The sequence below is a fragment of the Nocardia sp. NPDC059240 genome (assembly GCF_042753865.1).
In the GTDB taxonomy this organism is placed as follows: Bacteria; Actinomycetota; Actinomycetes; order Mycobacteriales; family Mycobacteriaceae; genus Nocardia.
Window position 1 is genome coordinate 736,638 of record NZ_JBHZAC010000001.1, and the last position, 107,771, is coordinate 844,408.

Genomic DNA, 107,771 nt, shown 5'->3' on the forward strand with positions numbered 1-107,771 from the left:
ACCCGTTGCCCCGCATAGCGTTCCAGCAGCCCCGGCAGCGCGGGCAGCAGCGGCGAGGGCCACGCCACCCGCTCGCCACGCGCCCGCGACTTCGGGAGCAACGCCAATTGCCGTGCGGAACCGAGCAATACCGTGCCCGCCGCGATCTCCCGCTGTGCCGGACCGCCCAGGCCGTCCCAGCCATCGGCGCCGATCCCGACGACCACCAGTGGCCGATCCGGGTCGAATCCGATACCCGGGGCGGCACTCATCGGCGCGCCCGCCGCCACAGCACGTACGGCGTGAACCGCATGGCGGTGAACAGCAGCCGAATCCGGCGCGGCACATCCACCTTCCGGGCCCGCCGATACAGGCCGGACACCACCGCGTCGGCGACCGAATCGGGGGTGCTGGACATGATCGCGGGCTTCATGCCCGCCGTCATCCGCCCGATCACGAAGCCCGAACGGACCATCAGCAGGTGAACTCCGGTGTCGGACAAGGCCATCTGCAGGCCGGAGGCGAAGCCGTCCAGACCCGCCTTGGCCGAGCCGTAGACGTAATTGGCGCGACGCACCCGCACACCGGCAATGGAGCTGAACACCACGATCTGGCCGTCGCCCTGCTCGCGCAGCAGATTGGCCAGGCTGGTGAGCACACTCACCTGCGCCACGAAATCGGTGGTCACGATCTCCACCGCGTGCGCCGGATCCTGCTCGGCGCGAGCCTGATCGCCCAGAATGCCGAACGCCACCACCGCCACGCCGATGCGGCCGTGCTCGGCGATCACCTTCTCCAGCAGCGCCTGATGCCCGTCCAGGTCGTCGGCGTCGAACTCCACGCAGTGCACCGCCGCCGCCTCGGCGATCAGTAACTCCTTGACCTGTTCGTGTAGCTGGTCGCTGCGGCGCGCCGCCAGAATCACCTCGCGGCCCGGCGAGAGTCGCCGCGCCACTTCCAACCCGATCTCACTGCGCCCACCCAGGACGAGCACGACGCCCTTGTCGACGTCCCGCGATCCGAAACCCATGGCCCACAGTGTGCCACCCGACCCCCGCCTACCGGCACGCCCGATGGACGATTGCTAGCGTCGGGGCATGACCAGCACCGCCGCCCGCCCCGAACTGTCCCCCGCCGCCGCCGACTTCGTCACCGAGCGACACCTGGCCACCCTCAGCACCCTGCGCGCCGACGGCACCCCCCACGTGGTGGCGGTCGGCTTCACCTGGGATCCCGAAGCCGGGATCGCGCGGATCATCACCAACGACGGCTCGGTGAAGGTCAACAATGTGCGCCGCTCCGGCTATGCGGCGGTCAGCCAGGTCGACGGCCCGCGCTGGATCACCCTCGAGGGCCCGGCCACCGTCCTCGACGACCCGGCGGCCGTCGCCGACGCCGTCGACCGCTATGCCGGCCGCTACCGCCAGCCCCGGGTGAACCCGACCCGCGTCGTGATCGCCATCGAGGTCCGGCGCGTGCTGGCCAGCAGCGTCTTCAAATCCGACGCCCCGGCCACGGAGCACTGACACCGGCGACCGATTACTTTCCGGCCCCCGGAACGTCACCTCTCCCGAGCGCATTCGAGGGAAGGTAGAACGATGTCCACGCTTCGAGAAGTGTTGCAGGCGCACGTCGATGACGGTGGGGTGCCGGGTGCGGTCGGCCTGGTAGCCCGCGGCGACCAGGTCGAGCTCGCCGCGGTCGGCATGGCACATGCGGGTGGCACGGTGCCGATGGCCGCGGATTCGCTGTTCCGGTGGGCGTCGATCACCAAACCCGTGACGGCAGCGGCACTGCTGATGCTGATCGAGGACGAGGTGCTGGGTCTGCACGATCCGATCGCGCCATGGCTGCCCGAGCTCGCGCACCCGATGGTGGTGCGCGGCCCCGACGCACCACTGGACGAAGTCGTGCCCGCGCATCGGCCGATCACCGTCTTCGATCTGCTCAGCTCGCAGGCCGGGTACGGGTGGGCGTCGGATTTCGGACTGCCCGCCATCCAGGCGCTGTTCCCGGTACAGCGCGACGGCCGTGAGGTGCAGAGCTATCCGGCCATGGACGAGTGGCTGGCGGAGCTGGCCGCGGTGCCGATGGCGGCGCAGCCGGGCACCGCGTGGCTCTACGACACCTGCTCGGCGCTGCAGGGCGCATTGATCGTGCGCGCCTCCGGGCGCAGCCTGCCCGACTTCCTGACCGAGCGGGTCTTCGAGTCACTCGGCATGTCCGACACCGGTTTCACCGTGCCCGAGGCCGCGCGCGACCGTTTCACCAGCTACTACCGCCGCACCGAGACCGGTCTGGAGCTCGCCGACGCGCCGGACGGGCAGTGGAGCACCATGCCCGCCTTCCCGCTGGGCAGCGGTGGCCTCGCGGGCACCGCCGGTGACTGGCTGCGCTTCGCCCGCCTGCTGCTCGCCGACGGCGTCACCCCGGACGGGCGAAAACTGCTGTCCGCCAACTCCGTCCGGCTCATGACCACCGACCACACCACACCCGAACAGCGCGCGCACGGCGATCTGTTCCTGGAGGGCCAGGGCTGGGGCTTCGGCGCGTCGGTGGATATCGCGCGGCTCGAGCCGTGGAACATTCCCGGCCGCTACGGCTGGGTCGGCGGCGCGGGCACCTCCGCGCACATCGTGCCCGCGACCGGCACCGTCGCCATCCTGCTCACCCAGGTCGGCATGGACAGCCCGATCCCGGACTCGACCATGCGCGACTTCTGGCGCTACACCGCCGAATTCGACGCGACCGCCTGACGGCCGCGCCGCTCGGACGGGCGGATCAAACCAGGCGGGTGAGGCCGTGCGGGCGAGTGTTCATCGACTCGCAGCCGTCCTCGGTGACCACCACGATGTCCTCGATGCGCGCACCCCAGTTCCCCGGGAAGTAGATGCCCGGCTCGATGCTGAAGGCCATGCCCGCCTGCAACACCAGGTCGTTGCCGGCGACGATGTAGGGCTCCTCGTGCACCGACAGACCGATGCCGTGACCGGTGCGGTGCACGAAATAGTCGCCCAACCCGGCGGCGGACAGCACGTCGCGGGCGGCGGCGTCGATGGATTCGGCGGTGGCGCCGGGCTTGACCGCGGCGACCGCGGCGGCCTGGGCCCGCTCGAGTTCGGCGAACTGCGCCGTGACCTCTTCCTCCGGCTCGCCCAGCACGTAGGTGCGGGTGGAGTCGGAGAAGTAGCCGGGCTCGACCGGGCCGCCGATATCGATGACCACCACGTCACCGGCCTCGATCACCCGATCCGACACCATGTGGTGCGGGTCCGCGCCGTGCGGGCCACTGCCCACGATGACGAAATCGGCCTTGGTGTGGCCCTCTTCCACGATGGCGGCCGCGATATCCGCGCCCACCTCGGCCTCGGTGCGGCCGGGGCGGAGGAACTCACCCATGCGGGCATGCACCCGGTCGATGGCCGCGCCCGCACGCCGCAGCGCCTCGATCTCGCTGGCGTCCTTCACCATTCGCAGTTCCCGCAGCAGCGGGGTCGCCGAAACCGGCAGGGAGCCGAACTGATCGGCGATCGGCAGCAGGTGCAGAGCGGGCATCACATCGGTGACCGCCACGCGCGCACCGGCATTGAGCACACCGCGCACAAGACGGTACGGGTCCACGCCGTCCACCCAGTCCACAATCGGCAACCCGAGCTCCCCGGCCGCAGACGCCCGCAGCGAGGCCAATTCCATCTTCGGGATCACCACCGACGGAGTCTCCCCGCTGGCCGGAATCACCAGGCACGTCAGCCGCTCGAACGACTGCGCCCGGGATCCGAGTAAGAACTGCAGGTCAGGACCGGGAGTAATCAGGAGCGCATCCAGGTGGGCATTGCGCGTCAACTCCGCCGCGCGCTCCAACCGTGCCCCGTAGACCTCCGCCGCGAACCGTGACTCGTCATGAGAGCTCATGCCACCCGACGTTACCCTCCGCCATGATGCGCCACGGTGTCGGTCGGGGCCGGTAGGGTCGGGCGCTATGAGCAACCCTGGTGCCGGTCCGCTGTTGCTGCTCGATGGGGCGAGTTTGTGGTTCCGGGCGTTCTATGCGATTCCGGAGAAGATCACCGCACCCGACGGGCAACCGGTGAATGCGCTGCGTGGATTCACCGATATGGTTGCGGCCCTGGTCAAGCAGCATGCGCCGAGTCGGTTGGTGGTGTGCCTGGATCTGGATTGGCGGCCGCAGTTCCGGGTGGATCTGCTGCCCTCCTACAAGGCGCATCGGGTGGCCGACAGCGGCGCGGTGGTGGACGGGGTGGCGGCCGAGGAGGTCCCCGATACGCTCACGCCGCAGGTCGATCTGATCATGCAGGTGCTCGAGGCGGCCGGGATCGCGACCGCCGGGGCCGAGGGTCTGGAAGCCGACGATGTTATCGGGACGCTCGCCACCCGAGAAACCGATGACGAGGTGATCGTGGTCAGCGGTGACCGCGACCTTCTGCAGTTGGTGCGCGACAACCCGGCTCCCCGGGTCCAGGTGTTCTATGTCGGCCGCGGCCTGTCCAAGGCCGAGCTGTGGGGCCCTGCCGAGGTATCGGCGAAATACGGTGTGCCGGTGGAGAATGCGGGCCCCGCGTACGCCGATATGGCGACCCTGCGCGGTGACGCGTCCGACGGCTTGCCCGGTGTGGCGGGCATCGGCGACAAGTCCGCCGCTCAGCTCATCTCCAAGTTCGGTTCGGTGGAGGCACTGCGGGCCGCGGCCGCCGACCCGGACTCCGATCTCGCCAAGGGTGTGCGCGCGAAACTCGTTGCCGCCGACGACTATCTGAAGGCCGCCGCCCCGGTGGTCCGAGTCGTGCAGGACGCCACGGTCGAGTTCTCCCGGCCCGACCTGCTACCGACCACCCCCGCGGATCCGGATCGCCTGGCGCAGTTGGCCGTTGCCTACAACGCCGAGAGCCCGGTCAAACGCCTGATCACCGCGATGGCCAAACGCTGAATCGAGCGACCCGAGTGCCGGTCAGTGCCGAAGCGGCCCGACCGGCCAGGTTTCGGGCTGACCGTTGAGATCGGTGATGACGGCCTCGGTGAAATAGCCGTCCCGCGGATTGCGCAACGTGATGTGCGTGGATGCGGTCGCCTCGTGCCCGCTCGCACAGCTCGGCTGACAGACGACCCGGTACTCGGTGCCGTCGCCTTCGGCGGTATCGGGTCCCCAGCTGCTCCAATTGATATCGCGGACGGTCAGGTTGCCGTCGCCACAGGCGAGCAGGATCCTGGCGGGCTCGACATTGGACCGGCCGGTGGTGCAGTCGTTCACCAGCGGGGAGGCGTCATCGGCCGCGGCGAACGGGGCAGAAGCCAGTCCGACGCTCGCGACCGTCAACACGGTCGCGGTCCATCCCAGAGACCGGACAATCAGCTTCATAACGCCCCCACGGCGGTCGGAAGAGAATTTCCGCCCACTGTACTCGCATCTCCCGCCCAGCCAACCCCCGGCAAACAAGAAGGCCCGGCCGCGATCGTCGAATCGCGGCCGGGCCCAAGACTTTTGCCCCGAAATCGGGTCCCAGCGAAACTAGCTGGGGCGGCCGACCTCGTAGGTCCCGTCATCCTTGGTGATCTTGATGGTGACCTTCTTGTTCTCGCCACCCACCTTGAGGGTGCAGTCGAAGGTCTTGTCCACCTGAACCTTCTGCCCCGACGGGCAGCTCACGTTCTGGACGTCGTCGATGCCGTAGGAATCCTTGAGCACCTTCTGCACACCGGACTGCACGGCACTGTTGTCGAGCTGATCCTTGCTCAGCATCCAGGCCAGGCCACCGCCGACGCCACCGAGCACGAGCAGCACCACGACCACGATGCCGATGATCATCCCGGTCTTCTTCTTACCGGCCGGCGGCTGCTGCGGCTGCGGCCACTGCTGGCCGGGCTGCTGGTTCCAGTCCTGCGCGCCGGGCTGACCCTGCTGCGGCCACTGCGGCTGGCTCTGCCCCCACTGCTGGACGGGCTGCTGCGGCTGACTCTGCTGCCCCCACTGCTGCACCGGCTGCTGCGGTTGCGACTGCCCCCACGGCTGCTGCACCGGCTGCTGCGGCTGGCTCTGCCCCCACGGCTGCTGGCCCGGCTGTTGCGGCTGCTGCTGCGACGGGTCATTCCACTGCGTGGTCGGCTGCGCGGGCTGCTGGCCACCCCATTGCTGAGTCGGTCCGGCGCCGGGCGCGGGCTGCTGGCCGCCCCACTGCTGCGTCGGATCGTTGCCTCCCCCTTGGCCAGGGGCGTCATTCGGTCCGTACGGGCCGCTCATTCGCTTGCCTCCACTCGCAATCCGTTGTCCTCACGCTAGCCCCCCGAGCGGGAACGCGCTCGCGTGCCCACTGCGGTCGGTACACCCTTGAATCAAAGCACAGTCACATCTACTACGCCGCGTCCACGGCCACGACACCCCGGCGGATGGCCCGCACCGCCTTGCTCGCGGTGGCCGCCACCTCGACATCGTCGGCGGTGTTGTGGATCTGGTCGAGCAGGTCGATGACCTGCCGGCACCAGCGCACGAAATCGCCCGCCGAGAGCGGGTTTCCGCGATCGCCGCTGACGAGCAGCGCATCGGCGAGGTCGTCACCACGAGCCCAGGTGTAGACGCCCGTGACGAAACCGAGGTCGGGTTCGCGGGTGGGCTGCAGGCGGTGCCGGGATTCGTCGGCGCGCAGCTGCGACCAGATGCCGATGGTGGCGTCGACGGCTCGGCGGATGGGCTCGGTGGGGCCGGAAGCCCCCAGGTAGCCGCCCTCCTGCCGGGATTCGTATACCAGGATCGACACCGCCGCGGCCAGTTCGGCCGGGCCCAGTCCACGCCACACACCCTGCCGAAGGCTTTCGGCCACAACCAGATCCGCTTCGGCGTAGATGCGCGCCAGGCGGCGACCGTCCTGGGTGACCTCACCGTCGGCGACGTAACCGCGTTCCTCGAGCAGCCCGAGGATGCGGTCGAAGGTACGCGCGAGGGAGTTGGTGGTGGCAGCCACCTGCTGGCGCAGATGCTCGGTCTCGCGCTCGAGGCGGTTGTAGCGTTCGCCGATCCGGGCCAGTTGCTCGCGATCCGGCCGCTCGTGTGCCGGATGGTTGCGCAGCGCCCGGCGCAGGGTCTGCAGGTCGCGGTCGTCGGCGGCCTTGGCCTTGCCGCCGGTACGGGCCCGGCGCGGCATGGTGATCCCGGTGCTGCGCAGCGCCGAGGCCAGGTCGCGGCGTACCCGCGCGGTGCGGTGGTCGACATGCTTGGGCAGCCGCAGCCGGCCCAGCGATTCGGCCGGGGTCGGGAAGTCCGCGGCGGAGATGCGTCCGGCCCACTTGTCCTCGGTGAGCACCAGCGGACGCGGATCCCCCGGTGTCGCATCGGGTTCCAGGATCACCGCGAGCCCCTGGCGGCGTCCGGACGGAATCGCCACCACATCGCCGCGCCGCAGCGCGCCGAGCGAATTCACCGCGGCCTGGCGGCGATCGGTGCGGCTCTGCCGTTCCAGATCGCGTTCGCGTTCCCGGATGCGCTCGCGCAGCTGGATGTATTCGAAGAAGCTCTCGTCGCCGAGCTGGGAGCGCAGTTTGCGGAGCTGAGAGTCGTTGCGTTCGATGCCACGCACCAGACCAACGACCGACCGGTCGGCCTGGAACTGGGCGAAGGACCGTTCCAGCAGCGCCCGCGATTCCGTCGCGCCCATGCGGTCGACCAGGTTGATCGACATGTTGTAGCCCGGCCGGAACGACGACCGCAGCGGATAGGTCCGGGTCGAGGCCAGACCCGCCACCGCGCTGGTGTCGACCTCCGGCTGCCACAGCACCACCGCATGCCCCTCGACATCGATGCCACGCCGCCCCGCACGCCCGGTGAGCTGTGTGTACTCCCCCGGCGTCAGCTCGGCATGACTCTCGCCGTTGAACTTGACCAGCCGCTCGAGCACCACCGTGCGCGCGGGCATATTGATGCCCAGAGCCAGTGTCTCCGTGGCGAATACCGCGCGCACCAGCCCGCGCACGAACAGCTCCTCGACGGTGTGCCGGAAGGCGGGCAGCATGCCCGCGTGATGCGAGGCGAACCCGCGGTGCAGGCCCTCGCGCCACTCCCAGTACCCGAGCACCTCGAGGTCGCTGCGCGGCAGATCCCCGGTGTGCTTCTCGATGATGGCGTCGACGGTCTCGCGCTCGTCGTCGCGGGAGAGGTCCAACCGCGAGCGCACGCACTGAGCGAGCGCGCCATCACAACCCGCGCGGCTGAAGATGAACGTGATCGCGGGTAGCAGCCCTTCATCGTCGAGTTTGGCGATGACCTCCGGCCGCGGCATCGGCCGGAACGACCGCCGCGGCCCACCCCGTCCGCGCCCCGGCACCGCCCAATTGTCCATCCGGTCAACCGATTCGCGGTGCTTGATGTAGCGCTGCAGATCCTCGTCCACGATCACCTTGGCGTCGCTGGACTTGTCGTCGAACAGGTCGAACATGCGGCGGCCGACCATGACGTGCTGCCACAGCGGCACCGGCCGGGTCTCGTCCACGATGACGGCGGTGTCGCCGCGCACGGTCTCCATCCACGCGCCGAACTCCTCGGCATTGGAGACCGTCGCCGACAGGCTGACCAGGCGCACCTCGGGCGGCAGGTGCAGGATGACCTCTTCCCAGACCGCGCCGCGGAAGCGGTCGGCCAGGTAGTGCACCTCGTCCATGACGACGTACGAAAGCCCGCGCAGCGCATCCGAACTCGCGTAGAGCATGTTGCGCAGCACCTCGGTGGTCATCACCACCACCGAGGCGTCCGGGTTGATGGACTGGTCACCGGTCAGCAAGCCGACCTCGTCGCGACCATAACGTTCGGTGAGATCGGCGAACTTCTGATTCGACAGCGCCTTGATCGGCGTCGTGTAGAAGCACTTGCCGCCCGCGGCCAACGCCATGTGGACGGCGAATTCGCCCACCACGGTCTTGCCCGCGCCGGTGGGCGCGCAGACGAGCACACTGTGCCCGCCCTCGAGCGCCTCACACGACTGCCGCTGGAACGGATCGAGCTCGAATTTCAGTTCGGCGGCGAATGCCGCCAGTTCGCCAGTAAGCGACCTTGATGTCACTTTTCAGAGAGTATCGGAGTAATCCGACACGACTCCTGTTGTTTTCTCGACCGGTGTGGCGGCGACCGGTTCCGCGGTCGGCACCGGGGTCGGTGCGTCGACGCCGCCGGGGGCGGTGTCCAGCGGGGACGCCTGATCGTCGGCCAGGTTCTCCCAGGCCTCGGCATTGCGGGCGCGACGCCGATCATTGAGGCGCGCCACCTGCACCGCGATCTCGAACAGCAACGTCAGCGCAAGCGCCAGCGCGAGCATCGAGATCGGGTCCTGCGGCGTCACGATGGCCGCGAACACGAACAGCCCGAAGATCAGTCCGCGTCGCCACTTGGTGAGCCGCGCGTAGGTCAGCACGCCCAGGAAGTTCAAACCCACGATGAGCAAAGGGGTTTCGAAGCTCACGCCGAAGATCACCAGCAGCTTGATGATGAAGCTGAAGTACTGCGCACCCGAGAGCGCGGTGATCTGCACGTTGTTGCCGATGGTCATCAGGAAGCTGAGGGCATGGGCGACAACCCAGTACGCCAGCACCGCGCCGGTGATGAACAGGGCAGCGCCCGCGGCCACGAAGGAGATCGCGTACTTGCGTTCCTTGGCGTAGAGGCCCGGGGTGATGAACGCCCACAGCTGATACAGCCAGAACGGGCTCGCGGCCACGATGCCCGCGGTGGTACCCACCTTCAAGCGCAGGGTGAACTGCTCGAACGGGGCGGTGGCCAACAATCGGCAAGCGCCGTCGGCACTCAGATTCGCCCGCGAGGACGCGGGCAGATCGCAGTAGGGCCCACGCAGGATCTCACCGAGACTGTCGATCCCGAAGAACGAGTGTGAGTACCAGAAGAACCCGAACAGGGTGCCGAGGGCGATCCAAGCCAGGGCGACGAGCAATCGCCTGCGGAGTTCCTGCAGGTGATCCACCAAGGACATGGTGCCGTCGGGGTTCGTGCGGCGCTTGCTGCGCCGGGGATCGAACGGGATGCGCATGTGTGTGTGACTGCCTCCGCCTCGCGGCCAACCAAGACCCGGACCCGGACAACGACTTACCCGGGATGAGATTCACTCATCCCGGACAAAACGTGGGGCTCAGGCCTTCTGCTGGTCGTTCGGCTGCGGCGTGGGCTGCTGCACCGGCTGAGCCGGGGGCAGCTGCGCCGGCGGCTGCACCGGCTGGGCCGCGGCCTCGGGAGCGGCCTCGCCCGTCTTGCCCTCGCTCTGCATCTGGCTGACCTCGGTCTTGAAGATCCGCATCGAGCGACCCAGGCTGCGGGCCGCGTCGGGCATGCGCTTCGAACCGAAGAACAGCAAGAAGATCAGCACAACGATCAGCAAGTGCCACGGGCTGATGGCGCCTGTCATTCCATTACCTCCAAAGACTTGGTGAGTCCGATGCTACCGGACCCGCATAACCCGAACCTTCTTGTCAACCCTCGTTCGCCGCGCCGTCACGCGCGGCCTTGGAGAGCTGTTCCAGCAATTCCGGGCCCGACCAGGTGCGCCGGTCACCGTTCTCCGCCGCTGTCACGAGATCGATCAGCTTCTGGTTCACCGGTGTGGGTATTCCTACCATGGCCCCGAGACTCACGATTTCACCGCACAGCCAAGGGATTTCGGTTTTGCGTCCGGCGGCGAGGTCGTCGGCCATCGAGGAACGGGCCACCGGGTCGACGGCCAGCACCTTTCCGGCAACCCTGCGGAACACGGTATCGGGCATGGTGAGCAGCCGCGCCATCGCCTCCGGCGGCAGCGGGGTGAGCCGGGCCGGGCGGATGCGGGCGGCGGCCATGGCCGCGAGGGCCTCACGCTGAGCCAGCGACAGGCAGCGGCGGTAGTCGCGGGTGCCGAGTTCCTCGCGCAGCGGGCGACCCGAGAGCGCGTTGATCGGGTTGTTCAGGTTCAGCAGCAGCTTCGCCCACTGGACGGGCAGCAGGTCGGGGTGCCGTTTGAAACCCAGCCCGGACTTGCCGAGGATCGGCGCGAACCGGTTGAGCACCGGGTCGTCGGCGATGTCCACGGTGCCGGTGGTGCCGCGATGGAAATGGCCCTGGCCGTGATGGACCACGTTGAACATGACCATCCCCGCCAGCACCACGCAGGCGGGCAGGATCTCCCGGATGACCGCGTCGTTGCCGATGCCGTTCTGCAGGCTGATCACCACCGTCCCGGGTTTCACCAAACCGGCGAGTTCGGCGGCGGCGGTCGCGGTGCCCGCGGATTTCACCGCGATCAACACCAGATCGGTATCACCGGTGGGTTCCGTGGCGGTGTGGAAGGCATCCGGTGCGACGCGGACGCTGTCGCCGTCGAGATCGGTGAGATGCAGTCCGAAAGTACGCAATTCGTCGAGCACGCGCGGACGGCCCACGAAGGTGACCTCCGCCCCCGCCGCCGCCAGCCGGCCCCCGACATAGCATCCGATGCTGCCCGCCCCCAGCACCGTCACGCGGAAACTCAAGCGGGACCGACCTCCTCGAACCCGGCGGCGAAGGCCGCGTCCGCGGACGCGGTGGCATAGGCCGAGAGCGCGGTGCTGGAACGCTCCCGCACGGCCGTCACCAATTCGGCGGGGCCGAGCACGGTGACGCCCGCGCCGAAGCCCAGCAGCAGCCGGGCCATCCAGTCCAGGGTGGCGAAGCGCATGGTGGCCTCGATGCTGCCGTCGGGATGCGCGGTGACCCGGTGCATCGGGTACTGCTCGAGCACCCACGCGTAGTCGGGACGAATCAGCAAGCGGGCCAGCGGAACCGCGGGATCGTCGACGAACAGGTCCAGGGCCGCGGTCTCGTCGGCGGCGGCCTCGGCGGGCGGGCGGGCCGGTTCGTCGAGTTCGGCGGCCTCCTCGATGCGGTCGAGGCGGAAGAGCCGGACGCCCTCCGCTTGCCGGCACCATGCCTGCAGGTAGCTGTTGTTGTCCACCAGCACGATTCGGATCGGGTCCACGACACGCTCGGACACCACATCGCGGCTCGCCGAGTAGTAGACCAGGCGCAGCGCGTGCGCGTGCTCGAGGGCGGCGCGGACGGTCGCCACGGCGGGCGCCTCCACCGGCGCCGGCTGGGTCGGGCCGGTGAATTCCCTACCGGAGATGGCGGATTCGATCTTCGCGGTGGCCGCGTGGGCCGCACTGGGATCGACCATGCCGGGCAGATCGGTAATGGAGCGCAGCGCCACCAGCAGGGCGGTGGCCTCGAGCGAGGTGAGCCGCAGCGGACGGTCGATGCCCGCGGAGAATGTGACCTCGATGCTCTCCTCGGAGAAGGACAGGTCGATCAGATCGCCGGGACCGTAACCGGGCAGACCGCACATCCACAGCTGGTTCAGGTCGGTCATCAACTGCTTGGTGGACACCCCGAGCTCGGCGGCCGCCTCGGCGGCGCTGATTCCGGGATTGGCCTGGAAGTACGGGACCATGTTCAGCAGTCGGGCCAGCCGAGTCGAGAGGCGGCTGGTGGCCGCGGCATTGGCGCGCCGCTCCTTCGCGCCGTCGGAGGCGCGGGTGCCGAGGGCGGCCTTGCGCGCATTGTTCGCGTCACTCACGCGGTGACCTCCGTCCGATCCAGCACCGACTTCAAGCGTGCGATCACATTGTCGCGCAGGTCTTCCGGCGCGAGCACCAGGGCGTCCGCGCCGAGCCCGGTGATGAGGCGGGCCAGCCAGTCGCGGGAACGGATGGGCACCTCCACGATCGCGCCGTGGCGGCCGCCGAGTTCGCGCTCCTCCATGACCGGGCCCAGGCGGCGGATCTCCTGGCCACGCCCGTCGGCCACCCACACGGTGGCCGAACCGGTGATCGGCGTCTGCGCGGTGACCTCGGCGACCACGGCCCGCAGGTCCAGGTCCTCGGGCTTGTGCACCACATTGGCCGGACCGTACTCGGTGACGTCCTCGTCGATGCGCGAGATGCGGAACACCCGCTGCGCGTCGCGGGCATTGTCGTGCCCGACCAGGTACCAGCGGCCGTGATGGGTGACCACACCCCACGGCTGGACATCGCGTTCGACCGGATCCCCGTGCGACTGACGGTGTTTGAAGGTGACCGCCCGCCCCGCGTCGATGGCGGCGAGGAGCTTGCCCAGCACCGGCTCCGAACCACGCGTGCGTGCCGGAACCGCGGGCACCGCCGACACCCCGGCGTCGGGCTCCACGTGAATTCCAGCAGCCCGCAACTTGAGCAGTCCACTCTCGGCGGCCGCGGCCAGCTCCGGCGACTCCCACAGCTGCACGGCCACCGCGACCGCGGCGGCCTCCTCGCTGGTGAGGTCGATATCGGGTAGCTCGTAGGCGTCCCGGTTGATGCGGTAGCCCTCGACGCCCGAATACCGGCTCACCGGACCGATTTCCAGCGGAATGCCCAGATCGCGCAGCTCGTTCTTGTCCCGCTCGAACATCCGGCTGAAGGCCTCGTCGCTCGCGGACTCCTCGTACCCGGCCACGCTGTCGCGGATGCGTTCCGCGGTCAGGAATTGGCGGGTGGACAGCAGCGCGATAACCAGATTCATCAACCGCTCGACCTTGGATATCGCCACCCCGTAGAGAGTAGTAGGCGTGTCGCGAGTGTGGAGCATGGGCGGTCGCGTTTCCCCCCAGTCGTCCCCTACTCGCCCCACCTGGCGAAAACGGACAAAGCGGTCAAAACCTAAAACGGGCCGCGAACCAGCAGGTTCGCGGCCCGTTCGAGCGAATGCCTACATCGAGGCGATCAGCCGATCCACGCGCTCGTCGACCGAACGGAACGGGTCCTTGCAGAGCACGGTCCGCTGCGCCTGATCATTGAGCTTGAGGTGCACCCAGTCGACGGTGAAGTCGCGTCCGGCCTCCTGTGCGGCGGTGATGAAGTCACCGCGTAGCTTGGCGCGGGTGGTCTGCGGCGGCGTGGTGACCGCCGCGTCGACCGCCTCGTCCTCGGTGATCCGCTTGGCCAGACCCTTGCGGGCGAGCAGGTCGAAGACGCCGCGGCCGCGCTTGATGTCGTGGTAGGCCAGATCCAGCTGCGCGATCTTGGGATCGGACAGCTCCATGTTGTAGCGGTCCTGGTAGCGCTGGAACAGCTTGCGCTTGATCACCCAGTCGATCTCGGTGTCCACCTTGGCGAAATCCTGCGCCTCGACGGCATCGAGGGTGCGGCCCCACAGATCCACCACCGCATCCACCTGCGGATCGCGATCGCGGTTGCGCAGATGCTCGACCGCGCGGGCGTAGTACTCACGCTGGATCTCGAGCGCACTGGCCTGCCGCCCGCCCGCCAACCGCACAGGCCGCCGACCGGTGAGATCGTGCGACACCTCGCGAATAGCGCGAATCGGGTTGTCCAGAGCGAAGTCTCGGAACGCGACGCCCGCCTCGATCATCTCCAGCACCAGCGAGGCGGTACCCACCTTGAGCATGGTGGTCGGCTCGGCCATATTGGAGTCGCCCACGATCACATGCAGCCGCCGGTACTTCTCGGCATCGGCATGCGGCTCGTCACGAGTGTTGATGATCGGCCGCGACCGCGTGGTCGCCGACGACACACCCTCCCAGATGTGCTCCGCCCGCTGCGACAGACAGAACGTCGCCGCCTTAGGCGTCTGCAACACCTTCCCGGCCCCGCAGATCAACTGCCGGGTAACCAGGAAGGGCAACAGCACATCCGAGATCCGCGAGAACTCACCGGCACGCACCACAAGGAAGTTCTCGTGGCAGCCATAGGAGTTGCCCGCGGAGTCGGTGTTGTTCTTGAACAGATAGATGTCACCGCCGATGCCCTCTTCGGCGAGCCGCTGCTCGGCGTCTATGAGCAAATCCTCGAGGACTCGCTCACCGGCGCGGTCGTGAGTGACCAACTGCACCAAGCTGTCACATTCGGCCGTAGCGTACTCCGGATGGGAACCGACATCGAGGTAGAGCCGGGCACCATTACGAAGGAACACGTTCGAACTACGGCCCCAGGAAACTACCCGGCGGAACAGGTACCGGGCCACCTCGTCAGGACTCAACCGACGGTGACCGTGGAACGTGCACGTCACCCCGAATTCGGTCTCGATCCCCATGATTCGTCGCTGCACCCTATCGACATTACAGCGCTGAAGTCCCCGGTAACGGGCTTGTCGGACAGCTTGTGCAAACGTATTCACAACGATTTAGCACGCGGTGCAACGCTGCACGCGTCTTAGCCTGCGAAAAAGCAAGGCTCCTTTGCACTCTGCTATTGAGAGTGCAAAGGAGCCTTATCCCGAATAGCGGGATTTGCTTGCGCTGCCGGGCGGGTTACGAGGGGTCTCCGCTCGACGGCTTGTCGGCTTCCGCCGCGGCTTTCGCGGTCGGGGTCTTGCCGGTCACCAACTCTTGCAGGGCCGCGCCTTGGATGCGGCGGAAGGCGCGGCGTTGGCGGGACTGCTCCAGGGTTGCCACCTCGAGGGAGGGGGCGGCCAGGGTGCGGGACTTGTCCTTGTCGCCTTCGGGGACGGCCTTCTGCAGCGCGGCCACCGCCGTGGTGACGGCCGAATGCAGGTCGAGGCCGGGCTTGTAGGAAGCCTTGAGGGCGGTGGTGATCGGGTCGGTGTTGCCGCCCATCACCACGAATTCCCGTTCGTCGACAATGGATCCGTCGAAGTTGATGCGGTAGAGCACCGAGTTCGTCGACTGCTCCGGGTATCCCACCTCCGCGACGCAGATCTCCACCTCGTAGGGCTTGAGCTGGTCGGTGAAGATGGTGCCGAGGCTCTGCGCGTAGAGGTTGGCCAGGAAGCGGCCGGTGACGTCGCGCCGATCGAACTGGTAGCCACGCAGATCCGCCTGCAGGATGCCGCCGCGGCGCAACGCCTCGAACTCGTTGTACTTGCCCACCGCGGCGAAACCGACGCGGTCGTAGAGCTCGCTGATCTTGTGGAGGGTGGCCGAGGGGTTCTCGGCCACGAACACCACGCCCTTGTCGTACACCAGCACCACGACGGACCGGCCGCGTGCGATGCCCTTGCGCGCAAGTTCGGTCTTGTCGCGCATGATCTGTTCGGCCGACGCGTAATACGGCAGTGTCATGCTTCACCGATCCCCTCTGCGGCCTGCGCGGCCCGCTCCTCCACCATGGACCGGGTGATCTCCTTGAGGCGCTCCTCGGAGACGATCTCGGAGCCCTCGCCGTCGATCACGATCGCGGTCGGGTAGATGTTGCGCATGGTGTCCGGACCACCGGTGGCGGTGTCGTCGTCGGCCGCGTCGAAGAGCGATTCGATCGCGATCCGCAGCGCCCGTTCCTGACCGATGCCGCGCGCGTAGGTCTTCTTCAGCGAAGACTTGGCGAACAGTGAACCCGACCCCACCGCGGTGTACCCGAAGCGCTCCTCGCTGCGTCCGCCGACCACGTCGTAGGACACGATGCGCCCGGCCTTGTCCGGGTCCAGCGCGTCCGGGTCGTAGCCGACCAGCAGCGGCACCACCGCCAGCCCCTGCAGGGCGGCGGGGAGGTTGTCGCGCACCATCTTCGACAGCTTGTTGGACTTGCCGTCGAAGGTGAGGGGAACGCCCTCGATCTTCTCGTAGTACTCGAGTTCCACCGCGAACAGGCGGATCATCTCGATCGCCATGCCCGCGGTACCGGCGATACCGGCCGCGGAGAAGGTGTCAGTGATGTACACCTTCTCGATGTCACGCTGGGCCAGCAGGTTGCCCTGGGTGGCGCGACGGTCGCCGGCGATCAGCACCCCGCCGCGGTAACTGACCGCCACGATGGTGGTGCCGTGCGGGGCGATATCGGACGGCACGCCCGGATTGGGGTGCGTGCCGTTGGATCCGATCGCGTTGCTGGGCAACAGTTCCGGCGCGTGCAAACGCAGGTACTCGGAGAAGGAGGACTGGGCGAACCCCAACTGGAGCCGCAGGGGGTCACCTTGGGTCACTGGCCGCCCTTCTGGACATAGGCGCGGACGAAGTCCTCCGCGTTCTCCTCGAGGACGTCGTCGATCTCGTCGAGCAGGTCGTCGGTTTCCTCCGCCAGCTTCTCGCGACGCTCCTGTCCCGCCCCGCCGTCGCCGGCCGGGCCCTCGTCCTCGTCGCCGCCACCGGCGCGCTTGGTCTGCTCTTGTGCCATAGCAGCCGACCTCCTCTGTGATCATCGGCGAGCACCGGAGAAGATCCGATGCTCGTCCCCCAACACTACCCACCAGCGGCGGGAACATGCCGGATTAAACGTCATTGTGCTGTTGCCGCGATCTCTCTGCCGCTTCCCGGGGGACACCCCCGGACCCCCGGGATTTCACTCGGGGGCAAGCCCCCGAACCCCCGAAAAGAGGGGGTCTGGGGACATGTCCCCAGACCCCCTCGATGTCGAATGACACGGTGGCGAACGCCTAGTGCGTCAACTGCTGCACCAACTCCGAGGCGGTGCGGACACCATCCAGCAACTTTCCGACGTGAGACTTGGTGCCGCGCCGCGGTTCCAGGGTGGGGATGCGGACCAGGGAGTCGCCACCCAGGTCGAAGATCACCGAATCCCAGCTCGCCGCCGCGATATCCGCGCCGAAGCGGCGCAGGCACTCGCCACGGAAGTAGGCGCGGGTGTCGGTGGGCGGGTTGGTCATGGCGTCGGTGATCTGCTGCTCGGTGACCAGGCGCTGCATGGAGCCGCGCGCCACCAGGCGGTTGTAGAGGCCCTTGTCCAGGCGCACATCCGAGTACTGCAGGTCGACCAGGTGCAGTTTGGGCGCCGCCCAGGTCAGGCCCTCACGATTGCGCATGCCTTCCAGCAGGCGCAGTTTCGCGGTCCAGTCCAGCAGATCCGCGGTTTCCAGGGGGTCGCGCTCGAGCAGATCCAGGACGTGGGCCCACTTCTCGATGACGTCCTTGGTACGGGCGTCGTCGGCTCCGGTGCGGTCCATGAACTTCTCGACCCGGTCGAGGTAGATGCGTTGCAGCGCAAGGCCGGTCAGTTCGCGGCCGTCCGAAAGGGCAACGGTGGCACGCAGAGTCGGGTCGTGGCTGATGGTGTGCACGGCGGTGACCGGGCGCGCGAGTTGCAGGTCCGAGAGGTCTTCGCCGGCCTCGATCAGGTCCAGTACCAGGGCGGTGGTGCCGACCTTCAGATACGTCGACCATTCGGCGAGGTTGGCGTCGCCGATGATGACGTGCAGGCGACGGTACTTGTCGGCGTCGGCGTGCGGTTCGTCACGCGTATTGATGATGCCGCGCTTGAGCGTGGTCTCCAGGCCGACCTCGACCTCGATGTAATCCGCGCGCTGCGAGAGCTGGAAACCGGGCGTATCACCGGACTGGCCGATGCCGACGCGACCGGAACCACACACCACCTGACGTGATACGAAGAACGGCGTCAGCCCGAGAATGATCTGGTTGAACGGGGTTTCACGGCTCATGAGGTAGTTCTCGTGGGTGCCGTAGGAGGCGCCCTTGCCGTCCACATTGTTCTTGTAGAGCTGCATGCGCGGCGCACCGGGCACGCTCGAGGCGTAGCGGGCGGCGGCCTCCATCACCCGCTCACCGGCCTTGTCCCAGATGACGGCGTCCAGCGGGTCGGTGACCTCGGGCGCGGAGTATTCGGGGTGGGCGTGGTCGACGTAGAGGCGAGCCCCGTTGGTGAGGATCATGTTCGCCGCCCCGACCTCGTCGGCATCGATCACCGGGGCGGGCCCGTTGAGCCTGCCGAGATCGAAACCGCGCGCGTCGCGCAACGGCGATTCCACCTCGTAATCCCAGCGTGTGCGCTTGGCGCGCGGCACGCCCTCGGCCGCGGCATAGGCGAGCACCGCCTGGGTGGACGTGAGAATCGGGTTGGCGGACGGCTCGGTAGGCGTCGAAATGCCGTACTCGACCTCGATTCCGATGATGCGCTGCATGCCTCGAGCCTAGGCGAAAGGCACGCCCGGGCGCGGGTGGACTGTCCGGGTTGGAGTCATTCGCGAGTCGGATGCCGGGTCGTTCTCGCGGGCGATCCGCGCCGGGCGGGGTCGGCGGCACAATGACCGGCATGGTCGAACCGGCTCCCGCACCACGTCTCCCGCTGCCGGGGACCGCCGTCGCCGACGGCCCCGAATCCGTTCCCGCCCAGTCCGGTTCGGCCCGGCTGGGGGCCTTGGACGTGCTGCGCGGCATCGCCATCCTGGGCACACTGGGCACCAATATCTGGATCTTCACCAATTCCGAAGGGCTGCTCGGCTACGTCGCGCACAGCGACGAACCGCAGGGGGCGTGGCTGTGGGCCGAACGAATCCTGCAGCAGTTGGCGCAGGGCAAGTTCCTGGGGCTGCTGACCATCATGTTCGGCATCGGGCTGGCTATTCAGCAGCGATCGGCGGTGCGGGCCGGGCGGGCCTGGCCGGGCCGGTATCCGGTGCGGGCGGGACTGCTGCTGCTCGACGGGCTGGTGAATTTCTTCTTCGTCGCCGAATTCGATGTGCTGATGGGGTACGCGATCACCGGGCTGGTGGTGGCGTTCATCCTGGCGACCGGCCCGAAGGCGCAGCGACGGTGGCTGATCACTACGGCGAGCATCCACGTGACGATGCTGTCGCTGATCGCGGTGGCGATCCTCTTCGCTCCCGGCGGTGCGGGCGGGCATCGGCCCCTGGATCCGAATCCCTATGCGGACGGCTCGTTCTGGGATCTGGTGGCGTTCCGCTGGCAGCATCTGCTCGCGTTCCGACTGGAGCCGCTGTTCATTTTCCCGATGTCGATCGCGTTGTTCCTGCTCGGCGCGCGCCTGTTCCGGGCCGGGATCTTCGAGGCCGAAGGCGCGCGAATCCGCAAGCGCCTCATGGTGATCGGCTTCGGGCTCGCGGCCCCGATCGATCTGCTGCTGGGTTTGCTCGGCGGCGACCTGATCCTGGTGGCCCGCTACGGAACCGCCCCGATCGTCTCACTGGGTCTGCTCGCCCTGGTCGCCGAGGTGTACGCGCACCGTCCCGGGCCGGGCTGGGTGGGCCGGCGTTTCAGTGAGGTGGGCCGAATGGCGTTGAGCTGCTACATCCTTCAGAACCTGGTGTCGGGATGGCTGTGCTACGGCTGGGGTCTCGGGCTGGCCGGTCTGGTGTCGGCCAACGCGCGGGTGCCGTTCACCGCCGGGATCTACGTGCTGGTGTGTGCGCTCATGCTGAGCTTCGCGCACTTCTGGTTGCGCCGATTCGAGCGCGGGCCGGTGGAATGGCTGTGGAACCGCAGCTATCGAGCCCTCACCCGCGGCTGAGGACTACTCGACCTCGTCGATGGACCGCAGGTACGGCGACTGACCGTCGATGCAGCCCTGCAGCCGGAAAAGGCTGTGTGCCGGAACGACATCGGTGAACTGCTCGCTACCGGAGGAGCCGCCGCCGTCGGCATCGCTGTATTCGCACTGCATATCGCCGGAGACCACGTAGTCGCGGTCGGTGTCATTGCGGCAATCGAGGACATCACAGTGCAGGCCGTCGGGGAGGGCGACATCGGCGGCCGCCGGGGCGATCGGGGCCAATGCGGCGGCGGCGATCGCGGCGAGCACGGCCGGCCGGGCGTACGAACGGATGGCCATCGAAATCCTCTGGTGGTGCGGCAGTGTCACGCGCGGGCCGCCGCGGTGCGCGAGAGCAGGTCGGCGACGACGGTGTCGCGGGTCAGCGGCAGGTCCAGACTACGGGCATTGCCCTCGAGCAGCGAAAGCACCGACTCGGTCAGGATGCCCTCGACCTGTTCGCTGGTCAGCGTGGGTGCGGCCCGCCAGCTGTTGACCACGCCGTCGACGAAGCCGACGGTGCCGAAGGCCATGGGGCGGGCCCGATTGCGGTCGATGCCGAAGCGTTCGAGGGTGTCGGAGAACAGGTCGGCGAGCCGGCCGCCGATGCGGTCGCGGGCCCCGGCCAGGGCGGTGGAGGTTTCGCCGTGCGGGTCGGCGGCGGCCAGGAAGCGATGCAGTTGCGGATGGCGTTCCACCCAGCCGACGTAGGTGCCGACCGCCCCGCGCACCAGATCGCGCACGGTGCCCTCGGGGTGCAGGCGCGGAAGCAGTTCGGCCAGCAGGGAATCGAGGATGTGGCGGCGGATGGCCTCGTCGAGGTCGGCGCGCCCGTCGAAGTGGCGGTAGACGACCGGGCGCGGCACCTGCAGGCGGTCGGCGATCTGCTGGACCGAGATCTCGGTGCCGTTCTCCTCGATGACGGTGAGAGCGGCGTCCAGCATGTCGGCGCGGCGGCGGGCCTTGTGCCCGGTCCAGCGGGTGCTGCGGCCGTCGGCGGCCGGTTCTCGGTCCCGCGCGGGGGGTTGCGCGGGTCTGCGTCGGGTGCCGGTCACTCGGCTCACGATACCCACTCCAGCGTTGACCGTGACAGCATGTACCACTAATCTGAGTGTAACAGCCTGTATCAGTAAAGAGTCAGGAGCTGTCATGGGCGACAACGCAGTCACCAGCCCGGCCGCACTCTCCCCGCGCGAATCCTTCGCCGCCCGCCTGCTCACCGGATCGGTGAAGAAGTCCTACGACCCGGTCGTCGACCTGGACTGGGACGCCCCGCTGGATCCCGACAAACTCTTCCTGCCGCCCGAGGTCGTCTCGCTCTACGGCACACCGCTGTGGGAATCGATGACCCCGGCGCAGCGCCGTGAGCTCTCGCGCGAGGAACTGGCCAATGTGCTCTCGGTGGGCATCTGGTTCGAGAACCTGCTCAACCGGCTGCTCCTGCGCGAACTCATGGCCGCCGATCCCACCTCGCGGCATGCGCACTACACGCTCACTGAGATGGGCGACGAATGCCGGCACATGATGATGTTCGGCAAACTCATCGACCGCATCGAGGCACGGCCGTACTGGCCCAATCGTTTCGAGCGCGCCACCATCGCCTCGCTGCAGCTGTTCCTGCGCGGCTCGATGGTGTGGGTGGGCGCGCTGGTGGGCGAGGAGATCTTCGACGCGCTGCAGCGGCGCACCCTCGACGATCCGCAACTGCAGCCACTCGTGGCGCGCGCCATGCGGATTCACGTCACCGAAGAGGCGCGGCATATCGGATTCGCGCGAGATGCCTTGGCGCACCGGGTCCCGACCATGTCGAAGGCCGAACTGCGGTACACGCGACTGTGTGTCGCGGTCGCCGCGCCACTGTTCGTGCACCTCATGACCAACTGGCACATGTACTCCCGCGCGGGCATCGAGGACGGGCGGGCCGCGCGCCGGATGGCGCGCGCCAATCCGCATTCGCGGCGCGCACTCGGGCTGGGGGCCGCGAATCTCGGTGCGTTCCTGGACAAACAGGGGCTGATCGGGCCGCTGGGCAAGCGGATCTGGCGGCGCCGAGGACTGCTGTGAGGTGGCGGCGGGTCCGCCGCCACTCCCCCGCCCCGGCCGACCCGCACGCCGCGGTCACCGAACCCGAACCGGCACCGGACTATTGCGGTCCCGCGCTGCTGGACGCACCGGGTACCGAGGTGGCGGTGCGGGTGGCGCTGACGGGTCATCTCGACCCGACAGACGGCCAATTTCACTGGTACGGGCGGATTTCCACCACCGAAGGGGTGGTATTGCCCGATCCGGGACGCGGGCAGGTCTTCCTGACCGTGCCCGGCAGCGCACCCGCGCCCGGCGTGCTGCAAGAGCGCGATCCGTGGGGCAATCTGCGTATCGCCGGGGTCGGCACCCCACCGTTCCCGCTGTAGCCCGGCGGGATTCCGCGCGCTAGCGCGCGAGCCCGATGTAGTCGGCCATCGCCGCCACCGAGTGATCGAAGAACGGCCCGGCCGGATCCATGCTGTTGTCGAGTTGGCCGAACAGTTCGAAGGTCACCATGCCGAACAGCTGGGTCAGCGCGATGAATGCTCGCGCCACCGCCGATTCCGGCAGCCCGGGCGCGATCATGGCCGCGATGTTCGCGGATTGGGCGGCGAGCTCCGGCGTGAGGTCGTCGGGCGAGACGGTCAGCGTGCCCGCCTCCCAAGCCCGGTAGACGATGCCGAGCATCGCGACCGGTGCCCGCGAGGCCGGGCCGACCGTGGTCTCCGGGGCCTGATATCCCGGCACCGGCGAGCCGTAGACCAGCGCGTATTCGTGCGGGTGCGCAATGGCCCAGTCCCGCACGGCCTTCGAGGCCGCCCGCAGTTGCGCGCGCGGCGTGTCCGCGCTCGCGACGGCGTGTTCCACGGTGTCGCCGAGGGAGTTGTAGGCATCGATGATCAGCGTGGTCAGCAGGTCGTCACGGCTCGGGAAGTACCGGTACAGCGCCGAGCTCACCATGCCGAGTTCGCGGGCGATGGCCCGCAGGGACAGGGCCGGGGCACCCGATTCGGCGAGCTGTCGCCGGGCGGCGTCGGTGATCTCGCGGGTGATCTCGGCGCGGGCCCGTTCGCGGGCGGTCCTGGGAACGCTCATGCGGACAGTGTGCCACGTCTCGGATCACTGCCAAATTTCGAGAGCACTGCTCTTGACACGATGAACAACAGGCGCGCACACTGATCCCAACAGAGAGCACCGCTCTCCAAGATTGGAAGGAATCCGCCATGGACGCCCGCGACGCCGCCACCCGCTACATCGGCCCGACCGGCCTGGACCCGATCATGAACCGCCTGTTCAACGCCCTGCCCAAGCTCGGCATCAATGTCGCCGGCGGCCGCCTGCTGGCCGTGCGCGGCCGCAAGTCCGGCGAATGGCGCACCACCCTGGTCAATGTCCTCGACACCGACACCGGCCGCTACCTGGTCGCGCCGCGTGGCCACACCCAGTGGGTCAAGAACCTCCGCGTGTCCCGCACCGGCGAACTGCGCCTGGGCCGCAAGACCGAAACCTTCACCGCCACCGAACTCCCCGACGCCGACAAGATCCCGGTCCTGCGCGCCTACCTCGACCGCTGGGGCTGGGAGGTCGGCCGCTTCTTCGAGGGCGTCACCAAGAACGCCACCGACGCCGAATTGGCCGACATCGCACCGGGTTTCCCCGTCTTCGCTCTCTCCTGAGCCGATCCCTCGGGCGACGCCGGAATGCGGGTCAGCGCAGTTCGTTCAGAGATTCGTCGTCGCGGGCCAGGAAGGCGCGACCGTCGGCGGTGAAGACAATGGGGCGTTGAATGAGGCGAGGGTGGGTGGCGAGAGCCTCGATCCAGCGGTCGCGGTCGGCGGGAGTCTTGCCCCACTTCGAGACGCCCAGTTCCTTGGCCTCGGGCTCCGCGGTGCGAGTGATCTGCCACGGCTCGAGGCCGAGTTTGGTCAGTGCCGAGCGGATTTCGCCGGCCGAGGGCGGATTGTCAAGGTAGCGGCGCTCGGTGTAGTCGGTGCCGGTCTCGTCGAGGACCGCCTTCGCGGTGCGGCTCTTGGAGCACTTGGGGTTGTGCCAGATTTCCGTCGCTGCCATGCGGCCAGCCTAGGCGGCCGCCTCCGGAGCGGACGTCACCGGCGTGTCAGACCCAGTCGACGACCCAGCGGTAGGGGCGCATCCAGTAGAGGCCGGCCTCGGGAATCGGGTGGCCCCAACGCTGTTCGGCCTGCGTGAGGTGCCAGCGGTATTCGGGGGCGGGTTCGCCGTTGTGGATCTCGTAGAGGTGGCGGCGCCAGGAGTTGATCATGCCGGGGACGACCTGCGGGTCGTTCTCGTAGGCCCACTCCACGTTTCGGTTCATGAGCGAGTCGACGGCGTGGTTGGCGGCATTCGGGTCGCCGGTGCTCAGCGAGTGCAGGAAGGCCGCGACCAGGTTGTAGGCGATGGCGTCGTGCACGGAGGTCTGACCGTTCTCCAGCGACCAGATGCCCAGGTAGGTGGGCCCGTGCTCGTCGACCCACACCGAATGCGCCTCGCCGACCCGGTTGTCGAAGATGAGGGCGGTGAGCAGGCCGAGGGTGGCCTTGCCCATGATCAGCGGATCGGGCTTGCCGGTGCCGAGGGCGTCGTCGATGAGGGCGCGGTAGGCGGCCGCGGCGATGCCGGGGCGGTTGGCTTCCATGAGCGCGTCGGCGGTCTGACCGCCCGCGATCTGCTCGGCGGGCGGCTGTGACGGGCCGGTGACCACCTGTGGCGCACCGTCACCCAGGCGCAGATACTGCGTCTGCATGGCGTCGGGCGCGAGCGGCGGATCGGAGGCCGGTCCGCTATTGCCCAGCGGTGTGCCGTTGTGGGGCGGGATGCCATCGTTCAGCGGGTCCGACAGCGGTATGCCGTTGCCGAGCGGGTCGGCGAGATCGAGATTGACCGCGAGCGGTTCGCGCAGTACAGGCGCGGTTTCCAGGTATTCCAGTGCTACCCGGGCGAATTCGTTGTCCTGGCTCTCGAGCCATTCGCGCCCGGCGCGCAGCGTGTCGATGAGGTGGGTGCCGACGCCGGATTCGATGGCGGCGCACAGCGCGTAGTACCCGTACCCGCGGTAGTCGTCGTGTCCGACACCCTCGGTGATCAGCAGTTGCGCGTATCTGCTTGCCAGGTCGTGTCTTTCGATATCGCCGAGCAGGGTGCAGGCGGTCATGGCCGCCATCAGCACCTCGGCGTGCTCGCCGTGCGCGCGCCGCAGCTCGATGCAGCGGTCGGCCATGGTGACGGCGCTGTCGGGCAGATCCTGCTGGGTGGCGGCCTCGACGGCCATCGAGTACATGGTGGCCAGCGTGGCGGGCGGGATGTCGGCCGGGAAGCGGGCCGGACCGCGTTCGGCCAGGTGCAGCGCCTGCGCGTAATCCCCCGCGGCGAAGGCGGACCGGAACCGGTAGGACACGATCCAGCCGTAATCCTTGGGCTCGGGCGCCACGTCCAGGCCATCGTCGAACGCCGTCAACCGTGCCAGCGCTTCCTCCGCCAGCCCGGCCTCCAACATGCCGCTCGCCTCGTTCATCACTTCGACGAACGCATTTCGATCCATGGCCTACTCGCCTTCCCGCATCTGTCAGCCCCGGATCGTATGACCGCACCACCACCCCGCGCGGCCAGTGAGGTAAAGGTCATAGTTTCAACCCACCCCACATGATCACGCAGCGCCTTTGCACGTGGCACGTTGTGTCACAACGAGATTCCCGCGCCACGCCACGAACCCGCCTCCCTGCGGGCAAATCTCGTGTCGCAACCGATCCGTTATGCCCCCAATCTAACGACAACACCCCCGGCCGTCCCACATCCGCCCTCGGAGTGTCGGCGGTCGCGGCGCTCAGTCGGCGGATGTGGCGATGAGCCGGTAGCGGGTGCCTCGACGCTGGCCGACCTGTTCCAGCCGGCCCTGCGCGATCAGGCCTTTGATCTCCCGGCGTGTCTCGGTGGCGCTGAGCCCGAGGCGGTCGGCGGCCTCGCTGGTGCTGATCGGGCCGGATTCGGCCAGCGCAAGCAGGTTTCCGGGAATGGTGCTGGGCTTCTCGAAAGTCACCGCACGGGTCTCCGGGACGCGGGGCGCCTCGGCCGGTCGAATCTCGATGACCTGTTCGATCTCGGTCACCGGTTCGTCCTCGGTCAGCGGCTCGTCCTCGGTGACCGGCTCGGCTGCCACCGGCGACGCAGCGGAGACGACCGGCTCACCCCAGGTGGCGGCCGGGCGAATCCCGCGTTGGCCGAGCGCCTCCCACAGACCGCTCAGCGCGGCGACCGGGTCGAGGTAGTACTCAGATTCGCGGATTCGCCAGAACTCCCAGCCGCACCGGCGCAGCTCCCGTTCGCGTTCGAAGTCGGCGAGCCGCTGTTGTGGGGTGGAATGCCAGGCGTCACCGTCACACTCGACCGCGAGCCGCCCGGCCGCCCCCGTGACGACCAGGTCCAAGCGCCGATTGTTCACCTCCACCTGCGGGTTCGCGTGGTAGCCGCGGTCGACGATGTCGCGGAAGACGCGCTGCTCGAAGAGGCTGTCGAAGTCCGGGTGCCGCTCGTCACGGGTGACGTTCGCCGGCATGGCCGGGGCCGGCGCCGGGGAGGTCGACTGCATATAGGTGAGCAGCGAGTGCCGCAGATCGATATCGCGCAGCCGGTCCGAGGTCACCGAATGAAACAGCCAGAGTTGGTCGCGGGCACGCGAGGCCGCGACATTGAAGCGGCGCTGATGATTGGTCCCGGTCAGCGATTGAAAGCGCTGTTCCGGGGCGACCACCATGGACAGGAACACGACATGCCGTTCGTCGCCCTGAAATTCGGGCGGCGTACCCACGCGCAGACGTCGGCCGTCCCAGGTGTCGGGATCGATGTGCCGGAGCAGCTCGTTGCGGATCAACTCGGCCTGCGCCCGGCCCTGCAAGACCACGACGCCGAAGGTCTTGCCCGCGTAGGCGGGATCCTCCAGACAGCTCACCAGCGCCGCGCACAGCGCCTCGGCCTCGGGCCGATTCACCAGATCCGCACTGCGACCGCCGACGACACCGCCCTCGACGTAGGTGGTCCGCAGCGGCGGCAGCCGGTCCGCACCGAACTGGCGCACCGGAACCAGCGGCGCGTCCAGATAGAACTCGTTGCTGCACCAGGTGATGATCTCCGGCATACACCGGAAGTGTTCGCGCAGCCGCACGACCTGACCGAATCTGGTGCGCAGCATGGACATCAGACTCGAGCGTGGCGTGAAGCTCGACCGCAGATACTCGGGCACATCGTGCAGGTAACGCTCGAGGCGTTCGAAAACCGAATCCAGCGTGCCGGAGGCGACTTCGCCGGGCGCACACTGCTTGTCGTCACCGACCACGATGACGCGCGGCGCCAGCCACAGCAGGAACAGACTCGCGATATCGGCCTGTGAGGCCTCGTCGACGATGACCACGTCGAACGAATCCTGGTCCGGCGGAATGGTGTCGAGCACTTGCTGCAGCGGCATCACCCAGGCGGGTACCGCGCCCTGGGCGTGCCGCATGGCCTCGCGCGCGGCAATGCGGTAGCGCTCCGCGTATTTGCCGGTGCCCTTGCCGATATTCGTGACGTGGTCGCGGTAGGCCTGCAGTGCGGTGACCTGTTGTGCGGTCATCCGGTCCAGACAGCCCAGCCAGGCGCGCTCGGCCGCCAACTGTTCGGTCAGGACGGCGATGTCGGCCTCGACGGTCTCGAGTTCCGATTCCAGCGCCAGGTCGCGCCCCGGTCGGCGCTGATCCGTGAACCAGGCGTGCGCCCGCCGCCACGCCCACGCCGGCGGTAGCGCGGCGAGCCGATCACTCCAGGCGTTATCGGCGGCGGTATCGGCCAGCAGGGCGTCCAGAGCCGGTGCGGCCGCGGCCAATCGGGTGCGCAGCTCGCGAATCCGGACGGCGTCCGCGTGTTCGGTCCGTGCGTGCTCCAAAGCCGTTACCGCCGTGGCGAATCCGTCCGCGTCGGCATTCGACAGCGCGGCTGCCAGGGCCCGGCTCTCCGGGGAGGGCCCGGAGACGAAGGCCGTGGTGATCTCCTGTGCGAGCCGGGCCAGCCGGACCCGGGCAAGTTCGGCGTCGCGGGCCTGCGCGATGATCCGCGCGCCACCGGCGACGGCCTCGGCTTCGGCGAGGGTGTGTATCCCGGGTGCGCCGGGTCGCGCGGTCCGCAGGGTGACCGCAACGGTCTCGGCCCGCTTCAGCAGCGTATCGACGGTGTCGACGGCGATGGCGGCATTCTGCAGCGCGTTCACCCGGGAGGCTCGGGACTCGTTGTGCGGCATCGCGATGGCGATGTCCGTCAGAATCGCCGCGGCCACGTCCGCGCTGTCCACGGCGCGCAGGTGGGCGACGACCAACGCCACCGCCTCGCTCGTGGTGGCGGCCACGCCGTCGACGGTCGCGGGTGCCTCGAAGCGTTCGACGGCCTGCTGCTCACGGGACTTGAACAGCCGACCGCGCCACGGTGTGCCACCTGCCATCGCCGTCCCGAGCGCGGCGTAGGCGGCCAGTGCTGCCGGTCCCGCGACCGGAGCCTCGACGATGTGCCGGCCGACCGTGTTGTCGGCGGCGACCGCCTCGGCCGCCAATTGCGTGATCTGCGCGGTCCGTGACCACAGATGCCCGGCGCGCCCGGACAGCACCGCGTCGGCGGCGGCGTGGTACTGCTCGGGCAGCTGCCGGACCCGCGCGACGGCGTCGGCGAGCCCCTCGCACGCGACGCGGAACCGCTCGAGGTCGTCGGGCGACATTCTCGCGAGGTCGGCCGGGTCGACGCCGTCGGTGGCACGGTGGCCGAGGTGCCCGGGTTCGCGCGCGGCCTGCCCGCACAGTGCGGCCACCTCCTCGCCGGCCGGGAGCAGCCGGGTCAGGTCCGGAAAGTGCTGCCGCGCTCGGGCATTGCGTTCGGGTGTCGCCTGACGCAGCAGCGTGGTGAGGGTCCACAGCTCGTCGGCGGCCAGTGGCGGATGGTCGCCGCGCACCGGTTCCGGCAGCCAATTCTGTTCGGGCTCGGCCGCTTTCAGCGACCGCACGATCTCGGCGGCGGTGCCCGCGTAACCGGGTGCGATCTCCGGATGCCGATAGGTCTCCGACTCGCGGATCGCCCGGATGTCCTCGGTGATCCGTGACCGTCCGCGCTGCGCCTGCTCGCGTCGCCGGGTCAGCTCGTCGATGCGGCGCAGGGTCGCTCCGCGGTCGAAACTCGCCTTGCGAGCGGCGATTTCGGCGACACTGCGATTCAGGTCGGCCGAGCCGCCCTGCCCGGCCTCGGTGAGCGACACGCACAGTTCCCGCATGGACGCGGGCAGCTTGTCCTGCAGCACGCGCAGGGCTTGCGCCTTCTCGCTGGTCACCAGGACCCGTTGTCCGCGCGCCAGCAGCGCGGACACCAGGTTGGCGATGGTGTGGGTCTTGCCGGTCCCGGGCGGCCCCTCGACCACGACGCCGCTGTCGACGGCGAGGCGTTCGATGATGGTGCGCTGCTCGGCATTGGCCGGCAGCGGGAACAACGGCTCCGCCCCCGGTTCGCCGACGCCCGCGGTGCCAACGGTGCGCAGCCAGGCGGCCCGTTCCTCGGGTTCGATCGATTCGACCAGCTGTGCCAGGCCCAACGGGATGGGCGCGTCGGCGCGGTCCAATTGCCGGACGATGCGCTCGTAGTAGTCGGCCAGCGCGAACGCGCCGCGCTCCCGCATCACCAACGCGGGCGCGACGGACAGCGTGGCCCGGTCCGCGGGCGGGGTCGCCCCGTCGACGACCTCGACGGAGGTACGCAGGGCGCGACTCGACCATTCCTTCAGGAACCGCGCCATATCCGTGCCGAGCGTGGTCGTCTGCTCGGCAACGAGCGTTTCCTGCAGCATGCGCGAGCCGCTGACATCGAAATCGGAACGGTCGGTGAGCAGCCGTGAATCCTCCAGCAGCGGAATGGATTCCTCGGCGATCCGGACGATGATATCGCCGGTGCGATCCTCACGTTCCACGCGCACCGGCTGCGAAATCAGATGGGTGCGAACGCGTTTGTTCGCGGCGGTTTCCGGGAGCTGCAGGAATCCGTTGGCCAGCACCAGTTCCACCGATTCGGGGCGCGCCGACAGCTCCTGCAGTATCCGGGTGAGCCGGTCGTGCAATTCCCGAGCGGGGAGTTGGCCGCGATCGATATCGGCCCATTCCCGCCAGTGTGCGAGCCAGCGATCGAACCCGGGCCGCAGACCCTCGGTGCCGATCTCGTCGGGGAATCGCGGCGCGGCCGTGGAATCGGTGAGATCACCCTCGACGCGACCGACCAGCACGCCGGGCAGCGCCGGAGGGTCGTCCCGCAGCACCCGTGGCGACCTCAACAGCACCGATCCGGCTTCGGGCTCGGGTTCGAGCACGATTCCGCGCCCCTCGAGCGCGATCCACGCTTCGTGGTCGGCCACGTCCAGCACGGGCGAAGTGCGAGCGTGAACGAGTTCGTTCAGAAAGCTCACCAAACGCTGTACGCGGTCCCGGAGCAACGGATCGGATTCCCGAGTCGGTGCCTGCAAAACAACCCCTTCTACACGCTGCACGGTCAATTCGCAATATCTAGCTAATTGATGGCAACCCTAACAATGGGGTCCGACACCTGTCCCCGGACCGATACGGAACGCGGCCCAGATCACACGTGAGTGCGAGTGTGCGATATCCGGATCAGAAGTAATCCGGCAGCTCGGTCCCGGCCGCCGGGACGAAGGTCACGATGCGCTGCCGTGGATCACCGGGCAATTCCAGATTCTCGTAGTCGAAAGTCACATCGCCGCTATGGGGATGGCGAATAATCTTCCGGCCGAACGAACGCTGTTCGACCTCCCCGATTTTCCACAATTCGATGAATTCCGCGCTACCGGAGGCCAGTTCGTCCACCAGGGCGGTGGTCGCCGGATCGTTCGGATAGCGGCCGACCGTGCGGCGCAACTGGGCGACGGTGGCCGCGGCGACGTCCTCCCACTCCACGTAGAAGGTGCGGGCCGCGGGATCGCAGAACAGCGCTCGCGCCATGTTCTCGGCGGCCATGGGCCCGAAGACGTAGTTGGCCACGGGATTTGCGGCGAGGACGTCGAAGAGGTCGGTGATGACGACGGCGGGGGCCTTGTCGATGAGGTCGAGCATGCGCAGCAGCTCCGGCCGCGGTGTGACAGCGCCGGTTTCGGCCACGCGGGGCGGGTGGGCCAGCGTGTGCAGGTGGGCGGTCTCGATCTCGTTGAGGCGCAGGGCGCTCGCGAGTGCGTCGAGGACGTCGGTGGAGGGGTTGGCGGCGCGGCGTTGTTCGAGGCGTTGGTAGTACTCGGCGCTGATGCCTGCCAGGTGGGCGAGTTCGGAGCGGCGGAGGCCGGGGACGCGGCGCAGGCCGGAGGGGGGCAGGCCGGTGTCTTGCGGATCGACGCGGGCGCGTCGAGACTTCAGGAATTCCGCCAGGTCCTCACGTACCGCCATGACCGCAGTCTGGCACAGGGGCCGGTGTGGGTGGCCCTGGGAGTACGAGGCACGGCGTGAGCTGGTTACCGGCTTTGGCGGCTAGCAAGCTCTGATTCATGAACGAGAGATTCCAGCGGGGAGCCGCCAGACAGGCCGAACTCGGTGGGGCGGGCGGTGTTCGGGGGCGCGTCTACGACGAGTTGGCCGAGATCGCTCCGGATCTGCATCGGTTCGCGGTCGAATTCGCTTACGGCGATATTCATTCCAGGCCGGGGCTGGACGCGGGCAGGCGCGAGCTGGTGATCCTGGGCGCGCTCATCGCGCTCGGGGATACCCGCTCGCAGTTGGAGGCGCATATCGGGTCGGCGCTGAATGCCGGTGTCGCGCCCGGCGAGATCGTCGAGGCGATCCTGCAAGCCCTCCCCTACGCGGGTTTTCCCCGCGTGCTCTCGGCCATGTCGGTCGCCCGCGGCGTGCTCGCCGCCCGCGATCTGTTGCCCGTCACCACCGATTCCATTGCACCGTAGGAGAACCGCCATGACCACTTCTGTTTCCGGGACCGCCACCGCCCAGCAGCGCGCCGACATCATCGAGGCCGTCACCCGTCTGTTCTGGTACATCGACATCAAGGACTGGGATTCCTTCCCGAGCGTGTTCGCCGACGAGGTCACCCTCGACTACTCGAGCGTGTGGGGCGGTGGGCCCGCGACCGTCGCACCGGCGCAGATTCGCGCCGACTGGGAGAAGCTGATCGGTAGCTTCGACGCCACCCAGCATCTGCTCGGCAATCACCTGGTGTCCGTGGACGGCGATCACGCCGAGTTGACCGCGGTGTTCCAGGCGGTCCACATTCTCGCCAATCCGCTCGGCTCGCCGCGCTGGACCCTGGGCGGCACGTATCGGATCGGTCTGGAGCTCGTGGACGGGGACTGGAAGGTCGATTACATGCTGATGACGGCCCAGTGGGCCGACGGCAACAAGGACATCATGAACATCGCATCCGGTGGGCAGCGCCCCGAGGCGGCCTGAGAAACGGGGATATGAGAATGGGAAGGATTGCTTCCTTCCCATTCAACCTTATAACACAGTGGGGGGCTTGCCACAAGACCCCGGTGATGGCGCACTATTGCTCACCTAAGGCCGCAACCTGCGCAAACGGCGGGGTGTGGCGGCGGGGATCGCTAGTCGGGAAGGTGAGGTGCCGGTGCCGGATCAGGGGTATGCAGAAGAACTGCGGTCGGAGCAGGAGTATGTCGCCGGGCTGTACGCGCGGCTGGATGCCGAACGCGCGCGGGTGAAGGGCCGCTACAGCGAGACGTTGACGGTGCGCGGGAACGCGACCGCGTTGGTGGAACGCGACGCGGAAGTGCGCTCGCTGTCCAAGGAGATCCGGCGACTGGGTGTCGCCGACAACGGGTTGTGCTTCGGCCGCCTCGACAGTGTGGACGGTGAACCCACCTATATCGGCCGCATCGGCATTTTCGACGAGGCCAACGAATTCGAACCGCTGCTGATGGATTGGCGCGCGCCGGCGGCGCGGGCGTTCTATGTCGCGACCGCCGCGAGCCCGGAGAACATGCGGCGACGTCGCCAATTCCACACCCGCGACCGGCAGGTGGTGGATTTCACCGACGAGGTTTTCGGTCGCCCCGGCGACGGTGAACGCGGGGACGCGGCACTCCTGGCCGCGGTCAACGCGCCACGCGGTGAGGGCATGCGCGACATCGTGGCGACCATTCAGGCCGAACAGGATCGGATCATCCGCCTGGAACATCCGGGTGTGCTGGTGATCGAGGGCGGCCCGGGAACCGGTAAGACGGTGGTGGCGCTGCACCGGGTCGCGTATCTGCTGTACACGCAGCGCGAGCAGATGGAACGCAACGGCGTGCTGGTGGTCGGCCCGAATACGGCCTTCCTGAAGCACATCGGGCGGGTGCTGCCGTCGCTGGGCGAGACGAACGTGGTGTTCACCACCACGGGCGCGCTGTTGCCGGGACTGCGCGCGACCGCCGAGGACACTCCGGAGGCGGCGCGGCTGAAGGGTTCCCGCAAGATCCTCGAGGTGCTGAAGGCCGCGGTCGCGGATCGGCAGCAGGTGCCGCGGGATCCGATCTCGCTCGAATTGACCGATGTCACAGTGCGAATCGACGCCGATATCGTCGGCTGGGCGCGCGAGGAGGCGCGCGAGAGCGGCCGTCCGCACAACGAGGCCCGGCCGGTGTTCCTGGAGGTGCTCACCTGGGCGCTGACCGAACGCGCGATCGCACGCATCGGCAAGGGCTGGCTCACTCGTGAGGACCGCGACGCCTGGGAGAACATGCGCACCGATCTGCGCGCCGAGCTCGCCGAGCACGAGGGTTTCGCGGCCGTGATCGACGAGTTGTGGCCGACCGTGGAGCCGCAAGACGTACTGGCGGAACTGCTTTCGTCGCCCGAGCGACTCGCGGCCGCGGGCGCGGACCCGGCCCTGCTCCGTGCCGACGGTGCCGCGTGGACGGTGTCGGATGTGCCGCTGCTCGACGAGCTCATCGATCTGCTGGGCCGCGACACCAGCGCCGAGGAGGCCGCGGCCGAGCGGGAACGCAAGGCGCAGGCCGCCTATGCCGAAGGCGTGCTGGATCTGCTGGTCAGCCGCGCCGACCACATGGACGACGAGGACCACCTCTTCGCGACCGACCTGATCTACGGCGAGGACCTGGCCGACCGTTTCCTCGAACGCGACACCCGCGAGCTCGCCGAACGCGCGGCCGCCGACCGGGATTGGACCTACCGCCATATCGTGGTCGACGAGGCCCAGGAGCTCTCGGAGATGGATTGGCGGGTGCTCATGCGGCGCTGCCCGAGCCATTCCTTCACCGTGGTGGGCGATCTCGCGCAACGCAGCTCCCCGGCGGGCGCGACCGCGTGGGGCGACATGCTGGAACCGTATGTCCCGGGCCGCTGGCAGTACCGGTCGCTGACGGTGAACTACCGCACCCCGGCGGAGATCATGGCCGTCGCGGCCGCGGTGCTGGCCGATTTCGCGCCCGACGTGGTGCCGCCGGATTCGGTGCGGGCCTGCGGCGTCCAGCCGTGGGCGCGAGAGCTACCGGTCGACGAGATGGCCTCGGCCATAGCGGAATTCGAACGCGACGAAGCAGGTCGCGAGGGCACCAGCATCGTGATCGGCCCGCCCGGCATGCCGGGCACGGTCCCCGCCTGGGAGACCAAGGGCCTCGAATTCGACGCGGTGCTGGTAGTGCAGCCCGACGAGATCCTCGCGGAGAGCCCGCGCGGCGCGGCCGAGCTGTACGTCTCACTCACCCGCGCCACGCAACGCCTGGGCGTCCTGCATTCCCGCCCGCTGCCCGAGTCCCTCGCGGGACTCGAGCCTGCCGGTCTCTATACGTCGAAGTAGAGCTCGAATTCGTAGGGGTGTGGGCGGACGTTGATCTCGGCGATCTCGGATTCGCGCTTGATGCGGATCCAGGTGTCGATCAGGTCCTCGGTGAAAACGCCGCCCTGCGTGAGGTATTCGTGGTCGGCCTCGAGGCGGTTGATGACCTCCTCGAGGCTGCCCGGGGTCTGGACGACCTCGGAGCTCTCCTCCGGGGTGAGCTCGTAGAGGTCCTTGTCGACGGGCAACGGCGGCTCCATCTTGTTGGTGATGCCGTCGAGCCCGGCCATCATCATGGCCGCGAAGGACAGGTACGGGTTGCCCGAGGAGTCGGGGCAGCGGAATTCCAGGCGTTTGGCGGCGGCGGAGGTGCCGGTGACCGGAATGCGCACGGCGGCAGAGCGATTGCGCTGGCTGTAGACCAGGTTCACCGGCGCTTCATAACCGGGCACGAGGCGTTTGTAGGAGTTCACGGTCGGGTTGGTGAAGGCCAGCAGCGACGACGCGTGATGCAGGAGTCCGCCGATGTAGTGCCGCGCCAGATCCGACAGCCCCGCGTACCCGGCCTCGTCGTAGAACAGCGAAACGCCGTCCTTCCACAGGGATTGGTGCACGTGCATGCCGGAACCGTTGTCGCCGAAGAGCGGTTTCGGCATGAAGGTGACGGTCTTGCCGCCCTCCCAGGCGGTGTTCTTGATGATGTACTTGTAGAGCATCAGATCGTCGGCGGCGGCCAGCAGCGTATTGAACCGGTAGTTGATCTCGGCCTGCCCGGCGGTGCCGACCTCGTGGTGCCCCTTCTCCAGGTCGAAGCCCGCGATCTGCAGGTTGGTGCACATGCGGTCGCGCAGATCGACATCCGCGTCATAGGGCGCGACCGGGAAGTACCCGCCCTTGGGCCGCACCTTGTAGCCGCGGTTGGGGGTGCCGTCGGGATTGAACTTCTCGCCGGTGTTCCAGTCCGCGGACGCCGAATCCACCTCGTAGAAGGCGCGATTCATGCTGGTGTCGTAGCGCACCGAATCGAAGATGTAGAACTCGGCCTCGGGTCCGAAGTAGGCGGTGTCGGCGATCCCGGTGGAGCGCAGGTATTCCTCGGCCTTGCGAGCCACATTGCGGGGGTCACGGCTGTAGGCGGCGCGGGTGTGCGGGTCGTGCACGAAGCAGCTGATATTGAGGGTCTTGGCGGCGCGGAACGAATCCAGTTGCGCGGTGCGCAGATCCGGCAGTAGCAGCATGTCGGATTCGTGGATGGCCTGGAAGCCGCGCACCGAGGACCCGTCGAAGGCGATGCCGCCCTCGACCAGTTCGGCGTCGAACATCTTCGCCGGGATGGAGAAATGCTGTTGGATGCCGGGGACGTCGCAGAATCGGATGTCGACGTACTCGACTTCCTCGGCGTGGATGTAGTCCTGTACTCCGCTGGTGGTAGGGGTGATCACCGCTCGCTCCTCGTGGCCGCGCACGCCTACCCGATCGGACGTCCCGGTCGGGGTCCGGCGGTCCTGTTCGTGCTAACACGATACGTCGCGAGCCCCTATACCGGACTCGAATCAAGTTGCGCAACAAGATCATTGGTAAATTCATGTAAACCTCGATCACCGGGCCGGCGGACGCCGACGCCACCGCCGGGACCCCACTCCCCCGACTTTGTCACTATGCACAAGTACGCGTCGGTAGATCTTCGCCATTGCCAGTGGACCCGCCCATCCTTTGTGCGGTCTGCTGTGTTCGTGAGTTCAACACCGGCTGCGGGAACGGCCCCGCGCACCATGGTCGAGGCGTTCCAGGCCAATGTGGCCCGCTATCCACAGGAGGTGGCGCTGCGCACGCTCGGGGGCAGCGTCACCGTCACGTGGAGCGAATACGGGGATCGGGTGCGCACGATCGCGACCGGGCTGGCCGGAATCGGCGTCGGGCGCGGCGACACGGTCGCACTGATGATGACCAACCGCCCCGAATTCCACTTGTGCGACACCGCGATTCTGCACACGGGCGCGACCCCGTTCTCGGTGTACAACACCAACCCCGTGGATCTGCTGGCCTACCAGTTCGGCAATGCGGGCAACAAGGTGGTGATCTGCGAGCGGCAGTTCGCGCCGCAGGTGCTGGCGGCCGTGGAGAAGGCGGCGACGCAGGGCGTCACGGTCGACCACGTGATCTGTGTGGACGAGGCACCGGAGGGGTGCGTCTCGCTCACCGCGATCGAAACGGACGAGAATGCGGGCTTCGATTTCGAATCCGCTTGGCGCGCGGTGGATCCCGAGGATCTGCTGACCATCGTCTACACCTCCGGCACCACCGGTCCCCCCAAGGGCGTGGAGCTCACCCACACCAATTTCCTCGAGAACGCCCGCGTGGTGGACGAATTCGGCACCGGCGGGCCCGCCGACAAGGTGGTCTCCTACCTGCCCGACGCGCACGCGGCCAATCGCTGGTTCGCGCACTATCTGTCGTTGCTGACCGGCGCGCAGATCACCACGTCGCCGGATCTCAAGCAGGTGGCCTCCGCGCTCACCGAGGTGCATCCGTCGGTGTTCCTCGGCGTGCCGCGCGTGTGGGTGAAGGTCAAAGCGGCGCTGGAGGACCGCTTCGCGGCCGAGCCGAGCCCATTCAAGCGGCGGCTCATCGACTGGGCGATCGGGGTCGGCCGGGCCCGTGCGCGCGCCAATTCCGACGGGCGAGTGCAGAGCATCTTCGGGACGCTGCAGTATCAGCTCGCGGATCGCTTGGTACTCAACACCATTCGCAAGCAGCTGGGCATGGACAACATCCGCATTGCGGTCACCGGGTCGGCTCCGATCCCGAAGGACACCCACGAGTTCTTCCTCGGCCTCGGCTTGCCGTTGTGCGAGGGCTACGGCATGACCGAATGCACCGCGGGCGCGACCGTGGACCGCCCCGACCGCATCAAGATCGGCACGGTGGGCCGCCCGCTCCCGGGCGCGGAGGTCCGTATCGCCGAGGACGGTGAGGTGCTGGTGCGCGGCAAGATGGTGATGCGCGGCTACCGCAATGCCCCCGACAAGACCGCCGAGACCATCGATGCCGAGGGCTGGCTGCACACCGGTGATATCGGCGAGATCGACGCCGAGGGCTTCCTCAAGATCGTCGACCGCAAGAAGGAACTGATCATCAACGCGGCCGGCAAGAACATGTCGCCGACCAATATCGAGAACACTGTCACCGAGAGCACCCCGCTGGCGGGCACGGTGGTCGCGATCGGCGAGGGTCGCGCCTACAACACCGCGCTGATCTGCCTGGACCCCGATCTGGCCGCCGCCTTCGCCGAGCGCCACCAGCTAACCGACCGGAGCATTGCCGCGCTGGCCCAGGATCCACGCGTGCTGGAGTCGCTGCAGGAGGGCATCGACACCGCCAATACCAAGCTCTCCCGGGTGGAACAGATCAAGAAGTTCGCGGTGCTCCCGGACGTGTGGACACCGGGCAGCGATAACCTCACGGCAACCGGCAAACTGAGGCGCAAACCGATAGCTACCAACTACGCCGCTACTATCGAGTCGCTGTACGGGTAGTAGGAGAGTTATGCACGCGCGATTGCGGGACCGAGCGCTCGAAGAGCTGTACCGGCGCGCCGTCGTGGCGCGCGAGCAGATCCCCGGTGCCGTCGGCCCCTACCGCACCCTGCCGGAACCGCTGGTGGCCAGCGGTTTCGAGCGCGGCACCAAGTTGAATGTGGACCTGTTCTTCGACTTCGTGCGCTCGGGACGCAAGCCCTCGGCGGAGGACACCCACGAGCTGGTGGAGATCGCGTTGAGCCGGGTGCGGGACGGCGAATCGCTCGAGGATGTGCTGGGCCGCTACAGCCTGGGCGCGGAATACCTGTGGTCGCGGTTGCAGGAGACCGCGACCGAGCCGGAGCGTGAACTGCTCGACGCCGCGGCCATGTCGCTGCTGCAGTACGTCACCCTGCTCACCACCCGCATCGCGACCGCGTGTGTGCAGCGGGCGCACGATCCGCGCTGGGAGCTGCTCGAACGCCGCCGGGCCATCGCCGATGCCCTGCTCACCGGTCGCGATCCGATCGAGTGGGCCGAGGAACCGGCGATCGCGGTGCCGGACGCCTTCCTGGTGGCCGTCTTCCGGCTCGGCAGCACGCGCGGCACCGACACCAGCGAACTGCGTCACCGCATCGAGGCGATTCCTGGGGTGTTCCTGCGCCTGGACAGCGGCGGCTGGACCGCACTGCTGCCGCTGCACCCCGGTGACGACGGGACTGCGACACTCGCCGCGCTCTCGGGCCGGCTGCCCGCCCACGGTCAGCTCCCCCGGCCCGCGCTCGGCCAGGCCGCGCAACCCGTAGAGGTGCCGTCGCGATCCGGACCGCCCGCGCCGTATTGGGTCGGGGTGGCGACCGCGGACTCACGGGCCGCGGTTCCGACGGTCTTCGCCGAGGCCCGCATGCTCGCCGAACTGGGCCGCTGCCTGGACCGCCCGCACGCGGTGTGCCGCCGTCCGGACCTGATGTTCGAATACACCGTCGCCGCGGGCGGTCCCGCCCGCGCGGGCCTGGCGGCCGTCCTCGCACCGCTGGACGCCCAACCACTGCTGGCCGAAACCCTGGAAGTGTTCGTGGACACCGGTTTCAACCAGCTGGCCACCGCCCGCCTGCTCACCATCCACCGCAACACCGTCACCTACCGCCTGGCCCGGGTCCACGAACTCACCGGCCTGGACCCCCACCGCCCGACCGACGCCATGACCCTCTCGGCGGCCCGCATCGCCCGCCGCCTCGAATCTGCTTCGTTCACACCGTAATTCGACCGACCACGCCCACCGACCTCTCCTCGTCATTCCGGCGCGCTTCTGGCCGGAATCTACAGCCACCGGTCATGCACGGCTGGTGTGGATCCCGGCCAGAACCATGCCGGGATGACGGGGCGCATTGGTCAAGTGCGCTTCTTTGGTTCGAGTGCGGTTCCGGTCGAGCGCGCTTGTTTGGTCGAGTGCACATGGGCAGGGGTCACAGTCGGGGTGATTGCCGGTAGCGACGCGCCGACGCTGTGCGGTGTGCTCAGTTCCGACGACGAGGTCCGAGCCGTTCGCCACCGCAGCGGCGCGCGCAGCGACCTCCCGACCCCGCAGAGGTAGATCGTTGAGTAGCACCTTCCGGCCCCGTCGCTGCCGTCTGGCACCGTGGGCCGTGGCCGGGTTCTCCGTGCTGGCCATGACTGTTTCGTCCACTACCGCGCAGGGTGCGCCGGTGTTCGGGCCGGTGCCGAACGCGCCCGCGAATTTCGGGCTGCCGTCGGATTATCAGCCGACGCCGGAGCAGTACGGTGTGGGTTATCAACTGGGGCAGGTGGTTCCGCTCTCCGACGGCAATCAGTTGCAGGCCGAGGTGCGGTATCCGACCGATCCGGCGACGGGGCAGCGGGCCGCCGGTGAGTTCCCGGTGATCGTCAACTTCACCACCTACGGCGCGGTCACCAGCGCGCTGACGGCCGCCCTCACCGGGGTGATCGACGATCTGCACATCCAGTTGCCGGATCAGTTGAAGGATGCGCGGCGCATCATCAATCAGGCGACCTCCATGCAGGACATGCTGGTGCGGCACGGCTATATCGAGGTGACCGCGGATGTGCGCGGCACCGGCGGGTCGACCGGCGCGTGGAGTCCGGCGTCCAAGCAGGACGGCGTGGACGGCTCGGAATTGGTGGACTGGGCGGCGAAATTGCCCGGTTCCAATGGCAAGGTCGGGATGTACGGCTATTCGTTCCCGGGCCTGTCGGCCATGCGGACCGCCGAAACCGTCGGCCCCGGTTCACCGTTGAAGGCGATCGTGCCGTTCGCGGTGTCCAACAACATCTTCGACGAGGTGCTCAACCACGACGGCATGATGAGCCCGCTGCTGCTGACGGTCATCTCCCTGATGGTCCCGTACCTGAGCCTGATCGGGCCGTTCCTGACCGCCGTGGTTTCGCCGCAGCAGTTCCTGCGTTCGCTGGGTGACCACCTGATGGCGTTGGTGGGCCCTGACACCAGCACGGTGAAGCTGCTCTTCGACGCGTACACCGGAGGTGCTACCGCCTACGACAACACCTGGTGGAAGGACCGGCGTTTCGAGACCGACCTGCACAATCTGGTCGACAACGGCATCGCCATGTATCAGGTGGACGGCTGGTGGGATCTGTACCAGGAGGGTGCGGTGCGCAATTACGCTCAGCTGCAGAACCTCTCGGCCGGGCGCGACCAGTTCGCGCCTATGGCGGCCGATCAGCATGCCGACGGGCGTTACCAATTGCTCATGGGCCCTTGGTATCACGTCGGCCTGGGCCTGGGTCCCGGCTCACGCATGGACACCGACATGATCACACTGGCCTGGTTCGACCGGTGGCTCAAGGACATTCACAACGGCGTCGACGAGACCGGCAACCCGCTGCATGTGATCGACGCGAACAACAATGCCGCCGACACCGCGCGCTACCCGTTCGAGCAGGCCGCCGTCCAGCAGCGTTATTTCGACGGTGACCGGCTCGTCGCGGACCGGCCCACGGTCACCGACGCCTCGGATCGCCTGGCCTACACCGGGATCGACAACATCTGCAATCGCGAGACGCTGGGTCAGTACACGGCGGGCCTGCTCGATTTCGTGTTCCGGGTGTTCACCGTCTCCAATCCGTGCACCGAGTGGGTGCAGAATCCGACGGCGGGGCCGCGCTACACGATGGATCCGGTGACCGAGCCGACCGTGCTGGCCGGACCGTCGAGTGTCACCCTGTACGCCTCCTCCACCGGTACGGATGCCGCCTTCCAGGTGTGGCTCGACGATGTCGCGCCGGACGGGACGGCCGTGAACATCACGGGCGGTTCGCAATTGGCGAGTCAGCGCACCCTGGACCCGGACAAGACCTGGTCGGCCGATGGTGCGGTGTATGCGCCCGAGCACATCGTGCTGAAGGAGAACGAGCAGTTGCTGGCGCCCGGTGACGTGGTGAAGATGGAGATCAAGATCCGGCCCGCGTTCCATCGGCTCGAGCCGGGTCATGCGTTGCGTCTGCGCATCACCTCGGGCACGTTCCCGTCGACGATTCCGAATCCGGCGGATCTGGGCCGACTGCTGGGGACCTCGCAGCAGATCCAGCGCAATGCGGTCTACCCGTCGGCGTTGGTGGTTCCGCTCGCGCCCGCGGATTCGTTCTCGCACCGATAATTGTCTGAGTCTGCGTTTTCCACTCTGGATTAGCAGATTCGCCTGCCATTGACTCCTCGCCTCGGACAGTTCAGGCTGATTCGTGACAACTGTCCGAGACAGAAGAGAGCCGCAATGGCGCTGCGAACCGACGCCGAACCCCGCCAACGCACCGTCCGCAACGGCGACATCGAGATCGCCGTCTACGAGCAGGGCGTGCCCGACGGGCCGACCATCGTGCTGGTGCACGGCTGGCCGGACTCACACCACCTGTGGGACAACGTGATTCCGCATCTGACCGATCGCTTCCACGTGGTCAGCTACGACTCGCGCGGGCACGGCCGCTCGACCGATCCGGACGACTTCCACGCCTTCGCGATCGCCGAGCTGGCCACCGATTTCTTCGCGGTCGCCGATGCGGTGAGCCCGCACGAGCCGGTGCATGTGCTCGCCCACGACTGGGGTTCGGTGACGGTGTGGGACGCGGTGTGCGAGCCCGACGCCGAGCTGCGCATCGCCTCCTTCACCTCGGTCTCGGGCCCCAATCTCGATCATGCGGGCGCGTGGGCGCGGCGGCGTTTCGCCCGCCCGACGCCCCGCAACCTGGTGGGCCCGCTGGCCCAATTGGCCTCGGTCGCCTATCAATTCGCGTTCATGGCCCCGATCACGCCCGCACTGGTGCGACGCGGGCTGACCGATCGCGCATTCCGGCTCGGGCTGCGGCTGGCACAGGGCACGCCCCCCGAGCAGGTCACCCTGGGCGAGACGTTCACCGCGGACGCCGCCAACGGGTTGAAGATCTATCGCGCGAATCTGGTTGTCGGCAAGGTGTTCTCGTCGCGGGAACGGCACACCAAGGTGCCGGTGCAGCTCATCGTCGCCGACCGCGATCCGGCCGTGCGGCCCGCCGTGTTCGACGACGAGGCCGAGTACACCGAGCAGCTGTGGCGGCGCGATCTGAAAGCCGGTCACTGGGTGCCGTATTCGCATCCGCGGGTGCTGGCACGCGCGGCCGTGCAGCTGATCGATGCGGTGTCGGGCCGGGAGCCGTCGCGGGAGCTGCGGCGCGCGGAGGTCGGCCGCCCGGCGGGCCGCCCCTTCGACGATCATCTTGTGGTGGTGACGGGCGCGGGGTCGGGCATCGGCCGCGAGACCGCCCTGGCCTTCGCACGCGACGGAGCCGAGGTGGTGGTCTCCGATATCGACCGGGACGCCGCACGCGAGACGGCCACCCTGATCGCCGAATCCGGCGGCACCGCTTACCCGTACGTCCTGGACGTCGCGAACGCGGCGGCGGTCGAGGCGCACGCGGACGAGGTGGCCGAGGTGCACGGCGTCCCCGACGTGGTGGTCAACAATGCCGGCATCGGCCAGGCCGCACCGTTCCTGCGCACCCCGGCCGAGAGCTTCCAGCGGGTCATCGACATCAACCTGTTCGGCGTCGTGCACGGCTCCCGGGCGTTCGGGCGGTTGATGGCCGAGCGCGGCCTCGGCGGTCACATCGTGAATGTCTCGAGCATGGCCGCCTACACCCCGCAGCAGGGTTTCAGCGCCTACTCCACCAGCAAGGCAGCGGTTTTCACCTTCTCCGACTGCCTGCGCGCCGAACTGGCCGCCGACGGCATCGGCGTCACCACTGTCTGTCCCGGCATCGTCCACACGAATATCGTTCGCACCACGGAGTTCTCGGGTGTCTCGGCGGAAAAGGAGCAGGCCCGGCAGCAATTGTTCGACACCCTCTACCGCTGGCGGCGGTACCCGCCGTCGAAGGTGGCCACCGCCATTGTCCGTGCGGTCCAGCACAATCGGGCCGTCGTCCCGGTCACCCCGGAAGCGTGGGCGGCCTACTACGGCACCCGGCTCACGCCGCCGAGCCTGATGCGTTTCGGCATCGCCCGGGCGAGCCTGGCCCGCTGACGTGCTTACGTGGCGCGCTTCGGCGGGTCGAAGTCGGTGTGTGAGACCTCGTGGAGTTCACCGTCGATCCAGTCGTAGATCGTCTCGGACTTGATGTAGGCGTGCACCACTTTGGGCCGTCCTCGCCACGCCGATCGATCGAGATCGGGGGCGGCGGGGGCAGCCCGCAAACCGAAGGACGCGTCCGTGACCTGACGCGGCGGCTGCGTCGCACGGGCGGTGTAGTGCAGGTCCCCCGGTGAGTTCAACCTCGCCGCCTCGATGGCTCCCATCGTCAGTTCGGCGACCTCGACGCCGCTGGGTCGACCGGGTGCCAGACGGTGCACATGGGTCTGCCCGTGGATGCTCGTCTCCACCGTGCACCCGTCGGGCGAGAACCGGCCGCGTGCCAGGAAACCGGGCTCGCCCCACGCGCCGATGGTCCAAGCGACATCGGAGGTGTGCCGGTGCAGGAGCGGGACATCGGCTGCAAGCGAGCCGAATACAGCGCCGAGCCGCTCGGCACAGATCGCCAGCGCCCGCCGGTAGCCCGGGTCGGCAGCCTCGGGCGGCACGATTTGCACGAGCCGCAGTTGGCGGTACTCGCCATAGCCGTACCGCAGTCGGTGGTCCTCGGTCTTGGAGGCGATGAGGCCCACGACGTTCGGATGGACGTGCATCAGATCGCCCGTGGCCGCCTCGTCCGGCACGGCGCCGAAGGCCTTGAAGACGCCGTCGATATCGGCCCGGGACCAGATGCCGCGCCCGGAACGCCTGCCGCGCCGCAGCGCGTCGCGGAGCGTGGATCGCTCGCCCGCCGTCCCCAGATTCGCACCGATCCTCGAGCCGACCACCGTCGGCACATGCTCGAGAAATCCCTCGCCCGCCCGTTGATCATTGCCGTTCTCACCCACGACGCCAGACTAACGATCGTGTGGGCACACGTTACTCGGAGCCGGGCGGCCTCCTGCGGTGCGGGATGGCCCACGCGGGTCCGGTGCGTCTCCCCCTGCCGGCCGCGGCGTCCCCGCCGACGCCGCGGCCGGTTCCCCGTTCCCCCGGCCGCGCGAGCCCCCAGCGCCCGCGCGGCGAGTCTTGTTGTGCCGTCACCGAATTCAGGTCCAGCACCAGTCGCTGACCCGGTGCGGCACGCGAGACGCACAACAGCATGTCGCCCTGGGCACGCTGGGCGTCGTTGAGGACGGTGTCGCGGTGATCGACCGTGCCGGACAACACCCGCACCTTGCAGGTGGTACAGAAGCCCTGCCTGCACGAGTACGACACCGACGGCCGGGCCTGCGCCACCACCGCCAGCGCGGTCCGGTCGGCCGGTACGTCGAGTATCGGCCCGCCCCGGCCCAATTGGATGCTGAATGGCCGGCCGTCCTGGATCGGTGGTGGCGAGAAGCGCTCCAGGTGCAGTTCCACGCCCGGCGCGTCGATCACCCGTGCGCCCACCACATCCAGCAGCGCGGGCGGACCGCATACGTACACGGCCAGTTCGGGATCCAGTGTCGGCACCAGGTCCGCGCCGGTGGGCAAGCCGTCGACATCGTCGGTGCGCACCCGGACCCGGGAACCGTAGCGGGTCAGCTCGTCGAGGAACGGCACCGAATCCCGATGCCGGCCCGTATAGACCAGTGACCAGTCCATGCCCGCGCGGTCCGCGGCGCGCAGCATGCCCAGGATCGGCGTGATCCCGATGCCGCCCGCGATGAACCGCAGCCGCCTGCCGTCACCCGGCCCGGTCAGGGTGAGCGGGAACGCGTTGCGCGGTCCCCGGATCTCGACGCGGTCGCCGATCCGCAGCCGGTCGTGCAGCTCCACCGAGCCGTCGCCATCCGGTATGCGCCGCACCGCGATTCGATAGTGGAACGGATCGTCGGGGTCGCCGCACAGCGAGTACTGCCGCAGCAGTCCCGACGGCAGCACCACGTCCAGGTGCGCGCCGGGCCGCCACGGTCGCAGTACCGCGCCGCGTGGATGCGCGAACACGAAACTCACCACGTCCGCGTCGGCGGCGACCACTTCGCGATCCACCAGCACGAGGTGCGTGGTGCGCGCGATGCCCGGGGCGGCCTTGCCCGGCGGGGACATCCACGCCAGCACGCGCGCGCCGGGCGCGATCAGTTTGTCGGCCACCCGCAGCAGCGGATCGTGCCGCAGTGGCGCCCAGAACGCGGGTGGCACACCGCGGCTGCGTATTTCGGCGATGCGGCCCTCGATGGTCTGGAGTTCGGGGGCTCGGCTCATGAGGCGTGCGCCCGCTTCGCGGCCGGGGATTTCGCCAGATAGCCGAGGGCCTGCGCGGTATCGCCGGTGTCGGCCGGGTCGTAGTCGGCGCGCACGAACGAGGCGAAGCCGCGCCCGATCAGCCGCCAGGGCGGCAGTGTGCCCCGGCGGACGGCACCGTTGATCTCCCGGAAAACCTTGACCGGCCCCATCTTCGGCATGGTCGGGTCCTGGCGGATCAACCACCAGGCCACCGCGATCAGCCCGAACGGCAGTCCGACGCTGCTGCCCAGATAGAAGGTGACCAGCCGGGGCCGCCGGGCCCCGAAGTAACGGGCCACATTCCAGGCCACACTGCGATGCTCGACCTCTTCGGCGCCGTGCCAGCGGAACAGGTCGGTCAGCGCCGGGTCCGCGTCCATGGCCTCGAAGTCCTGGTTGAGCAGCCAGTCCCCGGCGACCGCGGTGAAATGCTCGATCCCGGCGATCCCGGCCAGCATCTGCACCACGACCCGGTGGCGCAGATGTTCGGGCAGCGTGTCGAGCCGGGCGATCGCCCGGTCGAAGAGGTATTCGACCTCGGTCAGGATCGGTTCGGGGTCGATGCCGTGCCGTTGCAGGAACTCCCAGGTCGCCCGGTTGTGGGACTCCGCGTGCAGCGCCTCCTGCCCCATGAAGCCGACCATCTGCTCGCGCAGTTCCGCGTCCTCGACGTACGGCAGTGCGCGCCGGAACATTTCGACGAAGCCACGTTCGCCCAGCGGCAGGATCAGGTTGAGACCGGAGATGGCGTGCGAGGCCACGGGTTCGCCCGGGATCCAGTGCAGCGGTGAGCGGGAGAAGTCGAAGTGCACCTCGCGAGGTCGCAGCACCACCGCGCCCACATGCTCGTTCATTGCTGTCGCTCCTTTGCGTCACCAACAGTCTGAGACAGTTTACGTGCAATGTCCATGCTCTCGACGGGCGGTGATTCCGAATCGGCCAATGAATTCGGCCTACCCACGAAGATCGGCCCCATGACACACTGAGACACCCGAGAGTTTCGGAGGTTCTCCATGCTCGAACCGCGCCAGGGTGGATTCCGGCGACCGCGCCGCCGCAGTGCCGAATCGGACGATCCGCTGCCGACCCGCAGCGCCGTCCGCAATGCCAAGATCACCACCCTGCCGGTGGCCTACGCGGCCCGCCGCGTCGGCGGCCTGGGACGCCGGGCAATGGGCACCCCGGCGCGCGAGGTCGAAATCGACATCCAGGCACGCACCGCCCAGCACATGTTCGAGGTGCTCGGCGAACTCAAGGGCTGCGCGGCCAAATTCGGGCAACTGCTGGCCCTCTACGAGCTGGCGCTGCCCCCGGAACTCGGCGAACCCTATCGGGAGGCGCTGACCCAGCTGCAGGATACGGTCCCGGCCATGCTGCCGCCCGCGGTTGAGGCGGCGATGGCGGCCTCACTGGGCGAGCAGTGGCGAGATCGCTTCGCCGAGTTCGATCTTCGTGCCGCGGCGGCCGCCTCGGTGGGTCAGGTGCATCGCGCCGTGTGGCCGGACGGGCGGACGGTGGCCGTCAAGCTCATGTATCCCGGTGCGCGGGCAGCCGTCGCCTCGGATCTGGCACAGATTCGCCGACTCGCCCCGCTGGCAACGGTTTTCACGCCGGACGCGGATGTGCGGGGACTGGCCGACGCCTTCGCCGCCTGCATCAGCGAGGAACTCGACTACGTGAAAGAGGCTGCGACACAGCGCATCTTCGCCGCCGCGTTCGCCGGCGACCCGGATTTCGCGATCCCCGAAGTCGTGGACCAGTGCGAGGATGTGCTGATCAGCGAATGGCAGGACGGTATTCCGCTGCATCGGGTGATCGCCGCCGGTGATCCGGCCGAGCGTGATCGGGTGGGACTGCTGGTGACCCGCTTCGTCATCTCCGGCTGCGCCCGTACCGGACTGCTCTATACCGATCCGCATCCGGGTAATTTCCGGATCCTGCCCGACGGCCGCCTGGGCGTGGTCGATTTCGGCGCGTGCACCCCGTTCCCGGACCACCTGCGCGCCCTGGCCGGCGATATCGGCGATGCCGCGCTCAACGGCACGGACGCGGATCTGACCGCGGCCCTGCGCCGGCATGGTTTCGTGCGCCCGGACCGCGATATCGACGTCGACGCCCTGGCCGCCATGGCCGACCCGATCCGGGATCTGTTCACCCGCCACGAGGTGCACCTGACCACCGAGTGGTTGCGCCGGCAGGTGCTGCGCGCCACCGAGCCGAGCCTGTCGAACGTGACCCGCCACCTGGTCAGCCCGCCCGAGTACACCCCGATCGGACGGGCCATCCTGGCGCTGGCCGGGGTGCTGTGCCAGCTCGGCGTCCGGGGTCCGCTGCGGGCCGAATTGACCGCGCACCTACCGGAATTGGCGGCCGCGATCGAACGCTTCCACCTCGGCGAGGGACCCGCGGCGGCTGCCACGGTGGTGCCGCTGCGGGCTAGAGATGCATCCAGGTCGGCCAGACCTGCGACCACGGCTTCTTGGGGTCCGAGCACTTCCAGATGGTGACGTCCTGGGTATTGCCCTTGAATCCCAGCCGGGTGTCGACCTTGCCGACCGGTTCGACATGGGCGAACTGGCTGCGCAGCACCGCCTCGTAGCCGCCGACGGCCAGCACCACCGAGGCGTCGTCGGGTGGGGTGCCGAAGTAGCCGAAGCCGCGGCTGGGACTGTAGAGCGGCGGCAGCTTCGATCGGCCGAGCTCGTCGAGAGCGCTGGCCTGCCAATAGGTGTCGGTGATGATGACGGCGTGCGCCCGCTCGGCCGGCGGCAGGGCGTCGTAGACGCGCACCACCTCGTCGGTGAGCTCGTGCCAGCCGAAGGACCCGTACACGCCGATCCGGACGGCCGCTTCCGCGTCGTCGCGGGGCGGGGTGACCTGGTCGGCGGGCCGCCAGGGCGTGGAGTAGAGGGTGAAAGCCGTTGCGCCGACCGCCAATACGGCGACGAAGGCGGTCAGCACGCGACCCCACGGCGGCCGGATGCGTTCGGCCGTGCCGACCACCCCGACCGCGCCCGCGGCGATGACGACAGCGTACATTCCGGCCGCGTAGTAGATCCGACCGCCGGTGACCAGGAACGCCGCGAACAGCAGCAGCAGGGTGACGCCGATGAATCGGTAGGGCCGCAACGTATCCCAGCGCAGCAGCACCCACACTCCCCATAGCAGCAGCAGCGCGCCGAGGTATCCGGCCAGGCTCACCGACATCGGGATGAACAGCAGCCGCCCGCCCAAGATCCCCTGTTCGGCCCCGATCACCCCGCCCATCTTCAGTTGCGGCCAGGAATGGTGGGCCTGCCACAGCAGTTCGGGCACGGTCGCGACGACCACGATCGCGCCGCCGACCCACAGCAGCGGACGACGCACCAGCTCGCGGGGCCCGCACAGCAGACTGCTCGCCGCGACCGCCAGCCAGAAGAACGGAATCAGCCACTTCACCTGGATATCCACCGCGGTGACCAGGGCGGCGGCCAGCAGCAACAGGTCGTTGCGGGTGCGCACCCAGCGCACCACGAGCCAGGTGATGATCACCCACAGCGCGGTATCCACCGCGTTGGTGGTGAGCATGGTGCCCTGCAGCAGCAGGAACGGTGAACTCGCGTATCCGAGCGCGGCCAGCAGCTGGGCGCGGCGGCCGCCTTCGAACTCGCGGGCGAGCATGGCGCACAGCACGATCGCGGTCACCGTCAATGCCACCGACGGCAACCGCAGCACCAGGAACGAGCCGGGTGCGAGGGTGTCCATCAGGCGCGAGAGCAGCGGCAGCACCGGTCCCTGATCGGCGTAGCCGAAGGCGGGTCGTCGCCCGGCCGCCAGGAAGTAGAGCTCGTCACCGAAGTACCCGTACCGTGAGGCCGACAGCACCAGCACCAGTGCCGCGGGTCCGGCCACCGCGGCGACCGTCCACCACGCCATGGGCGGGCGGTCGTCGGCCTTGGCATGCCGTCCCGAACCGCTGGGCCGGGCCGGGCGATCCACCACATCGGTCAACGCGCACTCCTCGACGGCGGGGTCACGCTCGGACTGCCTGAAATCTACCGCGTTCGGCCGGTGAATCCGGTACTCCGCGCAGGTCGCCGCGTCGCGCACGGAAGCGGCCTATACTCGATGCCGGTGTGACTGCCGCGCAACGCGTTTGAGCGAAGGAGGCCCGGCATGACCGAACAGACCCCGGACACCAACCCCTACGGCACCCCGACGACGAGCGGGCCGGAGCCGATCCGTTCGACCCAGAATCTGCTCAACACCTTCATCCGCAGCCTGCTCAAGGTGCCGTTGCTGGCTCCACAGGTCGGTAAGCGGCTGTGCGTCCTGCACGTGGTCGGGCGCAAGTCCGGCAAGGTTTACGACGTCCCGGTCGCCTATACCCGCCATGACGGCGACATCCTGATCGGCACCGGCAAGCATCCGTGGGTGAGCAATATCCGCAAGGGCACACCCATCGCGGTGTCCTTCGGCGGACCGAAGCACACCGCCGACGCGGAGGTGCTCACCGACGCGGAATCGGTGGTGCGGCTTTCGGAGGTGATCGCCCGCGACAACAAGCAGTGGGCGAAGTTCAACGGCATGAGCATCGACGCGCAGGGCAATCCGAACCTGGCCGATGCCTACCAGAGCTGGCAGCAAGGTTGCGTCATCATCCGGCTCACCGTGCACTGAGCTCGACGATCAGTCGACGAGGCGGGCCTGGACGTAGTCCTCGGCGTTCAGGCCCACCAGCACCTGCCGCACCACCGGCGGCGCCCAGGACGCCGACGCGTCGTGCCCGAGCGCCGGATCGGTGAGCGTCACGATGCGCCCGCGGGTCTCGAATTCGAAGGTGCCCGCCGCCCGGATGTTCTTGAGCCAGTCCACATCCCGCCCGTAGGTCAAGGCGATGCGGTAGCCGCCGTCGCGCTGGAAGACCATGACCGGCGACCGATATTCCCGCCCCGATTTGCGTCCCCGATGAATCACGATCCCGAAGAACGGCGCCACCCGTGCCAGCACCCCCAGCACCGGATTGCTGATCTTGCGGTTGATCCTCGCGAGGGCCCGGGGCAGCGGCATGATCTCGTCCTCCCTGACGAAAACGGTTGCGCCCCTGAGGCTACGCCGCCCTCGATCATGCCGCGCGGCATCGACGGCGGACAGTATCACCGGAGGTGAAACGTGATCGCTAGGGTGCTTTACAGGGCGCCCGATTCCCGCGGCGCGGCAGGAAGGAGCCCGGCCCATGTCGGAGATGATCGCGGTGTACGACGCCGCCGGTCGCGAGATCGGCGCGGAGGAACGCGCCGTGGTCTATGCCGAGGGCATCTGGCATGCCAGCGCCGGCGTGCTGGTGCGCTCCCGAGACGGCTCGAAGGTCTACGTGCACAAGCGAACCGACACCAAGGCGGTCTTCGCGGGCATGCACGATTGCCTCGCCGGCGGCGTGCTGGCCCCCGGCGAGGACCCCGCCGAGGCCGCGATCCGGGAACTCGCCGAAGAACTCGGCATCGAACTGGGCCCCCACGACGACCACCCCCTCCCCCTGGCCGCCGCCTCCTGGAACGGCGTCTGGGCCGGCCGCCCCATGCGCTGCCACCTCTTCGCCTACGAACTCCGCTACGACGGCCCGATCCGCCACCAACCGGAGGAAATCGTCGACGGCTGGTGGTGGACCGACGAGGAATTGCGCTCCCACCTGGAAAACCCGAACTGGCCCTTCGTCCCCGACACCCGAACCCTCATCCCCGACCTGCTGCGCTGACCCATACAGGTGACGTGCCACAACACGCTTACGGATCGATCACCGAGATCCGCCCCGTGGTGTCGACGACGTAGGCAGCGTGGGTGCTGGGATCCACCGACACCGACACCGAATCCGCCGAGGGATCCCAAGGCTGGGAGTCTTCGATGCGGACCGTCGCGGAAATCCTGCGGGAAACGGTATCGATGATCTGCACTGACGGCACGGACCCTTTGCTGACCGCATAGAGGGTGTGGGTGGCGGGGTCCACCGCCACTCCTGATTGCGAGCCGCCGATGTCGATGGTGGCGGTGACCCTGCGCAACCCGAGATCGACGACCGACACAGAGCGCCCCTCACCGTTGGTGACGTATGCGGTGTGGGTGCTCGGGTCGATCGCAATTTCTTTCGGCCTGCCGCCGATGTCGATGGCGGCAGTAACCGTGCGTGACGCGAGATCGATGACCGACATCGAACTCAACTGGCTGCTGGTGACATAGGCCGTGTGGGTGCTCGGATCCAAGGCAACACTCAACGGCATGAAGTCTTTGGTGTCGAAAGTGGCCGTAACCGTGCGGGATACAGGATCCACTACCGACCAGCCGCCCGTCTGGCTCACTACGTAAACGGTGTGGGTACCGGGATCTACCAACACCTTGGTCGGTGTTCCCCAGGGGATCCGTATGGTTTCCGTGAATTTTCGCGCTGCCGCGTCGACGACCTCGAGGTCCTTGATGTTGTTGACGTAGGCGAACTGAGTGCCCGGATCCAGCGCAACACAACCGAGTCCCCCATCAGCTTTGATGGTGTCGATGACCGTGCGGGACGTCGTGTCGATGACTGAAATCGAGTTGTTGTTGTTGGTGACAAAGGCGGTGTGGGCGATCGGATCCATCACCACGTTTGTCGGAACGCCGCCGACGTCGATGGCAGTCAGGCGTGGCGAGTGAGGGTCCGGGCGAGTGGTGTACCACACGCACGCGCCGGTGACGGCCACCGCGGTCACTGTTGCGATGGCGGACAGGATGATTCGGTTTCGCCGCAATCTGCCCGTATCCCGAACTGCGGCGGCGCTTCCCATGGATCCGGACGTTTTCGCAAACGGACTCGGCTGAATGCGAACCGTCGCCGCTTCTTGCACGGCCACGGGTACCAGGGCGAAACGTGCCGCGGCAGCCAGTTCTGTGGCGGCTTGATATCGCTGGGTGGGGTCCTTGGCCAGTCCTCGGGCGATGATCTCGTCGAATGCGATGGGCACATCCGGACAGATCGAACTGGGCCGGGGCGCCTGGCCGGTCAGGTGCCCAGCGATCTGCTGTTCCATGCTGACAGCAGGGTAAGGCTTTGCGCCGGTGAGGCATTCGTACAGTACGCACGCCAGCGAGTAGACGTCGGAACGGGCGTCGGCCTGTCCGATGCTCAATCGCTCGGGGGCCATGTAGGCGAAGGTGCCAATAGCGGCTCCCACACTGGTCAAGCCGGTCTCGGCGACGACGCGGGCGATTCCGAAGTCGATCAAATATACGAAACCGCTCGCGCTCACCAAGATGTTCGACGGCTTCACATCTCGATGAATCAGCCCTTGGGAGTGAGCTGCGGTCAGCGCCTCGGCAACCTGTTCGATGATCGCGACCGCCGCGGCCGGTGCCATCGGACCGTACTGGGCGAGGACCGCATCCATACCGGAGCCGTCCACCAGCCGCATGTCCAGGTAGAGGCGTCCGTCTATCTCACCGAAGCCATGAATCGGAATCACGTGCGGATCGTTCAGTGCTGCGGCGGAGCGTGATTCACGCCGGAAGCGTTCACGGAACTCCGGGTTGTCGGCCGAGTGCTCGGGCAGCACCTTCAACGCGACAACGCGGTCGGTGTGCGTGTCGTATGCCTCGAATACTTGGCCCATTCCCCCTTCGCCGAGCTTCCTCCGCAACCGGTAATGCCCGAAGGGGTTCCCCTCCACCGCGCCTCCCCCACACATGCAGCGGCGTCGATCACCGCGTCCGCAGCTCGTAGGTTACAGGTGTCGTGACGTACCCCGGACGCGGCGAAGGCCCATCGATATCCCGCGCGAATTCGATGGGCCTTCGTTGCTACGTCGGTTCAGGCCGTGGGGGCCGAACCGCTCGAGCTGCCGGTGAACAGACCCTGAATGGTCTTGATCAGAACCGACGCCAGGAAATCCGAAGCAGATCCGGACACGTGGTACTCCTCATCTTTTCGAACAACATGTCGGGCATGTGAATCATGCACGCTTCACATTCTTTGGGAAGCAGATTTCGCGGGAAAGTTTCCCCGAACCCGACTGGAGCTACACCATAGAACGCGTTCCACCTGGGTTTATATCAGTTCGATAAACATGTGACTTACGTCACAGAACTAACCGGACGAAGCGCTCGAACCGGCCCAGGCCGCGAAGGCACCGGGGTTGCGAGTCTGCAGCAGCACCCGGCCGGGGCCGACGAAATCGAAGACCAGGCCCTCGCCGGATTTCAGCGATTGCAGTGAGCGGCCCGAGACCGCGCGACGGATGGTGAAGTTCATGGCCAGGTCGTAGGCCACCACGTGACCGGTGTCGATGGTGACCGGCTCACCGGGTCCCAGATCCACCACGTCGATGGCCCCGAACACGCCCAGCACCACCTCGCCCTGGCCGTGCGCGCGCAATCCGAAACCGCCCTCGCCGCCGAACAGGTTCGCCAGCCCACCCCATTTGGCCTCCACGGTCACGCCGTGCGAGTTGGCGATCCAACCGCCGCGGCTGATGAAGAAGGGATGGTCGGTGGTGATCGGCAACGCGAGCATGTCACCGGGCAGCGCCGGAGCCACGTCCACCCAGCCGCCTTCCGCCGGCGCGGTGAACGTGGACACGAAGAACGACTCCCCCGCGAGCACGGAACGCTTCAACCCGGCCAGGATGCCGCCTTCGGCCTTGGCGGCCAATGAGACTCCCGCCGAATGGGCCACCATCGCGCCGCTCTCCACCCGCACGAGTTCACCCCCGGCCAGGAAGCAGCGGGCAATGGTCGAGGACGGATTGTGCCGCAGCGCCACCTTCATGCCCGCGACCCTAACAGTGCGTGCCCGACCGGGGGTGAACCTCACGAATGCGTTATTTGCCGCCCTCGGTGAGTGTCACCGGCTGTGCGACATAAGCACTTCCGATCACGTCGACGCCTTGGGATTTCAGCAGATCCAGGGCCTTGGTGACGTATTCGACGGTGTAGGCCGAGGTGTCGGGGTCCTTGGTGAGGACCGTCTTGCCTTCCTGATTCTTGGTGGTCTTCGCGATCGCCACGGTCCGATCCCAGGCCGACTTGTCGATCATCCCGATTCCATTGGGGGACGGCCAGATCAGCTTGTTGATCTCGGTGATCTGCCACTGCTGGTGGCTGGCGCCCAGCGTCGATCCGGCGGCCACGGTGAGGTCGCGGCACTTGTCGACATTGTCGCGGCAGAATGCCCAGCCCTGGAGCGAAGCGGCAATGAATTTCACCGTCTGGTCGGCGTATTTCGAGTCCTTCAGTTTCTCGGTATTGGCCCAGATGGCGTCCTGCAGCATGGCCACGCCCTGATCGTTCCAGTCGATGGTGGCGAAATCATCCGGAGTGTACAGCTTTCCGGTCGCGGGATTCTTCACCTCGAGCAGCTGCGCGTATTCGTTGTAGGACATGGCCTGCGCGGCGTCGATATCGTGGGCGAGAAAGGCGTTCATATCGAACTGCTGCTGTACCAAGGTGACATCCTTGGCCGGGTCCAGCCCCGCCTTGGTCATGCCCGCGAAAAGCTCGAATTCATTGCCGTAGCCCCAGTTTCCGACCTTCTTGCCCTTCAGGTCGGCCGGGCCGGTGATGCCCGCGCTCTTGAACGACACCTGTTTGGTGCCCGAACGCTGGAAGATCTGCGCGACATCGGTGATGCCCGCGCCGGCCTCACGCGACGCGAGGGCCTTGGGCACCCAGGCGATCGCATAGTCGGCCTGGCCCTGGGCGAGCACGGTCTGCGGGACGATATCGGTGCCGCCGTCGAGGATTTCGACGTCGAGGCCCTGCGCCTTGTAGAAGCCTTGCGAGGCCGCGGCCAGATAGCCCGCGAACTGCCCCTGCTTGAACCACTGCAGCTGCAGTTTGACCTTGGTCAGGCCGTCGGAGGTGGTGGAGTTGTCGGAGGTGCTGCATCCGGACAGCGCGGCCACCACCAGGGTGGCGGCGGCCAGCACGGCCCGGATGCGGAATCTACGGGTGGTACTTCTCATTTCGATCTCCCAGGGATGGTGCGGGGTCTGCGGGTGAGCTGCTCGAGCAGCAACACGGCGGCCAGGAACACCAGGCCGAGGATCATGGCGGCCACCACATACGCCCAGGCGCGCGGGTAGGCGGTATTGGCGGCGGCGGAGGTGATGCGGCTGCCCAGGCCGTGCTGCAGGCCGCCGAAGTATTCGGCGATGATGGCCGCGATCACCGCGCCTGGTGCCGCGATCCGCAAGCCGGTGAACAGGTGCGGCAGCGCGGCCGGCAGCCGGACTGTGCGGGTGACCTGCCAGCCGCTGGCGGCGTAGGCGGTCATCAGGTCGGCGTGCACGCGCGGCACCTGCCGCAATCCCCGTGCGGCACTGACGAACACGGGGAAGAACACCACGATGGTGGCGACCAGGCGGCGGGGCAGGTCGGTGGTGGTGGAGAACATGGAGTTGAGCAGCGGTGCCAATGCCACGATCGGGACCGCGGCCGCGCCCGCCGCGAGCGCGCCCAGTACCCCGTCGACCACCCGGAACCGGACTGCCACGATGGCGGCGGCGATCCCGAGCACCGCGCCCGCCAGCAGGCCGACGAGAGCGTTCTTGCCGGTTGCGACGCCCGCCTCCAGGATGGCGTGATAGTTGTCTGCGAACGCCTTTCCGATGGCACTCGGCGACGGCAGCAGGAACGAGGGGACGCCCGCCGCCACCGTGAGCACCTGCCACAGTACGAGCAGGACGACGCCGAAAAGCACTGGCGGCAACCAGGTTCTGAGGACTCGGGTCATCGCATGTCCCGTCCTGCGGTGCTTTTCGGCGTGCCTGCGTCGCCATGCCCCTCATGCAGGGCGGCGCGGACCGCGGCCACGGCGGCGAAGAAATCCTCGCCCGAGCGCACGTCGTCATCACTGTCACGGTCCCAGCCACCGGTCGCCAGCACCTCGGTGATGCGGCCCGGACGCGGGGACATGACCACCACGCGATCGGACAGGAACACCGCCTCGGGAATCGAGTGCGTCACGAAAAGCACCGCGGCACCGGTCTCCTCGGCGATGCGCAGCAGTTCGCCCTGCATGCGCTCGCGGGTCATCTCGTCGAGCGCCCCGAAGGGCTCGTCCATGAGCAGTAGCGGTGGTTTGCGCGCGAGAGCGCGAGCAATGGCGACACGCTGCTGCATGCCGCCCGACAGCTCGGCGGGAAATCGGCGCGCGAAATCGGTGAGCCCGGTGATCTCGAGCAATTCGGCACTGCGCGCGCGCCGTTCCTTCTTACCCACCCCGTGCAGCTGCAACGGCAACTCGACGTTCTCCTGCACGCTGCGCCAATCCAGCAGTCCGGCCTGCTGGAACGCGATGCCGTAGTCCTGGTCCAGCCGCGCCTGCCGGGCGGTCTTGCCATGCACCACAACGGTTCCCGAGCTCGGCTGCTCCAGGTCGGCGACGATGCGCAGCAAGGTGGACTTGCCACAACCCGACGGGCCGATGAGAGAGACGAACTCGCCCGCCGCGACAGTCAGATCGATATCCTGCAACGCGGTGACCGCGCCCGCGGTGAAAGTTTTGTCGACGCCGCGCAATTCCACGGCTGGCACGGCCTCGGCGGACGCCGAATCCGGTAGCGACGCGGATGCCTCCACGGTCACGGGGTACCTCCGAAAGAACAGCCGATATCGCCACGGCGTGACGCCGTCTCGACACGGTGATTGCGGACTTGATTCGACCCTGGCCGGAATCGGTTGGGCACGGGGCAGACTCGGACGGACACGGCTGGACCTCGGGGCGGCGCTGGCAGAGCACAAGGCTGCACTGGTAGAGCTCGGGTCAATGCCGAACTCCTGAGGTGTGGCCCGGGCGGGCGTAGCGGCGCAGCACTACCTCGAGCGCCGAGACCAGCGCGGTGAGCACCACACCCAGCAGCGCGGCGGCGATGACCGCCGCGTAGAGCCGGGCCGCATTTCCGGTGGACTGCTGGGAGAACACGATGATCTGCCGTCCGATGCCGCCCGCGGTGCCGGTGGAGATTTCAGCCACCACACACCCGATCACCGCGGCCGCGGCACCCAGCCGCAGCGCGGGCAGGATATGCGGGACAGCCGCCGGGAATCGCAGGTGTGCCAGTGTCGCCCACCATCCGGCCGCGCAGCTGTGCAGCAGCTCTACCGAAGCGGTTGCCGGAGCCTGCAATCCGCGCAAAGTGCCGATGGCGACCGGGAAGAACACCAGGTACGAGGCGATCACCACGATGCTCATCCACGGCTGCCAGGGCTGCCCGGCGATGTGGATCTTGCCGCCCCACCCCGCGACCAGCGGGGCGAGCGCGACCAGCGGAATGGTCTGGGAGACAATGATGTACGGGAGCAGTCCGCGTTCCACGAACGCGAACCGCTGCATGATCACCGCCAGCAGCACTCCGACGATGGTGCCCGCCACCAGCGCCAGCAGCGCGAGTTCGAGGGTGAAACCGGCGGTCCGCAGCAGGGTCGCGCCGACGGTGGTCTTGCCGTCCCGCTCCCCCAGCACGGTCAGCACAGCCCACGAATGCGGTAGCGCCGCATCGGTGGTGCGCGGCAGCACCCGCTGACCGCCGATGCTCACCCCATTGGCCGGGACCAGCGCCTTCACCAATTCCCAGACGCCGATCACCAGTATGAACGCGGCCACCGGATACAACAGCCGCCACCCGCTCCGGCCGACGGCGCGGAATCTGTGTGCAGCCGGGATGCCCTGCGCTTCAACAGCATCCGCGACGCGCGAGATAGTCGTGGACGTCACGGCGCACCCGCGCCCGCGGTCCGCCGACGCGGGACACACCCGGCTCCGGACCACCGATTCCCGCCCGCCGCCGACCGATTCACGGACCCGGGTAGTCGCGGCGTCAGCGCGCGTCCACGGTTCGGGTCCAGCCGTCTGCCGTGTCGTCTCACGATTCGGTCACCGTCGCATCGATCGGGTGGGCCAGGCGCGGCAGCACCGATTCGCCGTAAGCCTCCAGGGTGGAGGTCTTGGCGTCGTGCTGCAGATAGACTGCGAACTGGTCGACGCCCAGGGCCTCGAGGTCACGCAGCCGCGCCAGATGGTCGTCGGGGGTGCCGAGCAGGCAGAAGCGATCCACGATCTCGTCGGGGACGAAGGCCGCGTGCGTGTTGCCCGCGCGGCCGTGTTCGTTGTAGTCGTAGCCCTGGCGTCCGGCGATGTAGTCGGTCAACGCCTTCGGCACGTCGGAGTCCGCTCCATACCGGGTGACGATGTCGGCGACGTGGTTGCCGACCATGCCGCCGAACCAACGGCATTGCTCGCGGGCGTGTTTCAGGCCCGCCTCACTGCCGTCGGTGATGTAGGCGGGCGCGGCCACGCAGATGGTCACCTCGGCGGGGTCACGGCCCGCACGCTCGGCGGCGGCGCGCACGCGGGCGATGGTCCAGGCGGTGATGTCCGGATCGGCGAGTTGCAGGATGAACCCGTCGGCGACCTCACCGGTGAGATCCAGTGCGCGCGGGCCGTATCCGGCGACCCAGACCGGCAGCCGCGACGCGAGCGCCCACGGGAACTGGACGGTGGTGTCGCCGATGTGCGCGCTGCGGCCGTTGCCCAATTCCCGGATGACCGTGATGGATTCGCGCAGGGTCGCCAGGTTCGCGGGCCGCCCGCCCAGGGTGCGGACGGCCGAATCACCGCGTCCGATACCGCAGATGGTGCGGTTGCCGAACATGTCGTTGAGGGTCGCGAAGGTGGAGGCGGTGACCGTCCAGTCCCGGGTGGACGGGTTGGTCACCATGGGCCCCACCACGACTTTTCGTGTCGCGGCGAGGATCTGGCTGTAGATCACATACGGTTCCTGCCACAGCAGATGCGAGTCGAACGTCCATACGTGCGAGAACCCGTGTGTCTCGGCGATTCTCGCCAGCTCCACCACGCGTGAGGCGGGCGGCGTGCACTGCAGCACCACACCGATATCCATGCGGCACTTCTCCCCTCGTTGTCCGGTGGTGTCAGATGAGGTTCTGGGACAGCCCGCGTTTGAGGAACCGGCCGTGGCCGGCACTGCCCAGGTAGTCGCCGTTGTGGACGAGGATCCGCCCGCGCGAGAGCACGGTGTCGACGTGGCCGTCGATCTCGAAGCCCTCGTAGGCGGAGTAGTCCATGTTCATGTGGTGGGTCTTGCCCAGCCCGATGCTGGTGTGCCCGTTCGGGTCGTAGATCACGACGTCGGCGTCCGCGCCCGGACTGATCACGCCCTTACGCGGATACAGCCCGAAGGTGCGCGCCGGCGCGGTGCAGCACACCTCCACCCACTTTTCCAGGGAGATGCGGCCGTCCTTGACGCCCTGGAACATCAGGTCCATGCGGTGTTCGACGCCGCCGATGCCATTGGGGATCTTGCTGAAATCCCCGATGCCCATCTCCTTCTGGTCCTTCATGCAGAAGGGACAGTGGTCGGTGGCGACGGTGGTGACGTCACCGGTGCGGATGAACCGCCACAGCTCGTCCTGATGGCCCTCGGCGCGGGCGCGCAGCGGGGTCGAGCACACCCATTTCGCGCCCTCGAAACCCGGTGCGCCCAGGTTCTCCTCGAGCGACAGGTACAGGTATTGCGGGCAGGTCTCGCCGAAGACGTTCTGCCCCTTGCCTCGTGCTTCCGCGATCTGTTCGAGGGCCTGCTTGGCCGACACGTGCACCACGTACAGCGGTGCCCCGGTCACCTGCGCCAGCATGATCGCGCGATGCGTGGCCTCTTCCTCCATCTGCCACGGCCGGGTGATCCCGTGGTAGTAGGGTGCGGTCTCGCCCCGCGACACCGCCTGCTCGACGAGAACATCGATGGCGATCCCGTTCTCGGCGTGCATCATCAGCAACGCGCCGAGGTCACCGGCCGTCTGCATGGCGCGCAGGATCTGCCCGTCGTCGGAGTAGAAGACACCCGGATACGCCATGAACAGCTTGAAGCTGGAGACGCCCTCGGACACCAATTCGCTCATGCCCTTGAGGGATTCGGCGTCCACCGACCCGACGATCTGGTGGAAGCCGTAGTCGATCGCGCACTTGCCGGAGGCCTTGTCGTGCCACAGCACGAGACTGTCCTGCACGCGTTCGCCCGGCTTCTGGATCGCGAAGTCGATGATCGTCGTGGTGCCACCGAAAGCGGCTGCCCGCGTACCGGTCTCGAAGGTGTCGGACGCCTCGGTGCCGCCGAACGGCATCTGCATATGGGTGTGCCCGTCGACGCCACCCGGGATCACATACTTCCCGGTGGCATCGATGACGGTGTCCGCGGCGGCGGCCAGGTCGCTGCCCAGCGCGGTCGAGCCCGGCTGGATGACCGCCGCGATGGTCTCGCCGTCGACCAACACATCCAGTGTTTGAGATCCGGTGGCGGACACCACGATTCCGCCATGAATGAACGTGCGGCTCACGGCTCCACCAGCTTTCCGTAGGCGTCCGGCCGCCGATCCCGATAGAAGGCCCACCGATCCCGTACCACCTTGATCAGGTCCATATCCAGATCCCGCACCACCAGCTCCGGCGCGGTATCGGAGGCGACCTCACCCACGAACTTGCCCTCGGGATCCACGAAGTAGCTGGTCCCGTAGAAGTCGTCGTCCCCGTACTCCTCGATCCCGACCCGGTTGATCGCCCCGATGTAGTACTCGTTGGCCACCGCCGAAGCAGGCTGCTCCAGCTTCCACAGGTAGCTCGACAGCCCCCGCGAGGTCGCCGACGGATTGAACACGATCTCCGCCCCCGCCAACCCCAGCGCCCGCCAACCCTCCGGGAAATGCCGGTCGTAACAGATGTAGACGCCGACCTTGCCGACCGCCGTATCGAACACGGGCCAGCCGAGATTGCCCGGCCGGAAGTAGAACTTCTCCCAGAACCCGTTGACGTGCGGAATATGGTGTTTCCGGTACTTCCCGAGGTAAGTCCCATCGGCGTCGATCACCGCCGCCGTGTTGTAGAGCAACCCCGGCTGCTCCTGCTCATACACCGGCAACACCATCACCATGCCCAGCTCACGCGCCAGCGCCGCGAACCGCTCGGTGGTGGGCCCTGGCACCGACTCCGCATAGTCGTAGAACTTGGTGTCCTGCAGCTGACAGAAGTAGGGCCCATAGAAGAGCTCCTGAAAGCAGACCACCTTGGCCCCGGCCGCAGCCGCCTGCCGCGCATAGTCCTCATGCGCCTTGATCATCGACTCTTTATCGCCGGTCCAATTGGTCTGCACCAGCGCCGCTCGAACAATCGCCATGCCTTGTGATACTGCACCTGAAACGAATCTGCTTGTGTTACAAGTTGATGGAAACAGTTTCGTGACCGTAAATCCTCCGACCCGGTGCTCGGAGCTCCCCGACCGGGCACGCAGAATGACGCTGTGACAACCGAACTCGGACCACCACACGCGGCCGGGGACGATGCCATCTCGACAGACACCGCCACCCCCCACGACACCCGCGACACGCCGAACGACAGCGCGGCGTCGCTCGCGGCGGCCGCCCACGATCGCACGGCCACCGGCATTGCGGCCGCCGTCAGCCACCGCATCCGCTCGGGTGCGCTGCCGCCCGGCACCCGGTTGCCCACGGTCCGCGAGATGGCGCGGGAATTGCGGGTCTCCCCCGCCACCGTCAATCAGGCCTGGCGTGCGCTCGCGGCGGCCGGAGCGATCGTCGCACGCGGCCGAGCGGGCACCTTCGTCGAGGACCGCCCGCATCCCCGGCCGACCCCGGCCGTCGGCCGCTATCAGCGGCTACATCCGCAGTCCGACAATGCCTTTCGGATCGACCTGTCGCGCGGAACCCCCGATCCCACCCTGCTGCCCGACCTGACCGCCGCCCTGCGCGCGCTCGGCGGTTCGGACTCCGACGCCACCGGCGCCGACCGTCTCGACGACCTGTCGGCCACCTACCTGGGCGAGGCCGTCCTCCCCGCCCTGGAGACCGCCGTCCGTGCCGACTGGCCCGCCCGCGCCGAACGCTTCACCGTGCTCGACGGCGCCCTCGACGCGATCGACCGCCTGCTGGCCGCCCACGTGCACCTCGGTGACGCCGTCATCGTGGAAGACCCCTGCTTCCCGCCGTTCCTGGACATGCTCGCCCGGCTGGCGGGCCGCCCGGTACCGGTACAGGTGGACCGCTCCGGCATGCGCCCCGACCGCCTGGCCGCCGCCCTCGCGGCCCACACCCCGGTCGCCGTACTGCTGCAGCCGCGCGCCCAGAACCCCACCGGGGCCTCCCTCACCGCGCAGCGCGTCCGCGAACTCGCCGACGTACTGGCCGACGCCGCCGTGGTGGCCGAGGCTGCGCCGTTGATCATCGAGGACGACCACAGCGCCGGAATCACCCACTCCCCCTTGCGTTCCCTCACCACCCGCCTACCCGCCCGCACCGTCCACATCCGGTCCTACTCCAAATCCCATGGCGCCGACCTGCGCCTGGCCGCGGTCGGCGGCCCCGCCGCCCACCTCGACCCCCTCATCGAACGCCGCATGCTCGGACCCGGCTGGTCCTCGCGCCTACTGCAACGCGTCCTGCTGCACATGCTCACCGACGACACCGCTCGCACGACCGTCACCGAGGCCCGCGCCGTCTACCGCGCCCGCTCGGAGTCGCTCCGCAAGGCGCTCTCCCGCCACGGCATCGACCTCCCGCGCGGCGACGGCATCAACGTGTGGTTCCCGGTGGCCGATGAGAACGCCGCCCTGATCTCTTTGGCCGCCGCGGGCATCAAGGCCGCCCCCGGCGGCCCGTTCGAGGTCACCGACGATCCACACACCGACCACCTGCGCCTCACGTTGGCTGCCCTGCAGACTCACGAAATCCCGGATGTGGCACGCCATCTCGCCACCGCGGCGGCGGCCGCGCCGACCTACCGCCGCATCCGCCGGGTGTAGGCGAGACTCAATTGCTCGGCGGGAACTGGCCCTTCGCGACCACCTTGCCGCCCGTGAGGGTGAAGGTTACCAGGCTGGGGCCGCCGGTCGGGCAGCAGAGGGCGTCGGCGGGTTTGGCCCACTTGTATTGCACTGTCACGGTATTCGTGGTCTTGCCGACGACCTCGGTGTAGCCGTAGGGGCTGGAGGTGGCGGTGCCCAGGTAGCTGCCGTTGGTGAAGAACAGGACGTGGATGTACGGGTGGATGTTGCCCGATTCCACGGTCATCCAGGACAGGACGCCGTCGCAGCCTGCCGAGATCGGGTCGTTGCTTGCGTAAGGGCTAGTCCAGCCGCCGTTTCCGGTCGGGGCGAGGCTCTTGGTCGCCTCGTTGGCGAGCCCGGAGTTGAGGTCGAAACACAGTCCATGGCCGCTGCCGTTGGGTGCCGGATTCCCGGTCACCGGCACGACCGTAGGTGACAGAGTGACACTCGGGTCGAGGGTGATAGGTGCGGGCTGCGACGAAGTCCCGTCCCCCGCACCCGGATTGCGCAGGTCGCCCGGGGACGGGATGGACATCGGTGCCGACTGGTTGCCCTGCGTGGGCGCTACTGTCCCCTGGGTGGCGGCGACCGTCGTGCTCGCCGTCCCCGCCTGCGTCGACGAACTGCCCGAGCATCCGCTCGCCCCCACCACGAGGACGCTGGCCAACACGCCGAACAGCACAGATCTGGCCTTCATACTTCTCCTCGCATCGATACCCATCCCCGACTTCCGTCCGAACGGAAGGACAAACCGGTCATCGGGTCCGAATATCCGCGCGTTACCGGAACGTTTGCGGGCCTGCGCCCCAAACATCGGGGGCACGAACACAATTCGCCCGTCCAGCCGGGGAACCGATCAGAGAGGGACGGTGTTCCACCAGGCGCCGACCAGGTCCTGGCCGACCTTCGCGCCCCAGGCGGTCAGATCGCAGGAGGAGTGGGCGTCGTCGTCGAAATCGATCATGAGGATGCTGGTCTGCTGTTTGAAGACGCCGGTGCCGGTGCCGCCGATCAGGCGGCCGCTCGCGCCGCCGTGTTGCCACTCGTTCCGGAACAGCACCGTGCCGCTGCCGACGGGGTTCGTGGGCGGCAGCGCCGAATGGTCGACCGTGCACATGACTTCGACCCAGTCCACCGGATCACCGTTACCACTGCACTGCAGCCGGGCCTCGTCGGTCAGCGGAGCTGTCAGTTCGAGACGATGCTCCTTCTCGTCGATGGGCACGCAGCGCAAACCCGCGAATCCGCTCGACAGTGGTGTCGGCGGCAGCAATCCGGGCAGCACCTGCACCATGAACTCGTAGGCGCCCCAGCCGACCTGGGTGACCGTTGTCGACGTGGGCGGTGCGGACGCCGACGGCGCGAGCACGGTTGTCGGCGCCGGCGGATGCGCGGACGTCGATGCATGGCGGGTCAGGGCGAAGGTGACCGACGAGGCGACCACCGCGACCACCGCTACGACCGCCAACCCCATCGCGCGCCGACGAAAACCCGCACCGGATTTCGAGTCCCGCTCCCCCACCTCACCCCGGCTCCCCGCCGACCCCTCCGGCTGTCGCCAGGTCGAGCTTTCGCCCGCAGCACCGCCTTCGATGTCGGGGCCGGCGGGGTGGCGAGCGGGTACCCAGCCGCTGAGCGCCGCCGCCGCGGCCTCGGCGAGCGCACCACACGAGTCGTAGCGGTGCTGGGGATCTTTCGCCAGCGCCCGACCGATCACCTCGTCGAAGGCCGTCGGCAGCACCGGATTTCGCGCACTCGGTCGCGGGGGCGGCTCGGTGAGGTGAGCCCGCACCACGGCGGCGGGTGCGAGACCCGCGAACGGGGTTGCACCGGTGAGCAATTCATACAGGGTGCAGCCCAGTGCATACACATCGGCGCGCTGGTCGACGGCCTGCTCCGTCAGCAGTTCCGGCGCGGCGTACGCGACCGTCGCCACCACCGTCCCGGTCTCGGTGAGGCGCGCGGAGTCCACGACCGGGCGCGCGATCCCGAAGTCCGTGATGAAGACGCGGTCCGGCCGCCCCTCATGCCGTTCCAGCAGGATATTGGCCGGTTTCACATCGCGGTGCAGGACCCCGGCACGATGCGCCGCATCCAGTCCGCGCGCGACCTCGGTCACCACGTGCACGGCGGTTCCCGGCGCGATCCCACCCGGACACTGCCGGATCAACGCGGCGGCGTCGATACCGTCGACGAAACCCATGGCGATCCACAGACATCCGCGGTCCACGCCGCGATCGTGGACCGGCACGATATTCGGATGCTCGAGTTGGGCCACCAGTTCGGCCTCGCGCACGAAGCGCGCGCCGAACTCGAAATCGGCGGCATACTCGGCCGCCATCACCTTCAGCGCGTCATGACGCGGCAGTCGTGGATGGGCCGCCAGATATACCGTGCCCATCCCGCCACGGCCCAGCACCCGCACGATCCGGTATCCGGCGATGATCTCGCCCGGAACAGGCTGTTTCGACATCGACCTAGCGTCCGTTCACCAGCAGGCCGTACTGCACCGTCGCCTTCTGCCGCACTTCGGCCAGATCCCGGCCGAACAGCATCGCGACATACCGGCCCGACAACACCCGGCAGTCGTAGCGCAGCATGGCGTCGAACGCGACGTGCTGGTCCTCGACACACACCACGTCCGGCACACCCGCCGGGCCGTCGACGGGGTGGAACTGGGGATCCTCCAGTTCCTTGGCCACCGACGTCGCGACGTGCCGGCGCGCCGCCGACGGGCTCGAATAGCGTTGCACCGACGACCATCCCTTGATCGCGGCCTCCTCGAGCGCGTCATCGACACGGTCGTGCCCGAACCACAGCCGAGTCGCCCGCGGGCCCAGCACCACCCCCGACACCTCCGCGAACGAGGTCCAGCGCGCCCCCGGATCGGTGTCACCCTTGCCGAGCACCACCGGATACGGCCAGCGGCCGGGCGCTTCCGGCGCCATGCGGGCGAGCATGCCGTCACGATCCAGCGGCAGTGACGCGATCTGCTCCCTGGGCGTGGCCACAAAGGAACGGATCCGGGGCAGCTGTGCCGCGAAGGCCTTGCCCGCCAACCCCGTCAGCGCCTCGAGGTCGGGTGTTCGCTCGCCCACCAGCAGGCTCACCACATAGTTCCCGTCGGCGATCGTCGCCGACAGGGTCGGTACCGTCGGCCGCCGATGCGCGTGCGCGGCAGCGTAATCCGGTATCGCCACCGGCACGGTCCCGGCGTGCGCCGCCGCGTCGGCGGCGTCGATCCCGCTCGCCGCGCGTTGCGCCGCGTCGTCGTCGGGGAAGCGCAACAGCGTCACCGACAACACCCGCGATTCGCCGACCTGCGGATCGCCCCCGGGCTGTGTCGCGTCGCTGCCCGCGATCGAACATCCGGCCAGCATCCCGTTCTGTTCCAGTACGCTGCGCGCCGCCGCGGGCAGCAGCAGCGTCGCCCGCGACGGCGTCGGCAGGATCTGCTCGGCGAACACGGTGGCCTGGAACGACAGTGACGGGTCGACATCGACGGGATCGACCAGGGCCTCGGCCATCCGCGCGGATTCGACCACGCGGCCGTAGGATTCGTTGCCGCCGGGCTGGTCCAGCGGCCGGACGCTGTACTGGCCGACATCGAACGAGGCCGGAGCCGGGTACTGCCCGATCGCATGGCCCGGCACCGCGCACCCGGTGGCCGCCACCATCATCAGCACGATCGGCGCGGCCACCGCCACCCGTCCGCGCACCGTGGTCGCCAATCGCCTCATGCGGGTATTCCCTTCGGGCACAGTCGGTTCACAGCGGCGCATTCGGCCACCACCGGGCGCGCAGTTCGGCTCCGGTGGCGGTCCGCCCGGAGACCTGGATCCGGCAGAAGTTCCGGCCGGCATCATCGAAATACAACTCGAGGACACCTTCGGTCTGACCGGGTTCGTTCGGGTTCGCCCGTGCGCCCCAGAACAATGTGCCCGAACCCGTGGTGCGGGACCAGCGTTCGTTGCCCTCGGTCCGCGACCCCGAGTTCCCGGGGCCGACGGGGGTGCGATCGGCATTGCAGATGATGTCGAACTCGATGACCGGATCACCGTCGCCCAGGCAGGACACCATGGCGAAGTTGGGTTTCTGCGGGTCCGCGACATCGTCGAACGAGATCGGGTTGAACTGGGTGTCCATCGCCGCGCACCCCGACAGCGTCTGGTACCCCGCACCGTACGGCGTGGGCGGCATCAGGTCCGGAAACGCCTGCGCGATAAAGGCGTACTTGCCCCATTCGGCGGGTTCGATGGTTCCGGTACGCGGCGGGTTCGGCGCGGGCGGGGCGGCCCCGGGCGCTTTCGCACCGTCCGCGCCACCCACGACCACCGCGCCACCTACAACCACTGAGACGACGACCGCGACCACGGCCGCCAGGGCCACCCGGCCCCGTCGGGACCGCAGCGGCGAGAACGCGCGTGCGGCAATACTGTTCCGGGATCCCCCGGCCTCCGCCGGTTCTCCCGGTTCGGGAGCCGACGGTGCCGCGGCGTCCGACTCCGGGAGGCTCGCACCCGGCCGCGGCAGCGTCTCGGCCACACCGTGCAACGCCGCTCGCGCCGCTGCGGCGAGTTGCCCGCAACTGGCATACCGATCCTGCGGATCCTTGGCCATGGCCCGCGCGATCACCGCATCGAAAGCGCCGGGCACCAACGGATTCACCCGGGACGGGGAAGGTGGATCCTCGTGCATGTGCGCGTAGATCAACCCGCCGACGGTCTCGCGGGGAAACGGCAGCGCGCCTGTCAGCATCTGGAACAGCGTGCAGCCCAACGCGTACACGTCGGCGCGATGGTCGATGCGCCCGTCCTCGAGCTGTTCGGGTGCCGCGTAGGCCAGTGTCCCGGTGAAGCCGCCGCCTTCGAGCGTGGTCCGGTCCTCCACCCGGCGCGCGATGCCGAAGTCGGTGACCAGCACGCGATCCGGGCCTTCCGGGTCATCGGCGATGAGCACATTGGCCGGTTTCACGTCCCGGTGCAGCAGCCCTGCCCGGTGCAGCTCGTCCAGCCCGTGACCCGCTTCGGTGAGGATGTGCACGACCCGGTCGAGATCTTCGGTGGTCCGGCCGGATTCGATCAGCTCGGCCAGATCCATCCCCGCCACGTACTGCATGGCGATCCACAACCGGCCGTCGCTCTCCCCGCGGTCGCGTACCGCCACCAGGTTCGGATGCCGCAGCCGGGCAGCGACTTCCGCCTCACGCAGGAAATTCGCCCGGAAGGCCGCGTCGTCGCCGTGCGCGACCGACAGCACCTTCAACGCATCCTGGCGTGGCAGGCGTGGGTGCTGGGCCAGATACACCGTGCCCATCCCGCCGGAGCCCAGGACACGCTCGATCCGATAACCGGCGAACGCCGTGCCCACCACCAAATCCACCGGGGCTCCCCTCCCGATTACAGCTTCGCCCCACGGATCGAAACATCAACTACAGCAAACAGTCCAGTCGGGACTATACCGATCGCCGCGCCGTCGTCCCGCCCAGTGAAGCGCCACTGTCCAGCGACCCGTGCAAGGCGATAAGAAGATTCACGAACCCGACCTCGAGGAGCCCGCATGGATCACGTGGAAACCCGACTCGCGCTGCGCGAGCTCGTCGAGCGGTATGCCGCGCATGCCGATCGGCGGCGCGACGCGGCGATCGCCGAACTCTTCACCGCGGACGGCACATTGGTGATCGAGTGGGGTGATCGGCCGACGACCACCGTGCGCGGGCGTGCCGCGATCGAGGCGGCGATGAAACCGCTCGATCGCTATCGGGTCACCCAGCACGTGATCGCCAATCAGCTGCTGGAATTCGCCGATGATGCCGTGCGCGGTGAAACCTACTGCACGGCTTCCCACGTCTACGACACCCCGGCGGGCCCGCGCGTGTTCGTCATGCGGATCCGCTACGCCGACACCTTCGACCACACCGGCGGGAATTGGCTGTTCGCCGAACGCCGCCTGTTCGTCGACTGGACCGAGGATCACGAGCTCACCACTGCCGCCCACTGACGCAGCCGGTGTGATCACCGTCACGCATTCCGCGTGGTTCGTTACGGTCGCTACACGCTCGCCGATGCACCTATCGATGATCGACATCAATAGACGTTCCAAGGAGGGGTACATGCGCACCATCACCCGAAGCGTCACCCGGGCAGCCACGGCCGCCGCTGTCGTCACCGCCGCCCTCGCCGTCACCACCGGCACCGCCAGCGCCGACGACTGGCCGGTACAGCAGCCCAACAGCCCGATCTACGTCTTCGAGGCCAACAACTTCCTGACCCCGTCGGACCTGGACTACTGGAACCCCTTCGTGGACAAGGCGCGGCTGACCTCGCCCTACGGCAACAGCACCCGCATCGTCTGCACCGGATTCCACGGTGTCACCACCAGTTGCTTCCAGGCCGACGCCGACGGTAATCCGCATCAGCTCAAGGCTTTGCCGATGAACTTCCCGAATTTCACCGGTTACGTCGCACCCGGTGGGGGCGTCAAGCACTGGGTGTACCCGGGCTTCGTCCCCGGAAGCTGATCGGGCACAGCCCGATTCCGGTATCGGACACCGCCCGATTCGGGCAAGTGAAAGGGCCCGCCTCCACCAGGAGGCGGGCCCTTCGGCTTTCCGGCTTACAGGTACTGGCCGGTGTTCGACTCGGTGTCGATGGCACGGCTCGCGCTTGCGTTCTTACCCGTCACCAAGGTGCGGATGTAGACGATGCGCTCGCCCTTCTTGCCCGAGATACGAGCCCAGTCATCCGGATTCGTGGTGTTGGGCAGATCCTCGTTCTCGGCGAACTCGTCCACGATCGAGTCGTAGAGGTGCTGGACGCTGAGGCCGGGGTTGCCGGTTTCCAGGACGGACTTGATGGCGTACTTCTTGGCCCGGTCCACGATGTTCTGGATCATGGCGCCGGAGTTGAAGTCCTTGAAGTACAGGACTTCCTTGTCACCGTTGGCGTAGGTGACCTCCAGGAAGCGGTTGTCCTCGCTCTCGGCGTACATGCGGTCCACCACGCGTTCGATGGTGGCCTGCACGCACTTGCTGCGATCGCCGTCGAACTCTTCGAGATCGTCGGCGCGCAACGGCAGCGTGTCGGTCAGGTACTTGGAGAAGATGTCCATGGCCGCTTCGGCATCCGGACGCTCGATCTTGATCTTCACGTCCAGGCGGCCGGGCCGCAGGATCGCGGGATCGATCATGTCCTCACGGTTGGAGGCACCGATCACGATCACGTTCTCCAGGCCCTCGACGCCGTCGATCTCCGAGAGCAGCTGCGGCACAACGGTGGTCTCCACATCGGAGGAGACACCCGAACCACGGGTGCGGAAGATCGAGTCCATCTCATCGAAGAACACGATCACCGGAGTACCTTCGGACGCCTTCTCACGAGCCCGCTGGAAGATGATCCGAATGTGACGCTCGGTCTCACCCACGAACTTGTTGAGCAGCTCGGGACCCTTGATGTTGAGGAAGAACGACTTGGCTTCCTTGGCATCCTCACCGCGCGCCTCGGCGATCTTCTTGGCGAGCGAATTGGCAACGGCCTTGGCGATCAACGTCTTACCGCAACCGGGCGGACCGTAGAGCAGCACACCCTTGGGCGGGCGCAGCGCGTACTCGCGGAACAGATCCTTGTGCAGGAACGGCAATTCGACCGCGTCGCGGATCTGCTCGATCTGACGCGAGAGACCGCCGATGTCGTGGTAATCGACGTCCGGCACCTCTTCGAGCACCAGATCCTCGACCTCGGCCTTGGGCACTCGCTCGAAGGCGAACCCGGCCTTGGTGTCGACCAGCAGCGAATCACCCGGCCGCAGTTTGCGAATGGGGCGATCCGGATCGTCGAGATTGTCCACGTCGACCAGCTCGGACAGCGGCCCGGACAACCAGACCACCCGTTCCTCATCGGCGTGCCCGACCACCAGCGCGCGCCGGCCGTCGTCGAGAATCTCACGCAGGGTGCCGATCTCGCCGATGGAGTCGAAGTTGCCCGCCTCGACCACCGTCAGCGCCTCGTTGAGACGCACGGTCTGGCCGTAAGTGAGGGTGGTAGTGTCGATATTCGGCGAACACGTCAGGCGCATCTTGCGACCGGAAGTGAACACGTCGACCGTCTGATCGTCATACACGCCGATGAGAACACCGTAGCCGGAGGGTGGCTGGCCGAGGCGATCCACTTCCTCACGGAGAGCGACCAGTTGCTGGCGCGCTTCCTTCAAGGTGTCCATCAGTTTGGTATTGCGAATCGTGAGCGAATCGACGCGCGCTTCCAATTCCCGTGTGCGATCCGGCGTGTCGGCGAGTTGCCTCCGGAGTGCAGCGGCCTCGGCGCGTACTGCCTCGAGTTCCCTCCAGGCCGCCGAGTCCGAATGTTCGATGGGGCTCATGATGCTGCTCCTCCCAGTCCCGGTCTATCAACGCTACCGGGCTCTAACCGTTCTCGCTTTCCGACATGGTTTCGTCGTGATCACATCTAGGCTGCGGCCACCCGGCCGGACCAGCGTGTTAGCCTGCCCTAACCTGTTTCCGGTGAGTTGATCACCTGCCGAGCCGAAAGGTGCCGTTGATGCTCCTTCCCACCAGTCGTACTCCTGGTATGCGCAACGTCACGAGGACGCTCCGTGTTTCCGTGGCTACCGTCGCGGCCCTCGCCGCTGTTACGGCCACTCTGACCGCCTGCGGCTCGGACGACAAGGGATCTTCGTCCTCGAAAACTTCCACTTCGTCGGTCGCCGCCGCGCCCGCGCCGACCGCGGAAGCCCTGCAGGGCGTGCTCACGGCCTTCGCCGACCCGGCAAAACCGGCTGCCGACAAGGCCAAACTAGTCGTCGACGGCGACAAGCGTCTCGGAAACATCGACACCATGAATCAGGGTCTTGCGCATTACCAGGTCGGGTTCACCGTCGGCGAAATCAAGCAGGACGGCAACAAGGCCGACGCCAAGGTGTCGGTGGCCTCGCCGCACGGCACCATGCCCGACGTCCCGATGACCTTCCAGTACAGCGACGGCACATGGAAGCTCTCCGATGCGGGAGCCTGCACCATCCTCGGCATGGCCCGCGCCGCCTGCCAGTAATTCCCACCCGATTATCGAAAGGCTCGTCCGTTCATGCTCGCTCGTACCGTTCGCCTGACCCTTGCCGTTGCCGCGGCCACCGCCGCGCTCACCTCGGGTGCGGGTCTCGCCGCCGCCGACACGGCCGCGCCGACCGCCGACGATCTGCAGTCGGTGCTCGTCCGCTTCACCGACCCGTCCATTCCGTCCGCGGACAAGACGCAGCTGATGGTCAACGGTGGCGCGCGCAGCGCGAACATCGACAAGATGAACCAGGGCCTGGCCAACTACGGCACCATCGGCTGGACCGTCTCGGGCGTGCAGGCCAACGGCGACAACGCCGACGCCTCGGTCGCCATCTCCTCCCCGCACGGCACCATGCCCGGCGTCCCGATGAGCTGGCAGCACACCGACGCCGGCTGGCAGCTCTCGGAGAACACCGCCTGCACCATCCTGGCAATGGGCAAGGCGCCCTGCTGAACCGTGAAAGCACCGACGCGCCCCCACCGAAACCGGTGGGGGCGCGTTCGTTTCGGGCCGAGTCGGCCACGAGATATATCTTCCGGCGCGGGCTAACCCTTGGAGGGGCGGCGCTGCGGCTTGGGGGCGGTGTGGCCGTCGGCGAGGCGGCGGGCCTTCACCAGGAAGGCGGTGTGGCCCTGCATGCGGTGCTCGGGGCGGACGGCGAGGCCGACCACGTGCCAGGGGCGGACCATGGACTCCCAGGCGAGAGGCTCGGTCCAGCAGCCCTGCCGGCGCAGCGATTCCACCACTTCGGAGAGCTGGGTGGTGGTGGCCACGTAGGCGAGGAAGACGCCGCCGGGGATGAGGACCTTGGCGACCGTTTCGAGGGTTTCCCAGGGCTTGAGCATGTCCAGCACGACCCGGTCGACCTGTTCGCCGGCGTACTCGGCGACATCGCCGAGGGTGAGTTCCCAGTTGGCGGGGCGCTCGCCGAAGAAGCGCTCGACATTCTTGACGGCGTGTTCGGCGTGGTCCTCGCGGATCTCCCAGGAGATGACCTTGCCCTCGGGGCCGACCGCGCGCAGCAGCGAGCAGGTCAGCGCGCCGGAACCGGCACCGGCTTCGAGGACCTTCGCGCCGGGGAACATGTCGCCCTCGTGCACGATCTGGGCGGAGTCCTTGGGATAGATGACCGCCGCGCCACGCGGCATCGACAGCACGTAGTCGGTCAGCAGCGGACGCAACGCCAGGTAGGGGGTGTTCTTGGCGGAGTTCACCACGCTGCCCTCGTCGGCGCCGATGAGGTCGTCGTGCTTGATGTGACCGGCGTGGGTGTGGAACTCCTTGCCCTCCTCCAGGATCACCGTGAACTTGCGTCCCTTGGCGTCGGTCAGCTGTACCCGGTCACCGATCTCGAAAGGGCCGGTCCGTCTGGCCGTCATGAATCTCCGTTCTGTGTTGGTCGTTGCGGACACCTTGTCGGTGCCTGCGTTTAGCCTGCCAGGTATGTCGGTTGACGTGATCAGTACCCCGGAGACGGAGCGGTTCGCACCGCGCGGCCCCGCACTCTCTCCTTCGCGCGCAATCGATTTCAAACAGTGCCCGTTGAAATACCGGTTGCGGGTCATCGATCAGATACCCGAGCCGCCCTCGCGGGCGGCGGTGCGCGGCACGGTGGTGCATGCCGTGCTGGAGGCCCTGTTCGGGCTCCCGGCCGCCGAGCGTGACGTCGAGGCCGCCACCGCGCTCATCGACCCCGCCTGGGCCGAGGTGCGCGGATCCCGGCCCGGCGTCGAGGAATTGATCCCGGCCGAGGAACTCGACACCTTCCTCGCCGAGGTCCGCAAGCTGGTGGGCGTCTACTTCCGGCTCGAGGACCCGACCGGGTTCGATCCGGAATCCTGCGAGACCTTCATCGAAACCGAACTGCCCGACGGCACCCCGCTGCGTGGGATCGTGGACCGCATCGACCGCTCCCCCGCCGGTGACGTGCATGTCATCGACTACAAGACCGGTCGCGCACCGGGTATCGCCTACGAGACCCGGGCGCTGTTCCAGCTGAAGTTCTACGCCCTGGTCCTGTTGCGCACCCAGGGCCGGGCCCCGGCGGAACTGAAACTCATGTACCTGGCCGACGGCATCACCCTCACCTACGCCCCGGATCCGGAGGAGCTGCTGCGTTTCGAGCGGATCCTCTCGGCCCTGTGGGCGGCCATCGTGACCGCCGCCGAGACCGGTGAGTTCCCGCCCAGTCCGGGCTGGATGTGCCAGTACTGCGACTTCAAGCGACTATGCCCCGAATTCGGTGGCACCCCACCGCCTTTCCCGTCCGGCCCGGTGGACGCCGAGCCGGAGGGAACCGATCGTCCCGACGAGGACTGATCAGAAGGCGCGGCAGGAACGGATGTCGGTGGCCAGGATCGCCTTGGCACCGAGATCCGCCAGCCGGTCCATGAGCTCGTTGCCGTTCTTGCGCGGCACCAGCGCGCGCACCGCGACCCATTCCGGATCGGTGAGCGGGGCGATGGTCGGCGACTCCAGACCGGGAGTGATCTTGACGGCCGCGTCGAGCAGCGACTTGGGGCAGTCGTAGTCGAGCATCAGGTACTGCTGGGCGAACACCACACCCTGGATGCGGGCGACGAGCTGGTTGCGGGCCTTGTCGGACTGGTCGGCGCCCTCGGCCTCGATCAGCACGCCCTCGGAGTCGCACAGGATATCGCCGAAGGCGACCAGGTTGTGCTGACGCAGGGTGCGGCCCGAGCCGACCACATCGGCGATGGCGTCGGCGACACCGAGCTGGATCGAGATCTCGACCGCGCCGTCGAGGCGGATGACCTCGGCCTCGATGCCGCGCGCGGCCAGGTCCTGCAGCACCAGGTTCGGGTAGGAGGTGGCGATGCGCTTGTCGTAGAGGTCCTCGACCTTCCAGTCGCGCCCGGCCGGGGCGGCATACCGGAAGGTGGAGCGGCCGAAGCCGAGCGCGAGCCGTTCCTGCACGCGCGCACCGGAATCCCGTGCCAGGTCGCGGCCGGTGATGCCGAGGTCCAGCTCGCCGGAGCCGACGTAGATGGCGATGTCCTTGGGGCGCAGGAAGTAGAACTCGACCTGGTTGACCGGGTCGATGACGCTCAGATCGCGCGAGTCACCGCGTTTGCGGTAGCCCGCCTCGGACAGGATGGCGACGGCGGATTCGGACAGTGCGCCCTTGTTGGGTACTGCGACGCGAAGCATTGGGGTGGTCCTTTCGGAACGGGGATGAGGTGGCGTGACGACGGAGGACGAACGACGGGCCGCCCGCACGGTGTGTGCGGGCGGCCCGGCGCGTCACAGATGTCGGTACACGTCCTCGAGCCGCAGGCCGCGGCCCACCATCAGCACCTGCACCCAGTAGAGCAGCTGCGAGATCTCCTCGGAGAGCTCCTCATCGCTCTGGTACTCGGCGGCGATCCAGACCTCACCGGCTTCTTCGAGTACCTTCTTGCCCTGCGCATGCACGCCGGCGTCCAGGGCGGCGACGGTGCCCGACCCCTCGGGGCGGTTGGCGGCACGATCCTGCAGCTCGGCGAACAGGGCTTCGAAAGATTTCACGGGGAGTGATTCTTTCAGATGGGCGCACACTCCCCGCAATCGGTTATACGGTGAGCAGTTCCGTGAGTTCGGCGACCGCCTCGCGCAGCTGCCCGGCGAAGTCGTGCATCTGCTGCGCGACGTGCTTGGGCGTGGCCAGATAGAGGTTCCAGCGGTCGGGCAGCAGCACGTAGGCGATGCCGATGCAGGTGGGGCTGGTGGAGCCGAATCCGAAGAACTGGATGTTCACCGATGGCGCGGAGCTGGTGGACAGGAAGTCGTCGCGGCTGATGGTCCAGCCGGGGCTGTCGTAGAACGCCATCGGGGCGGTCGCGCCCAACTGCTCACCGCGGCGGCGCTGGATCCACTGCAGCTCCCACAGGTGCTGTTCGGGGGCCTCGCCACGCTGGCATTCCTGGGCGCGCCGCACGTGCGCTTCGGCGGCGGTGCGGGCGGCGACCAGTTTGCGGTCCCGGTCCACGGCCGGATCCTCCATGGCCGCAACGAAGTCCAGCATTTCCGGGGTGATGACCCGCATGGCCTCGGTGCGGCCGTTGCGGAACTGCCGGGTGGCGATGGATTCGTAGGTCGCGCCGTTGAATCCCTTGCTGCGCTTGTGGGCGAGCTGATAGCTCAACTGCGCCAGCGCGTCCGGGGACATGCCGAGGCTCTTGGCCCGGGCGGTACCGAAGTCGAACGACACCGTGCTGGTGGCGTTCTCGGCGGCGTACTGCGCGAAAGAGGCGGCGGCCGAGGCGATCTCGGTCTTCGCCTCGGGGCCGAGCACGAACTCGACGGGTTCGGCGGCGGGCAGGCCCTGCGGTTGCGCGCCGGACTCCTCGGCGTGTGCGCTCACCGGTGCTTCCAGCAGGGTGTCGACGAAGGACAGGATGGTGGTGCCGTCCAGGCCGCAGTGCTCGACATTGATTCCGGCCGCGCCGTCGGCGAAGACGATGAACGACACCGCCTTGTCGTACCACCGATTGCCGCTGTCGCCGTGCAGGAGTTGATCACACGCGTGCAGGGTGTCGCGCGGCGCGAAGTCCTCGAGGCAGATGCAGAACAGCGCGGTCTCGATGGTGTCGAAGGCGGCGGTATTGGTGGGCCGCAGCGCCGCGTAGACCGGGGCCCAGTCGGCGCGGGCCAGGGTGGTGAGGTGTCCGGGCGAGGCGTTGGTGGCGGCGCGACGGGCACCGGCCTTCATGACCGAGCGCAGGCCCGCGGCGAGGTCCTCGGGCGTGTAGGGTGCGCCGCCGGGGCCGATCACGTCCATCCGGAACATGTTGCCGCGGTAGAAGACCAGGATGTGGCGGGCGTCGGAGTGTCCCGGCCAGGCGTCACTGTAGGGCACCCGCACGGTGTCCTGCGGCGCGCCCGGAATACGGGTCTCGGAGAACAGGAACTTGTTCTGCGCCATATTGAGTCGGGTGCCGCGCTGGGTGGCGGGCGGGATCTCCTCGCGATCGAGGCGCAGCTTGTAGTCGACGGCCGCGGTGATCAGCGCGGCCGCCCGTTCGCTCTGGTCGGCGCTCGTCGAGCGGGCCAGCACGGTGTCGTCGCGGAAGAGGAAGAAGAAGTTGGCGTTCAACGCGATTCGATCGCGCCGGCCCAGGTAGCGCGAGGGCCAGAACTCGTCGAGCCAACTCCCGACGCCGGGTGTGTTGTCGAATCGTTCCAGGTCGGCGTGCAGGGTGCGGGCGGGGCTGTCGGGCCGCAGCAGATCCTCGACGCTGGCCGCGGTGGCGGCGTACTGGTCGGAGGTGAGCAGCGGCGCGCACCAGTGCAGGAACCGGGTGCAGCTCTCCTCCAACGTGGGCAGCGGCACGCGGGGCAGCTGCTCGTCGAAGGCGAAGGTGCTCTCGCTCAAGGGTTGTCCTCGGGTTCGATGGGTCAGGGGCAGCCTGGCTTTTTGCACACGTGTGACCGTCCCCCGACCGGCCACCGCACCATTCTGGTCAACGAACCGGTCTGTGCGCCAGGATTCGGGCGAATCCTGACGTACTCAGAAGGGAAGTTGTTTTACTGCGCTACAACAGTTTTCATGCGAGCCAGTTGCCGTGCGTCTCGGGTTTGCACAGCTTCTCGAGCCGCAACTCCACCTCACCGGGTGAGAGATAGCAGCCGGTCTGCTCGAATCCGCCGATGGTGTGGGTGGCGTAGTCGCCGTAGCCGATGCGCAGGAAGTCGTCTCCGCTCAAGCCGTGCACCGCCCAGTCGAAGGCGACGCGTGCCCGCGCCACGACGGTGCGCAGCGCGCCGAGGTGGTAGCTGCGGGTCACGAATTGTGCGGGGACACCGCGCAATCCGATCTTCAGCGGCCGCGCGAGCGCGTCCTTGCCGCCGAGGTCGACCACGAGACCGAGGTCCGGGTGCCGGTAGGGTTTGACCTGCCCGCCGCGCAAGGTAGCGAGGATGTTCTTGGCCATGTGCTTGCCCTGGCGCATGGCGTGCTGTGCGGTGGGCGGGCACGTCTTGCCCACGCCCCCGGCCAGATCCGGGACGGCGGCCGCGTCGCCGAGCGCCCACACGCCCTGCAGCCCGGGCACGCTGAAATCGGCCTGGACGACAATGCGGCCGTGATCGGTGTCGGCACCGAGGTGCCCGGCCAGCGGGCTGGCCGCGACCCCGGCCGTCCACAGCACGGTCCGCGACGGAATGAACCGGCCGTTGGTGAGCGTGACGCCGCGCGCGGTGACCTCCTTCGCGGACGCGCCCGAAATGAGCTCGATGCCGCGTTCGGCCAGAACCTTTTTCGCGTCCGCGCCGAGGCGCTCACCGAGCTCGGGCATGATCTTGTCGCCGTGGGTGACCAGATGCCAGCGCACCATGGTCGATTCGGCCGCCGGGAAGTAGCGTTTCGCGGCGGCCTGGCAGACCTTGTTGAGCACCGCGGTGGTCTCCGTGCCCGCGTAGCCCGCGCCGATGGTGACGAAGTTCAACCGCTCCCGGTCGACATCCTCCTCGCCGGTGACCGCGGCCACGTCGAGCTGACGCAGCACATGGTCGCGCAGGTACATGGCCTCCGAGAGCGTCTTCATGCCGAAGCCGTGCTCGTGCAGGCCGGGCACGTCCTGGATGCGGGTGATGCTGCCGGGTGAGAGCACCAGCTGATCGAACTCGTAGGCGCATTCCTCACCGGAGTGCCGGCGCACGATGACCTGCCGGGTCGGTGCGTCGACGCCGACGGCCATGCCGGGGATGATCTCGGTACGCCGCAGCACCCGCCGCAGCGACACCGACACCGAGCGCGGATTGAGTGTGCCGGAAGCGACCTGCGGCAGCAGCGGCAGATACAGCAGCCCCGCGTCGGGCGTGATGAGCTGGATGTGCGCTTCGTCCGGTTTGACTCGGCGCTCCAGATAGCGGGCGCATTCCACGCCCGCGAAACCACCGCCGACAATTACGATTTTCGCTGGTGCCACCGGTTCACCGTAACAATCCGGCGATGGTTTCAGGTGAATCCCGCATGTCTTTTCGATTCGGCACGGTTCGTCCGGTCTCCCCGCAATTCAGGATTTCTCGGCGGTGAGGCCGCTCTTCGGGCGGGAGAGATACAGCTGCGCGTAGAGCCAGCCGTCGGATTCGAGGTCACCGGGATCGATTCCGCTGGCCGCCAAAGTGTCCAGGACGCGGGCCTGTTCGTCCGGGGAGGCGAAGCGGCGCTGCCGGTAGACGCCCGGCAGGAGTTCGGTTTCGTAACCGAGCGTGCCGAGGTGCGTGGCAATGGGCTCGAACGAGAACATGCGCAGCACGAAATGTGCCATCCAGGGCAGTTTTCCGCCGTGGGCGCGGGCGACGCGCAGCAGGGTGCGTTCGGAGATATAGCCCACGCAGCCGGTGGAGATGACCAGGTCGGCGGCGGCCAGGGTGGCGCGCTGGGCCTCGGTGGGGTCGGCGGCTTCCAGGTCGGCGTGCACGATGTCGTCGAGGAATCCGGCGGCGCGGGCGTAGTCGAGGGCCGGACGCGAGGCATCCATCCCGACGAATCGGACTCCGGGTAGCCGATCGTCGGAGGCGAGCAGTTCGCGGTCGCGGGTGAGGAGTTTCTCGGTGTCGCCACCGGCGCGGTAATGCTCGGCGAGGTCTGCCATGCTGGCGTCCAAACGCAGCAGGGCCGCGTTCACTCCGTAGGAGCAGCCGATGTCCAGGACCGTCGGCGCGGTGATTCCGGTCGCTTCCCGATATTCGGTGAGCAGCCGCTGGAAGTGCGGTTTCGCCAATTCCGGTATCTGATAATCCAATTCGGCCATGCGGGCGTAGTACTGGCGTGGATCGGGCCGATCGTAGATATCGTCGAAGGAGGCTTTTCCGGTGGAGCTGTGCAACGAAACCGGCACGCGCTGTTCCCTTCTCAGTCGAGCAGTCGATCGCCGCGGACCTCGCCGGCGGCCAGATGGTCGGGCAGTACCCGGCCGAAGAGTTGCCGGGTGCGTTCGGCGGTGCCGATCAATCCCGGTGTGTCGCTGTAGGCGAAGATCGCCGAATGCCGTGGCAGGGTCCCGCCGACCGGCGCGACCCGGTGCAGTGAGAATCTCCCCTGGAACAGCTGCAGATCGCCCGGCCGCAATTCCAGCCGCCGGATGAACTCCTCCCCTTCCCCGGTCAGTACCGCCCGCACGTCCGCCAGGTTCTCCGCGGTCCGCGACCGGATGTTCGGGCAATACTCGAACACCCCACCGGATTCCGGCTCCTGGGTGAGCATGCTGACGGTGAACTCGTTGGTGTCGAAATGCCACGGATGCGAGTTCCCCGGCGCCACCACATTGAGGCACAGCCCCGCCAGCGGATCGGTGTACTCGTGCAGTTCCGGTAGATCGAAGCACTCCGCCACGAACCGCTGAAACCTTGTGTCGGTGTACAACTGGTGAATCAGCGCCTCGCGCGGAATGAGATCCCTTGCGACGAACGCGTTTCCACGCCGCAGCACGATCCGTCCCGGATGGTCGGCGGGCAGGTCCGCATCCAACGGAATGTTGTAGGCGTTGACGTCCTGCACGGTGTAGTACGCCTGCGGAGCCAGGGCGACGCCTTCGATCCGCAAGGTGCCCAACAACTCCGGCCGGATGAAGCCCCGCAACACGCAGCACCCGTCGGCAGCCAGCTCCGCTCGTGCGCCCCGTACAGCGTCCATCCAGCGTTCACCACCGGGTTCATCCAGCGGATACCGCTCGACATCCACCCCGGGTACCGCCCCCGCGGCCACCTCACCGGTCTCCCCTGCGTCCGCCCAACCCCCAACCGCAACCATGCCGCATATTCTCGCCGCCCCGCCCCCGACACGCCCGGGATACGCCCCAATTGTGAACACTCACTTTTCCTGTGCCCCACAATCTTTGACATTTCACGCCGCGCCCGCCGACGCCGGCCCGAGGTCCGTATTTCACTTGCGCCACAACTCGATCCAGGGGCTTTGACTAGCCCTTTCGGGCGGGTACACCGGTAGTAGGAGGACCGGTGGCATGGGTACTCAGGGATCGTGGGAGACCATCAACCGGGCGCTGAATCGGGTGTCCGGGCCGGGGAAGCGCGGGGTCGAGTGGACCACGTATTTGTGCCCGGTGCACGAGGGTGATGGTCGGCGGCATCGGGCGTCGCTGGGGGTGGTCTACAACTCGGCACGGCAGCGAACCGTGCTGCGGTGTTTTGCCGGATGCTCCGATGAGGACGTGCTCGAGCGGCTCGGGTTGCGGGTGCGGGATCTGTTCGACGGGCCACCGCCGCAGCGGCGTCCGACCGGCCGGGTGGAAGGTGTGCCGGGTGTGGCGGATAGGGCGATTCTCGCAGCGGGGCTGCCACTTTCGGTGGTCAAACGGGATTACGGGCCACCGATCAGGAAGCCGCAGAATGTCGCTTCCTATCTGTATCGAGGGCCGGATGGACGCTCGGCAGGCTGCGTGGTACGGGTACGAACCCTGCACCGACAGGGACACGTCAAATCGTTCTATCAACTGCGCCGAACCGATACCGGTTGGGAGAACGGCGGATTCGCACATCTGCCGTTCCGGCTGCCCGATGTGATCGATGCGGTGCGCAACGGGCACGACATCTACGTGTGCGAAGGCGAGGCGGATGTCCTGACCGCGATACACGCCGGCGTAACCGCGACCTGCAATGCCGGTGGGGCGCAAGGCTGGCGAGCCGAGCACGCGCACTGGTTACGCGGAGCGCGCCGGGTATGGGTCGTCGCGGATCGAGACGCTCCCGGCTATCGGCACGCGGCGAAAGTCGCCGACTCACTCCAGAATTCAGTGGGTGAGCTGCGAGTCGTACAGGCACGCGACGGCAAGGACCTCACCGATCACTGCGACGCCGGCCACCAGATCTCGGAGCTCGATCCGGTACCGATACTCGACGCGTACTACCGGCACCGCTGACAGCCGGTCACCAAAACTCCTTTGCGACCGTCCAGTTGGTTGCGTAGCATGCCTTTCCGCCGATTATCCGGAAAGGGCTTATGTCATTCGAGATTCCGTCCGTCCTGGGCGCGAGCTGGAAAGTCGAATTCATCTACGACACACCACGACTGACCGACGATGATTTCGAACGGCTGATGACCGATTTCAAGACGGTCAACCAGTCGGGATTCAGTTATCAAGGATGGTCACAGCGGATTTCACTGGGACGCAGCATCTACGAGGACGAGACGGAGGATTGGAACGACGGCGATCCGAGCGCGCTGATCGCGCGGATGTTCCGGGAGCTCCCGGCGGTGGCGGTATGGCCGCTGCGGACGATTCGGGCGGAGTATTCGACCGCGGTGGAGAACACCCGGCTGGTCCCGCAGATGCGTTGGCTCAAAGCCATGTTCGACAGGGCCGACGACCCCGGCAGCTTCGAGGACGAGCTCGAGGTCGCGATCGAGCCGAGTCCGCAGTGGCTGGTCGAGATGGTCAGCCGGGTAGTCGATTTCGACGCCGAGCGGCTCGCATACTGGCGTGAGCGTCTGGAAGGCTGTGACCTCGTCCATGATCCGGTCGCCGGCACCGTGACCGTCACGCACGACACCGGCCACAGGACCGCCCGCGAGGCCATGTCGTCACTGCTGGAGGCGCTGGCGAAGACCGAGCTCGAACCCGAGCGGATCTCGGTGCGCCCCTTCGAGGGCTGACCCGCACGATCAGGACGGCGGCAGCGCACGCTGGTAGCGGTCGATCAGGGCGCGAAGGGCCGCAACCAGTTCCGGGGAGTCGACGAGCTCGAAGTCGGCGTCGAGCAGGCCCAGGTAGAGGGCGAGCATTTCGGGGTGATCGGAGCCGGGTTCGAAGGCGCAGCGGTCCGGGCCCAGTTCCTCGACGTCGATCGGGATCGGAATTCGTTGCCGCACATGATCGGCCGAGGCGTGCACGATGACCCGGGCACGGTAGCGCCAGGTGGCTTCCCCCACACCGCGTTCGACGCGGGCGGCGATGTCGGAGTCGGGTGGGAGCGGGCGGGGGGTGAAGCGTGGCCCGGCCGGGGTGCGCGGGTCCATGCGGTCCGCCCGGAAGGTGCGCCAGTCGGCGCGATCGAGGTCCCAGGCCAGCAGATACCAGCGCTGCCGGTGGCTGATCAGCCGGTACGGCTCGACCGAGCGGCGCGACGCGCTGCCGGAGTGGGTCCGGTAGTCGAAGCGCAGTCGTTCATGATCGCGGCAGGCCGCGGCAATGGCGGTCAGCGTGTCCGGGCTGACTCGCGGCCCGCGCATCGGTACCGGTACCGCGTGCTGGAACGCGCTGACCCGATGCCGCAGCCGCGACGGCAGGATCTGCTGCAGTTTGGTCAGCGCACGCAGTGATGTCTCCTCGATCCCGAGGATGGAACCGCCGGCGGCGCTGCGCAATCCGATCGCTACGGCCACGGCCTCGTCATCGTCGAGCAGTAGCGGCGGTAGCGCGCCGCCGACTCCGAGGCGGTAACCGCCGTCGACACCCGGGCGGGCTTCGACGGGATATCCGAGTTCCCGCAGCCGGTCCATGTCCTTGCGAATGGTGCGCCCGGTGACCTGCAGCCGGTCGGCGAGCTCGGCGCCGGTCCAGTCGCGCCGGGACTGCAGCAGCGACAGCAGTCGCAGCAGCCGGGCGGAGGTTTCCAACATTCGTCGATCGTATCCGCACATTGAGGAACGAACCGTTCCGCAATGGCTTCTACCGTGGGTACCGAGCGCAAGATGAAGAGCCTCGGAAGAGTTCTTCCTAGTGAACGGAACACCTTGATGAGCACCGAGATTCACCCCTTCACCCTCGATATCCCGCAGTCCGATCTCGACTACCTCGACGACCGTCTGACCCGCGCCCGCTGGGCCGCCCAGCTCCCGGGCACCGGCTGGGAGCGCGGTATCCCCGAACCCGCGCTGCGCGAGCTGGCCGACTACTGGCGCACCGAATTCGATTGGCGTGCACAGGAAGCCGAACTCAATGCCTTCCCCCAGTTCACCACCGAGATCGACGGCCAGCACATCCACTTCCTGCATGTCCGCTCCGAGCACCCGGATGCGCGGCCGCTGCTCATCACCCACGGCTTCCCCAGCTCGATCGCCGAATTCCTGACCCTGATCCCGCTGCTCACCGATCCCGCCGAGGGTCAGGCGTTCCATGTGATCGCCCCCTCGCTGCCCGGTTACACCCTGTCCACTCCGCTCGCGGGCGTCGGCTGGACCATGGCGCGGGCCGCCCGCGCCTGGATCGAGCTCATGGCCCGGCTGGGCTACGACCGCTACGGGGTACACGGTGGCGATGTCGGCGGCGGCGTCTCGGGCCTGGTCGCGACTCTCGACGCTGAGCATGTGACCGGCGTGCACGTGGTCACCGATCCGATGACGGCCGCCAATGTGGCCACCTTCCTGCCCGGTCTGGCCGATCGCCTCGACCCCAACGACCCGGTGGACAAGGTGATCCTCGACCGCATGGACGCGTTCCGCCGCGAGGGCTCGGGTTATCTGGCCATCCAGAACAGTCGCCCGCAGACCATCGGCTACGGCCTGGTGGATTCACCCCTGCTCCAGTTGGCTTGGATCGCCGAGAAATTCGAGTCCTGGACCGATCTGCCCATCGACCGCGACCAGCTGCTCACCACTGTCAGCCTGTACTGGTTCACCGGCTCGGGCGCCTCGGCCGCCCACACCCTCTACGAGCAGTCGCATTCCTCCGAGTGGGGCGCGCCGCCGGCGGTACCGCAGGGCTTCGCCGTCTTCGGTGCGGACGAGACCGTCCGCCGCGTGGTCCCGGCCCCGGCCGATGCCCACTGGACGGAATTCGAACGCGGCCTCCACTTCCCGGCCATGGAAGATCCCGCCAACCTCGCCGGCGACCTGCGAACCTTCTTCGGTCCGCTGCACTGATCACCGAAAATCAGAACCGGCCCGGCGTTCTCGCCGGGCCGGTCCTATGCGGTGCGCGAATCCAGCGCCGCCAGTAGCTTTTTCGTCGCCACCTCCCGGTAGGCGTCCTCGACGATCTCGCCGATCTCGTCCCAGTCCACGGCCACATCCAGGTACACCCCGAGCCAGCCGCGATGCCCCACATACGGCGGCCGGAAGAACCGCTGCGGCTCGGTCTCGACCAGTTCCTGTTGCACTCCGGCCGGTGCGGCGCACCAGAATCCGCGCCGCTCGTCGTGGTGATGGTCGGCGAACATGACGAACATCTTCTTGCCGCCCGCGAACCAGGCGGGTTCGCCGTGGCTGACCTTCTCGGTCACCTCGGGCAGCCCGGTGCACACGCGGCGTAGTCGCTCCAGCTCACTGTCCATACCCGCAAGCTAGGCCACGATCACGGCCCGGCCTTGGACGAATGGGAACCGTGGTTCAGGGGGTGGCGTGCACCCGTACCAGGTCTTCCAGATCATCGAGGGTCAGGCCCACCAGGCTCTCGCGGAAGGTGCGACCCGGCGCATCCGGTACTGGAACCTCGCACGGCACTACGAGCAGCGCACACCCGGCTGCCTGCGCGGCGGTCGCACCCGTCGGCGAATCCTCGATGGCCACAGCAGTTTCCGGGTCGACGCCGAGTAGTTCGGCCGCCCGCAGGTACAGGTCCGGCGCGGGCTTGCCGTGCGGCACCTCGTCGGCGCATACGGTGGCCCGGAAGAATTCGCGGCCGAGGGTGTTCAGCCCCAACTCTGCGAGGGACCTCTTGGTATTGGTGACGAGCGCCATCGGAATTCCGGCGGCCCGCACCAACTCCAAGGCCTCACGGGCGCCCGGTCGCCACGGCACCGGGCCGGCGAACAGCTCGGTCACCCGCTGTTCCATCCAGTCCGAGCCCTGCGCGACCGTCTCGGGCGTGTGCTCGATACCCAACCCCTCGAACAGGATTCGGAACGCGTTGGGTCCGGATGCCCCGATGAGCGCGTGCCGGACCTCTTCGGTCAGCTCGCGCCCGTACTCCGCCGCCAGTTCGCGCAATGCCAGGTCCCAGAGCTTCTCCGAGTCCAGCAGCGTTCCGTCCATGTCCCACAACACCGCGTCCAAACGCGCCACCGACTCGTACTCCTTCCAGAAAACCGAAAACCGGCCCCACCTCGGGTGGAGCCGGTTCAGCCTATCGGGGGCACGCGGGTCGGGCTGCTAGAGGCCCGATGCCGCGATCAGCAGGTGCCCGGTGGAGGAGTCCACTTGGATCCACCGGTTCTCGGTGCTGACCTGCCCGTTCTTCAACACGTAGGTGAGTGCCACCACGGCCCGGTTGTCGCCGTTGGGCGTGACCGCACCCACACTCACCGAGGTGACACCGGCCCAGAACGCGGCATAACTGTTATAGCCACCGGTCGAGGACTGGTAGCCGGGCGAGAGCATCGACCAGGCGCCGCTCACGTTGCCCGGCAGCATGCCGTAGTAGCCCTGCACGAACGAGGCCACCGACGCACCCGGCTGCGGACCGAAGGCCGTGGTCGACGGCGGCGGAGTCGTCGGCTTGGCCGAGGAACTCGGTGCCGGGGTGGACGACGGCGGAGTGCTCGGGGCCGGGGTGGTGGTCGGCACGTGGGTCGCCCCGCCCGCCTGGCCTTCCCGCGTGGGCTGCTGATTGCCGCCGTCCGCGGGCCCGATGTTCTCCGGCCCGCTGGTCACCGGCGCGGAGCCCGTCGCCGTCAGCGTGGTGGTGCCACCGGCTTGGGTCGTGCCGCCGCCGTTGTGGTTGACCGCGATCGCGATCACCGCGGCCAGCACCAGCGCCCCGACCACACCGGCCGCCACCAGCACCAGCTGACGCGGAATACGTTGCCCGCCCGCGGATTTCCCGCCACCCGATCCGTTCGGCGGCAGCCCGGGCGGCACCGTACCGCGTGCCCCTTGACTCATGTCGACGTGCACGGTGGCGTCGGCGGCATTGCTCGGCGCGCCCGTGCGGGAGGTGGACAGCACCGTGGTCGCGTCCGAACTGCCCATGGCCGCAACGCTTGTCGCCGCGGGCAGCACCTTGGTCGGCTGGATCGGCACGGCCGGGGCCCGGCCCTCCGCGACCGCGTGCAATCGTTCGGCGGCCTGTTCCATGGTCGGGCGATCGCCCGCCTCGGCGGCCAATAGATCCATCAGCACCGGTGCCAACGCGGCCGCGTGAGTGGGCTGCGGCACCAGCGCGCGGGCCACCGAGTGCAGTACGGCCAGGGGGTTGTCGCCCTCCCCGAACGGCGGTTTGCCCTCGACCGCCGCGTAGAGCGTCGAACCCAAAGCGAAGACGTCCGAAGGGGATTCGGGATTCTCGCCGCGCGCCACCTCGGGCGAGAGGTAGGCGGGCGTGCCCGCCAGGAATCCCGTCGAGGTGACGGTGACGTCGCCGGTGGCACGCGAGATGCCGAAGTCGGTGATCTTCACCGTCCCGTCGTCGGCCACCAGAATGTTGGCGGGCTTCACATCCCGGTGCACGATCCCGGCCTTGTGCGCAGCGGCCAGCGCCTCGGCCACCTTGGCCCCGATGCGGGCCACCTCGGTCGGCGCGAGCTGCCCCTTCTCCCGCATCAACGCCGCGAGACTGGGTGCGTCCACGTATTCCATGACCAGCCAGGGCTGGCCGTCCTCGTCCGCCACATCGAACACGGTGACGGCGTTGGGGTGATGCAGGCGGGCCGCGATGCGCCCCTCACGCATCGCCCGCATCCGAGCCTCCACGGTCTGCGACCGGGTCAGTCCCGGTGCCAGCAGCAATTGTTTGACCGCGACGGTGCGTCGCAGCCGGACATCGGTCGCGCGCCACACGACCCCCATCGCACCGGTGCCGATCGGATCCGTTAGTCGGTACCGCCCCGCAATCAGCCGGTCTGAGCTCATGTGGTCGTGCCCCTCCTGCAAGGCTTCGCGCCGAGCACCCTGCAACTCTGCGCGAAGCCCGGAAACCTGGTGAAAATATTAAGCGTTGAAGTACTTGGCTTCCGGGTGCAGCAGCACGAACGCATCCGTCGACTGCTCCGGATGCAGTTGCAACTCCTCAGACAGCATCACGCCGATCCGTCCGGCGTCCAGCAGGTCAACGAGTTTGGCCCGGTCCTCCAAGTTCGGGCAGGCCCCATAGCCGAATGAATACCGTGCGCCACGGTATCCGAGTTTGAAGTAATCCAGCACATCGGCGGGATCCTCATCAGCGACCGAATGCCCTTCCAGTGTGAGCTCTTCGCGCACCCGGCGATGCCAAAACTCGGCCAGCGCTTCGGTGAGTTGCACGCCGATGCCGTGCACCTCGAGGTAGTCGCGGTAGTTGTTCTCCGCGAACAGCACATTCGCGAAATCCGCGATGGGCTGACCCATGGTGACCAGCTGGAACGGCATCACATCAACCTGACCGGTCGCCACGGCCTGCTCCCGCGAGCGAATGAAATCCGCGATGCAGAGGAACCGGTCGCGTTGCTGACGCGGGAATGTGAAGCGGAAGCGTTCCGGCGCATCGGGTTTGGGCTCGGTGAGAACAATCACATCGTCGCCCTCGGAGACCGCCGGGAAATAGCCGTATACCACCGCGGCATGCTGCAGTACACCCTCGGCGATCAACCGGTCCAGCCAATACCGCAGGCGCGGACGACCTTCGGTCTCCACCAGCTCCTCATACGAGGCGCCCTCGCCACCGCGCTGGCCACGCAGCCCCCATTGCCCCAGGAACAGCGCCCGCTCGTCGAGCAGCCCCGAGTACTCGCTCACCGCCAGGCCCTTGATGATTCGCGTGCCCCAGAACGGCGGTGTCGGCACCGGCAGATCCGCGGCCACATCCGAGCGCGCGGGCACCTCGACCGGCGCCTCCTTGGCCTTGCGCTCCGCGGCGATCCGCTTGGACCGCTCGTGGCGCGCCTTGCGCTCGGCGAGCTTCGCCGCCTCGGCGATGGCCTCGGGCGAGTTCGGGTCGAGACCGCCGCCGCGCTTGCGGGTCATGATCTCGTCCATCAGGTTCAAGCCTTCGAAAGCGTCACGCGCGTAATGCACGTCACCCTCGTACACCTCGGTGAGGTCGTTCTCGACGTACCCGCGGGTCAGCGCCGCACCACCCAGCAGCACCGGGAACTGCGCGGCGACGCCGCGGGTGTTCATCTCCTCGAGGTTCTCCTTCATGATGACCGTGGACTTCACCAGCAGCCCGGACATGCCGATGACATCGGCCTTCTTGTCCACCGCGGCGTCCAGGATCGCCGAAATCGGTTGCTTGATACCGAGATTAACGACCTCGTAGCCATTGTTGGAGAGGATGATGTCGACCAGGTTCTTGCCGATATCGTGCACGTCGCCCTTGACGGTGGCCAGCACGATGCGACCCTTGCCGGAGTCGTCGGTGGCCTCCATGTGCGGTTCCAGGTGCGCCACAGCGGTTTTCATCACCTCGGCCGACTGCAGCACGAACGGCAGCTGCATCTGCCCGGACCCGAACAGCTCGCCGACGGTCTTCATGCCCGACAGCAGGGTCTCGTTGATGATCTGCAGCGGCGGAACCTCTTTCATGGCCTCGTCGAGGTCGGCCTCGAGGCCGTTGCGCTCGCCGTCCACGATGCGCCGCGCCAGCCGCTCGAACAGCGGCAGCGCCGCGAGTTCCTCGGCGCGCGAAGCCTTGGACGAGGCCGTCGACACGCCCTCGAACAGGGCCATCAGCTTCTGCAGCGGGTCGTAATCCTCGGTACGCCGGTCGTAGACGAGATCCAGCGCGGTCTGGCGCTGCTCCTCGGGAATCCGCGCCATGGGCAGGATCTTCGACGCGTGCACGATGGCCGAATCCAAACCGGCCTGGACACATTCGTGCATGAACACCGAGTTGAGAACCTGCCGCGCGGCCGGGTTCAAACCGAAGGAGATGTTCGAAAGACCCAGTGTGGTCTGCACATTCGGGTGCTTCTGCTTGAGTAGCCGGATGGCCTCGATGGTTTCGACGCCGTCTTTGCGCGACTCCTCCTGGCCGGTGCCCAGGGTGAAGGTCAGCGTGTCGATGATGATGTCGGACTCTTCGAGCCCCCAGTTGCCGGTGATATCCGCAATCAGCCGCTCGGCGATGGCGACCTTGTGCTCGGCCGTGCGCGCCTGGCCCTCTTCGTCGATCGTCAAAGCCACCACGGCCGCACCGTGTTCGGAGACGAGTTCCATGGTCTGGTGGAATCGCGATTCCGGCCCGTCGCCGTCCTCGTAGTTCACCGAGTTGATGGCGCAACGGCCACCCAGATGCTCCAAACCGGCCTTCAGCACCGGAGTTTCGGTGGAGTCCAGCATGATCGGCAGGGTGGACGCGGTGGCCAGCCGCGAAGCCAGCTCGGCCATGTCCTGGGCCCCGTCGCGACCCACGTAGTCCACGCACAGGTCGAGCATGTGCGCGCCGTCGCGGATCTGATCCTTGGCGATGTCGAGGCACTTCTGCCAGTCGGCGGCCAGCATGGCCTCACGGAAAGCCTTGGAGCCGTTGGCATTCGTGCGCTCACCGATCATCATGATCGAGGAGTCCTGTTCGAACGGCACCGAGCTGTAGATCGAGGAGACGCTCGGCTCGTGCACCGGGTTGCGCTTGGCCTGCTCGGTCTCGCGCACCGCCTCGGCCACCTGCCGGATGTGCTCGGGCGTGGTGCCACAGCAACCGCCGACGAGCGACAGTCCGAACTCGGACACGAACTGCGAGAGCGCGATCGCCAATTCCTCAGGCGTGAGCGGGTATTCCGCCCCCTTGGCCCCGAGGATCGGCAGCCCGGCGTTCGGCATCACCGACACCGGCAACTGCGCGTGCTTGGACAGATGCCGCAGATGCTCGCTCATCTCGTCCGGGCCGGTGGCGCAGTTCAACCCGATCATGTCGATGCCGAGCTTCTCGAGCGCGGTCAGCGCCGCGCCGATCTCGGAACCGACCAGCATGGTGCCGGTGGTCTCCATCGTCACGTGCGTGATGATCGGAATCCGGCGGCCGGCGATCTCCATGGCCCGGTGACTGCCGGTGATCGCGGACTTGACCTGCAGCAGGTCCTGGCAGGTCTCGATGAGGATCGCGTCCGCGCCCCCGTCGAGCATGCCGAGCGCGGCCTCGGCGTAGGCGTCGCGCAGGGAGTCATAAGGAGCGTGCCCGAGAGTCGGCAGCTTGGTGCCCGGACCCATGGACCCCAGCACATACCGCGGAGTCCCGTCCGCGGACTTGCCCATTTCATCCGCTACCTCGCGGGCGAGCCGGGTGCCGCGATACGACAGGTCCCGGATCCGATCCGCGATGTCGTAGTCGGCGAGGTTGGGCAGGTTGCACCCGAAGGTATTGGTCTCGACAGCGTCGGCCCCGGCCTCGAAATACGCCCGGTGAATGTGCTTCAGCACGTCAGGCCGGGTTTCGTTCAGGATCTCGTTGCAACCCTCGAGGCCACGGAAGTCATCCAGCGTGAGATCCGCGGCCTGCAGCATCGTGCCCATAGCACCGTCCCCGATCACGACACGCCGCCTGAGCGTGTCCAAAAGGGTGGTGTCGAATTCGGCGCGGCTGCGTACAGACATGTACCCAAGAGTAGTGGGAGGCCCAGACAAACATGGCCCCGGTATCGTGCGGTTCTTCCGACTCATACCTTCGGGACATCGGAAGCCGCGGACCCGCCCGGCGCGACGCGGGGGGCAAATCGGATCCAGTGCGTCGCATGCACACTGTGTCTTGACACACCGTAGGCTGACCGGGTGAACGCCAGTGAATCCCCGGTGCCACCCGAATCGGACCTGCCTACGCTGCGGGATCCGGTGCTCGTGGCCGCCTTCGAAGGCTGGAACGATGCCGCCGACGCCGCCAGTGGCGCGGTCGAGCATCTGGAACTGATCTGGGACGCGCAGCCACTGGCCGAGCTCGACTCCGAGGACTACTACGACTATCAGGTCAACCGGCCTACGGTTCGGCAGGTTGACGGGGTGACCCGCGAGATCCAGTGGCCCTCGGCCATGTTGTCGGTGTGCTCGCCCCCGGGCAGTGATCGCGATGTCGTGCTGTTGCGTGGTGTCGAGCCGAATATGCGGTGGCGCAGCTTCTGCAACGACATTCTCGAATTCGTCGAGCAGTTGGGCGTGTCCACGGTGGTGATCCTCGGCGCTTTACTGGCCGATACCCCGCACACTCGCCCGGTTCCGGTCACCGGCACCGCGTACAGCAAGGAAGCCGCAGAGCGCTTCAACCTCGAGCAGACCCGCTACGAGGGACCGACCGGTATTACCGGAGTGCTGCAGGACGCGTGCGTGCGCGCGGGCGTCCCGGCCATTTCCTTCTGGGCGGCCGTGCCGCACTACGTATCTCAGCCGCCGAACCCGAAGGCGATCATCGCGCTGCTGCACCGGGTCGAGGATGTGCTGGATGTCGAGGTGCCGCTGGGCGGTCTGCCGGAGCAGGCCGAGGAGTGGGAGGGCGCGGTCAACGAGATGACCGCCGGCGATGAGGAAATCGCCGAGTACGTGCGCTCGCTCGAGGAGCGCGGGGACGCCGAGGTGGATATCAACGACGCCATGGCCAAGATCGACGGTGACGCCATCGCGGCAGAGTTCGAGAAGTACCTGCGCCGACGCGGGCGCGGCGGATTCGGCCTCTGAACCTGCTGCCCGTTTCGGGGTGAATGTCCCGAACTAGCCCGAAAACCATTGCCGCACCTGCGTTCTCGACGCAGGTGCGGCTTTGTACGGGGAGCTAGCGCTCGACGGTCCAGACTTGCGCGGACGCCTCGTGCGCCAGCTTCGCGATCAGAATGTCGCGCGGAATCGTCTGGCCCGCAAGGTGATCGAGCGACGGCACCACAACGTGGTGGGCATCGGCACGCTTGAGTTCGGCGGTCAACTCCGCGAATGCGGTGCCGTCGCCGGGGGTCGATTCATGGAACGTTGCGGCGAAGCAGAGGCCCGCGGATTGAGCGAGACCGCACATGGCGTCCTCCAACTCATCACTGCGGCCGTCTGTCAGATCGTCACGCACGTACCCATAGATCAACGCTTCCACCCGAACCTCCGTTGGATTGGGGATCGCTGTCTGAAGTGTGCCCTGCCAACAAGCCTGACGTAATCACGAATGCAATTGCAGATGTCAACCCACTGACATCCAGATGCCCTATCCGGGTCCATCCGGCGGTAACTGGTGAGATACTACAGAGCGTGTCCGCCGGTGACGATCGACCTGTCTGGGCTGTCCGAATGCGTGCCGAACGTGATGCTCGGGGGTGGTCACAAGCGGATGCGGTACGGGCCGTGCGGGCCAAGTCCAGTCACAATCTGCCAACCGACAGCACACTTCTGCGTAACTGGCGGCGCTGGGAGTCCGGGGAATCCCGGCCCGACGATTTCTACGCACCCATCATCGCCGCCGCTTTCGACACGGTCACGGCGGCATTCTTCCCCAAGGCCCGGCCCAATCGGGACGACGAGATGCTCTCGGCGACCGGGATGGACACGCTGGAATTCATTGGGCGACTGCGCATGTCCGATGTGTCCGCCTCCACGCTGGATGCCATCCGGATCACCGCCGATCGGCTGTGTTCGGAGTATCCGTGTGCGGATCCGCACGAATTGCATGCCGAGGGCACGGGCTGGCTGCGCCGCATCACCTCCCTGCTGGACGGCCGACTGACTCTCTCCCAGCACCGGGAAGTGCTGGTATTGGCCGGATGGGTTGCCCTACTGGTCGGTTGCGTTGATTACGACCTGGGCTGGCGCACCGCCGCCGAGGCCACCCGCCGCGCCGCCCTCTCCCTGGGCCAGGAGGCCGAGCATGCCGAAATCATCGGCTGGGGAGCCGAAATGGCCGCTTGGTTCGCATTGACGCAGGCCAACTACCGCGGGGCCATCGACACCGCCGAGGCCGCGCACGCCACCACCGGACATCTCGGCGTCGGCGTCCAGCTGGCCGCCCAGCGCGCCAAGGCATGGGCGCGCCTGGGCGACCGCAGCGAAGTGGAAAAGGCGCTGTCACAGGGTCGTTCGATCTTGGATTCGCTGGAACACCCGTCGAATCTGGACAATCATTTCGTGGTGGATCCGCAGAAGTTCGACTTCTACGCCATGGACTGCTGCCGGGTAGCCGGTGACGACCGGCTCGCGGAAAGCTATGCCCGCCAGGTCATCCAAACCGCGACACGCCCAGACGGAAGTATCAGGAAACCCATGCGCGTGTCCGAGGCTCATCTCACCCTCGCGGTGGTCGCGGTGCGCGATCGCAATCTTGAGCTTGCATTGGACGAGGGCCTGCAAGCCTTCGCGGGCAAGCGCCGCTCACTGCCGTCGCTCATGTGGATCGCGGGTGAGACCGCCCGTGAGATGATCGAACGCTTTCCCGGGGATCCGCGCACCCGAACGTATTTGGAGCAGTTGCGCGCCCTCGCGGCGGGCTGAGCACTCGATCGCGTTTCACACTCCGAGCGCATTGCGCACGGAATCGATGGCGGCGTGGGCGATTCCGGGCACGGCCAGATTGCCGCTACGCCGCCACCACAGCGACAGGAACATGCCGACCGGGATCTGGAAGGCGAGCACGCCCGCGACCACGCCGCCGGTGATCGGCGCTCCCGCGACGGGCAGATGCCACAGGCCCCACAGCGCCGAGACGAATGCCGCGGACCACAGACCGCCGGGCTCGCCGTGACGATGCAGATAGGAGTCGAGCGCGCCGCGGAAGAAGACTTCCTCCAGTACGAACACCAACGGCAGGTACATCAGCAGCGATTCCAGCCCGAGGCCGAGGCTCGCCCACGGCACCGGACGCGGCGCACCCTGCCCGCTGACCAGGAATCCGGCGACGACCGTGCTCATTCCGATCAGTCCGGCCGTCCCCAGGCACGCGGCGAGCCTGCGCGATCCGGCACGGCCGAGGCCGCGCAACGCCCACGCCACCGGGAAGACGCCAGCGACGCTCGCCGCCGAATACACCACCTCCGACCAGTGCCCGGTGCCGCGCCGACCGGCGATTACCTCGAGCAGACCGTGGACGGGGACGATGGCCAGGGCGAGGGCCATGACCCACACCCAGCGATCCACCGGCGGGGGTGCGCCGCGCACCCACAGTTCCCGGATCGGCCGCCGATGCAGCGCCAGCGGGAACAGCAGCGTGAACGGAATCCCCAGCAGCAGATAGGTATTCGCGTCGAGCCGCAGCGCGAAGCCGAGCGCGGCATAGGCCCCGACCACCAGGCACGCGATGAGAGCGCGCAACGCCCGTTCCCGGCGTCCGGACCCCGGCGAGGGCGTGAGTGTGGTCGGCCGCCGCTCACCGCGCCCTCCGAGCCGCACCACGATTTTGCGGAACGAACCCGGTTTCGCCATGATGCCGCCCGGACGACCGGTCTCACGCGTGGTGAAGCTCTCCGCCCGCGTCATGCCCGCCTTTCCACGTCGTGCCGGCCTTTCCATGAGTCACGTCCCTGCAGTATCCAGGCCGTTCTTAAGAGAATCGCCAGGTACGCTCCAGCGCATGGACTTCAGTCTGTGGACCTGCGCTGCCCGAGGGCACGAGACCTACGCCCCGACCGAGCCCGAGCTCGCGGTACGCCTCCACGTCGCCACCCCGGCGGGTGAATCCTGGCGCTGCCTGCGCTGTGGTGATTTCGTGCCGGGCGAGCCGCGCCGCAGCGGTCCCGCCGACGACGCGCCCGAGGTGCCGCGCGGGCATCTGCTGCGCGACCGCATCATCATGCGACTGCTGGCGACCGAGCGCATCATCCGTGCGCTGGTGCTGATCCTGCTGGGCGCGGGTGTGCTGAAGCTGCGCGGGTCACGTGAGCATTGGAAGTCCAACTGGGACAAGGATCTTCCGCTCATCCGGCAGCTGGCCGACCAGATCGGGTTCAACCCCGACCATTCGAAGATCATCAAGGGCATCGACAAGGCGTTCACCTTCTCCCCCAATGTGCTGACCTGGGTGGCGGTGGCGCTGTTCGCTTACGCCGCAATCCAACTCGTGGAAGCCACCGGCCTGTGGCTGGTCAAGCGGTGGGGTGAGTACTTCGCCGTCATCGCGACCAGCATCTTCCTGCCGCTCGAGATCTACGAGCTCACCGAGAAGGTGACCGTGCTGCGCGCGGGGGCGCTGCTGATCAACCTGGCCGCGGTGATCTGGCTGCTGTGGAGCAAGTCGCTGTTCGGGCTCAACGGCGGGGCGAAGAAGTACTTCGCCGAACACCACTCGGAGAGCCTGATGACCGTCGAGCGCGCGGCCGTCGCCGCGCAGTCCGAGGATCGCACCGAACGCATCGTCACCCAGCGTCCGTAATTCGCTTCGCCTCCGAAATCCGCTCGGCGGCCGTGCCTTTCAGGCGGGCACGCCGAGCCCCTCGGCGAGAACCGGCCAGGACTTGATCAGCTCATCGCGGAAGACGCCCCAGGAGTGCACGCCGTCGGGCGGCAGGTCCACGGTCGCGGGGATACCGAGTTCGGCGAGATGGGCGACGAGGTTGCGGGTGCAGTAGCCGGTCGCCGTCTCGATGGTGCCGTCGAAGATGAGGTGCACGAGGTAGCCGGCGACGCCGGGGGCGATGACGAATCGCCCGTCGACGATGTCGTACATGCCCGGGATGCCGTTGCCGCTGGAGATGTAGAGCGGCATACCGCGCAGTCGGTCGGCGTGCAGGTAGGGATCGTTGTCGGCCCACATCGGGTCGCCGGGTGGCCCGTACATATTGTCGGCGTTGCCGCCCACGCTGGCGACGACGATGCGGGCGAAGGTTTGCCCGACCGGGTCGCTGGTCTGCACGCAGCCGCTGTAGGTCGCCGCCGCCCGGAACAATCCTGGTTTGGTGATGGCCAGATTCAGGGCCGGGGTCGCCGACATCGACACCGCCGCAATGGCATTGACGCCATTGGTACCCAGACCCGCGTCGATCAGGGGCGGCAGTTCCTCGGTGAAGAAGGTCTTCCACTTGTTGACGCCGAGCACGGGATCCGTTGCGCGCCAATCGGTGTAGTAACTCGCCAGCCCGCCGGTGGGGACGATGACGTTGATGTCCTTCTCCCCCAGGAAGTCGAACACCTCCGGCACCTGGGCGTGCCAGCTCTTGTCGGTGGTGCCGGCGTCGGTGCCGTTGAACAGGTACAGGGTGGGCCGTGGCCGGGAGGTGTCGGCGGGCCGCAGCACATCCAGGTGCACCGACTTGTCCATGGCCGCCGAGTACACCTCCAGCGCGATATTGCGGCCGTCGACGACCTCGACGCCGATCACCTTCGAGCCGTCGGCGCTCACCGGGTCCGTCAGCAGCGCACCGGATTCGATGATCGGGTCGGCGGGGGTGGCGTGCGCGGCCACCGGCGTCGCGAGGGCGACGGTAACCAATCCCGCTGTCACAAGGGCGTTCCACAGTCGATACCGCACGATCGTCGTCCCCTCGATCTTGGTGGTGAGGACGACTCTGCCATATGCGGTGCGCTGTAACCCCCGCATCTATTCATAAAGGTCGCGGCGTGACGCCCCCGGTAACTCCCGTCACGCCGCGACGATCCCCGCGCCGCTTACGGGGTGACGATATTGAAGGCCGGGTCGGGCTTGTCCATGACGTCCTTGAGCTGCTTGAGCTTGGTCGGATCGCCACTGACCTTGATCGCGCCGGACTGGATCTCCTTCACGATGTCCTTGGCGCCGGTCATGGTGGCGATCAGCTCCAGCCGCGACAGGGTGAAGGTGGCGTCGGGGGCCGCGCCCTTGAAACCGGCAGGCACCACGAAGTGGATGAGCACGCCATTGCGTAGTTCGGTGCGGTAGGTCTGATTCTGGTCGGAAATGACCCAGTCGTTGACCAGGTGCAGGTCCCACGCCTTGGGGCCGTTGATCAAGAAGGCCGCCGAGTCGAAGACCTGGTCCACGCTCAGGGCGCTGATCATGGTGGGCGAGTTGCCCTTCGTCGGGGTGCCGAAGTTGCCGTTGCGCAGTTCGTACGCGCCGGAGAGGTAGAAGTTGCGCCAGGTGCCGTTCTCGGAGCCGTAGCCCAGCTGCTCGAAGGCGCTGGCCTGCAGCATCTTCGCCTTCTCGTTGTTCGGGTCGGCGAAGATCAGGTAGTTGAGAACCTGGACGCACCAGCGGTAGTCGCCGTCGGAGTAGGCCTTGCGGGCCACCTTCAGCACACCGCTCGCGCCGCCCATGGCGTCGACATGGCGCTTGCCGGAGTCGACGGGCGGGTGCTCCCACAGGTGGGCGGGGTTACCGTCGAACCAGCCCATGTAGCGCTGGTAGATGGCCTTCACGTCGTGGCTGACCGAACCGTAGTAGCCGTGGGTGTACCACTTGCTCTCGAGCGCGGGCGGCATCTGGATCATTTCGGCGATCTCGGTGCCGACGTAGCCCTGATTGAGCATGCGCAGCGTCTGGTCGTGCAGGTAGGCATACGTATCGCGTTGCAGCGACAGCCATTCGGTGACCTTGTCGGCATTCCACATGGGCCAGTGGTGCGAGGCGAAGGCGACCTCGTACTCGCCGGAGAACATATTGATGGTCTCGGTCAGGTACTGCGACCAGACGTGCGCGTCACGCACCAGCGCGCCACGCAGGGTCAGCAGATTGTGCAGGGTGTGAGTGGCGTTCTCCGCCATGCACATCGCACGGAAGTCGGGGAAGTAGAAGTTCATCTCCGACGGCGCTTCGGTGCCCGGGGTGATCTGGAAGACGACCTTGATGCCGTCGATGGTCTCTTCCTGACCGGTGTGGGTGACATCCTTGTTCGGCGGGATGAGGCTCACGGTGCCGACCGAGGTGGTCATGCCCAGGCCCGCACCGACCTGGCCCTTCGCACCGCGCGGCAGTTGCGCGCCGTACATGTAGGCGGCGCGGCGGGACATGGCGGTGCCCGCGAAGATGTTCTCCTCGACCGCGTGCTCGACGAAGCCCGCCGGTGCGATGACCGGAATCCGCCCGGAGGCAGCGTCTTCGGCGGTGATGACGCCCATCGCGCCACCGAAGTGGTCGACATGCGAGTGGGTGTAGATCATCCCGACGACCGGCTTCTGCCCACGGTGGGCGAAGTACAGGTCCATGCCGGCCTTGGCGGTCTCGGTGGAGATCAGCGGGTCGATGACGATGACGCCGGTCTTGCCCTCGATGAGGGTCATGTTCGACAGGTCCAGGCCGCGGATCTGATAGATGCCCGGAACCACCTCGTAGAGGCCCTGTTTCACCACCAGCTGGCCCTGCCGCCACAGCGACGGGTGCACCGAGTTGGGGCAGGAGCCCTGCAGGAAACCGTAGGACTCGTTGTCCCACACCACCTTCCCGCCGGCATCCTTCACCACATCGGGCTCGAGCTTGGCGATGAAGCCCCGGTCGGTGTCGGTGAAGTCCTGGGTGTCGGAGAACGGCAGCGAGGATTGCGCCTGCTTCTGCGCGTCGACGATGTGGCCGCTGGGATCGGACGCGTCCTTGGTGGACTTCTCGGCGGCCGAGCCGCTGTCGCTGTCACTGTCACATCCGGCGACGGTCGCGCCGACGCCGGCGGCCACCAGGGCGGCCGCGCCGACCCCGAATACCCCGCGCCGGGACACCGTGAACCCACCGGGCTTGCGGTCGTCCCCGTTGTTCGTGAGGTCCTCGTCGGTCATCAGCGCTCTCCTGTCTCCATGCGGTGGATGCGGTGGCAGAACGGGTAGCCGATCATTCGCTGCCATTCTGCCCTGTGGGCCACAGTACATCACTATTGCAGTCAGTCTGCAATAGACTGGGTGGGTGACCCCACTCGAAACCCCTCGAACCCCGCGCCGGACCTGCGCGCACGGGCCGGGGCCGGATGTGATCGGATTCCTGCTATGAGCGAGGGCAAGGGCAGCGGCGGCAAAGGCAACGACGGCCCGCGGCGGCGGCGCAATCCGGAACAGACCCGCCGCGCGATCATCGAGGGCCTGCTCTCGGCGGTCCACGACGGCGAATTCGACCCGACCACCCGCAGCATCGCCGAACGCGCCGGCGTCTCCGAACGCAGCATCTTCGTGCACTTCCCGACCCGCACCGCGCTCATCACCGCCGCGGTGGACCAGCAGTCCGAGCAGGTGGAGACGCTGATCGTCGCGGCCGATCCGGCGCTGCCGCTGGCCGAGCGCATCGACGCGGTGGTCCGCCAGAGCGAGGCCATCTTCGCGCTGCAACGCGAGCCGCGGGTGCTCGGCCTGGTCGAATCCCTGCGCACCCCGGAGGTCGATGCGCGGATGCGCTTGACCGACAGCCGGATTCGCGACGCCCTGGCCGACCTCTTCGCCCCCGAGCTGGCCGCCCACGAGGGCGAGCAGCTGCTGGACCTGGTCGACGCCACCGTCGGCTGGCCGTACCGCCACCACCTGATGGATCGACGCGCCCTGTCCACCGCCGCGGCCTCGGACGCGGTCCGCCGCGCGCTCACCGCGATGCTCGCCCGGACGGACTGAGCGCTGCGGGCGGCGCCAATAACGGACAACGGGGACATCCTCTCCGGAAACAGCTGGTGCGGCGGCGACTCTGCCGCACCCACAGCGCGTGCGCCTCACCCGATCCGGGTGACTCGGCGGTCCGAAATTTCCCAATTGCCCTTCGATTGCCGCTACGTTGCTGTCAACGGCAGCAGTGCGCCGGGACAGCGTTCGGAGCAGGAGGCACGATGAGCACCGCGGGACAGCACCACCTCCCGTTCGAGGACCGACATACCGAACCGACCGCCCCGGACCTCACCTACCCGACCCTCCCCCGCACCGACCTCCTCCGCCGCCTGGACGCGGCCGCCGACGCGCACCGCACTATCCTGCTCAGTGCCCCGGCCGGAACCGGCAAGACCATCCTGCTGCGTACCTGGCTCGAAGGTCGCCGCACCCGGCACGCGGCGACTCGCACCGCTTGGATCACCGCCGACTCCGGCACGGATCTCTGGACGCGCCTGCAGCACAACCTCATTCACTCCGAGCAGGCACCCCGATCGCAGCCATCCGGCCACGGCCCCGGCCATCACCGCACCGAACTCTCGGCGGTGCCCGCACCGCGAATGCCCCTGCGGCGCAGCCAGCCCACCGCGGGCCGGCCGGACCTGACAGTCCCCCCGGACCCTCGACCCGCCCCTGCGGTCGGCCGAAACCTGATCCACGCGGCCGAGAATGCGAACGCCGCCGACACCGCGACGAGCGCGACCGCCGTCGACATGGCAACGGGCGCGAACGCGGTCGAGACGGCGGCGAGTGCGAACGCGGCTGCCGAATCGGTGTCGGGGCGGGAGGGGGTCGGTGCTTCCGCGCCGGCGCGATGCCTCAGTGCGTTGTCGGCGGATTCGGGGCCGGTCGTGGTGGTGATCGATGCGGCGCACGAGATCATCGATGTGGGGGTGCTCGCGGAACTCGAGCGGTTTGCGAGTCTCACACCGTCGAATGTCACCGTGGTGGTGGCCGCACGGTTCGATCCGCCGCTGCGGTGGCACGCGCTCGAATTGCGGGGAGCCTTGGCACGGTTCGGGATTCGTGAGCTGGCATTGACGGCGGCCGAGGTCGAGGAGCTGTGCGCCCAGCACGGCTGTGTGCTCGAGGGCGTCGTGCTCGACCGCGTCATGGCCTTGACCGACGGGTGGGCCGCGCTGGTACGGATGGCCGCATTGCATCTCGCGGCACGACCGCGCGATCGGGAGACCTCCTTGACGACACTGGCGCGCCCACCGCAGTTGATCTCGGAATTCCTTGCGCGCGAGGTGATCACGCCGCTGCCCGCGCTCGTGCTGGAATTCCTCACCCGCACGGCGATTGCGGACTCGTTCACCGAAGAGCTGGCCGAGCGGTTGACCGGGCGACCGGCTCGCGCGGTGCTCGACGAGTTGGACCGCGTCAATTTCCCGGTCCGGCGCGAGAATCGTGATGGGGCGCTGTGGTTCAGCTATCCCGCGCTGCTGCGGGCACGCCTGCTGGTCGAGGCGCGGGGCCTCGACGCGGCCACGCTCACCGGCATTCGACGGGCCAGCGCCCACTCGTATCTCGCTGCGGGCCGGGCGCTTTCGGCATTCGAGCAGCTCTGCGCGCTCGACGACCCCCAACCCGCCCGGGAGTTCATCCGCGACCAAGGCCTGGGCGTGGTGCTCGACGGAGATGGGCCACAACTGTTCCGGCAGCTCGAGCATCACGATCCCGGCCTGGCCGCCGACCTCTACGTGCACCTGCTCCGCGCGGTCGACGCCCTCACTGAGGGCGAAATCGCGGACGCCACCGCGTATCTCGACCTGGCGTCCGTCTCCCTCTCGACCGTAGAAGCACCACGGTTCGAGACCGGACGAAAGCCGATATCCCGCACGGCGTCGACCGAAGCACACGCGGTCGATCCCGGAGGGGCGTGTGTGCCCGTGCGCTGGTCGGCGCTGCTGCGGCGGGCCGTGGAGATCGAGGTTGCTGCGGCCCTGGGCCGGCCATTGGGGAACCTCGCGGTGGGGGCCGGGACCGAGCAGACCGGCAATCAGGACATCGATGCCTATGTGGCGGTGCAGGATGCGACCGTGCTGCTGGTGCGCGGGGAGGTCCGCGCCGGTGAGGAGCGGTTGCGGAGGGCGTTGACGCTGGCCCGGCACGCACGCCATGCGCGGCTGGCGTTGCGGTCGACGAATCGGCTCGCGGTGGCGTCGGGGGTGGAGGGGTCCATCGCGGGGATGCGGGAACGCGCGCAGCGGGCCCTGGATATCGCGGGCGCGCATCGGCTGATGGATTCGGCCGACGCCCTGCAGGCGGTGGTGATGACCGCGCTCGCGGCGCATGTGCAGGGCGACGATCAGGGCAGTCGCTATTTCGCGGGCGTACTCGCCGACTACGGGCGTCGCGGGGTGTTCGGTCCCGGCAGCCATGAACATGTGGTGGCACAGGTGCTCGCGTTCGATGCCGCGCCGGACCGCTATCGCGCGGCACAGTCGTTGCGGCACAGCATGTCGACGCTGTTGCACCGTTCGCTGCCACCGTTCACGCTCGGGCTGCTGGTGCAGTCGGTGTGGGCGCTGCTGCGGGTGCCCGACGGCCGGGCCGCGCACCAACTGGTCGCGGAGGCGCGACGCACGGTGGGTGAGCATCCGGCGGTGGTGCTGTGTGAGGCGGGGCTGGCGGGTGCGACCAATCGGCCGCGTTCGGTGCTCGCCTCGACCACGCCGCTGCTGGCCGCCGAGGACCGCGTGAATCCGCTGATGGCGGTGCTGGCGTGGTTGCTCGACGCCACCGCCCATGCGGGACTGGGCAATTCGCTCAAGGCCTACGAAAGCATGGCCAATGCGCTGCGGCGCGCGGAGCCCGAGCATCTCCTCCGCCCCTTCCTGGAGGTGCACGGCGTACTCGATCTGCTCGACCGGTTCGGTGACCGCTTCGGTCACGAGAACGCTTTCGCCGCCCGCATCCGACACCATCCGGCTGCCGGACGTGGACCGGTCACGCATCCGGCACTGACGACCACGGAATTGACGGTGCTCAAACAACTTCCGTCGGGACGGACCACCCAGCAGATCGCCGATGATCTCGGGGTGTCCATCAATACCGTGAAGACGCATATGCGCGGCATCTACGGGAAACTGGGGACGAGTTCGCGCACCGACGCACTCGATCGGGCGCGCCGGACCGGATTGCTCTGAGCGCGAATCGGTATCGCGCAGCAGCATCGGTAATACGCGGAAAAAGAAAGGGCCGGTGCGGCGTGATGAGGGGTGCGCCGCACCGGCCCGCCCGCTCGGAACCTGTCGGCCAGGAGGGGTATTCCGAGCGGGAAGTCTTTTGACTAGGCGCTACCCCAGGCCTGCATCAGATAGGTGATCTGCGCGGCGATGGAGGTGATGGTCTGCGTCAGGTCCAGAGTCGCCGAACCAAGCTGGATGAGCGGGAACTTCATTCTTGCTCCAGTTCGCTGAGGATCATGTGGCGATTCTCAAGCTAATCCGACAGTCGTCCGCCCGACTCACCCGAAACGGGTGAAAGGCGGGCTTGCAAGGCCGAATGCGGCAATCTGCTGGCTATGCTCCGGTGGCGACGTGCCCGCACAACCGGAGGTAGAGCTCGTGGCGATGGATCAGAGCAGCGATTTCGATGTGGTCATCATCGGCTCCGGATTCGGCGGGAGTGTGACGGCACTGCGGCTGGTGGAAAAGGGCTACCGGGTGGCCGTGCTCGAGGCGGGACGCCGCTACGCCGACGCCGATTTCGCCAAGACCAGCTGGCATCTGAAGGAATTCCTGTGGGCTCCCGCCCTGGGCTGCTTCGGAATTCAGCGCATTCATCCACTCAGCAATTGCGTGGTGCTGGCCGGTGCGGGTGTCGGCGGCGGATCGCTGAATTACGCCAATACCCTCTACGTCCCGAAGGACGGATTCTTCGACAACCGGCAGTGGGCGCACATCACCGACTGGAAGAGCGAACTCGCGCCGCACTACGAGCAGGCGCGCAAGATGCTCGGCGTGGTGACGCATCCGTATTGGACGCCCGCCGACGAGGTGGTCCGCTCGGTCGCCGAGGAGATGGGCGTCGGCGACACCTTCATTCAGACGCCGGTCGGCGTGTTCTTCGGCGAACCCGGCAAGACGGTGCCGGACCCGTTCTTCGGCGGCGTCGGTCCCGACCGCACCGGCTGCATCGAATGCGGCGAATGCACCACCGGTTGCCGCCACGGCGCGAAGAACACGCTGCTGAAGAACTATCTCGGGCTGGCCGAACACGGTGGGGCGCAGATATTTCCGCTGACCACGGTGACCACGCTGACACCGCGGCTCGACGGCAGCTGGATGGTCGGCACCAAACGCACCGGCAAGCTGCCCGGGGTCGGGACGCGCACCTTCACCGCCCGGCACGTGGTCCTCGCCGCCGGTACCCGCGGCACCCAGAAACTGCTGTTCAGCATGCGTGACCGCAAGATCCTGCCGCAGCTCTCGCGACGACTCGGGGAGCTGACCCGCACCAATTCGGAAGCCATTCTGGGCTCGTGCAAGCCGACGGTGGATCCGGCCTACGACGGCACCCGCGGGGTGGCCATCACCTGCTCGTTCTATCCCAGCCCGGATACCCATATCGAGCCGGTGCGCTACGGCAAGGGCTCCAATGCGATGGGTCTGTTGCAGACCCTCATGGTCGACGGTGAGGATCCGGCCGACTCGTCGTCGCGGGTGACACGGCTGGCCAAGCTCGCCGTGCGGCATCCGGGCCGATTCCTGCGAGAGTTGAACGTGCGCAACTGGTCCGAGCGCACCATGTTGCTGCTGGTCATGCAGAACCTCGACAATTCCATCACCACCTACACCCGCCGTGGGCTCTTCGGCCACCGCTATGCCAGCCGTCAGGGCGAGGGCGAGCCGAGCCCCACCTGGATTCCGGCGGGTTACGAGGCGGCCAAGCGGATCGCGAAACGGATGAAGGCCGAGCCGGGCGCTTCCTGGGCCGACATCTTCAAAACGCCGATGACGGCACACTTTCTGGGCGGATGCGTGATCGGTGTGGACGCGGCCGACGGCGTGATCGACCCCTATCACCGCGTGCACGGCTATCCGTCGCTGTATGTGGTCGACGGAGCGGCCGTCTCGGCGAATCCGGGAGTCAATCCGTCCCTGACGATTTCGGCGCAGGCCGAGCGCGCCGCCTCGTTCTGGCCCAACCGTGGCGAGCCCGATCCCCGTCCGGCACCGGGCAATCCGTATCGCCGTGTCGACGCGGTCGCACCGCACGCGCCGATCGTTCCGGCGGGCGCCCCGGCCGCCCTGGTGCTGCCCATCGTCGGCGTCAACGGATCACGTCCGTCGAGTTTGTAACGCTCACCCATTTCGACACCTCGACAGGAGAATTCATGCACCATGCGTCCGGGCAGATCATCAGCCATGCCGTCGGCGTGGCCATCAGTCCGCTGGCTCTGATCGCCGTCATCCTGATCCTGGCCTCCCCGCGCGGCAGAACGAATGCGCTCGCCTTCGTGGCGGGATGGGTGGCCACGGTCTCGGTGGTGCTGGTGGCGGTGGTGACGCTCGGTGAAGCCGCCGGTGCGCATCAACGCGACGGCGGCCCGGCGACCTGGGTGTCCTGGTTCCGGCTCGTTTTCGGTCTACTCCTGTTGCTGATGGCACTGCGCCAGTTGAAGATTCACAATGCCTGGGAGTCCGGCGGCGAGCTGCCGCCGCAGTTGCGCCGCCTCGACGAGTTTCGTCCCGGCCGCTGTGCCGCGCTGGGAGCGATTCTGGTGCTCAGCAATCCGAAGAACGTCATCCAGATGGCGGTGGGTGGCGTCTCGGTGGCCGAGGGCGACACCTCGAACCTGGCTCGCACCGTCTCGGTGGTGGCGTTCATCGTCATCGCGTCGCTGGGTGTGCTGGTGCCGCTGGGCGTGCACTTCTTCGGCGGCGGCACCTCCCACGCCACCCTGGACCGCTGGAAGCAGTGGACCGTCCGCAATCACGCGGGCATCATGTCGGTGCTGTTCACGGTGCTGGGCGCGAAGTCGCTCGGCGATGGCATCAGCGGCCTGTTCTAGTCCCGTCGGGTACCGAAAAGCCGTGGGGCCCCGGGGAGATTACGACCGCGGGCCCCCGGGTTTGAGTTTTGCCGGGGGATGATGGGGGGTGCATATTGTAGAAAGGGTGGCAGCGCTCGGAAAAGCCCACCAGGAGTGGCGAAGCAGGGGAAAAAAA

Annotated in this window: 92 protein-coding genes (1 of these 92 only partly in view); 33 read left to right on the top strand and 59 right to left on the bottom strand. The window is 67.6% G+C overall.

Annotated features, from left to right (window positions below; all coding sequences use genetic code 11):
• Positions 1–251 carry the beginning of a precorrin-6y C5,15-methyltransferase (decarboxylating) subunit CbiE gene (gene cbiE / locus ACFXHA_RS03560; RefSeq protein ID WP_379352518.1) on the bottom strand. It extends 1,024 nt beyond the left edge of the window, so the window shows 251 of its 1,275 coding nt (coding positions 1–251); its start codon is at positions 249–251; the stop codon falls past the left edge of the window.
• A complete protein-coding gene (locus tag ACFXHA_RS03565; protein WP_379352520.1) occupies positions 248–1,009 on the bottom strand; it encodes an SDR family NAD(P)-dependent oxidoreductase in 762 nt (253 codons plus the stop codon). The genes cbiE and ACFXHA_RS03565 overlap by 4 nt, the downstream gene beginning before the upstream one ends.
• Positions 1,010–1,076: 67 nt before the next feature.
• Between ACFXHA_RS03565 and ACFXHA_RS03570 the strand changes: the two genes are divergently transcribed.
• Together ACFXHA_RS03570 and ACFXHA_RS03575 are read left to right on the top strand one after the other, a co-directional pair.
• Complete coding sequence (locus ACFXHA_RS03570) at positions 1,077–1,505, top strand: PPOX class F420-dependent oxidoreductase (protein WP_379352522.1); 429 nt, start codon at positions 1,077–1,079, stop codon at positions 1,503–1,505.
• Between the two features lie 72 nt (positions 1,506–1,577).
• The gene (locus ACFXHA_RS03575) at positions 1,578–2,735 is read left to right on the top strand and encodes a serine hydrolase domain-containing protein (protein WP_379352524.1); all 1,158 of its coding nucleotides are present in this window, start codon (positions 1,578–1,580) and stop codon (positions 2,733–2,735) included.
• 25 nt (positions 2,736–2,760) lie between these two features.
• On the opposite strand, the gene ACFXHA_RS03580 is transcribed toward ACFXHA_RS03575, so the two are convergent.
• On the bottom strand, positions 2,761–3,891 hold the full coding sequence (locus tag ACFXHA_RS03580) for a M24 family metallopeptidase (protein ID WP_379352526.1): 1,131 nt from the start codon (positions 3,889–3,891) through the stop codon (positions 2,761–2,763).
• Positions 3,892–3,958: 67 nt separating this feature from the next.
• Between ACFXHA_RS03580 and ACFXHA_RS03585 the strand changes: the two genes are divergently transcribed.
• A complete protein-coding gene (locus ACFXHA_RS03585) occupies positions 3,959–4,924 on the top strand; it encodes a 5'-3' exonuclease H3TH domain-containing protein (RefSeq protein ID WP_379352528.1) in 966 nt (321 codons plus the stop codon).
• Positions 4,925–4,945: 21 nt separating this feature from the next.
• On the opposite strand, the gene ACFXHA_RS03590 is transcribed toward ACFXHA_RS03585, so the two are convergent.
• From ACFXHA_RS03590 to dop, 13 genes are all read right to left on the bottom strand, one after another.
• A complete protein-coding gene (locus ACFXHA_RS03590; protein ID WP_379352530.1) occupies positions 4,946–5,353 on the bottom strand; it encodes a hypothetical protein in 408 nt (135 codons plus the stop codon).
• 150 nt (positions 5,354–5,503) lie between these two features.
• Positions 5,504–6,232, bottom strand: coding sequence for a DUF4333 domain-containing protein (locus tag ACFXHA_RS03595; RefSeq protein ID WP_379352531.1), 729 nt, complete (start codon positions 6,230–6,232; stop codon positions 5,504–5,506).
• Between the two features lie 112 nt (positions 6,233–6,344).
• On the bottom strand, positions 6,345–9,038 hold the full coding sequence (locus ACFXHA_RS03600) for a DEAD/DEAH box helicase (protein ID WP_379352533.1): 2,694 nt from the start codon (positions 9,036–9,038) through the stop codon (positions 6,345–6,347).
• A gap of 3 nt (positions 9,039–9,041) precedes the next feature.
• The gene (gene tatC / locus ACFXHA_RS03605) at positions 9,042–10,016 is read right to left on the bottom strand and encodes a twin-arginine translocase subunit TatC (protein WP_379352535.1); all 975 of its coding nucleotides are present in this window, start codon (positions 10,014–10,016) and stop codon (positions 9,042–9,044) included.
• A gap of 99 nt (positions 10,017–10,115) precedes the next feature.
• Positions 10,116–10,388 carry a Sec-independent protein translocase subunit TatA gene (tatA, locus tag ACFXHA_RS03610; RefSeq protein ID WP_379352537.1) on the bottom strand — a complete coding sequence of 91 codons (273 nt, stop codon included), beginning with the start codon at positions 10,386–10,388 and terminating at the stop codon, positions 10,116–10,118.
• 64 nt (positions 10,389–10,452) lie between these two features.
• A complete protein-coding gene (locus ACFXHA_RS03615) occupies positions 10,453–11,484 on the bottom strand; it encodes a 2-dehydropantoate 2-reductase (protein WP_379352539.1) in 1,032 nt (343 codons plus the stop codon).
• Entirely contained in the window at positions 11,481–12,458 is a 978-nt protein-coding gene (locus ACFXHA_RS03620; protein ID WP_379353436.1) for a helix-turn-helix transcriptional regulator, read from the bottom strand. The genes ACFXHA_RS03615 and ACFXHA_RS03620 overlap by 4 nt, the downstream gene beginning before the upstream one ends.
• Positions 12,459–12,562: 104 nt before the next feature.
• Positions 12,563–13,555, bottom strand: coding sequence for a helix-turn-helix transcriptional regulator (locus ACFXHA_RS03625; RefSeq protein ID WP_379352541.1), 993 nt, complete (start codon positions 13,553–13,555; stop codon positions 12,563–12,565).
• 159 nt (positions 13,556–13,714) lie between these two features.
• Positions 13,715–15,073: a Pup--protein ligase gene (gene pafA, locus ACFXHA_RS03630; RefSeq protein ID WP_213555214.1), complete on the bottom strand. Its 1,359-nt coding sequence runs from the start codon at positions 15,071–15,073 to the stop codon at positions 13,715–13,717.
• Between the two features lie 202 nt (positions 15,074–15,275).
• The gene (prcA, locus tag ACFXHA_RS03635) at positions 15,276–16,046 is read right to left on the bottom strand and encodes a proteasome subunit alpha (RefSeq protein WP_379352543.1); all 771 of its coding nucleotides are present in this window, start codon (positions 16,044–16,046) and stop codon (positions 15,276–15,278) included.
• Positions 16,043–16,903: a proteasome subunit beta gene (prcB, locus tag ACFXHA_RS03640; RefSeq protein ID WP_379352545.1), complete on the bottom strand. Its 861-nt coding sequence runs from the start codon at positions 16,901–16,903 to the stop codon at positions 16,043–16,045. The genes prcA and prcB overlap by 4 nt, the downstream gene beginning before the upstream one ends.
• Positions 16,900–17,094 carry a ubiquitin-like protein Pup gene (locus ACFXHA_RS03645; protein WP_213555212.1) on the bottom strand — a complete coding sequence of 65 codons (195 nt, stop codon included), beginning with the start codon at positions 17,092–17,094 and terminating at the stop codon, positions 16,900–16,902. The genes prcB and ACFXHA_RS03645 overlap by 4 nt, the downstream gene beginning before the upstream one ends.
• A 259-nt stretch (positions 17,095–17,353) precedes the next feature.
• Positions 17,354–18,853 carry a depupylase/deamidase Dop gene (gene dop / locus ACFXHA_RS03650; RefSeq protein ID WP_379352546.1) on the bottom strand — a complete coding sequence of 500 codons (1,500 nt, stop codon included), beginning with the start codon at positions 18,851–18,853 and terminating at the stop codon, positions 17,354–17,356.
• 131 nt (positions 18,854–18,984) lie between these two features.
• On the opposite strand from dop, the gene ACFXHA_RS03655 reads away from it, so the two are divergent.
• Positions 18,985–20,199: a DUF418 domain-containing protein gene (locus tag ACFXHA_RS03655; RefSeq protein WP_379352548.1), complete on the top strand. Its 1,215-nt coding sequence runs from the start codon at positions 18,985–18,987 to the stop codon at positions 20,197–20,199.
• Positions 20,200–20,202: 3 nt separating this feature from the next.
• Here ACFXHA_RS03655 and ACFXHA_RS03660 read toward each other — a convergent pair whose 3' ends face one another.
• Positions 20,203–20,520, bottom strand: coding sequence for a hypothetical protein (locus tag ACFXHA_RS03660; protein WP_379352550.1), 318 nt, complete (start codon positions 20,518–20,520; stop codon positions 20,203–20,205).
• A 26-nt stretch (positions 20,521–20,546) separates the two neighbouring features.
• Positions 20,547–21,275, bottom strand: a complete 729-nt coding sequence (locus tag ACFXHA_RS03665) for a TetR/AcrR family transcriptional regulator (RefSeq protein WP_379352551.1) — start codon at positions 21,273–21,275, stop codon at positions 20,547–20,549.
• A 94-nt stretch (positions 21,276–21,369) separates the two neighbouring features.
• Here ACFXHA_RS03665 and ACFXHA_RS03670 point away from each other — a divergent pair, with 94 nt between their 5' ends.
• Together ACFXHA_RS03670 and ACFXHA_RS03675 are read left to right on the top strand one after the other, a co-directional pair.
• Positions 21,370–22,284 carry a diiron oxygenase gene (locus ACFXHA_RS03670; protein ID WP_379352553.1) on the top strand — a complete coding sequence of 305 codons (915 nt, stop codon included), beginning with the start codon at positions 21,370–21,372 and terminating at the stop codon, positions 22,282–22,284.
• Complete coding sequence (locus ACFXHA_RS03675) at positions 22,281–22,631, top strand: DUF4873 domain-containing protein (RefSeq protein WP_379352555.1); 351 nt, start codon at positions 22,281–22,283, stop codon at positions 22,629–22,631. The genes ACFXHA_RS03670 and ACFXHA_RS03675 overlap by 4 nt, the downstream gene beginning before the upstream one ends.
• 19 nt (positions 22,632–22,650) lie before the next feature.
• Here ACFXHA_RS03675 and ACFXHA_RS03680 read toward each other — a convergent pair whose 3' ends face one another.
• Complete coding sequence (locus ACFXHA_RS03680; protein WP_379352557.1) at positions 22,651–23,340, bottom strand: WHG domain-containing protein; 690 nt, start codon at positions 23,338–23,340, stop codon at positions 22,651–22,653.
• 128 nt (positions 23,341–23,468) lie between these two features.
• Between ACFXHA_RS03680 and ACFXHA_RS03685 the strand changes: the two genes are divergently transcribed.
• Positions 23,469–23,921 (top strand): nitroreductase family deazaflavin-dependent oxidoreductase, encoded by a 453-nt coding sequence (locus tag ACFXHA_RS03685; protein ID WP_379352559.1) that lies wholly within the window; start codon positions 23,469–23,471, stop codon positions 23,919–23,921.
• Between the two features lie 31 nt (positions 23,922–23,952).
• Here ACFXHA_RS03685 and ACFXHA_RS03690 read toward each other — a convergent pair whose 3' ends face one another.
• The 4 genes from ACFXHA_RS03690 to ACFXHA_RS03705 form a co-directional block, all read right to left on the bottom strand.
• Positions 23,953–24,315, bottom strand: a complete 363-nt coding sequence (locus ACFXHA_RS03690) for an arsenate reductase family protein (protein ID WP_379352560.1) — start codon at positions 24,313–24,315, stop codon at positions 23,953–23,955.
• A gap of 46 nt (positions 24,316–24,361) precedes the next feature.
• Entirely contained in the window at positions 24,362–25,804 is a 1,443-nt protein-coding gene (locus ACFXHA_RS03695; protein ID WP_379352562.1) for a hypothetical protein, read from the bottom strand.
• A gap of 282 nt (positions 25,805–26,086) precedes the next feature.
• Positions 26,087–30,667 (bottom strand): AAA domain-containing protein, encoded by a 4,581-nt coding sequence (locus ACFXHA_RS03700; protein WP_379352564.1) that lies wholly within the window; start codon positions 30,665–30,667, stop codon positions 26,087–26,089.
• A gap of 253 nt (positions 30,668–30,920) precedes the next feature.
• Positions 30,921–31,703, bottom strand: coding sequence for a helix-turn-helix domain-containing protein (locus ACFXHA_RS03705; RefSeq protein WP_379352566.1), 783 nt, complete (start codon positions 31,701–31,703; stop codon positions 30,921–30,923).
• A gap of 98 nt (positions 31,704–31,801) precedes the next feature.
• Between ACFXHA_RS03705 and ACFXHA_RS03710 the strand changes: the two genes are divergently transcribed.
• From ACFXHA_RS03710 to helR, 3 genes are all read left to right on the top strand, one after another.
• The gene (locus ACFXHA_RS03710; protein WP_379352568.1) at positions 31,802–32,212 is read left to right on the top strand and encodes a carboxymuconolactone decarboxylase family protein; all 411 of its coding nucleotides are present in this window, start codon (positions 31,802–31,804) and stop codon (positions 32,210–32,212) included.
• A gap of 10 nt (positions 32,213–32,222) precedes the next feature.
• Positions 32,223–32,714 (top strand): nuclear transport factor 2 family protein, encoded by a 492-nt coding sequence (locus ACFXHA_RS03715; protein ID WP_379352570.1) that lies wholly within the window; start codon positions 32,223–32,225, stop codon positions 32,712–32,714.
• 175 nt (positions 32,715–32,889) lie between these two features.
• Positions 32,890–35,082: an RNA polymerase recycling motor ATPase HelR gene (helR, locus tag ACFXHA_RS03720; RefSeq protein WP_379352572.1), complete on the top strand. Its 2,193-nt coding sequence runs from the start codon at positions 32,890–32,892 to the stop codon at positions 35,080–35,082.
• On the opposite strand, the gene glnA is transcribed toward helR, so the two are convergent.
• Positions 35,067–36,503, bottom strand: coding sequence for a type I glutamate--ammonia ligase (gene glnA, locus ACFXHA_RS03725; protein WP_379352574.1), 1,437 nt, complete (start codon positions 36,501–36,503; stop codon positions 35,067–35,069). The two genes, helR and glnA, sit on opposite strands and share 16 nt — an antisense overlap.
• Positions 36,504–36,833: 330 nt before the next feature.
• Here glnA and ACFXHA_RS03730 point away from each other — a divergent pair, with 330 nt between their 5' ends.
• The 4 genes from ACFXHA_RS03730 (at position 36,834) to ACFXHA_RS03745 (ending at position 44,131) form a co-directional block, all read left to right on the top strand.
• Complete coding sequence (locus tag ACFXHA_RS03730; RefSeq protein ID WP_379353438.1) at positions 36,834–38,597, top strand: AMP-dependent synthetase/ligase; 1,764 nt, start codon at positions 36,834–36,836, stop codon at positions 38,595–38,597.
• Between the two features lie 10 nt (positions 38,598–38,607).
• Positions 38,608–39,840, top strand: a complete 1,233-nt coding sequence (locus ACFXHA_RS03735) for a PucR family transcriptional regulator (RefSeq protein WP_379352575.1) — start codon at positions 38,608–38,610, stop codon at positions 39,838–39,840.
• A gap of 337 nt (positions 39,841–40,177) precedes the next feature.
• The gene (locus tag ACFXHA_RS03740) at positions 40,178–42,235 is read left to right on the top strand and encodes a CocE/NonD family hydrolase (protein ID WP_379352577.1); all 2,058 of its coding nucleotides are present in this window, start codon (positions 40,178–40,180) and stop codon (positions 42,233–42,235) included.
• 114 nt (positions 42,236–42,349) lie between these two features.
• Positions 42,350–44,131, top strand: a complete 1,782-nt coding sequence (locus ACFXHA_RS03745; RefSeq protein WP_379352579.1) for an SDR family oxidoreductase — start codon at positions 42,350–42,352, stop codon at positions 44,129–44,131.
• 5 nt (positions 44,132–44,136) lie between these two features.
• Here ACFXHA_RS03745 and ACFXHA_RS03750 read toward each other — a convergent pair whose 3' ends face one another.
• From ACFXHA_RS03750 to ACFXHA_RS03760, 3 genes are read right to left on the bottom strand one after another with little or no spacing between them, the layout of a single operon-like run.
• The gene (locus ACFXHA_RS03750; protein ID WP_379352581.1) at positions 44,137–45,024 is read right to left on the bottom strand and encodes a hypothetical protein; all 888 of its coding nucleotides are present in this window, start codon (positions 45,022–45,024) and stop codon (positions 44,137–44,139) included.
• Between the two features lie 31 nt (positions 45,025–45,055).
• Entirely contained in the window at positions 45,056–46,363 is a 1,308-nt protein-coding gene (locus ACFXHA_RS03755) for a PDR/VanB family oxidoreductase (RefSeq protein WP_379352583.1), read from the bottom strand.
• Positions 46,360–47,238: a metal-dependent hydrolase gene (locus tag ACFXHA_RS03760; protein ID WP_379352585.1), complete on the bottom strand. Its 879-nt coding sequence runs from the start codon at positions 47,236–47,238 to the stop codon at positions 46,360–46,362. Before ACFXHA_RS03760 ends, ACFXHA_RS03755 begins: the two co-directional genes overlap by 4 nt.
• A gap of 159 nt (positions 47,239–47,397) precedes the next feature.
• Between ACFXHA_RS03760 and ACFXHA_RS03765 the strand changes: the two genes are divergently transcribed.
• A complete protein-coding gene (locus ACFXHA_RS03765; RefSeq protein ID WP_379352587.1) occupies positions 47,398–48,891 on the top strand; it encodes an ABC1 kinase family protein in 1,494 nt (497 codons plus the stop codon).
• Here the strand turns inward: ACFXHA_RS03765 and ACFXHA_RS03770 are convergent.
• On the bottom strand, positions 48,821–50,365 hold the full coding sequence (locus tag ACFXHA_RS03770) for an ArnT family glycosyltransferase (RefSeq protein ID WP_379353440.1): 1,545 nt from the start codon (positions 50,363–50,365) through the stop codon (positions 48,821–48,823). The genes ACFXHA_RS03765 and ACFXHA_RS03770 overlap by 71 nt on opposite strands.
• A 174-nt stretch (positions 50,366–50,539) precedes the next feature.
• Here ACFXHA_RS03770 and ACFXHA_RS03775 point away from each other — a divergent pair, with 174 nt between their 5' ends.
• Positions 50,540–51,043 carry a nitroreductase family deazaflavin-dependent oxidoreductase gene (locus ACFXHA_RS03775; protein ID WP_379352589.1) on the top strand — a complete coding sequence of 168 codons (504 nt, stop codon included), beginning with the start codon at positions 50,540–50,542 and terminating at the stop codon, positions 51,041–51,043.
• A gap of 9 nt (positions 51,044–51,052) precedes the next feature.
• Here the strand turns inward: ACFXHA_RS03775 and ACFXHA_RS03780 are convergent, their stop codons facing one another.
• Positions 51,053–51,433 (bottom strand): nitroreductase family deazaflavin-dependent oxidoreductase, encoded by a 381-nt coding sequence (locus tag ACFXHA_RS03780; RefSeq protein ID WP_379352591.1) that lies wholly within the window; start codon positions 51,431–51,433, stop codon positions 51,053–51,055.
• A 166-nt stretch (positions 51,434–51,599) separates the two neighbouring features.
• On the opposite strand from ACFXHA_RS03780, the gene ACFXHA_RS03785 reads away from it, so the two are divergent.
• Positions 51,600–52,118, top strand: coding sequence for an NUDIX domain-containing protein (locus tag ACFXHA_RS03785; RefSeq protein ID WP_379352593.1), 519 nt, complete (start codon positions 51,600–51,602; stop codon positions 52,116–52,118).
• Between the two features lie 28 nt (positions 52,119–52,146).
• Here ACFXHA_RS03785 and ACFXHA_RS03790 read toward each other — a convergent pair whose 3' ends face one another.
• From ACFXHA_RS03790 to ACFXHA_RS03830, 9 genes are all read right to left on the bottom strand, one after another.
• The gene (locus tag ACFXHA_RS03790; protein ID WP_379352595.1) at positions 52,147–54,057 is read right to left on the bottom strand and encodes a serine/threonine-protein kinase; all 1,911 of its coding nucleotides are present in this window, start codon (positions 54,055–54,057) and stop codon (positions 52,147–52,149) included.
• A gap of 416 nt (positions 54,058–54,473) precedes the next feature.
• A complete protein-coding gene (locus ACFXHA_RS03795) occupies positions 54,474–55,154 on the bottom strand; it encodes a TIGR00266 family protein (protein ID WP_379352597.1) in 681 nt (226 codons plus the stop codon).
• Between the two features lie 52 nt (positions 55,155–55,206).
• Entirely contained in the window at positions 55,207–56,349 is a 1,143-nt protein-coding gene (locus ACFXHA_RS03800; protein WP_379352599.1) for an ABC transporter substrate-binding protein, read from the bottom strand.
• On the bottom strand, positions 56,346–57,119 hold the full coding sequence (locus ACFXHA_RS03805) for an ABC transporter permease (RefSeq protein WP_379352601.1): 774 nt from the start codon (positions 57,117–57,119) through the stop codon (positions 56,346–56,348). The genes ACFXHA_RS03800 and ACFXHA_RS03805 overlap by 4 nt, the downstream gene beginning before the upstream one ends.
• Entirely contained in the window at positions 57,116–57,973 is an 858-nt protein-coding gene (locus ACFXHA_RS03810; RefSeq protein WP_379352603.1) for an ABC transporter ATP-binding protein, read from the bottom strand. The genes ACFXHA_RS03805 and ACFXHA_RS03810 overlap by 4 nt, the downstream gene beginning before the upstream one ends.
• 178 nt (positions 57,974–58,151) lie before the next feature.
• A complete protein-coding gene (locus ACFXHA_RS03815) occupies positions 58,152–59,102 on the bottom strand; it encodes an ABC transporter permease (RefSeq protein ID WP_379352605.1) in 951 nt (316 codons plus the stop codon).
• 148 nt (positions 59,103–59,250) lie between these two features.
• Positions 59,251–60,288: a TIGR03842 family LLM class F420-dependent oxidoreductase gene (locus tag ACFXHA_RS03820; protein WP_379352607.1), complete on the bottom strand. Its 1,038-nt coding sequence runs from the start codon at positions 60,286–60,288 to the stop codon at positions 59,251–59,253.
• Between the two features lie 31 nt (positions 60,289–60,319).
• Positions 60,320–61,741, bottom strand: a complete 1,422-nt coding sequence (gene hydA, locus ACFXHA_RS03825) for a dihydropyrimidinase (protein ID WP_379352609.1) — start codon at positions 61,739–61,741, stop codon at positions 60,320–60,322.
• Complete coding sequence (locus tag ACFXHA_RS03830; protein ID WP_379352611.1) at positions 61,738–62,574, bottom strand: nitrilase-related carbon-nitrogen hydrolase; 837 nt, start codon at positions 62,572–62,574, stop codon at positions 61,738–61,740. The genes hydA and ACFXHA_RS03830 overlap by 4 nt, the downstream gene beginning before the upstream one ends.
• A gap of 123 nt (positions 62,575–62,697) precedes the next feature.
• Between ACFXHA_RS03830 and ACFXHA_RS03835 the strand changes: the two genes are divergently transcribed.
• Positions 62,698–64,215 (top strand): aminotransferase class I/II-fold pyridoxal phosphate-dependent enzyme, encoded by a 1,518-nt coding sequence (locus ACFXHA_RS03835; RefSeq protein WP_379352613.1) that lies wholly within the window; start codon positions 62,698–62,700, stop codon positions 64,213–64,215.
• A gap of 7 nt (positions 64,216–64,222) precedes the next feature.
• Here ACFXHA_RS03835 and ACFXHA_RS03840 read toward each other — a convergent pair whose 3' ends face one another.
• From ACFXHA_RS03840 to ACFXHA_RS03855, 4 genes are all read right to left on the bottom strand, one after another.
• Complete coding sequence (locus ACFXHA_RS03840) at positions 64,223–64,936, bottom strand: LppP/LprE family lipoprotein (protein ID WP_379352615.1); 714 nt, start codon at positions 64,934–64,936, stop codon at positions 64,223–64,225.
• A gap of 159 nt (positions 64,937–65,095) precedes the next feature.
• A complete protein-coding gene (locus ACFXHA_RS03845; protein ID WP_379352617.1) occupies positions 65,096–66,712 on the bottom strand; it encodes a serine/threonine-protein kinase in 1,617 nt (538 codons plus the stop codon).
• A 4-nt stretch (positions 66,713–66,716) separates the two neighbouring features.
• Positions 66,717–67,979, bottom strand: a complete 1,263-nt coding sequence (locus tag ACFXHA_RS03850; RefSeq protein ID WP_379352619.1) for a hypothetical protein — start codon at positions 67,977–67,979, stop codon at positions 66,717–66,719.
• A gap of 28 nt (positions 67,980–68,007) precedes the next feature.
• Entirely contained in the window at positions 68,008–69,621 is a 1,614-nt protein-coding gene (locus tag ACFXHA_RS03855; RefSeq protein ID WP_379352621.1) for a serine/threonine-protein kinase, read from the bottom strand.
• Between the two features lie 177 nt (positions 69,622–69,798).
• Between ACFXHA_RS03855 and ACFXHA_RS03860 the strand changes: the two genes are divergently transcribed.
• Both ACFXHA_RS03860 and ACFXHA_RS03865 read left to right on the top strand, forming a co-directional pair.
• Positions 69,799–70,239 carry a nuclear transport factor 2 family protein gene (locus tag ACFXHA_RS03860; protein WP_379352623.1) on the top strand — a complete coding sequence of 147 codons (441 nt, stop codon included), beginning with the start codon at positions 69,799–69,801 and terminating at the stop codon, positions 70,237–70,239.
• Between the two features lie 112 nt (positions 70,240–70,351).
• Positions 70,352–70,759, top strand: a complete 408-nt coding sequence (locus ACFXHA_RS03865; protein WP_379352625.1) for a hypothetical protein — start codon at positions 70,352–70,354, stop codon at positions 70,757–70,759.
• 95 nt (positions 70,760–70,854) lie between these two features.
• Here ACFXHA_RS03865 and arc read toward each other — a convergent pair whose 3' ends face one another.
• Entirely contained in the window at positions 70,855–72,615 is a 1,761-nt protein-coding gene (gene arc / locus ACFXHA_RS03870; RefSeq protein WP_379352627.1) for a proteasome ATPase, read from the bottom strand.
• 242 nt (positions 72,616–72,857) lie between these two features.
• On the opposite strand from arc, the gene ACFXHA_RS03875 reads away from it, so the two are divergent.
• Complete coding sequence (locus tag ACFXHA_RS03875) at positions 72,858–73,304, top strand: hypothetical protein (RefSeq protein WP_379352629.1); 447 nt, start codon at positions 72,858–72,860, stop codon at positions 73,302–73,304.
• Between the two features lie 33 nt (positions 73,305–73,337).
• Complete coding sequence (locus ACFXHA_RS03880) at positions 73,338–73,763, top strand: hypothetical protein (RefSeq protein WP_379352630.1); 426 nt, start codon at positions 73,338–73,340, stop codon at positions 73,761–73,763.
• Positions 73,764–73,855: 92 nt separating this feature from the next.
• Here ACFXHA_RS03880 and ACFXHA_RS03885 read toward each other — a convergent pair whose 3' ends face one another.
• A complete protein-coding gene (locus ACFXHA_RS03885; RefSeq protein WP_379352632.1) occupies positions 73,856–74,689 on the bottom strand; it encodes a tRNA (adenine-N1)-methyltransferase in 834 nt (277 codons plus the stop codon).
• A gap of 64 nt (positions 74,690–74,753) precedes the next feature.
• Between ACFXHA_RS03885 and ACFXHA_RS03890 the strand changes: the two genes are divergently transcribed.
• Positions 74,754–75,629, top strand: coding sequence for a RecB family exonuclease (locus ACFXHA_RS03890; RefSeq protein WP_379352634.1), 876 nt, complete (start codon positions 74,754–74,756; stop codon positions 75,627–75,629).
• Here ACFXHA_RS03890 and hisG read toward each other — a convergent pair whose 3' ends face one another.
• The 6 genes from hisG to ACFXHA_RS03920 form a co-directional block, all read right to left on the bottom strand.
• Positions 75,630–76,481, bottom strand: coding sequence for an ATP phosphoribosyltransferase (hisG, locus tag ACFXHA_RS03895; protein WP_379352636.1), 852 nt, complete (start codon positions 76,479–76,481; stop codon positions 75,630–75,632).
• Between the two features lie 93 nt (positions 76,482–76,574).
• Positions 76,575–76,838 (bottom strand): phosphoribosyl-ATP diphosphatase, encoded by a 264-nt coding sequence (locus ACFXHA_RS03900; RefSeq protein WP_033085388.1) that lies wholly within the window; start codon positions 76,836–76,838, stop codon positions 76,575–76,577.
• A 43-nt stretch (positions 76,839–76,881) separates the two neighbouring features.
• Complete coding sequence (locus ACFXHA_RS03905) at positions 76,882–78,684, bottom strand: choline/carnitine O-acyltransferase (RefSeq protein WP_379352638.1); 1,803 nt, start codon at positions 78,682–78,684, stop codon at positions 76,882–76,884.
• Positions 78,685–78,856: 172 nt separating this feature from the next.
• On the bottom strand, positions 78,857–80,239 hold the full coding sequence (locus ACFXHA_RS03910; protein ID WP_379352640.1) for an NAD(P)/FAD-dependent oxidoreductase: 1,383 nt from the start codon (positions 80,237–80,239) through the stop codon (positions 78,857–78,859).
• 87 nt (positions 80,240–80,326) lie between these two features.
• Positions 80,327–81,154, bottom strand: coding sequence for a class I SAM-dependent methyltransferase (locus ACFXHA_RS03915; protein WP_379352642.1), 828 nt, complete (start codon positions 81,152–81,154; stop codon positions 80,327–80,329).
• Positions 81,155–81,168: 14 nt separating this feature from the next.
• On the bottom strand, positions 81,169–82,065 hold the full coding sequence (locus ACFXHA_RS03920; RefSeq protein ID WP_379352644.1) for an arpA protein: 897 nt from the start codon (positions 82,063–82,065) through the stop codon (positions 81,169–81,171).
• 211 nt (positions 82,066–82,276) lie between these two features.
• Here ACFXHA_RS03920 and ACFXHA_RS03925 point away from each other — a divergent pair, with 211 nt between their 5' ends.
• Entirely contained in the window at positions 82,277–83,191 is a 915-nt protein-coding gene (locus ACFXHA_RS03925) for a toprim domain-containing protein (RefSeq protein ID WP_379352646.1), read from the top strand.
• Between the two features lie 80 nt (positions 83,192–83,271).
• Positions 83,272–83,925: a hypothetical protein gene (locus ACFXHA_RS03930; RefSeq protein WP_379352648.1), complete on the top strand. Its 654-nt coding sequence runs from the start codon at positions 83,272–83,274 to the stop codon at positions 83,923–83,925.
• A 9-nt stretch (positions 83,926–83,934) separates the two neighbouring features.
• Here ACFXHA_RS03930 and ACFXHA_RS03935 read toward each other — a convergent pair whose 3' ends face one another.
• Complete coding sequence (locus tag ACFXHA_RS03935) at positions 83,935–84,891, bottom strand: helix-turn-helix transcriptional regulator (RefSeq protein ID WP_379352650.1); 957 nt, start codon at positions 84,889–84,891, stop codon at positions 83,935–83,937.
• Positions 84,892–85,008: 117 nt separating this feature from the next.
• Here ACFXHA_RS03935 and ACFXHA_RS03940 point away from each other — a divergent pair, with 117 nt between their 5' ends.
• The gene (locus ACFXHA_RS03940; protein ID WP_379352652.1) at positions 85,009–86,133 is read left to right on the top strand and encodes an epoxide hydrolase family protein; all 1,125 of its coding nucleotides are present in this window, start codon (positions 85,009–85,011) and stop codon (positions 86,131–86,133) included.
• Positions 86,134–86,177: 44 nt separating this feature from the next.
• On the opposite strand, the gene ACFXHA_RS03945 is transcribed toward ACFXHA_RS03940, so the two are convergent.
• From ACFXHA_RS03945 to metH, 4 genes are all read right to left on the bottom strand, one after another.
• Positions 86,178–86,543 (bottom strand): MmcQ/YjbR family DNA-binding protein, encoded by a 366-nt coding sequence (locus tag ACFXHA_RS03945; RefSeq protein WP_379352654.1) that lies wholly within the window; start codon positions 86,541–86,543, stop codon positions 86,178–86,180.
• A gap of 55 nt (positions 86,544–86,598) precedes the next feature.
• Positions 86,599–87,273, bottom strand: coding sequence for an HAD family hydrolase (locus ACFXHA_RS03950; protein WP_379352656.1), 675 nt, complete (start codon positions 87,271–87,273; stop codon positions 86,599–86,601).
• 87 nt (positions 87,274–87,360) lie between these two features.
• Positions 87,361–89,058, bottom strand: a complete 1,698-nt coding sequence (locus tag ACFXHA_RS03955) for a serine/threonine-protein kinase (protein ID WP_379352657.1) — start codon at positions 89,056–89,058, stop codon at positions 87,361–87,363.
• 78 nt (positions 89,059–89,136) lie between these two features.
• Positions 89,137–92,715 (bottom strand): methionine synthase, encoded by a 3,579-nt coding sequence (gene metH / locus ACFXHA_RS03960; protein ID WP_379352659.1) that lies wholly within the window; start codon positions 92,713–92,715, stop codon positions 89,137–89,139.
• A 174-nt stretch (positions 92,716–92,889) separates the two neighbouring features.
• Between metH and ACFXHA_RS03965 the strand changes: the two genes are divergently transcribed.
• On the top strand, positions 92,890–93,783 hold the full coding sequence (locus tag ACFXHA_RS03965; protein ID WP_326310618.1) for a PAC2 family protein: 894 nt from the start codon (positions 92,890–92,892) through the stop codon (positions 93,781–93,783).
• A gap of 94 nt (positions 93,784–93,877) precedes the next feature.
• On the opposite strand, the gene ACFXHA_RS03970 is transcribed toward ACFXHA_RS03965, so the two are convergent.
• Positions 93,878–94,183 (bottom strand): hypothetical protein, encoded by a 306-nt coding sequence (locus tag ACFXHA_RS03970; RefSeq protein ID WP_379352661.1) that lies wholly within the window; start codon positions 94,181–94,183, stop codon positions 93,878–93,880.
• A gap of 191 nt (positions 94,184–94,374) precedes the next feature.
• Between ACFXHA_RS03970 and ACFXHA_RS03975 the strand changes: the two genes are divergently transcribed.
• On the top strand, positions 94,375–95,568 hold the full coding sequence (locus ACFXHA_RS03975) for an XRE family transcriptional regulator (RefSeq protein ID WP_379352663.1): 1,194 nt from the start codon (positions 94,375–94,377) through the stop codon (positions 95,566–95,568).
• 15 nt (positions 95,569–95,583) lie between these two features.
• Here ACFXHA_RS03975 and ACFXHA_RS03980 read toward each other — a convergent pair whose 3' ends face one another.
• Positions 95,584–96,549 carry a CPBP family intramembrane glutamic endopeptidase gene (locus tag ACFXHA_RS03980; protein WP_379352665.1) on the bottom strand — a complete coding sequence of 322 codons (966 nt, stop codon included), beginning with the start codon at positions 96,547–96,549 and terminating at the stop codon, positions 95,584–95,586.
• A gap of 94 nt (positions 96,550–96,643) precedes the next feature.
• Here ACFXHA_RS03980 and ACFXHA_RS03985 point away from each other — a divergent pair, with 94 nt between their 5' ends.
• Positions 96,644–97,441: a DUF2127 domain-containing protein gene (locus tag ACFXHA_RS03985; protein WP_379352666.1), complete on the top strand. Its 798-nt coding sequence runs from the start codon at positions 96,644–96,646 to the stop codon at positions 97,439–97,441.
• A 39-nt stretch (positions 97,442–97,480) separates the two neighbouring features.
• Here ACFXHA_RS03985 and ACFXHA_RS03990 read toward each other — a convergent pair whose 3' ends face one another.
• Both ACFXHA_RS03990 and ACFXHA_RS03995 read right to left on the bottom strand, forming a co-directional pair.
• Positions 97,481–98,509, bottom strand: a complete 1,029-nt coding sequence (locus ACFXHA_RS03990; protein WP_379352668.1) for an alpha/beta hydrolase — start codon at positions 98,507–98,509, stop codon at positions 97,481–97,483.
• A gap of 164 nt (positions 98,510–98,673) precedes the next feature.
• Positions 98,674–100,749 carry an alkyl/aryl-sulfatase gene (locus ACFXHA_RS03995; RefSeq protein WP_379352670.1) on the bottom strand — a complete coding sequence of 692 codons (2,076 nt, stop codon included), beginning with the start codon at positions 100,747–100,749 and terminating at the stop codon, positions 98,674–98,676.
• Between the two features lie 204 nt (positions 100,750–100,953).
• Between ACFXHA_RS03995 and ACFXHA_RS04000 the strand changes: the two genes are divergently transcribed.
• From ACFXHA_RS04000 to ACFXHA_RS04015, 4 genes are all read left to right on the top strand, one after another.
• Entirely contained in the window at positions 100,954–101,565 is a 612-nt protein-coding gene (locus tag ACFXHA_RS04000; RefSeq protein WP_379352671.1) for a TetR/AcrR family transcriptional regulator, read from the top strand.
• Between the two features lie 209 nt (positions 101,566–101,774).
• Positions 101,775–104,744, top strand: coding sequence for a LuxR C-terminal-related transcriptional regulator (locus ACFXHA_RS04005; RefSeq protein WP_379352672.1), 2,970 nt, complete (start codon positions 101,775–101,777; stop codon positions 104,742–104,744).
• Positions 104,745–105,170: 426 nt separating this feature from the next.
• Complete coding sequence (locus ACFXHA_RS04010) at positions 105,171–106,901, top strand: FAD-dependent oxidoreductase (protein WP_379353442.1); 1,731 nt, start codon at positions 105,171–105,173, stop codon at positions 106,899–106,901.
• Positions 106,902–106,936: 35 nt separating this feature from the next.
• Positions 106,937–107,614 (top strand): GAP family protein, encoded by a 678-nt coding sequence (locus ACFXHA_RS04015; RefSeq protein ID WP_379352674.1) that lies wholly within the window; start codon positions 106,937–106,939, stop codon positions 107,612–107,614.
• Positions 107,615–107,771 lie beyond the last annotated feature (157 nt).

Excerpts from the sequence above, each read along its gene's own strand:
- ACFXHA_RS03565 (WP_379352520.1), bottom strand. The coding sequence starts at position 1,009 with ATGGGTTTCGGATCGCGGGACGTCGACAAGGGCGTCGTGCTCGTCCTG.
- dop (WP_379352546.1), bottom strand. The coding sequence starts at position 18,853 with ATGCAGCGCATCATCGGAATCGAGGTCGAGTACGGCATTTCGACGCCT.
- ACFXHA_RS03935 (WP_379352650.1), bottom strand. The coding sequence starts at position 84,891 with ATGTTGGAAACCTCCGCCCGGCTGCTGCGACTGCTGTCGCTGCTGCAG.
- metH (WP_379352659.1), bottom strand. The coding sequence starts at position 92,715 with ATGTCTGTACGCAGCCGCGCCGAATTCGACACCACCCTTTTGGACACG.
- ACFXHA_RS03860 (WP_379352623.1), top strand. The coding sequence starts at position 69,799 with ATGGATCACGTGGAAACCCGACTCGCGCTGCGCGAGCTCGTCGAGCGG.
- ACFXHA_RS03775 (WP_379352589.1), top strand. The coding sequence starts at position 50,540 with ATGACCGAACAGACCCCGGACACCAACCCCTACGGCACCCCGACGACG.
- ACFXHA_RS03710 (WP_379352568.1), top strand. The coding sequence starts at position 31,802 with ATGAACGAGAGATTCCAGCGGGGAGCCGCCAGACAGGCCGAACTCGGT.
- ACFXHA_RS03680 (WP_379352557.1), bottom strand. The coding sequence starts at position 23,340 with ATGAGCGTTCCCAGGACCGCCCGCGAACGGGCCCGCGCCGAGATCACC.
- ACFXHA_RS03575 (WP_379352524.1), top strand. The coding sequence starts at position 1,578 with ATGTCCACGCTTCGAGAAGTGTTGCAGGCGCACGTCGATGACGGTGGG.
- ACFXHA_RS04000 (WP_379352671.1), top strand. The coding sequence starts at position 100,954 with ATGAGCGAGGGCAAGGGCAGCGGCGGCAAAGGCAACGACGGCCCGCGG.
- ACFXHA_RS03980 (WP_379352665.1), bottom strand. The coding sequence starts at position 96,549 with ATGACGCGGGCGGAGAGCTTCACCACGCGTGAGACCGGTCGTCCGGGC.
- hisG (WP_379352636.1), bottom strand. The coding sequence starts at position 76,481 with ATGCTTCGCGTCGCAGTACCCAACAAGGGCGCACTGTCCGAATCCGCC.
- ACFXHA_RS03695 (WP_379352562.1), bottom strand. The coding sequence starts at position 25,804 with ATGGATCGAAATGCGTTCGTCGAAGTGATGAACGAGGCGAGCGGCATG.
- ACFXHA_RS04015 (WP_379352674.1), top strand. The coding sequence starts at position 106,937 with ATGCACCATGCGTCCGGGCAGATCATCAGCCATGCCGTCGGCGTGGCC.
- tatC (WP_379352535.1), bottom strand. The coding sequence starts at position 10,016 with ATGCGCATCCCGTTCGATCCCCGGCGCAGCAAGCGCCGCACGAACCCC.
- ACFXHA_RS03985 (WP_379352666.1), top strand. The coding sequence starts at position 96,644 with ATGGACTTCAGTCTGTGGACCTGCGCTGCCCGAGGGCACGAGACCTAC.
- ACFXHA_RS03940 (WP_379352652.1), top strand. The coding sequence starts at position 85,009 with ATGAGCACCGAGATTCACCCCTTCACCCTCGATATCCCGCAGTCCGAT.
- ACFXHA_RS03845 (WP_379352617.1), bottom strand. The coding sequence starts at position 66,712 with ATGTCGAAACAGCCTGTTCCGGGCGAGATCATCGCCGGATACCGGATC.
- ACFXHA_RS03795 (WP_379352597.1), bottom strand. The coding sequence starts at position 55,154 with ATGAAGGTGGCGCTGCGGCACAATCCGTCCTCGACCATTGCCCGCTGC.
- ACFXHA_RS03760 (WP_379352585.1), bottom strand. The coding sequence starts at position 47,238 with ATGAACGAGCATGTGGGCGCGGTGGTGCTGCGACCTCGCGAGGTGCAC.
- ACFXHA_RS03645 (WP_213555212.1), bottom strand. The coding sequence starts at position 17,094 with ATGGCACAAGAGCAGACCAAGCGCGCCGGTGGCGGCGACGAGGACGAG.
- ACFXHA_RS03995 (WP_379352670.1), bottom strand. The coding sequence starts at position 100,749 with ATGACCGACGAGGACCTCACGAACAACGGGGACGACCGCAAGCCCGGT.
- ACFXHA_RS03655 (WP_379352548.1), top strand. The coding sequence starts at position 18,985 with ATGGTCGAACCGGCTCCCGCACCACGTCTCCCGCTGCCGGGGACCGCC.
- ACFXHA_RS03765 (WP_379352587.1), top strand. The coding sequence starts at position 47,398 with ATGCTCGAACCGCGCCAGGGTGGATTCCGGCGACCGCGCCGCCGCAGT.
- ACFXHA_RS03570 (WP_379352522.1), top strand. The coding sequence starts at position 1,077 with ATGACCAGCACCGCCGCCCGCCCCGAACTGTCCCCCGCCGCCGCCGAC.
- ACFXHA_RS03850 (WP_379352619.1), bottom strand. The coding sequence starts at position 67,979 with ATGAGGCGATTGGCGACCACGGTGCGCGGACGGGTGGCGGTGGCCGCG.
- ACFXHA_RS03885 (WP_379352632.1), bottom strand. The coding sequence starts at position 74,689 with ATGACGGCCAGACGGACCGGCCCTTTCGAGATCGGTGACCGGGTACAG.
- arc (WP_379352627.1), bottom strand. The coding sequence starts at position 72,615 with ATGAGCCCCATCGAACATTCGGACTCGGCGGCCTGGAGGGAACTCGAG.
- ACFXHA_RS03805 (WP_379352601.1), bottom strand. The coding sequence starts at position 57,119 with ATGACCCGAGTCCTCAGAACCTGGTTGCCGCCAGTGCTTTTCGGCGTC.
- ACFXHA_RS03660 (WP_379352550.1), bottom strand. The coding sequence starts at position 20,520 with ATGGCCATCCGTTCGTACGCCCGGCCGGCCGTGCTCGCCGCGATCGCC.
- ACFXHA_RS03730 (WP_379353438.1), top strand. The coding sequence starts at position 36,834 with ATGGTCGAGGCGTTCCAGGCCAATGTGGCCCGCTATCCACAGGAGGTG.
- ACFXHA_RS03580 (WP_379352526.1), bottom strand. The coding sequence starts at position 3,891 with ATGAGCTCTCATGACGAGTCACGGTTCGCGGCGGAGGTCTACGGGGCA.
- ACFXHA_RS03955 (WP_379352657.1), bottom strand. The coding sequence starts at position 89,058 with ATGAGCTCAGACCGGCTGATTGCGGGGCGGTACCGACTAACGGATCCG.
- ACFXHA_RS03830 (WP_379352611.1), bottom strand. The coding sequence starts at position 62,574 with ATGGCGATTGTTCGAGCGGCGCTGGTGCAGACCAATTGGACCGGCGAT.
- ACFXHA_RS03715 (WP_379352570.1), top strand. The coding sequence starts at position 32,223 with ATGACCACTTCTGTTTCCGGGACCGCCACCGCCCAGCAGCGCGCCGAC.
- ACFXHA_RS03945 (WP_379352654.1), bottom strand. The coding sequence starts at position 86,543 with ATGGACAGTGAGCTGGAGCGACTACGCCGCGTGTGCACCGGGCTGCCC.
- ACFXHA_RS03820 (WP_379352607.1), bottom strand. The coding sequence starts at position 60,288 with ATGGATATCGGTGTGGTGCTGCAGTGCACGCCGCCCGCCTCACGCGTG.
- ACFXHA_RS03890 (WP_379352634.1), top strand. The coding sequence starts at position 74,754 with ATGTCGGTTGACGTGATCAGTACCCCGGAGACGGAGCGGTTCGCACCG.
- ACFXHA_RS03745 (WP_379352579.1), top strand. The coding sequence starts at position 42,350 with ATGGCGCTGCGAACCGACGCCGAACCCCGCCAACGCACCGTCCGCAAC.
- ACFXHA_RS03595 (WP_379352531.1), bottom strand. The coding sequence starts at position 6,232 with ATGAGCGGCCCGTACGGACCGAATGACGCCCCTGGCCAAGGGGGAGGC.
- ACFXHA_RS03785 (WP_379352593.1), top strand. The coding sequence starts at position 51,600 with ATGTCGGAGATGATCGCGGTGTACGACGCCGCCGGTCGCGAGATCGGC.
- ACFXHA_RS03840 (WP_379352615.1), bottom strand. The coding sequence starts at position 64,936 with ATGAAGGCCAGATCTGTGCTGTTCGGCGTGTTGGCCAGCGTCCTCGTG.
- ACFXHA_RS03585 (WP_379352528.1), top strand. The coding sequence starts at position 3,959 with ATGAGCAACCCTGGTGCCGGTCCGCTGTTGCTGCTCGATGGGGCGAGT.
- ACFXHA_RS03930 (WP_379352648.1), top strand. The coding sequence starts at position 83,272 with ATGTCATTCGAGATTCCGTCCGTCCTGGGCGCGAGCTGGAAAGTCGAA.
- ACFXHA_RS04005 (WP_379352672.1), top strand. The coding sequence starts at position 101,775 with ATGAGCACCGCGGGACAGCACCACCTCCCGTTCGAGGACCGACATACC.
- ACFXHA_RS03780 (WP_379352591.1), bottom strand. The coding sequence starts at position 51,433 with ATGCCGCTGCCCCGGGCCCTCGCGAGGATCAACCGCAAGATCAGCAAT.
- ACFXHA_RS03880 (WP_379352630.1), top strand. The coding sequence starts at position 73,338 with ATGCTCGCTCGTACCGTTCGCCTGACCCTTGCCGTTGCCGCGGCCACC.
- ACFXHA_RS04010 (WP_379353442.1), top strand. The coding sequence starts at position 105,171 with ATGGATCAGAGCAGCGATTTCGATGTGGTCATCATCGGCTCCGGATTC.
- ACFXHA_RS03705 (WP_379352566.1), bottom strand. The coding sequence starts at position 31,703 with ATGGCGGTACGTGAGGACCTGGCGGAATTCCTGAAGTCTCGACGCGCC.
- ACFXHA_RS03690 (WP_379352560.1), bottom strand. The coding sequence starts at position 24,315 with ATGGCAGCGACGGAAATCTGGCACAACCCCAAGTGCTCCAAGAGCCGC.
- ACFXHA_RS03920 (WP_379352644.1), bottom strand. The coding sequence starts at position 82,065 with ATGGTTGCGGTTGGGGGTTGGGCGGACGCAGGGGAGACCGGTGAGGTG.
- ACFXHA_RS03685 (WP_379352559.1), top strand. The coding sequence starts at position 23,469 with ATGGACGCCCGCGACGCCGCCACCCGCTACATCGGCCCGACCGGCCTG.
- ACFXHA_RS03670 (WP_379352553.1), top strand. The coding sequence starts at position 21,370 with ATGGGCGACAACGCAGTCACCAGCCCGGCCGCACTCTCCCCGCGCGAA.
- ACFXHA_RS03865 (WP_379352625.1), top strand. The coding sequence starts at position 70,352 with ATGCGCACCATCACCCGAAGCGTCACCCGGGCAGCCACGGCCGCCGCT.
- ACFXHA_RS03975 (WP_379352663.1), top strand. The coding sequence starts at position 94,375 with ATGCGTGCCGAACGTGATGCTCGGGGGTGGTCACAAGCGGATGCGGTA.
- ACFXHA_RS03590 (WP_379352530.1), bottom strand. The coding sequence starts at position 5,353 with ATGAAGCTGATTGTCCGGTCTCTGGGATGGACCGCGACCGTGTTGACG.
- prcA (WP_379352543.1), bottom strand. The coding sequence starts at position 16,046 with ATGACACTGCCGTATTACGCGTCGGCCGAACAGATCATGCGCGACAAG.
- ACFXHA_RS03735 (WP_379352575.1), top strand. The coding sequence starts at position 38,608 with ATGCACGCGCGATTGCGGGACCGAGCGCTCGAAGAGCTGTACCGGCGC.
- tatA (WP_379352537.1), bottom strand. The coding sequence starts at position 10,388 with ATGACAGGCGCCATCAGCCCGTGGCACTTGCTGATCGTTGTGCTGATC.
- ACFXHA_RS03925 (WP_379352646.1), top strand. The coding sequence starts at position 82,277 with ATGGGTACTCAGGGATCGTGGGAGACCATCAACCGGGCGCTGAATCGG.
- ACFXHA_RS03755 (WP_379352583.1), bottom strand. The coding sequence starts at position 46,363 with ATGAGCCGAGCCCCCGAACTCCAGACCATCGAGGGCCGCATCGCCGAA.
- ACFXHA_RS03800 (WP_379352599.1), bottom strand. The coding sequence starts at position 56,349 with ATGAGAAGTACCACCCGTAGATTCCGCATCCGGGCCGTGCTGGCCGCC.